This window comes from Parvibaculum sp. MBR-TMA-1.3b-4.2, from assembly GCF_053628815.1.
Window position 1 is genome coordinate 109,204 of sequence record NZ_JBRJHC010000001.1, and the last position, 109,625, is coordinate 218,828.

Sequence of the window (109,625 nt, forward strand, 5' to 3'; positions counted from 1 at the left end):
TTGGCGAGTTTCAGCATGCCGTCGCCGCCTTGCGTCGCCTGTGCGGCGATGGCGAGCTGGCCGTAAAAGGTCGTCGGATAGGCTGAGGCTTCGGTGTAGAAGCGCTTGGCGCGGTCGGCATGGCCGCCCGCCGAAGCGGCGCGGGCCAGCCAGTATTTTGCGCGCGCCTTACTGATCGGCGTCGAGACGCCCTTGTCCAGCCGGTCGAAATGGGCGGCGGCCTTGGCGGGTTCGTTCAGATATTGAAGCGCGATCCAGCCGGAGAGGAATTCGGCGGCGGCGAAGTCCGCGCCTTCAGTGAGGCCGTGTTCGGAGGAGATCTCATAGGCCTGCTCATAGAGCCCGTCCGCAAGGGCCTTTCTGGCTGCGATGCGCCGTTCCACCCACCAGCTATCGGGCCGCACCATGTCGCTCGGGCTTGCCGGCGCGGTTAGCAGCAGCGGCAGGGCCATCGTGTCATTGCCCTTGCGGCGCTCATAGCGGACCTGATCGAAAATCAGGCCGGGGTCGCGGCGCAGATAGGCAGGGACGCGCGAAAGGGCGTTTTCCGCCTTGCTGGAGCGGCTGGCGAGATGGATGCGCGCATCGGCGAGCTTCTGAGCGTCTTCGCCCAGCATGGCAGCCGTCTTGCGGGCATCGGTGCTGCGGCGTTCCCAGAGAAGCCGGGCCAGCCGCGCCATCTGCACGTCCTGTGTCAGATATTGTCCGTATTGCGCGATGATTTCCTTCTGCCGGGTGGCGGAGAAATCGTTTTCCGCCCAGGCACGGCGGATCCAGTCGGCGCCGCTTTCCTTGTCGCCGGTCAGGATCAGCGTCTCGCCATAGCGGATCTTGCCGTCGCCGGTAACGGGCGGGTGGGCTGCAAACCAGCTCAGCGTGTCCTGTGCGTCGGCCGGGTAGTCGAGAAGCGCCTCTTCGGCGCGCCGGTCGAGCAGTGATTGGAGCGGCCAGCCGGGATTGGCGGTCTGGAAGGCGGCGATATCGGCGAGCGTCGCGCCGCTGTCCTTTTCCACCAGTTTGTCCCAGAGCAGCAGCTTTTTCGCGACGGGGTTCTTCACCGCCGCGGTTTCCTGGGCGAATTCCGGCCATTGATCGTCGTCGGCCAGGTCGAAAGCGCGGCTGACACGGACCCAGTCGGTCGCGTCCAGTATGCCGGGCGGGGCCGTCGGGGCGGGTATTGGGGGGGCGGGGATCGCCGCCGGGGTTGCGGCGCCGGATGCCCCGGGGCGCGCCAGCGGGAGGTCCGCCGCGAAAGCAGGCATGGCGAGCGCGGCCGTCGCACATGGCAACAGGCAGGCGGCTGCCAGCCGGAAACAGGTCAGAGAAGAAATACGCCTTCTATATCGGCCCATCACGGCACGACCCCGCAGTCACTGGAGGATTGGACCCTGCGCTGCGACAAGCGTCGCCGCATGGCCCCCCTTTACCCAAAAAGCACGTCCGGCCCCCCGGCCCACGGCATTCGAGACTGCCTTTTCGCCCCCAGCTTACAGAGCCACGACTTCGCGCCGCAATAGGGATCGTCGGGGAAGGGGCATTTCCTTGCCGCTTCAGAAAGTTACGGTTATGTTTCGCGCCTTCAAAACAGCCAGCCCCCGCTATGGAGCCAAGTCATGTTCAAGGGATCCTTTGTTGCTCTCATCACCCCGTTTCGCGACGGCAAGGTGGACGAGGCTGCTTTTGAAAAACTGGTGGAGTGGCACATTGCCGAGGGCACGCACGGGCTGGTTCCCTGCGGCACCACGGGCGAGTCGCCCACGCTCAGCCATGACGAACATCGCCGCGTCATCGAACTCTGTGTGAAGGTGGCGGCGGGCCGCGTGCCGGTGATGGCCGGCGCGGGCTCCAACAACACCGCCGAGGCGGTGAGCCTGGCGCGCTTTGCGATGGATGTGGGCGCCGATGCGGTGCTGGTCGTCACGCCCTATTACAACAAGCCGGGTCAGGAAGGGCTCTATCGCCATTTCAAGGCGGTGAACGATGCGATCGATATTCCGATCTTCATCTACAACATCCCCGGCCGCAGCGTGATCGACATGAGCGTGGAGACCATGGCGCGTCTCTTCGAGCTGAAGAACATCTATGGCGTGAAGGATGCGACGGCCAATCTCGCCCGGGTGAGCCTGCAGCGTCAGGCGATGGGCGAAGGCTTCTGCCAGCTTTCCGGCGAGGATGCGACGGCGCTGGGTTTCAACGCGCATGGTGGCGTCGGCTGCATTTCGGTCACCGCCAATGTGGCGCCGAAGCTCTGCGCCGAATTTCAGGAAGCGACGCTCAACGGTCAGTACGCAAAGGCGCTTGAAATTCAGGACCGGCTGATGCCGCTCCATACCGCGCTCTTCGTGGAGCCTAATCCGGCGCCCAGCAAGTTTGCGCTCAGCGAGCTCGGGCTTTGCAGCGACGAACTGCGCCTGCCGCTGATCGAGGTTTCCGATGCCACAAAGGAGCAGGTACGCGAGGCTATGCGTCACGCCGGCCTGCTGAACTGATACACACCCCATGTCCTCAAAGAGCGGTGGCGCAAAGAAGAAAGCCGGCGACGGGTCCAGACTGGTCGCGGACAACCGGCGTGCGCGTTACGACTATGCCATCGGCGATACGTTCGAGGCGGGGATTGAGCTTTTCGGCACCGAAGTGAAATCGCTGCGCGGCGGGCAGGCGAGCCTCAATGAGGCCTATGTGCAGGTGAAGGAGGGTGAGGCGCTTCTCATCAACTGCTTCATCCCCGAATACCAGCAGGCGGCGAGCATGTTCAATCATGAACCCCGCCGTCCGCGCCGTCTGCTTCTGCACAAGAAGGAGATCGCCAAGCTCTGGAACGCCACACAGCGCCAGGGCATGACGGTCGTGCCGCTGAAACTCTATTTCAATCTGCGCGGGCTCGCCAAGATCGAGGTCGGTCTGGGCAAGGGCAAGAAAGCCACCGACAAGCGCGAGACCATGAAAGAGCGGAGCTGGCAGCGCGACAAGGCACGCCTCCTGCGCGACAGGGGCTAGGCCGTGAGCACGGTGCTGGGGGCAGGGCGGTGGATGTATCAGCGGCCCTGGCTTCTGCTTTTTTTCACGGCGTTGTTCTGGGCGGGAAATGCGATTGTGGGGCGCGCCGCGGTCACCGCCGTGCCGCCTATCGGGCTTGCCTTCTGGCGCTGGTTCTTCGCCTTTCTGGTCCTGCTGCCTTTCGCATGGCGGCCCGTGCTGAACGATCGAGAGGCGTTGAAGCGCCATTGGCCGGTCATCGTGGCGCTGGGCGTCATCGGCATCGCCACCTTCAACACATGCCTATATATCGGGCTGGGGGCGACGCAGGCGATCAATGCGGGTCTGCTTCAGGCGGCCATGCCTGCCATCATCATTATCTTTCTGCTTTTCCTCGGAGAGCGGCCCGGCTGGCGGGAACTTGCCGGCATGGCGCTCGCCCTTGCCGGGGTGGTCGTGACGCTCTTCAAGGGAGACTGGCAGCGGCTTGCCTCGCTGTCCCTCAATGAGGGCGATGCCTGGGTCTTTGCGGGCGTGGTGCTTTATGCGGCCTATTCGGTGGGCCTGCGCTGGCGACCGCAGATCCATCCCATGACCTTTCTCAGCCTGACCTTCATGACGGGCTGGGTCGCGCTTCTGCCGCTCTATATCTGGGAGAGTTTCCACGCACAGCCCTTCACGCTGGGCCGGGACAGCATTCTGGCCGTGCTCTATGTGACGATCTTCCCGTCGATCCTCGCCTATGTCTGCTTCAACCGCGGCGTGGAACTTCTCGGCCCGTCCAAGGCGGGACTGACGCTCTACTTCGTGCCCATTCTCGTCAGCCTGCTTGCCGTGCTTTTGCTTGGCGAGCCGTTCCGGCTTTATCATCTGGCCGGCCTCGCGCTTATTCTGGGCGGGGTCGTCTTTGCCCAGTTGCGCCGGAAAGACTCCCTCAAGGAAGACAGCGTGGAGACGGATCGTGAGTGACGACAAGGACCCCAACCTTCTGGGGCGCATCAAGGACAAGCTCATCCGCTCCAAGCAGAAGACGGCGGAAGAGGGCCGTCATCTGACCGGCTCGCCGGACCGTGCCCGCGAAAACCGCCTGCCGCCGGGCCAACACCTCGTGGAGAAATGGCCGGTGCTCGATCTCGGCGTGCAGCCCGATCTCGACAAGGCGACGTGGAAGCTCAGGATCGAGGGGCTGGTCGAAAAGCCCGTCACGCTCTCCTTCGACGAGTTCATGGCGCTGCCCCAGATGGAGGATGTCAGCGACATCCATTGCGTGACGACATGGAGCCGTTACGACAATCGCTGGGCAGGCGTGCCGTCGCAGGCGATCGTCGATCTCGTGGTTCCCAAGGCCGATGCGCGTCATGTCATCTTTCATGCCTATGACGGCTATACGACCAATCTCACGCTGGACGCGTTTCTGGCACCCGATGTGCTGATTGCGCATAGCTGGGAGGGCGCGCCGCTGACGCGCGAGCATGGCGGCCCGGTGCGCGCCATCGTGCCGCAATGGTATTTCTGGAAGAGCGCGAAGTGGATCCGCCGGATCGAATTCAGCGCGGTGGACAAGCCCGGATTCTGGGAAGAACGCGGCTACCACAATGAAGGCGATCCGTGGACGGAGCAGCGCTACAGTTGAGCGCCGTCAGTCGTTCAAATGCGCTGCCACCAGGTCGAACACATCATGGAACATGGCTTCCGTGAGGCGGCCCGTATTCGTGTTGTATCGGGAGCAGTGATAGCTGTCGAAAAGCGTCAGCCCGCCGCCGATATCGTGCGATGCGCCATGCGCGAATTTATATTGCGACTTCCTGAGTTCCCGCACGGTCAGCACCGCGTCATGCGCGATACGTCCCAGTGCCAGCAGGCAGGTGAGGTTGGGCATGGCCGAGATCCTGGCGCTCAGGAAGGAGAGGCAGTTGCGCGTTTCCTCGCCCGTCGGCTTGTTCTGCGGCGGCACGCAGCGCACCGCATTGGTAATCATCGCATCGCGGAGTTGCAGCCCGTCATCGGGCCGGGCGCCGTAGCTGCCTTCCGAAAACCCGTATTTATCGAGCGTTGCGTAAAGAAGGTCGCCCGCATAATCGCCGGTAAAGGGACGGCCGGTCTTGTTCGCGCCCTGAAGGCCGGGGGCGAGCCCGACGATCAGGAAGCGCGCATCCTCCGGCCCGAAAGAAGGCACCGGCTTGTTGAACCAGTCGGGATGGGCGGCCGCATTGTCGTGGCGAAAGGCGGCGAGCCGCGGGCAGGCATCGCAATCGGCCGGCGGTTCCGGCCGGGATGCGACGGCGTTACCTTTTGCCGGCATCAGGCGCGTCCGGGACGAGTATCTTCTTCTTCGTCGTCCTCGTAATCGTCGTCATCGTCATATTCGTCGTCGTAATCGTCTTCATCGTCTTCGCGCTGCGGGCGTTCGGTATGCTTGCGGCCCACGGCATCGCGCAGCGCTTCGAGTTCGAGGAAGACATCGGCCTGGCGGCGCAGCTCGTCGGCGATCATGGGCGGCTGGGAGCGCATGGTGGAGACGACCGTCACGCGCTTGCCCTTGCGCTGCACGGCATCGACCAGGCGGCGGAAATCGCCGTCGCCGGAAAATAGCACCAGATGGTCGAGCTTGTCGGCGATTTCGAGTGCATCGATCGCCAGCTCGATATCCATATTGCCTTTGACGCGGCGGCGGCCGTTGGCGTCGGTGAATTCCTTGGCGGGCTTGGTGACGACGGCATAGCCATTATAGTCGAGCCAGTCGATCAGCGGGCGCAGTGGGGAATATTCCTGATCTTCGAGAAGGGCCGTGTAATAGAAGGCGCGGACGAGAATGCCTTTGGCGCGGAAATGGTCGAGAAGTTTTTTGTAGTCGATATCGAAGCCGAGGCCGCGGGCGGCGGAATAGAGGTTTGCGCCGTCGATAAAAAGGGCGACACGTTCGTTCGGGTAAAAAGTCATGTGTATAAACTCTCCGGAAATCGGGAAACTGTTCAACCGCGATCCGGCCAGTCGGTGCCGGATGGGCGTTCACCTATAGCCCCGGCGTTTTCCGCTGAAAAGGAGTTTCGGATTTCATGAACAAGCCTTCATCTAGCAGGACTCCGGATGAGCGGATTGTTCTGGTTGCGCTTGGCGGCAACCTGCCGACGGAGCACGGGCCGCCGCGGCGGACGCTGGAGGCGGCGCTGAGGGAGATGGACGCAAAGGGCATTCGCGTCGTCGCCGTGTCGCGTTTCTATCGCACGCCGCCCGTGTCGCCGCATGAGCAGCCGGACTTCGTAAATGCGGTCGCGCAGGTGGAGACGGATCTCGGCCCGGCGGCGCTCTTGGCGGCGCTGCATGAGATCGAGCGGCTTTTCGGCCGGGAGCGGCGTTTGCGGTGGTATGAGCGGACGCTCGATCTCGACCTGCTGGATTGCCGCGGCGAGGTGGTGGAGGCGGAGGGTGCGCGGGGCGCCGATGCCGGAACCGGTCCGCTTCCCCTGGCGCTGCCGCATCCGGGCATTGCGGAACGGGGCTTCGTCCTCGTTCCGCTCAAGGATGTGGCGCCGGACTGGTGCCATCCGGTTACGGGAAAAAACGTCGATGCACTTATCGAGGCTCTGCCGCCGGAGGCGCTTGAGGGAATTGAGCCGCTAAAGCCTTGACGCGATGCAATAAATGACGTAAGTGCCCGTGTTTCATTGCTTTCTGCCGCCGCTTTGCCTATATGAGAGCAAGATTTTCGCATTCGCCTGAACTGGAGTTGCATGAATGGCCCGCGTGACCGTTGAAGACTGCGTTGACAAGGTCTCGAACCGCTTCGAGCTGGTTCTGCTGTCCGCCCACCGGGCGCGCGCCATGTCCGCGGGCTCCGAGCTGACCGTCGACCGCGACAATGACAAGAACCCCGTCGTCGCGCTGCGTGAGATCGCTGAAAAGACGGTGATCCCGGAGGATCTTCGCGAAGATCTGATCGGCAGCATGCAGAAGCGGGTGGAGTCGGAAGACACCGAGACCGAAAACGTGCAGCTTCTTCTTGCGGGCTCGGAAGAGGCCGAAGCCGTGCCGGATACGTTCGGCACCAGCGGCGAGGAAGGCGGCGAGCGCATGAGCGAAGAAGACCTTCTGCGCGCGATCCAGAGCCAGATCGATTCGCCGCAGCAGAAATCCTCGGATGCCGAGGACGGAGAATCGGACGTTTGATCGTGTGAGGCGCGGCGTTTGCCCGCCAGTGCCGCGAAGTATTCGAGACGCCGCCCGGCCGAAAGGTTATGGGCGGCGTTTTGCGTTTCGGGCCGGTTCCGGTCCGGTGAAGATTAAGGGAGAGCGCTGACGATGATGCGTCAGTACGAATTGGTGGATCGCGTACTGGCCTACGACCCCAAGGCGGACGAGGCGCTCATCAACCGTGCCTATGTCTATGCCATGAAGCAGCATGGCAGTCAGAAGAGGGCAAGCGGCGATCCCTATTTCTCCCATCCCATCGAGGTTGCGGGCATCCTGACCGACCTCAAGCTCGACAGCGCCACCATCGTGACGGCGCTTCTCCACGACACGGTGGAGGATACCGGCAGCACGATGGAGGAACTGACCGAGCTTTTCGGTCCCCAGGTCGCCCAGCTTGTGGACGGCGTGACCAAGCTCACCCGGATCGAGCTGACCTCAGAGCACAGCAAGCAGGCGGAGAATTTCCGCAAGTTCATGCTGGCGATGTCGAACGACATCCGGGTGCTGCTGGTGAAGCTCGCCGACCGCCTGCACAACATGCGCACGCTGCACTTCATCAAGTCGCAGGAGAAGCGTCAGCGCATCGCGCAGGAGACGATGGAAATCTATGCGCCGCTGGCAGGCCGCATGGGTATCCAGGAATTCCGCGACGAACTGGAAGACCTGGCTTTCAAGGAACTCAATCCGGAAGCGCGCGAGACGCTTCTGAAACGCCTCAACGATTTCCGCGAGGAAAGCGGCGATGCGGTCGAGAAAATCCGTGAGGAGCTGATTTCGAAGCTCGAGGAGCACGGTCTTCACAGCACCGTGACGGGACGCGAGAAGCGGCCTTATTCCATGTGGCGCAAGATGGAGCGCCGCGGCATTTCGCTCGAACAGCTTTCCGATATTTTCGGCTTCCGCGTCATCGTCGAAACGGAAGAGGATTGCTACCGCGCGCTGGGCATCCTTCATACTTCCTGGCCGATGGTGCCCGGCCGGTTCAAGGACTACATCTCCATCCCGAAGAACAATGGCTACCGCTCCATCCACACCACGATGATCGGCCCGCTGCGCAAGCGCGTGGAAGTGCAGATCCGAACAAGGAAGATGCATGAGGTCGCGGAACTCGGTATCGCCGCGCACTGGATCTACAAGGAAGGGGCCGGCAATGCGGCCGGTACGCAGGAGTTCGCTGCGACCTTCCGCTGGCTGCGGCAACTCGTTGAGATGCTGGAACATGGCGGCACGCCGGAGGAGTTCCTGGAATACTCCAAGCTCCAGATGTATTCCGACCAGGTCTTCTGCTTCACGCCCAAGGGCTCGCTCATCACGCTGCCGCGCGGCGCGACGCCCATCGATTTCGCCTATGCCGTTCATACCGACATCGGCGACACATGCGTGGGCTGCAAGATCAACGGGCGGCACCTGCCGCTCAGGACCGTCCTGAAGAATGGCGACGAGGTGGAGATCATCCGCTCGGCCGCGCAGCGTCCGTCCCCGGCCTGGGAGGCATTCGTCGCCACCGGCAAGGCGCGGTCCGCCATCCGGCGCTCCATCCGCGCCGGCAAGCAGGCGGAGTTCAGCCGTCTCGGCAAGCAGATCCTCAAGGGTGTGTTCGACAGCGCGGGCAAGGATTCCGGCGACGCGGTGCTTGAGCGCGCATTGGGCGCCTTGCGCAAGCAGGATTTGACCGAGCTTTTTGCCTCGGTCGGTGACGGGACGCTCGATCCGGGCCGCGTGCTGGAAGTTGTCTATCCCGAGCTTGAAGGCACCAACCTCGCAAAGACCGGCCTCAAAAAGGCGGCCAACGGCAAGGACGGGCTTTCCGCCGTCAAGCTCACGGGCCGCGGCGAAGGGCTGGCGATCCGTTTCGCTCCCGAAACATATCCGCTGCCGGGCGAGCGGATCGTGGGTATTCTGACGCCGGGCGAGGGGATTACGGTCTATCCGATCGATGCGACCGCGCTGCAGGAATTCGATGAGGAATCCCAGCGCTGGATCGATCTCACCTGGGAAACCGACCCGGAAAATCCGCAAACCTTTACGGCCCGGCTCAGGGTGATCGCGCGCAACGAAGTGGGCTCTCTCGGCCACATCGCCATGCTGATCGCGGATTATGGGTCAAACATTACCAATTTGAGTCTGGCGCAGCGCGACGTGGATTTCTATGACATACAAATCGACCTCGACGTGCGCGATCTGAAGCATTTGACGCGCATCATGTCCGCGCTGAACGGGCTGTCCTGCGTCAACAAGGTCATCCGGCCGCGCCGATAGGGGCCGGAGACTCCATGAGAGGGAAGGCGAATGAAGGAAGCGAAAGTCCTGAAAGAGTTTGAAAAGGCCGGAGCGTTGCTCAGGGGCCATTTCATCCTTTCCTCCGGGCTCCACAGCCCGATTTTTTTGCAGAAGGCGCTGGTCTTCCAGAACCCCAAGCGCACGTCGCGCCTGTGCAAGGCGCTGGCGAAAAAGGTCGAGAAGGCCGAGATCGGCAAGATCGACGTGATCGTGTCGCCGGCCGTGGGCGGCATTATTCCCGGCTATGAGACGGCCCGGCACATGGATGTGCCCGCCATGTATGTCGAGCGCGAGGAGGGCGAATTCCGTCTTCGCCGCGGCTTCGAGCTGAAGAAGGGCGCCAAGGTGCTGGTGGTAGAGGACATCGTGACGACGGGGCTTTCCTCGCGCGAATGTATCGATGCCGTGCGCAAGGTGGGCGGCGATGTTGTGGCGGAAGCCTGTCTCATCGACCGCTCCGGCGGCAAGGCGGATGTCGGGGCGCCGCTCATCTCGCTCGCGCAGATCGATATTCCCACCTACAAGCCCGACGACCTTCCGCCCGAGCTGGAAGGCACGCAAGCCGTGAAGCCGGGCAGCCGGGGCCTCGTCTGAACGCGTCGAACGGAGAGAGTGCCATGCCGGCAAGCGACAATAGCTATCTGCGCCTCGGGGTGAATATCGACCATGTCGCCACGATCCGGAATGCGCGGGGCGGGGATCATCCCGATCCGGTGCGCGCCGCGCGGCTTGCGGCGGAAGCGGGGGCAGACGGCATCACTGCGCATCTGCGCGAGGACCGGCGTCATATCCGAGACCATGACATCGAGCGCCTCAAGGCGGAAATCGGCCTGCCGCTCAATCTGGAAATGGCGGCGACGGTCGAAATGCTCGAGATCGCGCTTCGTCACAAGCCGCATGCCTCCTGCCTTGTGCCGGAGCGGCGCGAGGAAGTGACGACCGAGGGCGGGCTCGACGCGGCGGGCCAGCACAATCACCTGAAGCCCTATATCGCGCAGCTGAATGATGCGGGTATTCGCGTTTCGCTTTTCATCAATGCCGACCGCGCACAGCTCGATGCCGCCGTCTCGCTCGGTGCGCCGGTGGTGGAGCTTCATACCGGCGCCTATTGCGAAGCCGCCTTTGCGGGCGACGAGGCGCTGGTGGAGACAGAGTTTCAGCGCATCGCCGAGGCGGCGTGCTATGGCGCGGAAGCGGGGCTGGAGGTTCATGCGGGCCATGGCCTCACCTTCGAAACGGTGGGACCGATTGCGGCCATCCCGGATCTGAAGGAACTCAATATTGGCCACTTCCTGATCGGTGAGGCAATTTTCGGCGGGCTTCATTCGACCATCAAGCGGATGCGCGTGGCGATGGACGAAGCACGCTCGGGCCGTGCGGTGGTGGGCAGGTGAGCATGATTATCGGTATCGGCAACGACCTCATCGACATCCGCCGGGTGGAGAAGACGCTGGAGCGGTTCGGCGATCGGTTTACGGACCGCATCTTCACCGAGATCGAACGCGAGAAATCGGAAAAGCGGCGGATGCGCGCGGCCTCCTATGCGAAGCGGTTTGCCGCGAAGGAAGCCTGTTCCAAGGCGCTGGGCACCGGGCTCCGGCGTGGTGTCTTCTGGCGCGATATGGGCGTGGTCAATTTGCGCGGCGGCCAGCCGACCATGGCGCTCACGGGCGGCGCCCATGCGCGTCTTCTGGAACTCGTTCCCGAGGGGATGGACCCGGTGATCCATCTCACGATTACCGACGATCACCCGCTCGCTCAGGCGATCGTCATCATTTCGGCCGTTCCCAAGGTCCAGGTGTAACAAGCCGGCAACAGAATGGCGCGGCGGCGGGGCTGTCGCTATGCCTCATTATGGTATGGTCCCCGCGAATGTGATCGCCCCGGCGGGAGCGGGCTTCCCGAGTATCCCGGTGGCAGGAGTTGGAAAATATCCATGTCTGAGAATGTGAAGAATGCGCATAGCGCAGGTTGGATCGACAATCTGAAGACTGTCGGCTATGCGCTGCTGATTGCGCTCTTCATCCGCGCCTTTCTGTTTCAGCCCTTCAATATCCCCTCGGGCTCGATGATCCCGACGCTGCTGATCGGCGACTATCTTTTCGTGGCGAAGTACAGCTATGGCTATTCGCACCACTCGCTGCCTTTCAGCCCGCCGATCTTTTCGGGCCGCGTGTTCGGCGCCCAGCCCCGGCGCGGCGATGTGGCCGTCTTCAAGGTCCCCACGGATAACCGGACCGACTTCATCAAGCGCGTGATCGGGCTGCCCGGCGACAAGATCCAGATGATCGACGGCGTTCTCTACCTCAACGGCAAGGCCGTGCCCAAGGTGCGGGTGGAGGATTTCGTGGAGCGCGATTCCTTTGGCGGCGTCCGTCGTATTCCGCAATACAAGGAGACGCTTCCCAACGGGAAGTCCTATATGACGCTCGATCTGGTCCGCGACAGCGTGACCGACAATACCGGCGTCTATACCGTGCCGCCGGGCCATTATTTCATGATGGGCGACAACCGCGACAATTCCAGCGACAGTCGCGTGCCCAATGTGGTTGGCTATGTGCCGGCGGAAAATCTGATCGGCAAGGCCGAGATCATTTTCTTCTCCAGCGATGGCAGCGCCCATTTCTGGCAATTCTGGCGGTGGCCCTCGGCGATCCGGTGGGATCGCATCGGCCAATGGGTCGACTAGGCTAATGGGTCGACTGGGCAGGTCGGCCGGGTGGATTTTCAGTCCACTTGAACGGAGCAGCAGATGACGAAGAAGGCGGGGAAAAAGAACCTCGCCCAGCTTGAGGAAAGCCTCGGGTACAAGTTCGAGGACACAGGCCGCCTGCGGCATGCGCTCAGCCATTCCTCCGCGCTGGATGCGGGGATTGTGGAGCAGACGAACCAGCGGCTCGAATTTCTGGGCGACCGTGTCCTGGGCCTTGTGATGGCCGAATGGCTGATGGAGGATTTTCCGCAAGCCGAAGAGGGCGAGCTGGCCATGCGCCTCAATGCGCTGGTGCGCAAGGAGGCCTGCGCGGAAGTGGCCGAAGCGGTCGATCTCGGGTCGCATCTCCTGCTGGGGACCAGCGAACAGCGAGGCGGCGGGCGCAAGAAACTCGCTATACTGGGCGATGCCTGCGAAGCGGTCATCGCGGCGATCTATCTCGATGGCGGATACGAAGCTGCCAGGCGGTTCATCCGCACCCATTGGGAGGATATGGCGAGCTTGCCGGAACATGCCCGGCCCGATGCCAAGACGGCGTTGCAGGAATGGGCGCAGGCGAAGGGCGCGGGGCTGCCGCGCTATCAGGAAATCGAACGGGAAGGACCGCCACATGCGCCGGTCTTCACCATGGAAGTAAGTATCAGCGGCGTGGAGCCGATCCGGGCGACCGGAACCAGCAAGAGACAGGCGGAACAGAATGCGGCGGAAGCCATGTTGATCGGTATTGGCGAGTGGAAAACTCATGAGTGAAACTGAGGCAGGCGGCACCCGCGCGGGCTTCGTCGCCATTATCGGCGCGCCCAATGCGGGCAAGTCGACGCTCCTGAACCAGCTTGTCGGCTCCAAGGTCGCCATCGTCACGCATAAGGTGCAGACGACGCGCGCTCGCATTCGCGGGATCGCCATCGAAGGCAATGCGCAGATCGTGTTCGTGGATACGCCGGGTATCTTCAAGCCGAAGCGCCGTCTCGACCGGGCCATGGTGGATGCGGCCTGGGGGGGCGCGAAGGATTCCGATCAGGTATTGCTGCTGATCGATATCCAGAAAGGCATCACGGAAGAAGTCCGGGCGATCCTGAAGTCGCTGGAAGACTCCCAACGCAAGGTGCTTCTGGCGCTCAACAAGATCGACGGCGTGCCGCATGCCAAGCTGCTGGAGATGGCGCAGGAGCTGAACGAGACCGGTCTCTTCAGCGAGATCTTCATGATCTCCGCCCTGACGGGCGACGGCGTCGGCGATCTTCGCCGCCATGTGGCTGCGTTGATGCCGGAGGGGCCGTGGCTCTATCCGGAAGACCAGATCGCGGATGTGCCGATGCGCTCGCTTGCCGCGGAGATCACGCGCGAGAAAGCCTATCTGCGCCTGCATGACGAGCTGCCCTATGCGCTGACCGTGGAAACCGAAAGCTGGGAAGAGAAGAAGGACGGGTCCATCCGTATCCAGCAGGTGATCTATGTCGAGCGCGACAGCCAGAAGAAGATCGTGCTGGGCAAGGGCGGGCAGAGCATCAAGACCATCGGCCAGCTCGCCCGCGAAGAGATGCAGGAACTGCTGGAGACCAAGGTCCATCTCTTTCTGTTCGTGAAAGTGCGCGAGAACTGGGGCAATGACCGTGAACGCTTCGGAGCCATGGGGCTCGATTTCCCGACGGGTTGAGCGCGAAGGGCCGGTCCGCGCTATATTCGTGCGATGAGCGAAAGAACCGCAAAGCGGGGCCGCCATGGAATGGCGTGATGAGGGGATCGTTCTCTCCGCCAGAACCTATGGCGAGTCTGGCGCGATCCTGGAAGTCTTTACGCGCGAGCATGGCCGTCATCTGGGACTTGTCCGGGGTGGGGCCTCACGGCGCCTGCGCGGTCTCTTGCAGCCGGGCAACAGTCTCGCGGTGCATTGGCGTGCGCGGCTGGCCGATCATCTGGGGACCTTTACCGTCGAGCCGCTGAAACCGCGCGCTGCCACGCTGATGGAAGATCCCTTCGCGCTGACGGGCTTGAGCGCGGCCAGTACGATGGCGGGCATCATCCCGGAGCGGGAGGAGCATCCGGCGCTGTTCGAGGCCTATGAGCTGCTGCTCGACACGATGGAAGACGAGGACATCTGGCCGGCCATTTTCGTGCGCTGGGAGCAGGGGCTGCTGCAGGAGCTGGGCTTCGGTCTCGATCTGTCGCGCTGCGCGGCCACGGGCAGCAGGGACGACCTCGTCTATATCTCGCCGAAAAGCGGCGGCGCGGTCAGCCGCGAGGCGGGCGAGCCCTATAAGGACCGGCTGTTCAGGCTTCCCGGTTTCATGATCGGCGTCCAGGCGGGCGATGCCGGGCTCGCCGATGTGGCCGAGGGATTGCGCGTGACAGGGCACTTTCTGGAGCGCCATCTCTTCGCGCCGCATGACCGGCACCTGCCGGACGCCCGCATCCGCCTCGCCGAGCGCGTTGCAAAGCGCGCCGAGGCAGAGACTACGCCGAATCGTTGATATAATCCGCCTTCAATCCCAGGATCGAGAGTACCCCCGATGGCCAAAGTTGCGCCGCCCCCCGAACCCGAGCATGACGTCAATCTGCGCGAAGCGCTGGAGGAGCGATACCTTGCCTATGCGCTCTCCACCATCATGCACCGCGCGCTGCCGGATGTGCGCGACGGGCTGAAGCCGGTGCATCGCCGCGTGCTCTATGCGATGCGGCAGCTCAAGCTCGATCCTGGCTCCGGTTTCAAGAAATGCGCCCGCGTGGTCGGCGACGTAATCGGCCGGTACCACCCGCATGGCGACCAGTCGGTCTATGACGCGCTGGTGCGTCTCGCGCAGGATTTTTCCGTGCGCTATCCGCTGGTGGACGGGCAGGGCAATTTCGGCAATGTGGACGGCGATAACGCCGCCGCCATGCGATACACCGAAGCGCGGATGACGGAGGTCGCGGCGCTGCTGCTGGACGGGATCGACGAGGATACGGTCGATTTCCGCGACACCTATGACGGCGAGGACAGCGAACCTATCGTTCTGCCGGGCGCCTTCCCGCAGCTTCTTGCCAATGGCGCGGCAGGCATCGCGGTCGGCATGGCGACCAGCATACCGCCGCACAATGTCGCCGAGCTTTGCGATGCGGCGCTGCATCTCATCAAGCATCCGAATGCCTCTGCGGCAAAGCTCGTCGAGCTTGTGCCTGGACCGGATTTCCCGACCGGCGGGGTGATCGTTGAGTCCAAGGAATCTATTGCCGAAGCCTATGCGACGGGCCGGGGCGGGTTCCGCGTGCGCGCGAAGTGGGAGAAGGAAGAGCTGCCGCGCGGGTTGTGGCAGATCGTCGTCACCGAAATCCCCTATATGGTCCAGAAGTCTAAGCTGGTGGAAAAACTCGCCGAGCTTCTGACGGCGCGCAAACTGCCGCTGCTCGAAGATGTCAGGGATGAGTCGGCGGAGGAAATCCGCCTCGTGCTGGTGCCGCGGAGCAAGACGGTCGATCCGGAACATCTGATGGAGTCGCTCTTCAAGGCGAGCGATCTGGAAAGCCGTTTCCCGCTCAACCTCAACGTGCTGTCGGCGGGACAGGTGCCCGGCGTGATGAATTTGCGCGAGGCCCTTCGCGCCTGGCTCGAACACCGCAAGGAAGTGCTGGTCCGCCGCACCAATTTCCGCCTCGACAAGATCGAAAAACGGCTGGAGGTGCTGGACGGCTATCTGATTGCCTATCTCAATCTCGACGAGGTGATCCGCATCATCCGCGAGGAGGACGAGCCCAAGAAGCAGCTCATCAAGACCTTCAAGCTCACCGACAATCAGGCGGAAGCCATCCTCAACATGCGCCTGCGGTCCCTGCGCAAGCTTGAGGAAATGGAGATCAGGACCGAGCACAATTCTCTCAGCGACGAGCAGAAGAAGCTGAAGACGCTGATGAAATCGGAAAAGGCGCAGTGGGACAGGATCGGCGACGAAATCAAGTCGCTGAAGACGACCTTCGGTCCCAAGACCGATCTCGGCCGCCGTCGTTCGCAATTCTCCGATGTGCCGCAAATCGAGGAGGTGCCGCTCGAAGCGATGATCGAGCGCGAGCCGATTACCGTGGTCTGCTCGAACAAGGGCTGGATCAGGGCGTTGAAGGGCCATCTTGCCGACGATACCGAAATCAAGTTCAAGGAAGGCGATGACGAGAAGTTCCGCCTTCATGCGCACACCACCGACAAGGTCGTCATCTTTGCGACCAATGGACGGTTCTATACGCTGGGCGCGGACAAGCTGCCGGGCGGGCGCGGTCATGGCGAACCGATCCGTCTGCTGATCGATCTCGATGAAAGTCACGACATCGTTCAGCTCTTCGTGCACGAACCGGAACGCAAGCTCCTGGTCGCCTCGCGCGAAGGCTATGGCTTCGTCGTGCCGGAAGCCGAAATCGTGGCGATGCGCCGCGCGGGCAAGCAGGTTCTCAACGTCTCAGGTCAGGACGAGGCAGTGGTCTGCGCCGTTGTGTCGGGCGATTATGTGGCGGTGATCGGCGAGAACCGGAAGCTTCTCTGTTTTCCGCTGAACGAGCTGAACGAGATGACGCGCGGCAAGGGCGTACGCCTGCAGCGCTACAAGGATGGCGGCCTTGGCGATGTAAAGACCTTCACGCTGAAGCAGGGCCTTATCGCCTATGACCGGTCCAACCGGGCGCGCACTTTCGATTCGCTCAAGGACTGGCTCGGCCAGCGCGCACAGGCGGGCCGCCTGCCGCCCAAGGGATTCCCGGTTGGGCACAATTTCGGCGGCGGCTTCGGCTCGGCGTGATGTGAGCCAGCTATCGAAAAGCGTTGTTTCGCTGCATCTTGCGGCTGCGAATGTCGTTCTTTCCGTAAATGCGTGACCCGCCTTTCTACGCGTATCCCCGCCCAGGCGGTAGGAATGTGCGTCGGGGGGCCGATGACAGTCATTTGAAGGAGTGCAGGAGCAGATGAAAACGCTTCTGATGGCAGGCGCGGCGGCGTTTGCATTCGCGGTTCTTGCCGGTCCGGCGAGCGCCGAAGACAACACGTTCGGTCCCGAACCCAGCTACAACTGGTCGGGCTTATATCTCGGCCTGCAGGGCGGCTATGGCTGGTCCAAGGACGATTGGGCGGCAAGCAATGTGTCGTTCGACAGCGACGGCATGTTGCTGGGCGGGACCGCGGGCTTCAACGGGGATACCGGGTCCTGGGTGTTCGGCGCGGAAGCCGATATTGCGTGGGCGGATATTTCCGGCGAGCAGAGCGCTTGCAGCCTTGGCGGCGGATGCGAAACCAAGATGGAATATTTCGGCACGTTCCGTGGCCGGCTTGGCTATGACCTCGGCAGCGTGGACCAGGGTTTGCTGGTTTACGGGACGGGCGGCATCGCAATCGGCGGGCTGAACTACAAGTCCGCGGGCGGCGGCGAAGACTTCAATACCGGCACGGGCTGGGTTCTTGGTGGCGGTGTCGAGACCACGTTCGGCGATAAGTCCAGCGCCAAGCTCGAATATCTGCATTACGAGCTTGAAGCCGATGCGACGCTCAGCACGGCGGCGTTCAATCCCCATACCAAGGGCGAGATCGTTCGCGCAGGATATAATATCCGCTTCTGATCGGAACGGCGCACCGGGTGACGGTGCAAAGGAAAAAGCCCCGGCAAAAATATGCCGGGGCTTTTTTGTCGATTACTCGATCGTCACCTGTTGGCGGCCTTCATAGCCCCAGTAGCGGATAAAGAGCACATAGTCGCCGGGCTGGACGCGGCGCCGGTCCAGTTCGAGCGTGAACTTGTCCGTCATCTTGTGATGGGGTTCGATGAAATTCGTCGCGGGCACGTCGGCGCAATTCGCATCGGGAAGCTGCGCCTCGATCAGCGCGCCATCCGTATCGAGCAGGAACCACTGGAATATCTTGCACTGCGTTTCCGACCGGACGGTCAGCGTCTCGTCGCTGTCATTGACGATGGTCACGTCGGCGCTCAGCGTCGGGCCTCGATTGTCCGCATAGTCAACGGTCTGTTCGATGGTTGCGTCCATGCGGACGGGATCGCCCATATCCACCTTGCCGGTGTAGATGAAATAGGCGATGACGCCGACCACCGAGAGCATGACGAGGGAGGAGAGGGAGACGGTACGCCGCAGCGAACTGCGCTGATCTTCCGGGGACATGGGGATCCTTTATCCGAAAATGAGATGGGGGAGCCAGGTAGCGAGCCCCGGCACGAGGGCGATCACGATGAGTGCGAAAATCTGGATCATCACGAAGGGAACGACCCCGCGATAGATCTGGGCGGTACGGATCGTTTCGGGGGCGACGCCGCGCAGATAGAAGAGCGCAAAGCCGAAGGGCGGCGTCAGGAACGACGTCTGCAGGTTGATGGCCATCATGATGCCGAGCCAGATGGGGTCGATCCCCATTTGCAGCAGAACCGGCGCGACGAGCGGCACGACCACGAAGACGATCTCGATGAAATCGAGAAAGAAGCCGAGCAGGAACATGATCGCCATGACGGTGATCATCGCGCCGACGGCGCCGCCCGGCATATTGGTCAGGAAGTGCTCCACCGTTGTGTCGCCGCCCAGCCCGCGGAAGACGAGGCTGAAGAGCGCCGCGCCGATCAGGATGATGAACACCATGGAGGTGACGCGCGCGGTCGATTGCGACACTTCCTGAAGCGTTCCCTGCCGGGCAAGCTGGACAAGGCTTGCGAGCAGGCCCCAGGCGATGGCGGCGCAAAACACGAATGCCGCCGCGATGCCGATCATGTCGACCATGCCGATGTTGTTGCGCGAGGTGCGCAAATCCATGAAGGAGGTTTCGATCAGCAATGCGACGAGCGCCAGCGCGGCAATGCGCACGGCGCGCCGTGTGCGTTCATGCCGCTCGCCCGCCAGCAGGATCGCGCCAACCGCGCCCACGGCCGCGGCTTCCGTCGGCGTCGCGATGCCGGCCAGGATCGAGCCCATCACGGAAATGATGAGCGTGACCGGCGGGATCAGCGCGCGCAGCGTGCGGCTGTAGAGTTCCTTGCGCGTCACGTCGTCTTCCGGCGGCATGGCGGGCGAGGAGGCCGGATCGGAATAGGCGCGCCAGGCCTGATAGGCGATGTAGAAGCCGACCAGCATCAGGCCGGGAATGATCGCGCCGGCAAAGAGATCGCCTACCGAAATCGTGTCGAGCGCGAAAATGCCCTGCGCGCGCTGCGCATCTGCATAGGCGTTGGACATGGTGTCGCCCAGCAGCACCAGCACGATGGAGGGCGGGATGATCTGGCCGAGCGTTCCGGCCGCTGCGATGGAGCCGCAGGCAAGCGAGGGGTCGTAGCCGCGCCGTACCATGGTGGGGAGCGAGAGGAGCCCCATCGTCACCACGGTCGCGCCGACGATCCCGGTGGAGGCAGCGAGCAATGCGCCCACGATGGAGACGGAAAAGCCCAGGCCCCCGCGCAGGCTGCCGAAGAGCCGCGCCATGTTCTCGAGCAGCTCCTCCGCCACGCGGGAGCGCTCCAGCATGGTGCCCATGAAGATGAAGAGCGGCACCGCCATCAGCACTTCGTTCGTCATGTTGCCGTAGATGCGCTGAGGCAGCACAGCCATGAAGCCGAAATCGAAGACGCCGAACCACATGCCGAGAAGGCCGAAGATCAGCGCCGCGCCCGCCAGCGTGAAGGCGACGGGAAAGCCGCACAGCAGCGCGCCGCAGGCCACGGCGAACATCAGAATGTCTAGCCACTCGCTGATTGCCATTTGCGTGCTCAGATATGTTGTTCGTCTTCTTCCACGGGCAGTTCAAGCCCCCGGAGAACACGCAATGAATGGATGAGCGTCGAGAGGCCCTGCAGCGCCAGCAAAACGGCAAAGACCGGGATCACGCTTTTCAGCAGGAAGACGGCCTGGATGCCGCTGGTTTCCTTGGAGCCCTCGTGAACGAGCCATGAGGTGCGCACATAGGGCCAGGCCACGGTGACGATGAGATAACAGACCGGCCAGAGAAAAAGCAGGACGCCCGCCATATCCACCGACGCCTTGAAGCGGGGCGAGGCTTCCCGGTAGATCACGTCCACGCGCACATGGGCATTGTGGAGCAGCGTATAGCCCGCCAGCAGCATGAACATGGATGCGTGCATATAGACGATGGATTCCTGCGTCCAGATCGAGCCGAGGCCGAAGACGTAACGCATCACCACCACGACGAACTGCGTCAGCACCATGAGGACCGCGAGCCAGGACAGCACGCGGCCGATGCGTTCGTTGAGGCCATCGATAGCATCGGCCACTTGCTTCATTGCGTCATTCCTCCGGCTCAGGCGTCTTCACGCGCCTGCACGAAGGCCTGTTCGCCGATGCGGGTCCATCCCTTCGACAAGGCCAGCGACTGGCTGAAGCTTTCGAACACTTTCTTGGCATAGGGGTCGGAGTCGGCTGTCTCCTGCAGCACTTCCGCGGATGCCTTTTTCAGCGCCGCCATGATCTCTGGCGAGAACTCGCGCAGCTTCACGCCGTGCTTCTCGGTCAGCGTCTTCAGGGCCTGGCCGTTGAAGTGGTTGTATTCGGCGAGCGAGTAACAGTTCTCCGCGATGCAGGCCGCCTTGACGACTTCCTTCTGCGAATTGGTCAGCGAGTTCCAGACCGTGAGGTTGAAGCCCGCCGACATGCAGGAGCCCGGTTCGTGCCAGCCCGGCCAGTAATAATAGTCGGCGACTTGATAGAAGCCGAAGGACATGTCGTTCCAGGGGCCGACCCATTCGGTCGCGTCGATGGCGCCGCTTTGCAGGCTGGGGAAGATTTCGCTGCCCGCCATCGTGACCGCCGCCGCGCCCAGCTTGCGCATCACTTCGCCGCCGAGACCCGGCATACGGATCTTCAGGCCCTTGAGGTCTTCCAGCGAATTGATTTCCTTGCGGTACCAGCCCGCCAGCTGCACGCCGGAATTACAGGCCGCGAAAGCCTTGATGTTGAACTGAGCGGAGAGGTCGTCCCAGAGCTTCTGGCCGCCGCCATGATAGATCCAGGCATTGATCTCGTTTGCCGTCATGCCGAAGGGGACGGCGGTGAAGAAGTTGAAGGCCTTGGACTTGCCCTGCCAGTAATATTCGGCGCCGTGATAGATGTCGGCAGCGCCGCCGGAGACCGCGTCGAAGGCTTCCAGCGCGGGCACCAGTTCACCCGCAGCATAGACTTTCACCGTCAGCGCGCCGTCGGTCATGTCGGTGATGCGCTTGGCGAGACGCGCAGCGGATGTCCCCATGCCCGGAAAATTCTGCGGCCATGTCGTCACCATTTTCAGCGTGCGCTTGCCCGAGGCGATGGCCGGTGCAGGCAGTGTTGCAGCGGCGACGGCGGTTGTGCCGGCGCCGGTCAGAAACGAGCGGCGTTTCATCAATGGGCTCCCCGAATGCTAATCCCCAACAGGTCGCGTCCCGCAGGCCTTGCAGCGGGACGGCTTGCGCAGCCCTTGTTGCCCGGGTTCTTGCGCGCGGGCCAGTATAGGCGCGCGCTGCGAGGGTGCAATGGGGAGCTCAAATGGCTGATTTCGGCGAATTTTGCGAGGCTTTCGCAGCGATTCCGCGAGCCAGCTCCTCGACGCAGGCTTCGGGGCTGCGGCCCGCCGTATCGATCACGATCCGCTCGATATGCCAGTCGTGATATTCGCGGGCCTGCACCTTCTGCCAGTCCGGCAGCCTGAGCCCCTCGATGTCCGTGATACGGCCTTCCACACGGGTGCGGTGTTCGTCGGCGTCGGAGCAGGTGATTTCCACGTCGATGGCGGGAGCGCCTGCGGCGTCTGCCGTCTTGCGCCAGGCATCGCGGGTGATGCGCAGCGGATTGACGCTGTCGGCCACGACGAGCGCCCCGAGCCGCAGATTGTCCTTAGCCAGCGCATAGCCGACGCGGTAACCGCTGTCGGGTACCTTGGACATGTCGATGCCCGCATTCTCCATGGTCTGCTCGATCGTATCGATACGCAGATGCACGGCGCCCAGACGGCGGGCCAGATCGCGGGCAATGGTCGTCTTGCCGCTGCCGGGCAGACCGGAAAAGACGATGAGAAGGGGCCCGGATATCCGGCCCGGCGCGTCAGAAGGCATCTTCGTAGCGCCGCCATCCGTCGCGGGTGAGGGCCTCCAGCGGCTGGAAGCGGGTCTTGTAGGCCATCTTGCGGCAATCGGCGATCCAATAGCCCAGATAGACATAAGGCAGGCCCATCTGTCTGGCGCGTTCGATATGTTCCAGCACCATCCAGCTCCCCAGGCTCCGTGTCGTCGCGGCGGGGGAATAGAAGCTGTAGACCATGGAGAGCCCGTCATGCAGCCGGTCGGTCAGCGCCGCGGCGATCAATGGCGGTTTGCCGTCGGGGCCGGCTGCGGGCGTTTCAGGGTCCGCCACACGGTATTCGATGACGTCGGTCTCGATGGTCGTGTCTTCGATCATGGAGGTGTAGTCCATGGCCGTCATATCGGCCATGCCGCCATCGGGATGGCGCGCATCGAGATAGGTCCGCAGCAGGGCGAATTGCTCCTGCGTGGCGCGGGCCGGGCGCGGCGTCGCGGTGATGTCGGCGTTGCGGTTCAGCAGCTTGCGGAAATTCCGGCTCGGCGCGAATTCATCCACGATCACACGGACCGAGACACAGGCATCGCAGCCGTCGCAGGCGGGCCGGTAGGCGATGTTCTGGCTGCGGCGGAAGCCGGCTTCGGTCAGCAGGTCGTTGAGCGCGACCGGATCTTCGCCGAGGAGATGGGTGAACACCTTCTTCTCGTAGCGTCCGGGCAGATAGGGGCAGGGCTGCGCGGTCGTGATGTAGAACTGCGGATAGCGTATGCCGGCTCGTTCGTTCACCTGATCCTCATTTGTCCTCGTCCCTGTCAGGGGCCGCCGGTTTGGCCTCAGAGGCCGAAATACCAGGGCGCAAAGACAGAATAGGCCAGCCAGATCAGGATGACGAGGGGGACGCCCGCGCGCAGGAAATCCCGGAACTCGTAATGGCCGGGGCCCATGACCAGCAAATTGGTCTGATACCCCATGGGTGTGGCGAAGGAGCAGTTGGCGGCGAAGATCACGCAATAGATGAAAATCATCGGATCGACGCCGAGCTGGTTTGCCGCGCTTATCGCAATGGGCGTAAAGAGCACCGCCGTCGCATTGTTGGTCAGAATATTGGTGGCGATGGCCGTCACGAGGAAAAAGGCGGAGAGCATGACGCTCGGTCCCTGGTCCTTGAAGAGCGAGACGACCGTCATGGCGGCCGCCTCAGCGCCGCCCGTCACCTGAAGCGCACTCGCGAGCGCCAGCATGGTGCCCACCAGCAGGAAGATGCGCCGGTCGATGGCGCGCGATGCCTGCCGCGTGTTGAGCACGCCCGTCAGCACCATCGCGCCTGCGCCCGCGACGGAGGCGATCTCGATGGGCAGCACGCCGCCAAGGACGCTCAGCACCATCGCGCCGAAAACGGCAAGCGCGCGTCGCGCAAGCGCCGGGTTCGGCAGTTCGGTCGCCGACCATTCCAGCAGCAGCACATCGCGATTGGTCCGCAGGCCGTGCACCGCTTCCGGCTTGCCGAGCAGCAGCAGCACGTCGCCTGCTTCCAGCCTGATGCCGTTCAGCAAGGTACGGATCATGCGGCTGCGGCGCTGAATGCCGACCACGATGCAGCCGGTCTGATGGCGGAAGGCGATCTGCTCCACGGTCAGCCCGATCATGCGGGAGGCTGGCGCGACCACGGCTTCGGCGACGGTCAGTTCGCCGCTCGTCTTGCCCCGCGGCGTGTCGTTCTCGTCGCGATCTGCGAGGGTTTCCTCCAGCATGCCCTCGAACATCTTGGAGCCGGATTTCAGCGCCTCGGTGAGCGTGTTGCGCGTGGCCGCCACGATGACCACGTCGCCGGGGCGCAAGGTCACATCCTCGAAGGGCGGCAGGATGGGATGTTCGCCGCGCTGGATCATGCGCACGGTCATGTCCTTGAGCGGCGGGAAGAGACCCGCGCGCGAGGTGGTGCCGACCAGCGGGTGGCCCGGCGTTACTTCGATCTGGGCGATATATTGTTTGCCGCTGGTGCCTTCCTGACCGGCGAGCGCAGTCGAGGGGTCGCCCCGGTCGGGCATCATGAGCGGCGCAATGAGGATGGAATACACCATGCCGATCCCGGCGAGAAAAAGCGCGGGCACGGTGAAATCGAAAATACCGATGGGCGGCAGGTCGTAGCTATGCACCACACCCGCGGCAAGCAGGTTGGTCGATGAACCGATCAGCGTCGTCATGCCGCCGAGAATGGAGACGAAGCTCAGCGTCATCATGATCTTGGGGGTGCGCTGACCGAGCTTGCCCGCCATCGTCGCCAGAACGGGGATAAACATCACCACGACGGGCGTATTGTTCAGAAAGGCGCTCACCACGGCGACCAGCAGCAGCGTCAGCACGATGGTCAGTCGCGGTATTTTCGAGCCGCGCTCCGATATGAATCGGGCAGGGCCGTCCAGCGCGCCGGTCTGGAACATGCCGTGGCCGACCACCAGCAGGGCGAGCACGGCAATCAGGGCGGGATTGGCGAACCCGGCCAGCAGTTCGCCCGCGCCAAGCAGGTTTTCGCCGCCGTCTCCGGCGACGGGAAAGAAGTAGAAGAAGATCAGCGACAGGACGAGGACGGCCAGAGACGATGTTTCGAGCGGAAGCCTGTCGATGCTGAAAAGCACGACCGCTCCGGCGATCAGGCCGTAGACAACCCACATTTGCCAGACAAAGGGAGTCAGAGCTTCCATGCGCGCAAATCTGTGAGAGGGATCAAGCCGCCCTCCTGTCCGCCGGAAGGAGAACGGGCACCGCTTACCGCCCGATGACCGGACGGTGGTATCGCCGGGGCGACAGGTGAATCGTTATCAGATTTGGCGGCGCACAACCACTGTTCCGCACAGATAGTCGTGCAGGAAACGTTTGCGCGAGTTGAAGAAGGGCATCAGCAGGGTCAGGAAGAACACCACGCTGCTGATCGCAAAAATCCCATAGGCGACAAGGGCATGGAGCGCGCCTTGTATGAAACCGGGACGGCGTCCGTTCCACGTCCTGACCTCGATTCCCTGCCAGGACATGCCGGGCGTCGCGGAGGCCGGGCCACCGAGATAATAGCCGAAATAGAGGAAGGGAACGATCGGCACGAGGCCGAAGGCCAGCCATGCGATCCCCAGCGTCAGAATCCCGAAGATCGCCAGCAGGATGTAGCAGGCGCTGACCAGCACGACGAGAATCAGGAGATCGGCGAAAAGCGCCACGAGGCGTCGGAAAACCACGCCGTCGAAACTTCCCGTGGGCCAGGCGGTTTCCTCGCCGTCGAAGACCGGCGCGGCATTGGCAACATCGTTATCGAAATTCATCCCTCATCCCGAGACCTGTGATCGGCCTGTGTGAGATAGGGTGCGTCGACAACCCATTCAAGGATTGGGGTCTTACGGCTTGAAACCGGGCGGGGCGACGGGCGCTTCGCGCAGCAGCACGAGCGACAGGCGGCGATTGCCGGGCAGATAGGGATCTTCCGGGAAAAGCGGCTCGGAATCGGCCTTGCCGACGACCTGATAGATGCGGTCCTGCGGGACACCCGCCGCGGCGAGAATGCGGCGCGCCGCATTGGCCCGGTCGGCCGTCAGCTCCCAGTTCGAATAGCCCTTGTTGCCGGGATAGGGCGTCGCGTCGGTGTGGCCGGAAATGCTGATCCGGTTGGGCAGGCGCAGAAGCGTCTTGGCGACGGTCTTCAGCAGCATGCGCGTGCGTTCATAGGGTTCGGCATAGCCGGGCGGGAACATGGAGCGTCCGTCCTGATCGACGATCTGGATGCGCAGGCCTTCCGGCGTCTCGTCGATGATGACGTTGCGTGACAGTTCGGCGAGGTCGGGGTTTTCGCGCATGGCCTGGCGGATGCTTTCGGCCGCGCTCTGGAAACTGCGTTCCTCACGCGCGTTCAGAACCTTTTGCTGGTTCAGGCTGGCCTGCTGGGCCTGCGCGCTGGAATGGGCGCTTTCTTCGCCGTTCTTCGTGCCCTGACCGGCGGAGGCGGCGCGCAAATCGTCCGTGTCGGGACTTTTGGGCGCGGCCGGCGTCGATTTCGTCATCATGACCTGCGGCTTGGAGCCGGGCATGCGGGCGCCGTTCGAATCGAAGGCGGTGCCGCCCATCACGCCGCCGGACCCGGAGGTGGACCGGCTGACATTGGGCGGGGCGAAATAGTCGGCAAGGCCCTGCTTCTGCTCCGGCGTGGTCATGGAGATCAGCCACATCAGCAGGAAGAAGGCCATCATCGCGGTCACGAAGTCGGCATAAGCGATCTTCCAGGCGCCGCCATGATGGGCATGCGCCTGCTTCTTGACCTTTTTGATGATGATGGATTGTTCGTTGCCGGCCATGTCGGGTCCGCCTTTCGGGTTTTAGGCTGCCTGAAGGGTGGCGGTGGAGGCTTCCACCTCGGCAAAGGTCGGACGGACATCGGACATCAGCGCCTTGCGCGCGAATTCGATCGAGACGGCGGGGGCGTAGCCGGCCATATGCGCCAGAAGGCCGGCCTTCATGGAGAGATAATATTTGCCCTCCGCCTCGTAGATGTTGCGCAAGGACTGCGCCATCGGGGCGAAGAAGCCATAGGCGCAGAACACGCCGAAGAAGGTGCCGACAAGCGCGCCGCCGATCAGGTGGCCCAGCACTTCCGGCGGCTGGTCGATGGAGCCCATGGTCTTGATGACGCCCAGCACCGCGGCGACGATGCCCAGCGCCGGCGTGCCGTCGGCGAGCGCCTGGAGCGCGCTGACCATGCGCTCCTGTTCCTGATGATGGGTTTCCAGTTCCTCATCCATCAGCGCTTCGAGTTCGTAGGCATTTTCCGTGCCCAGCGTAATCATGCGCAGGTAGTCGCACATGAACTCGACGGCGTGATGATCGTTTGCGAAGCCGGGAAACTGAGCGAAAATCGAGGAGTCGCCGGGGTTTTCCACATGGGCTTCCAGCGCCAGATTGCCCTTGCTCTTGGCGAGCTTGAAGAGCGTGTACTGAAGGCCGAGAAGCTCCAGATAGGCGTCCTTGGTGTAGCGAGAGCCGCGTCCGAGCGTGGCAAAGGTCGAGCCCATGGATTTCAGCACGGATCCCGGATTGCCAATCACGAAAGCGCCGATCGCGGCACCCAAAATGATGACGAATTCGAAGGGCTGGAACAGCACTTCGAGGTGGGCGCCCATCGCGGCATAACCGCCAAAGACGCTAACGACTACTACCAAAAGCCCGACTATCAGCCGCATTGCCCAAATGCTTCCTTGATATTTTTCCCCCGGTCGCTTTCTGCGATCCGGCGCCACACGTCCACATATTGGGGGAGGGCCTGTTAACAGGCGGTTTAACCAAAATGCTTTGCATCGACGCATTGGTGATTTGCGCCGATGGTTGGTTGCGCGCCTCTCAGGGCATTTCTACAACCGAATATCCGGCAGTTTTCTGCCGCCTTGTGCGCAAGCTGGCCGCGACTGGAGTATATCGGAGATGGATTTTCCCATGAGCGCGACCGAAGGTTCGGTACTGGATCAGCGTAAATTCCGCGATGCGCTGGGATGTTTCGCCACTGGTGTGGCGGTGGTGACCACGGCCACCGATGGAGAGCCTATCGGCCTCACCATCAATTCCTTTTCGTCCGTCTCGCTCGACCCGCCGCTCGTCCTGTGGTGCCTGGACAAGAATTCCGACACGCTGGAGATCTTCCAGAAGAGCAAGGCCTTCACGGTCAATGTGCTGCGCGACGCGCATATGGAGGTGTCCAACAAGCTGGCCAAGCCGGGAGACCACAGCCTTGAAGGCGTCGAGACGATCGGCGGGGTGAACGGTTGTCCGCGCCTCGTTCAGGCGCTTGCGCATTTCGAGTGCGAGGTCGATGCGAAGCACGATGCGGGCGATCACATCATTTTCGTCGGCCGTGTGCTGCATTTCGATCGGGCCGTGGAGGGCGACCCGCTCGTCTATCACCGCGGCTCCTACCGGGCGCTTTCGGTCGAGGACTGATCGCGGGGGTCATGCCCGGAAGCGGTTTTCCGGCTTTTCCTCCAAGGACACCTTGTAGCGCTCCTCGAAATTCTTTCGGGTTTCCTGGATCGTCGGCTTGAGCCGTGTCACGAGGCCTTCGAATTTTTCCTTCTCGGGTTCATTGGCGACCAGGCGCTGCAGTTCGGCGGCGAGCATCCCCAGTCTCTTAGCACCGAAATTCAGCGCCGTTCCCTTCAGCGAGTGCAATGTCGCCCGCGATTCCTCCGGCTTTCCTCCTGCCAGGTCGCGTCGCAGCTTGTCGGCAAAGCAGTCGAAGGCTTCGAAAGACGAGATGACGAGCGTTCCGAGCGCTCCGGAGCCGAGTCGGTGTTCCAGTTCGTCGAGCTGGGCACTCTCGCGCAAGGGCACGTTTTGTAGTTCCCGCTCAAAGAGGGTGAGTTCGGACGGTATCGGCGTCACGTCCGGCGCGTGTTTGGTCTTTTTTTGCGTGTGATCGCGAAGCGCCTTTTGCAGGACCGCCCAGTTGATCGGTTTGGTCAGGAATTCGGTGAGGCCAATATCGAGATATTGCTGGCGCCGTTCCAGGATCGCATCGGCGGTCAGTGCGATGATGGGCATTTTCGCCGCTTCCGTTCCCAACGCGCGAATGTGCTGTGTGGCCTCGACACCGTCCATGACCGGCATGTTCATGTCGAAGACGGCGGCGTCGAAATGTGCGCTCTGGACCGCCTTCAGGGCTTCCGCGCCATTTTCGACCAGCGTGACGTTGTAGCCCATGCGGCTCAGCATGCCGTCGAGCAGCATGCCGTTGACCTCATTATCCTCGGCCACGAGTATGCGCTGCCCGTCGGACATCTCTTCATCCGGATAGGGTTCCGCAAGCTTTCTTCCCGCGGCTGCGGTGTCGCCGGATGCGAGTGGAAATCGAACCTCGAAGCGGAATGTCGACCCGCGATAGGGTTCGCTTTCGACCTCGATTTCACCACCCATTGTCTCGACGAGTCGCTTGCAGATGGAAAGGCCGAGGCCGGTGCCGCCATAGAGGCGTGTCACATTCTTGTCGGCCTGACTGAAGGCTTCGAAAATGTGGTCGATCTTGTCCGGTGCGATTCCGACGCCTGTGTCGGATACCTCGAAGCGCAGCGTCGCGCTGTCGGCGTCCGTGGAGACAGCGTGGCAACCCAGCGTGACCGAGCCCTCGCGGGTGAATTTGATCGCGTTGGAAACGAGATTGGTCAGCACCTGCCGCATTCTTGTGGGGTCGCACAGAACGGCGGGCAGGGAGATGTCGGAATCGACACGGATCGCGACGCCTTTCTTCTGCGCCACGGGCAGGTTTGTCGACGCGATGGAGTCGACCAGTTCGCGAGGCTGCAGCGGAATACTTTCCAGCGTCAGCCGGCCTGCTTCCACCTTCGACAGGTCCAGTACGTCGTTGAGCAGCGTCAGAAGGTTATCGGCGCACTGGCGTGACTGGCGCAGATAGGACTTCTGCTCGTCTGTGAGGCTGGTCGTCCCCAGCATGTCGAGCATGCCGAAGATGCCGGTCATCGGCGTGCGCAGCTCGTGAGACATGGTGGCCAGAAAGCGGGATTTGGTTTGGTTGGCGCTGTCTGCGTCCCTGCGCGCCTGGAGAAGGCGTTCATAGGCAGCCATTTTCTGCAGCTCGCTCGAAATCCACTGTTCGAACTGACGCATGAACTCCTTGTCCCGCGCCGTGAACGGCACGCTCTTGGTCGTGGGGCTGGAGAAGTTCACGGTGCCGTACAACTTGCCGTCTACGGTGAGCGGTATGCCGATATAGGTTTCGAGCTGGAATTCCCGATAGCAGGGATGGCGGGCGATTTTGCTGTTCCCGGCATTGTGGAAGGCCGTGACATCGTTCGCGGTCAAAGTATGGATGCAATAGGTGTTGTTCAGCTGGAAAACGCTTCCCCGTTCGAGGCTGCGGTCGGGCGATGTTGCATATTCTATTGTGTATTCGTCGCCTTTGACTCGCGCGACGATGCCGAACTCCAGCGAAAAATGCTGCGCACCGAGTTCCAGGATGGCCTGAATTTTCTGTTCGATGGTGCGCCGCTGGTCCGTCGAGATGTCGTAAAGCGCGTGCAGGCTTTTCTCGACGCGAGCCTCGTCGCTCATATCCCTGATCAGACCGAAGTGGCCGAGAACTTCGCCGTCCTCCCCACGCACGGGACCGGCAATCGTTTCGCCCTGGAATATCTCGCCCGATTTGCGCTTGTAGTCGACGCGATAGCTCGATGTGCCTTCCCGCGCGGAGTCGTTGAAGCGCAGCTTTCCCTGCTCGTGAAACTGCGTTTCGTCGGCATAGAATATGGATGTCGGTTGGCCGAGGAGCTCGTCCTCTTCATATCCGAAGATCTCGAGAGTGGACGGATTCACACTGACGATGCGACGGTCCGTATCCGCGAAGATGGCGGCTTCCCTCGCGCCCTTGAAAAGGGCGTCGACGAGTTCTTTGCGCGTGAAGGTTTCTCTCAACATGACTATGGGGTGACCTGACCGGGATTATGATGCCCGTGGCGGCTCTCAGACGTTGCTGACGGACCCCTCCCGCAACGGTGTATATCGAATACTAGTACTATGCGGGTTTCTGAAATCTAAAAATTAATGTGTCTTATTCGGCCGATGCGTGTGATCCAGATTTCTATAAATCACTCGTTTATGCGCCTGTCGCGGTCAAAGCGGGTGCGTTTTACTACGCGCTACGATGCTTGCGGTTTGCAGGGGATGTGGTCGCCAGGGCGCTTTTGTCGATGATGGTGGCGGGGCTTTCGTTTTCGTCGTCCCCTTTGGCCAGATTGGCATGCATGCGGGCGAGGCAATTCAGCATGATCGTATAGTCTTCCGGTGCGATGCCTTCAGTCGCGATCCGGTGGATGTCGTCGAAAGCGCCGCGTGCGCGGGGTGCTTGCATACGCAGAAAGGGCGTGACGCGAATGCATTTGGCCCGGCCGTCGGTCGGATGCGCTTCGCGCGTGACGAGGTTCATCGCTTCCAGTTCCGCAATGTGAAGGCCCACCGACACTTTGTGCATGGCGAGCAGGTTTGCGAGTTCGGTCTGCGTCAGGCCGTCTTCCTCCACGAGCGCGATCAGGATGCGGTTCTGGTTCCGGTTCAGGCCGGTTGCGTCGTCGTAGCGCGTTGCCAGTTCCTCGCCCACGGCGGTCAGCAACTGGGCGAAATAGGTGGAGGACATTTCATCGGCAGTGTCGTCCGGTACCGCCGTTTTTACGCGGTCCCTTTTGGTTTCTGCCATTGGGTTACCCTCTTATTTCATTCTTCGAATATGGCGTAACCGGCGGTCCGGAGGCAGACCGATCGCGCGTAAATTTATTTTGACGCATAACCACAATGTGGCGCTTGACCGGAGCGGTCAACGATGATTTCGTAAAGATTAATTACTAAAAGCCGGTCGCCGAAATGACAAAATGGCGGGTTTATCATAGAATCTGCCGGGGGGATGGGACCGGAGGGATGAGGGAGGAGTACAGATGCCGGATGCTGCTCAGACGGCTGCCGACGCGACGGTGGCTGCCAATAGTGGTGCGGATGCTGCGGCCACGGGTGCCGATCAGGCGGCGGGGACCATTCACGGTGCGGCCAATGCGCTTGCCGCAGGGGGCGCGGATCCCTGGTACAGCCTGTCGTCTCTGGTGGACAAGGGCGGCGTCATCGTCGTCATCCTTATCGTGCTGTCGGTTATTTCCGCCGCGGTCATTCTGCTGAAGCTCTGGCAGTTCTGGCGCTCGGATCTGAAGCGGCGCAATTTCGTCGATCCGGCCGTGGACAAGGTCGAGGCGGGCGACCCGGAAGGGGCTCTCGCGATCCTCTCCAAATACAAGACCCCGCTGTCGCGGGCCATGGCGGCCGGCGTTCGCGCCAAGGCGCGTGGCGACCTGCGCGACGAGGATGTCGCGGCGGAGATTTCCCGTGTCGGGGCCGTCGAACTTGGGGCCTTGCAGCGTCATTTCCGCTGGCTGGAAGTGATCGGCAATATCTCGCCCTTGCTCGGCCTGCTGGGCACGGTCATCGGGATGATCGAGGCGTTCCAGCAGCTTGAGGAATCCGGCTCCAAGGTCGATCCGGCATTGCTGTCGGGCGGCATCTGGCAGGCGCTTCTGACCACCGCTGTCGGCCTTATCGTGGCGCTTCCGGCGATCACGGCTCTCAACCTCTTCGAGGGCCGTGTCGATCAGGTCCGGCTTTCGATGCGCGATGCATCCGCCCGGATTCTCGCCGCGCTTCACGCCCGTCCCATGAGCCGGCCCGCCAAGGCGGCGGACTGAGCGGGACACAGCCGGAGCAAGCGCCATGGCAGATGCCTTCGACGTACCGGTCAAGCGGCGGCGGATGATGAGCCTCACGCCGCTGATCGACGTCGTCTTTCAGTTGCTGATCTTCTTCATGCTCACCACGAGCTTCCTGCAGACGCAGGCGCTTTCCGTGGTGACCCCGGCGGCGGACCAGAAGGAGCTGCCGGAGGATGCGCGTGTGGTCGAGATCTGGCTGATGGGCGACAGGTCGCTGCGCGTGGACGGCGATCCGGTTTCGTCGGCGGGTCTGGCAGACGCGGTCCGCGCCAAGATCGGCGACCGGACCGACATGACGGTCACCATTCTGGCGGAGAGGGATTCGCGCACGCAGCAATTGGTGCGCGCGGTGGAAGCGGCGCGTGAGGCGGGCGCGACGAATGTCGGCACGGCAAGGGTGGAGCGTCTGGGCAAATGATCGAATTCGACGAACAGGATGGCGCGCCTGCACCGCGGCGGGAGTTCGAGACGACGATCCCGCTCATCAATGTCGTGTTCCTGCTGCTGATCTTCTTTCTGCTGGCGGGCACGTTGGGCGAGACCAGCGAAGTGGGCGTGAACCTGCCGAGCGGGACGATCGACGATCCGGCCCCGCCGCAAAAGGTCACGCTCTATGTCGAGGCGGACGGTTTCGTCTGGGTCGGCGATCAGGTGATGGAGCCTTCGCTCGCGGGCTTCATGCTGAAGGACTTCATGAAGGACAAGGACAAGTCGCGCGTGTCCATCAAGGCCGACCAGGCCGCGCCCGCCGAAAGCGTGCTGACGCTGATGGAAGGGTTGCGCGGTGCCGGCGTGCAACAGGTGACGTTGCTGACGGAGCGCGGCTCATGAGCGTGGCGTGGGACGAAAACGCGACCGCCGTGCCGCAGCCGCGCCTGCGCGGCTTTATTGTCGCGGCGGTGCTGCTGCATCTGGCGCTGTTCTTCTGGCTGACCATGGCGGGCGGCATTTTCGGCGGCCCCGGTCCGGGTGGCGGCGATTCCGTGACCTTCCAGCTTGCCGCGGGCTCGATGAACGATCGTTACGCCGCGCCGCGTCCGCGCAAGGCGGCGGCGAAACCGCAGCCGAAACCGGAAGTGAAGAAGCCGGAACCGCCCAAGCCGAAGCCGGAACAGGCGGTGCGCAAGGCGGACAAGCCCTTGCCCAAGCCGGAGCGGAAACCCGAACCCACGCCCCAACCGCAGGAAGAGCCGCAGGCCTCCGCGGGCAATGGCGTCGAGGGCGGCAAAGGCGGTGGCGCCGGGGGCGATGCAAAAAAGACCATCCTCAACCGCAAGGGCAATGCGCTCACCGGCGGGCAGATCCGTTCCCACATGATGGGCAAGACGCTGAAGCTCGAGATGGGCCGTATCGAACGGCAGGGCTCCAACAAGCTCATCAACATGACGCTGGAACTCGATGCCGACGGCAGCATGGAAGTGGAGCTGACCCAGTATCTCGCCACGAACTATCTGAAGGAATATTCCAGCGAGAAGCATAAATCCGGGTCGGGCAAATGGTGGATCGAGGATAACCGCTTCTGCTTCAGCTCGTCGGAGATCCAGTACGGCGCCGAGGACTGCTTCGACATGACGCTGGATGGCGACCTTCTGCGCCTCTATTACGCGCCCTGTTCGGCACGGTCCTCGCTCATCTGCCGCAGCGGCGATCTCGCCGGCCAGGGGCGCATCGTCATGACGTCCCGCTGAGGCGCGCCACGCGTCTTTTGGACGGCCCAGATTTCGCCTGATACATATGCCACTCCTTTGCGGATCGAAGATGGAGTGACGATATGGCGATGAAGGTGGCGTTTCTGGGTCTCGGTGTCATGGGCTATCCCATGGCGGGTCATCTCAAGAAGGCCGGTCACGAGGTCACCGTCTATAACCGAACCGCCGCCAAGGCCGAAAAATGGGTCGCCGAATATGGCGGCGCCTCCGCGCCGACGCCGAAGCAGGCCGTGGCGGGCGCGGAAATCGTGTTCGCCTGTGTCGGCAATGACGACGATCTGCGCGAGGTCGTGATCGGGCCGGACGGCGCCTATCACGGCATGGAAAGCGGGACGATTTTCGTCGATCACACCACGGCGTCTGCCGAGGTCGCGCGCGAGCTTTACGCCGCCGGGGCCGAGCGGGGCATCGCGTTCATCGACGCGCCGATTTCCGGCGGGCAGGCGGGTGCGGAGAACGGCGTCCTCACCGTCATGTGCGGCGGCGACGAGGCGCCGTTTGCGAAAGCCGAACCGGTCATCGACTGCTTTGCGCGCTCCGTGAAGCTGCTGGGCGGTTCCGGCGCGGGCCAGCTCACCAAGATGGTCAACCAGATCTGTATTGCCGGTCTCGTGGAAGGGCTTTCGGAAGGTATTCATTTCGCCAAGGCGGCGGGGCTCGATCCCGAAGCGGTCATCGAGGTCATCTCCAAGGGCGCGGCGCAGAGCTGGCAGATGGAGAACCGTTACAAGACCATGATAGAGGGCGAGTTCGATCACGGTTTCGCCGTGGACTGGATGCGCAAGGATCTGGGCATTTGTCTTGCGGAAGCGCGCCGCAACGGGTCGAGCCTGCCGGTGACGGCGCTTGTCGATCAGTTTTACGGCGAAGTGCAGAGCATGGGCGGCAATCGCTGGGATACGTCGAGCCTCATCGCGCGGCTTGAAAGCTTCAACAAGAAGAACTGAGGTCAATTGCCTAATAACAGGCAGAACAGGAGACGGCGATGAGCGAACAGCAGGTCCGCAGCAGGCAATCGCGCGAAACGCGGTTTGCATCCGTCGACGATGTGATCGACCGGCTGAACCCGTCCTATCCGGTGTTCTGTGTGTTTCCCGATATCCTGCGCGAGCGGGCGCGGACCTTTGTCGAGGGGTTCCCCGGCACGGTTCTCTATGCGGTGAAGTGCAACCCGCATCATTATGTGCTGCGCGCCTTGTCGGAAGGCGGGATCGATCATTTCGACACGGCGTCCATCTTCGAAATCGCCAGGGTGACGGAGCAGTTCCCGGATGCGCATTGCTATTTCAACCATCCGGTAAAGGGGCGCGGCGCGCTGGACAGCGCAGTCGATGTCTACGGGCTCAAGGATTTCGTCGTGGACGACATGCATGAGCTCGACAAGGTGATCCAGTATGCGGGCACCGACGTCACCATCGAGGTGCGTCTTTCCACGCCCAAGGGCAGGGCGGTCTATAATCTCTCCGCGAAATTCGGCGCGCCGCCGGATGACGGGGTGGCGCTGCTGAAGGAGGCCAACCGGCGCGGCTGCCGTACCGCGCTGGCCTTCCATGTCGGCAGCCAGTGTCTGGATCCGGATGCGTTCCGCATCGCCATGGAGCTTGCCATGGATGTCGCCGGGAAAGCGGGCGTGCCGCTCGAATATCTCGATGTGGGTGGCGGCTTCCCGGCGCGCTACAAGATGGACGTGCCGCCGCTGCAGGACTATTTCGATGTTGTCAGGGAGACGAAAGACCGGCTCGGGATCACCGTGCCGCTGATGGGCGAGCCGGGCCGTGCGCTGGTCGCCAATGGCTGCTCGGTGCTGACGCAGGTTCATCTGCGCAAGGGCAACGATCTTTATATCAATGACGGCATTTACGGCTGTCTGTCCGAAATCCGAGACGGCGACCTCGATCCCCCGGTCCGCGCCATTCGCCGCAAGAAAGGCGGGGGCGGAGAGCCGCTTGCCGATCATCTCCAGCCGTTCCGGATTTTCGGACCGACCTGCGACAGCCTCGATGTGCTGAAGCTGCCTTTCCATTTGCCGGACAATATTCAGGAAGGCGACTGGATCGAGTTCGGTCTGATGGGAGCCTATTCCATCGGTATGCAGACCGGCTTCAATGGTTTCGTCACCGATACGATCGTCCGCATCGACGGCACCCATAGCGATTTCGAGTTTTAACGATTATGTCATGTTCCGTTCACGGAGCGTTCTCCCGTTAAGGTTTACTTTCAATGTTAACGTCGATAACATTTGGGTTGTTGGGCACAAAGGGGGAACGCAGATGGCTCGGGCCCGGATGCGCGGTCAGAAGACCGCCTATCATCATGGCGACCTCAGACAGGCGCTGATGGATGCGGCGGCGACGCTCCTGGATATTCGCGGCCGCGATGCGCTGACCCTTCGCGAAGCGGCGCGGCGGGCGGGCGTTTCGGAGGCCGCGCCTTACCGTCATTTCAACAATCTGGATGCCTTGCTCGGCGCGGTCGCGGTGGAAAGCCTCGACATGCTGCTTGAAGATGTGGACGCGGTCGGCGGTGCGGCGCGAAAGAAGCGCGCCTATCTCGATTTCGCGCGCGATTTTCCCGGGCGTTACGAACTGATGTTTTCCCGGCTCGACGACAAGGCGAGCTGGGACGACCGCGCTCATGCGGTCGACCAATTGGCGGAGATGCTGGAGAGCGCGGGCGGTCTATCCGCGCTTCACGGCGAGGCCTCGCTCATGTTGGCAGGCTTTGACGGTTTCTAGGCGTCAGCCCTTCAGCAGCTTTGCCGCATGCGGGGCAAAATAGGTCAGCACGCCGTCCGCGCCCGCGCGCTTGAAGCCCAGCAGGCTTTCCAGAATCACGCGGTCCCGGTCGAGCCAGCCACGCTCGATGGCGCCGGCGATCATCGCGTATTCGCCCGACACCTGATAGGCGAAGGTCGGCATGCCGAATTCGCGCTTCACGCGGGAAACGATGTCGAGATAGGGCATGCCCGGCTTCACCATCACCATGTCGGCGCCCTCGGCAATGTCGAGCGCGACCTCGCGGATCGCCTCGTCGCCGTTTGCCGGGTCCATCTGATATGTGCGCTTGTCGCCCTTGAGCGCCGAGGTGGAACCGATCGCATCGCGGAACGGCCCGTAAAAGGCGGAGGCGTATTTCGCCGCATAGGCCATGATCTGCGTGTCGTGCCGTCCGGTTGCTTCGAGCGCCGTGCGGATCGCGGCAATGCGCCCGTCCATCATGTCCGACGGTGCGATGATGTCGCAGCCCGCTTCCACCTGATTGAGCGCCTGGCGCACCAGCACTTCCACCGTCTCGTCATTGAGGATCGTTTCCTCGCGGATAAGCCCGTCATGGCCATGGCTGGTGAAGGGGTCGAGCGCCACATCACAGAGGATGCCGATTTCGGGAAACGCCTTCTTGATGGCGCGGGTGGCGCGGCAGACGAGGTTTTCAGGATCGGTTGCGAGCGAGCCGGTTTCGTCGCGGTCTTCCGACGCCGTATAGGGAAAGAGCGCCAGCACCGGGATGCCGAGTTTGACGGCTTCCTCCGCCGCGAGCACGGCCTGATCCACGCTCAGCCGTTCCACGCCCGGCATGGTGGGCACCGCCTCGCGCTTTTTCTCGCCATCCACGAGAAAAAGCGGCCAGATGAGGTCGTTCGCGCTCAGTGCGTTCTCCGCGACCAGGCGGCGGGACCAGTCGGTACGGCGATTGCGGCGCATCCGCGTCGCGGGGAAGCTCGGTGTGGGCATGGAGTATCCTCTTTTGGGCAAAACTCTTATCCCCTGGACCGGCCTCTGGCAAATGTTCCAGTCTGCCGCTGCGGTAGCGTTAAGATGGCGCGGGGGCCTGCGTTGACAGGGGCGGGGGTGCCCAGTAAACCGCTGAAAACCCGGTGAGAAGATGGAAATTACGCCGGGAAAGCCGTCATTCGGGGAGATTCCATGGAATTCGAACTCAGCGAAGATCAGAGGGCGTTTCAGGAGGTCGCGCAGAATTTTGCCGCGTCCGAGCTTGCCCCGCATGCCGCGGAGTGGGACCGGGATGCGATCTTCCCCGTGCCGGTCATCCGCAAGGCCGCCGAACTCGGCTTTGCCGGCATTTATGTGCGCGAGGATGTGGGCGGTTCGGCGCTCAGCCGTCTCGATGCCGCGCTCATCTTCGAGGCGCTGTCGGAAGGCTGCACCTCCACCGCCGCCTTCATCTCCATCCATAATATGGCGTCCTGGATGATCGACACCTTCGGCAGCGAGGAGCAGCGCCAGCGCTGGCTGCCGCGCCTGACCTCGATGGAGATCATCGCGAGCTACTGCCTGACCGAGCCCTCCAGCGGCTCGGATGCGGCCTCGCTCAAGACGAAGGCCGTGCGCGACGGCGACCATTATGTGCTGAATGGCTCCAAGGCCTTCATCTCGGGCGCGGGCACCTCCGACATTTATGTCTGCATGGTGCGCACGGGCGGCGAGGGGGCAGGCGGCGTTTCCTGCATCGTGGTGGAAAAGGACACGCCCGGTCTTTCCTTCGGCGCGCCGGAAAAGAAGATGGGCTGGAACAGCCAGCCGACCGCGCAGGTGATTTTCGAGGATTGCCGCGTGCCGGTCGAAAACCGGATCGGCGAAGAGGGCGAAGGCTTCAAATTCGCCATGATGGGGCTCGATGGCGGACGGCTGAATATCGGCGCCTGTTCGCTCGGCACCGCCCGCGCCGCGCTGAAGCAGGCGCAGAATTACATGACCGAGCGCCAGCAGTTCGGCAAGCAGCTCGCCCAGTTCCAGGCGCTTCAGTTCAAGCTCGCCGATATGGCGACCGAACTCGAAGCCGCGCGGCTGATGATCTATCAGGCCGCGCACAAGGTGGACCGCAAGACGCCGGATGCGACGAAATTTGCCGCCATGGCCAAGCGCTTTGCGACCGACGCCGGGTTCAACGTCATCAACGACGCGCTCCAGCTTCATGGCGGTTACGGCTATCTCAAGGATTTCCCGCTGGAGCGTCATCTGCGCGATGCCCGCGTGCACCAGATTCTGGAAGGCACGAACGAGATCATGCGCGTCATCATCGCGCGCGAAATGTTCAAAGAGTAAGCGAGTGTCACTTCATGTCCGATGAAGCACCCAAGAGCGAAGAAGTCCTGTTCGAAAAGCGCGGCGTGGCGGGCATCATCACGCTGAACCGTCCCAAGGCGCTCAATGCGCTGACGCTCGGCATGGTGCGGCTCATTCATCCCCAACTCGATGCATGGGAAAAGGATGACAGCATCCAGCTCGTCATCATCGAGGGCGCGGGCGAAAAGGGCTTTTGCGCGGGCGGCGATATTCGCGCGCTGCATGATTGGGGACGCGCGAAGGACCGCACGGCGCTCGACTTCTGGAAAGAGGAATATCTCCTCAATATCGCCATCAAGCGTTTCCCGAAGCCTTATGTCGCGCTGATGGACGGCGTGAATATGGGCGGCGGCGTCGGTCTGTCCGTTCACGGATCGATGCGCATTGCGACCGAACGGCTGACCTTTGCCATGCCCGAAACCGGCATCGGCCTCTTCCCGGATGTCGGCGGCACTTATTTCCTGCCGCGCTGCCCGGGCGAAACCGGCCTTTATCTCGGCCTCACTGGCGCGCGCCTCAAGGCGGCAGATGTGATCTATGCGGGCATTGCGGACACCTATGTGCCGTCCGCCTCGCTGGAGACTTTGAAAGACCGGCTGTGCGGCGGCACGAATTTGCGCGAGGCGCTTCAGGAAGTCGAAGCGGATACGGAAACCGCGCCGCTCGCCGATTTGCATGAGGCTATCGACCGGCATTTCGTCGCGCCGTCGGTAACGGAAATCGTCGCGTCCTTGCGAAACGCAGGCGATGAATGGGCCGTGAAAACCGCAGACACCATCGAAGGCAAATCGCCGCTCAGCACGCTGGTCGCCTGCCGCCAGATCCGCGAAGGGCGCGATCTCGATTTCGAGGCGGCCATGGCGCTGGAATATCGTCTTACCCAGTCCTTCTTTGCGGGGCATGATTTTTACGAAGGCGTGCGCGCGACCATTCTCGACAAGGATGGCGCGCCGCAATGGAAACCGGCGACGCTTGCCGATGTGACACCCGATGAAATCGAAACTTACTTCTCGGGCGACGGCAAGGAAGCGCTGCTTTAGGGCCCGGCGCAACAAGGGCCCCTAAAAGTTCAGGCAGGAGGAGACGACAATGGCGGCAATCGGATTTATCGGTCTCGGCAATATGGGCGGCCCCATGGCGCTCAACCTCGTGAAAGCGGGGCACAAGCTTACCGTCTTCGACCTGTCGAAGGATGCTGTCGCAAAGCTTGTCGAGGCGGGCGCAAGCGCGGCGTCGACCGCTGCCGATGTGGTGAAGGGCGCGGAGTTCGTCGTCACCATGCTGCCCGCGGGCGCGCATGTGAAATCGGTCTATCTGGGCGAAGACGGCCTGCTTGCCGCCGCCGGGAAAGGCACGCTCTTCATCGACAGCTCCACCATCGACGTGCCCTCGGCACGCGAGGTGATTGCCGCGGCAGAAGAGGCGGGCATGCTGATGGTCGATGCGCCGGTGTCGGGCGGCGTCGGCGGCGCGGAGGCCGGCACGCTCACCTTCATGGTCGGCGGCGAGGCATCGGCCTTCGAGAAGGCAGAGCCCGTGCTCGACGTCATGGGCAAGAATATCTTCCATGCGGGGCAGGCGGGGAACGGTCAGGTCGCCAAGGTCTGCAACAATATGATCCTCGGCATTTCCATGATCGGCGTCTGCGAAGCCTTCAATCTCGGCGAGAAGCTGGGGCTCGATGCACAGACCCTCTTCGACATTTCCTCCACCGCCTCGGGCCAGTGCTGGTCCATGACCTCCTATTGCCCGGTGCCGGGCCCGGTTCCGGCTGCGCCCTCAAACCGCAATTACCAGCCGGGCTTTTCGGCGGGCATGATGCTCAAGGATCTCCGCCTTGCGCAGGAGGCCGCGACGGGCGTCAGGGCGGCGACCCCGCTCGGCGGCGCGGCGGAGCAGCTCTATACGCTGATGGAGGCGGCAGGCGCGGATTCCCTCGATTTTTCGGGGATCATCCAGCTCATTCAGGGGAAATTGGGCAAATAAGCCTGCAATTGGCTCAAATCCGCACGGAAATGAACGGGCTTTAAGCCATCATTAGGACCGCGCAGCTATGTTTTTCGGCGAGTCGGGTCAGAAGACCCGGATGTGTAACAGCTTGCTTGGGCCGAATTCATGGGTGCCACACAAATGAAGCCGAACCCGGTTATCCGCGACGGTGAAGACGCCAATCAGAATGACGAAGCGTCCAAAACGACCTATCTGGAAGCTCTGACCTATGTCGAGCGTCTGCATCGCCGCCTCCTCGATGTGATCAAGGATGAGCTGGAGCGCCAGGATTGCTCCGAAATCAACTCCGTCCAGGCGTTGCTGCTCTTCAATATCGGCGATTCGGAAATGACGGCGGGCGAATTGAAGACGCGCGGCCATTATCTGGGCTCCAATGTCTCCTACAACCTGAAGAAGCTTGTGGAGACGGGCTATATCAATCACCAGCGCTCCAATGTGGACCGCCGTTCGGTGCGTGTGCGCCTGACGGACAAGGGCCGCGAGATCTGCGCGGTGATCGACCAGCTTTACGACAAGCATTGCGGCCAGATCGCCGAAGTGGGCGACGTCTCGGTGGAAGAGCTGCGTCAGCTCAACCAGACGCTTTTCAAGCTTGAACGCTTCTGGACCGACCAGATCCGCTATCGCCTCTGAGGCGCGGCTTGCATGAGGGTTGCATGGGGAGGACATGTGTCGCCCCCCGATGCACCTATCTGCAACACCGGGTGCCTTTTTCGGCCATGTCGGGCGCGGCGGGTTATGAATAATCGCGCTCCCTGTCCCAAAATGGTAAACATGCCGGGCGCGCGCCGTTAAGCGCGCAGGGCTGGAAAGAGCAGGTCGGTGGTTCGTTTTTTCTCATATATGCCGTTCAGGGCCGTTTCGACGGCGCTCTTTGCGCTTTGTCTCGTCGCCGCCGTTTCGGCGGGCGCGCGGGCGCAAGGGCTCGACGGCTCTGCCGATGCCTGGGTCGATCCCTGGGATGCCCCGGCGGTGGACGATGCGGGGATGTCCACGGCGGATGCGCCCGGCAGCGCCGCCGCGGCGGCCGACGAGATCGACGAGGTGCCGGTCGCCCAGAGCGTGGCGCCGACGCTTGGCAGCAACGCCGTCCAGCGCATGGACCGTGCGATCGCGCTTTACGAGAAAATCAGGAGCTGGGGCGGCTGGCCCCGCATTCCGCAGGGCGAGAAGCTCGAACTCGGCATCACCGACCGGCGCGTCGCGCTGCTGCGCGAGCGGCTGGTGGCGGGCGGCGACATGACGGCCTCCAAGGCCGATCCCTTTCTTTTCACGCCGCAGGTTGATGTCGCGGTGAAGCGCTTTCAGCGTCGCAACGGGTTGAAGCCCGATGGGGTGGTCGGTCCGCGCACGCTCGAAATGATGAATGTGCCGGTATCGCGGCGTATCGCCCAGCTTCGCCAGAACCGCTCCCGGCTCGTGGAGATGGTTGCCAAGGTGGCGGGCAGCAAACGCTATGTCTTCGTGAACATTGCCGCGCAGGAAGTGGAGGCGGTTGCCGATAACCGCGTCGAGTTCCGCCAGCGTGTCGTCGTCGGCAAGCGGGACCGGCAGACGCCGGAACTGTCGAGCGCCATCAGCTCGGTCATTCTGAACCCCTACTGGTTCGTGCCGAAATCCATCGCGGTTAAGGACAAGCTCTCCAAGATCAAGGCCGATCCGGGCTATCTGAAGCGCGCCGGCTTCAAGCTGATGGCGGGCTGGGGCGCGACTGCGCGCGAGATCAATCCCTATTCGGTCAACTGGTCGGCGGACACCTTCAACCGCTATTACCTGCGGCAGGATCCGGGCAAGTGGAATGCGCTGGGACGGGTGAAGATCGACTTCCCCAATCAGCATGCGGTCTATCTGCACGACACGCCGACGCGCTATCTCTTCCAGCTCAGCTCACGCAGCTTTTCGTCCGGTTGCGTGCGTGTGAAGGAAGTCCGCACGCTTGCCTCATGGCTTCTCGAAGGCAAGGATGGCTGGAACCGGGCGCGCATCGACGCCACCATTGCCAAAGGCTACCTTCAGGCAGTCAGCCTGAAACAGGCTGTGCCGATCCACCTGAAATACATCACCGCCTGGGTGGATGGCGACGGCATGGTCAATTTCCGCCCGGACATCTATAATCGCGACAGCCTCTACAGCACTGCGAACGCGCAGTACTGAAAAGTATTGCGAGAACAGAACGGGCGGACGAAATTCAGGTGACACGCCCCTCCCGATTTCCCTATCTCGAATTCGACGGCCTTCTCGCTTTCGCGCATCGCGGCGGTGCGGGCGCCTGGCCGGAAAACACCATGCCCGCCTTTCAGGGCGCGGTGGATCTCGGCTATCGCTATATCGAGACCGATGTCCATGCAACGCGGGACGGTGTGCTGCTTGCCTTTCACGACGACCGGCTCGACCGGGTGACGGACCGCTCGGGCCTCATCCGCGAGATGGATTATGACGAGGTGAAGCTGGCGCGGGTCGCGGGCGAGGAGCCGATCCCGCTCTTTGCCGACATGCTCACCGCCTGGCCCGATCTCAGGATCAATATCGACCCGAAGCTCGACAATGCGGTGGAGCCGCTGATCCGCGTTCTGCGCGAGCAGGGCGCCATCGAGCGCGTCTGTGTGAATTCCTTTTCAGACAAGCGAACCGCCGCCATTCGCGAGGCGCTGGGGCCGGATCTGTGTACCGGCACCGGTCCGCTGGGGACGGCGCGCCTGCGTTTTTCGAGCTGGAGCGGGCCGCTGGGCGTCCTCTGGGGCGGGTTTGAGGCCGGATGCGCCCAATTGCCCGTCAGCCAGCACGGCATCCCCATCGCCGACCGGCTGCTCGTCAAGCGCGCCCATGAGCTGGGGATGCAGGTTCATGTCTGGACCATCGACGATCCGGACGAAATGCGGCGCCTGATCGATATCGGGGTGGACGGGCTGATGACCGATGAGCCGAAAATCCTGAAATCGGTTCTGCAAGAGCGGGGGCTTTGGGGCTCGTCCTGATCTCCCTTCGATGCTAAGAAAATAATGCGACAATTCGCGTGTGGCCCCTTATTTTCAAAGGGTTAATTTGCGGATCACCCGTTGACGGGGCGGCATTGACCGGTATCGCATTGGACCGGTGTCGCGTGAGAGTTGCGTGCCTTCTCGAAGAGAGGCTCCCGGCATGGGCCGGGGAAAGGCAGGATAGGGGCGATGGATTACGACAAGAAACTGACGGACGCGCTTCAGGCGGTGAAGGACGAAGGGCGTTACCGAGTCTTCACCGACATCGTGCGTCATCGCGGCAATTTTCCGCGTGCGACCTATCACACGCCCGAAGGCACGAAGCAGATCACCGTCTGGTGCTCCAACGACTATCTGAGCATGGGCCAGCACCCGAAGGTGGTCGCGGCCATGAAACAGGCGGTGGACGAGGTTGGCGCGGGCTCGGGCGGCACGCGCAACATTTCCGGTACCACGCATTACCATGTCGAGCTGGAGCACGAGCTTGCCGATCTTCACCAGAAGGAATCGGCGCTGCTCTTCACTTCGGGCTATGCCGCGAACGATGCGACGCTGTCCACGCTGGCGCGTATTCTCGGCGACTGCGTGATGATCTCCGACGAGATGAACCATGCTTCGATGATCGAAGGCATTCGCCGCGGCGGCGGGCCCAAGCGCGTCTGGCGCCATAACGATCTTCAGCATCTGGAAGAGCTGCTGCGCGAGATCGACCCGGACCAGCCCAAGATCGTCGCCTTCGAAAGCGTCTATTCGATGGATGGCGACATCGCGCCCATCGGCGAGATCTGCGATCTGGCGCATCGCTACAATGCGCTGACCTATCTGGACGAAGTGCATGCGGTCGGCCTTTACGGGCCGCGCGGCGGCGGCATCGCGGAACGCGACGATGTGCTCGACAAGGTCGACATCATTGAAGGCACGCTGGCCAAGGGCTTTGGCGTGATGGGCGGCTATATCGCAGCGTCTTCCACGCTGGTCGATGTCGTGCGCTCCTATGCGCCGGGCTTCATTTTCTCCACCTCGCTCGCGCCGGTGCTGGCGGCGGGCGTGCTGGCTTCGGTGCGTCATCTGAAGAGCAGCAATGCGGAGCGCGAACTTCATCAGGAGCGGGCGCATACGCTGCGTTCCATGATGGCGGAAGCCGGTCTGCCGGTGATGATGTGCGAAAGCCATATCGTGCCGCTGATGGTGGGCGACCCTGTCGTCTGCAAGGCCGTTTCCGACGAGCTGCTGATGGATTTCGACATCTATGTGCAGCCGATCAACTATCCCACCGTGCCGCGCGGCACGGAGCGGCTGCGCTTCACGCCCTTGCCTGTGCATACCGACGAGATGATGCGCGAACTCGTTTCCGCACTCGACAAGGTGTGGACGCGCCGGAACATCCGGCGTGCCGCCTGACGATCCTGAAAAGGGCGGCGCGAGCCGCCCCGGGATGCCGGCGGGTGCCGGCGGGGAAATCATTTTCGAATTCACACCGCTGGGCGGCAGCGTCAAGGTGACGGCCGTCGATGTGGCGACAGGTGTCGAAGTGTCGGTGGTCGGGCCGACGACGGCGCCGCAGCGCGAGCTGGAGCGCGTGGCGCGGGGCAAGCTTCTCTATCGTCTCAAGCGGATCGAGGAAGGCGAGGAGCGGACGCCGGAAAAACCAACCCCCCGAAATCCTGAAGAAGGATCGGGGGGCGGCATCATCGTCTGACCGATCGGAGCTTACTTCTTGCGGCGACCGCGGGCAGGAGCGGTGCCGGCACGGCCGAGCCCGATCTGCTTGGCAAGCTTGGAGCGCTGCGCGGCGTAGTTCGGCGCGACCATCGGATAGTCATGCGGCAGGCCCCAGCGCGCACGATACTCTTCCGGCGTCATGCCGTATTGCGAGCGCAGGTAGCGCTTCAGCATTTTCAGTTTCTTGCCGTCTTCGAGGCAGATGATGTAGTCGGGCGTCACCGACTTCTTCACCGGTACGGCGGGCGTCAGGTCGGGTTCGCTGGAATCCGTTCCCTTGCCGAGATCGACCAGGGTTGTGTGAACCGTACGGATCATTGCCGGCAGGTCGGCCGAAGACATCGCATTATTACTTACATAGGCAGAAACGATCTCCACAGCGAGGCCAAGATAGTCGCTGCTCTGGACTTCGTCGCCGGTAGTGTTCTGGTCCATCCTGAGAATTTACCTTTAATTTTCGTAAGATCGGCTCGCTGAGAATCCCTCAGCGTCAATAACGATCATCTTCTAGCGCGATACAACAGAGCGCTGCAAGCAATTAACCCGCTTCTGCTTACGAAAACATCAACAAATGTGGTGTGAGTTACTGGCATCCTGGTGTCGCTTAAGCAGTTGGGGCAGGAAAACATGAAATCTGTAAATATTAGTGGGGGCTATTTAATGAAACGACTATTGCTCCATGAAAGGTAGTCGGCACTCCGCATTTTCGCGGCGCGTTGGCGCGGATATATTCATGCGGAATCTGTTTTCGATAAAACGACATGTCTCCTAGTGAGACATCCGCGGCCTGCATTCGTGTCCCGGCGCTTGTCACATGGTGGTCAATTGCTCTCAAACAGCCATATATGGTATGACGCGCGCACCGGCCGGTCCCCCCTCGGTCCGCCCGAACCGTGGGCGACAGATAAGCGGCAAACCCAATGCGCGAGCGCTGGAATTCCTGCGCTTTGATGAATGCGTCAAAGGGACCCGCGGCGTGAGGTTCGAACGGCCGGTCCCCGCAGGGCGCGTGACGCGCCAGCGGCCAATATGAACTGAAAAAGGTAGTTTTATGTCTCTAAGCAAAGCTGCGACCGGCGCTGGTCAGTCCGCCGGTTTCTTTTCCGCGAGCCTCGCGGAGAGCGATCCCGAAATCATGAAGGCGATCGAGCAGGAGCTTGGGCGCCAGCAAACGCAGATCGAGCTCATTGCTTCCGAGAACATCGTGTCCCGTGCCGTGCTCGACGCGCAGGGGTCGGTGCTGACGAACAAATATGCGGAAGGCTATCCGGGCCGGCGCTATTACGGCGGTTGCGAGTTCGTCGATATTGCCGAGAACCTGGCGATTGAGCGCGCCAAGCGTCTGTTCGACTGCGCCTATGTGAACGTGCAGCCCAATTCCGGCTCGCAGGCCAACCAGGGCGTCTTCCAGGCGCTGCTGCAGCCCGGCGATACGATCCTGGGTATGAGCCTTGCCGCCGGCGGTCACCTGACGCATGGCGCAGCACCCAACCAGTCGGGCAAATGGTTCAATGCGGTCCAGTATGGTGTGCGCCAGCAGGACCACCGCATCGACATGGACGAGGTCGAAAGCCTCGCCATGGAACACAAGCCCAAGCTGATCATCGCGGGCGGCTCGGCCTATCCGCGCCAGATCGACTTCAAGGCGTTCCGTGAGATCGCCGACAAGGTCGGTGCCTATTTCATGGTCGACATGGCGCATTTCGCCGGTCTCGTGGCCGGTGGCGCGCATCCCAGCCCGCTGCCGCATGCCGATGTCGTCACCACCACGACGCATAAGACGCTGCGCGGTCCGCGCGGCGGCATGATCCTGTCCAACAACCCCGATCTCGGCAAGAAGATCAATTCGGCGATCTTCCCCGGCATTCAGGGCGGGCCGCTCATGCATGTGATCGCGGGCAAGGCGGTTGCGTTCGGCGAAGCGCTGCGTCCCGACTTCAAGGTCTATGCGCAGAACGTGGTCGACAATGCGCGCGCCCTGGCGGCGACGCTGGTCGATGGCGGTCTCGACATCGTTTCGGGCGGATCCGACACGCATGTGGTGCTGGTCGATCTGCGTCCGAAATCGCTGACCGGCAATATCGCGGAGAAGGCGCTCGAGGAAGCGCGCATCACCTGCAACAAGAACGGCATTCCCTTCGATCCGGAAAAGCCGACCGTTACTTCTGGCGTGCGTCTCGGGACGCCCGCGGGCACGACGCGCGGTTTCGGTGTGACGGAGTTCCAGGAAGTCGGCCGCATGATCGTCGACGTGCTGAACGGTCTTGCCGCCAATGGCGCTGAAAAGAACGCCGATGTCGAACAAAAGGTCGGCGCGGACGTTCTGGAGCTGTGCAAGCGGTTTCCGATTTATGGCGGTCCGAAGTAGACTTGGACCGATCTTTTTCTGAGGGGCACATATCGGTCTGACGGCCGATGGAAAGGCGGGGGCGGCATCGCATGCGTTGTCCATATTGCGGAAACGAAGACACCCAGGTGAAGGACTCGCGTCCCACCGAGGACAACACGGCGATCCGGCGCCGCCGCTTCTGCCCGGCCTGTGGCGGGCGGTTCACGACCTTTGAACGGGTCCAGCTTCGCGAACTGACCATTGTGAAGAGCAATGGCCGCCGCGTGCCCTTCGATCGGGACAAGCTTATGCGTTCCGTGCAAATTGCCGTGCGCAAACGCCCGGTTGAGCAGGAACGCATCGAGCGTATGGTGTCGGGCATCGTCCGGCGGCTTGAGAGCATGGGCGAGAGCGAGATTCCTTCCAAAATGGTCGGAACGCTCGTGATGGAAGGCCTCAGCTCACTCGATGCCGTGGCCTATGTACGCTTCGCCTCGGTTTACAGAAACTTCCGCGAAGTCAAGGATTTCGAAGAGTTTCTGGGCGAGTTGAGCGGCCCGGAAGCGGACGTGGACGAAGATCGGGACTAGCTTTCTCACTGCCGGGCCCGGTCTTGTCTGAAGAGCCCGCAGGAGAAGAGCATGGTCCGGCCCTACGACGCGGATTTCATGAAAATGGCGCTGGCGCTGGCGGCGCGCGGGCTCGGCCGCGTGGCGCCGAACCCGGCTGTCGGCTGCATTATCGTCCGTGAGGAAGAAGACGGTCCGCGCATCGTCGGGCGTGGCTGGACGCAACCCGGCGGCCGTCCCCATGCGGAGACGGAGGCGCTTTCCCGCGCGGGCGAAGCGGCCCGTGGCGCGACGGCCTATGTATCGCTCGAACCCTGCGCCCATCACGGACAAACGCCGCCCTGCGCCCAGGCGCTGATCGAGGCGGGTATTTCCCGCGTTGTCGTCGCTATTACCGATCCCGATCCGCGTGTGGGCGGACGGGGGTTCGCGCTTCTGGAGAAGGCGGGCATCGAGGTCGAGGACAATGTCTGCGCGCTCGAGGCGCATCTGCTCAATGAAGGTTTTTTCCTCAGGATCAGCGACAACCGCCCGCTGGTGACGCTCAAGATCGCCAGCACGCTGGACGGGCGCACCGCGACCCATAGCGGCCACAGCCAGTGGATCACGGGCGACGAGGCGCGGGCGCGCGGCCATCTGCTGCGCGCCACGCATGACGCCATCATGGTCGGCAGCGCCACCGCCATCGTCGACGATCCCGAACTTACCTGCCGCCTGCCGGGCATGTCTGACCGTCATCCCATGCGCATCGTTGCGGACGGGCGGTTGCGCCTGCCGCTCACCTCCAGGCTCGTCAGCACGGCGAAGGATGTACCGCTCGTCATCCTCACCCATCCGGGTGGCGATACGGAGCGCCGCAAGGCGTTCGAGGGATGCGGCGTGGAGCTTGTCGATGTCGCGTCTGACAAGGGCGGCGCCATGGATATGCGCGTGGCGATGGAACTGCTTGCCGAACGCGGATTGACCCGCGTGCTGGTCGAGGGCGGGGCGCGGCTTGCCTCTTCGCTCGTTCAGGCGCGTCTGGTGGACCGGCTCGAATGGTTCCGCGCGCCGACGCTGCTCGGCGGCGACGGCTATCCCGCCATCGCCTCGCTCGGTATCGGGCGTGTCGGTGACGCGCCGGGTTTTCTTCACACTCACAGTATGCAGCTCGGCGCGGACACGCTGTCGAGCTACGTCTATCGGAGCTGATCGATCATGTTCACCGGTATCGTAACGGACATAGGCACCGTGCGCGCCATCGAGAAGCGCGGCGACACGCGTTTCGTCATCGCCACCCATTACGATCCAGCGGGCATCGATATGGGCGCCTCCATCGCCTGTTCGGGCTGCTGCCTCACCGTGGTGGACAAGGGCGACGATGAAATCGGCAAATGGTTCGCCGTCGATGCCTCCGCCGAGACGCTCGACTGCACCGTGCTGGGCGGCTGGAAAGAGGGTACGCGGATCAATCTGGAGCGCGCACTCAAGGCCGGCGACGAGCTCGGCGGTCATGTCGTCTCGGGCCATGTCGACGGGGTGGGGCGCATCGTGTCCATCCGGCCCGATGGCGACTCGAAGCGCTTCACCTTCGAGGCCTCCGCAAGTCTTGCCCGCTACATCGCCTCCAAAGGCTCCATCACCATCAACGGAACCTCCCTCACCGTGAACGAGGTCGAGGACCAGCCCGACGGCACATGCCATTTCGGCGTCAACATCATTCCGCATACCCAGGACGTCACCACCTGGGGCGGCGCCCGCGAGGGCGATGCGATTAATCTTGAAATTGATATGCTGGCCCGCTATGTCGCGCGCCTGGCTGAGAAGGACTAAGGCCCCGTGTACAAGGAATTTCTGTCGCCCATAGAAGAAGTCATCGAAGACGCGCGCAACGGCAAGATGTTCGTGCTGGTCGATGCGGAAGATCGCGAGAATGAGGGCGATCTCGTCATCCCGGCGCAAATGTGCACGCCGGAAGCGGTCAACTTCATGGCGAAATACGGCCGCGGGCTCATCTGCCTGTCGTTGAATGCGGACCGGGCCAAGGAGCTGAACCTGCAGCTCATGTCGAGCCACAACCAGTCGCGCCACCAGACGGCCTTTACCGTCTCCATCGAGGCGCGCGAGGGTATCTCCACCGGTATCTCCGCGCATGACCGCGCGCATACCGTGTCGGTCGCCATCGACCCGACCAAGAGCGCGCAGGACATCGTGTCGCCCGGCCATGTGTTTCCGCTCGTCGCAAAGGACGGCGGTGTGCTGGTGCGCGCGGGCCATACCGAAGCCGCCGTCGATATCGCAAGGCTTGCCGGTCTTTATCCCGGCGGCGTCATCTGCGAAATCATGAATGATGACGGCACCATGGCGCGTCTGCCGGATCTGGTGAATTTCGCGCAGCTTCACGGCCTCAAGATCGCGACCATTGCCGATCTCATCGCTTATCGCCGTCGCTACGACAATTTCATCCGCCGCGCCATCGAGAGCGAGCTGACGAGCGAGTTCGGCGGCGACTTCAAGATGATGGTCTATCAGAACACCGTCGAATATGCCGAGCATATCGCGCTGGTGAAGGGCGATATCTCCACGCCGGAGCCCGTGCTGGTGCGCGTTCACGCCGTTAATATTTTCGACGACGTGCTGGGCGCTTCGGGGCCGCGCTCTTCGGTGCTGAAAGACAGTATGCGGATTATCGGCGAGGAGGGGCGCGGCGTGGTCGTGCTCATCCGCGACACGACCTCCACCGTCATCTCCGACCGGCTGCTCCACAAGGGCGAGGGGGAGAGCGAAGATCAGGGCATGCCGCGCCGCCTGCGCGAATATGGCGTCGGCGCGCAGATCCTGCTCGATCTCGGCATTCACGAAATGGAGCTTCTCTCCGACACGGATCGCAGCCTGGTGGGTCTCGAAGGCTACGGGCTCCGGATCACCGGCCAGCGTTCCGTCTCGGCGGGCGGCGCGAAGGCGAAATCGGTCAAGGAAAAGGCGGAATGAGCGACAGCAACCCCCATATCCTCATTGTCGAGGCGCGTTTCTACGAGGATCTGGCCGACGAGCTGGCCCGTGGTGCCATTGCCGAAATCGAGGCGCGCGGCGCCACCTATCAGCGCGTGAGCGTGCCGGGCGTGCTGGAAACGCCCGCGGCGGTCAAATTCGCGCTGGAAGGCATGACCCATGGCGGCCCCTCGGCCCGGTTTGACGGCTATGTCGTTCTGGGCTGCGTGATCCGCGGTGAAACGACGCATTACGAGATCGTTTCCAATGAATCCGCCCGTGCGCTCATGAATCTGACGGTCGATCGCGCCTTGGCCCTTGGCAACGGCATCCAGACAGTGGAAAACGAGGAGCAGGCATGGGCCCGCGCCAACGTCTCCGCCAAGAACAAGGGCGGCGGCGCGGCAAAGGCTTGCCTCGACATGATCGACCTGAAAAAACAGCTCGGGGCCTGAGCCCCGTTCTGACCGTTCTTTGAAAGCGACAGCGCCAAGTGACGAGTAACGCCGAACACGCCGATAACCGGAAAACCGATCCGCGCGCCCGCAGCGCCGCGCGGCTGGGAGCCGTGCAGGCCCTTTACCAGATGGATGTGGCGGGAACGCCGATGGAGGAGGTCATTGCCGAGTTCAAGACCTTCCGTCTGGGCGAGAACATCGAGGACGAGGAGATCGTGGCCGGCGATGCCGCTCATTTCGAGGATCTCGTGCGCGGCGTGCTGCGCGAGCAGCGCGACATCGACACCCATGTGAACCATTCGCTCGCCAGAGGCTGGGCGCTGGCGCGCGTCGATTCCACGCTTCGGGCCATCCTGCGCGCGGGCGCCTATGAGCTGCGCCGCTGCAAGGACGTGCCGGTGAAGGTCGTCATCAACGAATATGTCGATATCGCTCACGCCTTTTTCGAAGGCGACGAGCCGGGCGTCGTGAATGCCGTGCTCGACCGGATGGCGAAGGAAATCCGCTCTCCCGACGCAGGGAAGGGCGCGGGCGGCAGGAAGGCCTGAGCATGGCGGGCGGGAAGGCAGACAGGCCCCGCCCCGGCGAGTTCGAGCTGATCGCCGAGCTGTTCGCGCCGCTTGCGCGCGAGGCCGCCGGTGCTTTCGGTCTCACGGACGATGCCGCGCTTTACCGGGCTTCTCCGGGCAAGGAGACGGTCCTGACCGTCGATGCGATGGTGGAGGGTGTCCATTTTCTCCCTTCAGACCCGCCCGATACGATTGCCCGGAAACTTCTTCGCGTGAACCTCTCCGATCTTGCCGCCAAGGGTGCGCGCCCGCGTGGCTATCTGCTCGTCACGGCGCTTCCCGCGACATGTTCCATGTCGTGGCTGGAAGGCTTTGCGGCCGGACTTGCCGAGGATCAGGCGGAATTCGGTATCTCGCTCTGGGGCGGCGACACGGTGTCGACATCGGGTCCGCTGACGCTCTCGCTCACCGCCATCGGCGAGGTGGAAGAGGGTGCCATGCTGCCGCGCGGCGGGGCGCAGGCGGGCGACAGGGTTTATGTCACCGGCACCATCGGCGATGCGTCGCTCGGTCTTTCCGTGCTGCAGGGCCGGTTGCCCTCCGCCTCGGATGCGGACCGCGCCTTTCTGGCCGACCGGTACCGCCTGCCGCAACCGCGCGTGACGCTCGGGCCCGCGCTTTCAGGCACCGCCCATGCCGCGCTCGATGTGTCGGACGGGCTCGTCGCGGATCTGACGCATATGTGCGAAGCCTCCGGCCTTGCCGCCACCATCCGGGCGGCGGACGTGCCTCTTTCGTCCGCGGCGGCGGCCATGCTTCTGGCCGAGAACGATGTCACATTCGCCTCGCTTCTCACCGGCGGCGACGATTACGAACTGCTCCTTGCCGTGTCCGCCGAAGCGGAAGAGGCGTTTCTTGACGCTGCCGCTGGGGCAGGGGTGCCGGTCGCTCTTATCGGTCACCTTGAGGAACGGGCGAATCGTACGCCCGAAACGCTGGTTCGGCTCGTCGATGCGGAGGGCGAGCCCATCGCCGTTCCCCATGCGGGTTTCCGCCATTTCTGAGCGTCTTCATGGCCCTGCGGGCGCTTGCGGACCCCTTTATAGAATGAGTGCATCGGTCCGGTTGCTTTCATCTTGAGCATTTGGCATCGTTTTTCCCGCTTAAGAGTATGGCCGGGGAGGTAGAGGGGATTCTCAGGGAGGATTTGGGGAATTTCTCTCGTCTTGTGTTTGTTGCGTGCGTAACGACCGACCTGACCTTCATAAAAATTAAGGACAGAGAGAATGAGCACAATGTGGGCTATCATTGCTTGCGGCGTGCTCGCGATCCTCTATGGCATGTGGGCGATACGCTCCGTGCTGGCAGCGGACGCGGGCAATGAGCGCATGCAAGAAATTGCGAGTGCGATCCAGGAAGGCGCTGCCGCCTATCTCAATCGTCAGTACACGACGATTGCCATCGTGGGCGCCGTCATCTTCATCATCGTTTCCTATCTTCTCGGCATTCGTGTCGGCATCGGCTTCCTTGTCGGCGCCACGCTGTCGGGTCTTGCGGGCTATATCGGCATGCTGGTGTCGGTGCGTGCCAATGTGCGCACGACGCAGGCGTCCGCGACGAGCCTTGCAGCCGGCCTTTCGATCGCTTTCCGCTCCGGTGCGGTGACGGGCATGCTCGTTGCCGGTCTCGCACTGCTGGCCGTGTCGGTCTATTTCACGGTGCTCACTTTCGGTTTTGGATTGAACCCTGGCGATCGTGAAGTGATCGATGCCATGGTGGCGCTCGGCTTCGGCGCTTCGCTCATCTCCATCTTCGCCCGTCTCGGCGGCGGTATCTTCACCAAGGGTGCGGATGTCGGCGGCGATCTCGTCGGCAAGGTGGAAGCCGGTATCCCGGAAGACGATCCCCGCAACCCGGCCACCATCGCCGATAATGTCGGCGACAATGTCGGTGACTGCGCGGGCATGGCGGCGGACCTTTTCGAGACCTATGCCGTGACCGTGGTTGCGACCATGGTGCTGGCCTCGATCTTCTTCAACGGTGCCGCCGAAACGGCGATGATGACCTATCCGCTCGCTATTGGCGGTGCCTGCATCGTCACCTCCATCATCGGTACGTTCTTCGTACGCCTCGGCAAGAGCCAGAACATCATGGGCGCGCTCTACAAGGGCTTCATCGCCTCGGCGGTGCTGTCGCTGATTGCGCTCTATTTCGTCACCGATTGGGTGGTCGGACTCAATACGGCCTATTCCTTCGATGTCTTCAACTTTACCGGCATGACGCTTTATGTCTGCGGCATTGTCGGTCTGGCGGTGACGGGTCTCATCATCTGGGTGACGGAGTACTACACCGGCGTGAACTTCCGTCCGGTGAAGAGCATTGCCGCCGCCTCGGTAACGGGTCACGGCACGAACGTCATCCAGGGCCTCGCGGTCTCGATGGAAGCTACGGCGCTGCCGGCGATCATCATCGTTGTCGGCATTCTGGTTTCCTTCAACCTTGCGGGTCTGTTCGGTATCGCCATCGCAGTGACGACCATGCTGGCGCTTGCGGGCATGGTGGTCGCGCTCGACGCCTTCGGTCCGGTGACGGACAATGCGGGCGGCATCGCGGAAATGGCGGAACTGCCCGAAGACGTCCGCAAGACGACGGACGCGCTCGACGCGGTCGGCAACACCACCAAGGCGGTGACCAAGGGCTATGCCATCGGGTCCGCCGGTCTCGGTGCGCTGGTGCTCTTCGCGGCCTATACGCAGGACCTGACCTTCTTCTCGGCCAATGCGGATAAGTTCCCGTATTTCGAGGGGGTTGTGCCGGACTTTTCGCTCTCCAATCCCTATGTGGTTGTCGGGCTTTTCGTCGGCGGTTTGTTGCCCTTCCTGTTCGGCTCGATGGGCATGATGGCGGTCGGCCGCGCTGCCGGCTCGATCGTTGAGGAAGTGCGCCGTCAGTTCAAGGCGGATCCGGGCATCATGAAGGGCACGTCGAAGCCTGATTATGCCCGCGCGGTGGATATGCTTACCAAGGCGGCGATCAAGGAAATGATTGTGCCGTCGCTCCTGCCGGTGCTGTCGCCTATCGCGCTCTACTTCCTGATCAACTGGATCGCGGGCAAGTCGGCCGCCTTCTCGTCGGTTGGTGCGATGCTGCTCGGCGTCATCATCACCGGCCTCTTTGTGGCGCTTTCCATGACCGCCGGCGGCGGCGCGTGGGACAACGCCAAGAAGTACATCGAAGACGGCAATTACGGCGGCAAGGGCTCTGAAGCCCATAAGGCGGCCGTGACCGGCGATACGGTCGGCGATCCCTACAAGGATACGGCCGGCCCGGCGGTGAACCCGATGATCAAGATCACGAACATCGTGGCGCTGCTGCTGCTGGCGATCCTGGCGCACTAAGCGCGGGAACCGAAAAAAGAAAGAGAAAGGCCCCGGCGGAAACGCCGGGGCCTTTTGTTTTGCCCGGATTGTTTTCGTCCCGGCTCGGCTGGCCCCAGCGCGGAATGGCCCGCGACTTGAAGCGCGATCATGGAATAGGGAAACCGGACAGAAAAACGGCGGAAAACGCCGCTTGGGCCGTCTGCGTTTCTAACAAATGTCCGATCGGGACGCGGTCATGTGTCAATTCGGGATGGGAGTGCAGGGATGACGGGGCAAGGCCAGGCAGCGGGCGCGCGAAACGTTCCCGATTCCATATCCGTGCTGCTCGATGTATCGCGGGTCTTTCTCGCGCTTGCGGTCGCCGGCGCGCACTGGACCCAGAGCTATTTCCAGCCGGACTGGCCCGATCTGACGATCTTCGGCGTCGCCGCGGTCGGGGGCTTCTTCGTTCTGAGCGGCTACACCATCCGGATGATCTATCCGGACGGAAATTCCTTCGATGAGGGCCGCTATTATGTCGACCGCCTGTCGCGGCTCTGGTCGGTCGCCTTGCCGGCGCTCGTCGCCACGATCTGTCTCGACGCGGTTTCGCGCTATGCCGCACCGGACTTCTACATGAGCAATTGGGGCGGGGAGGCGGACCATCCGATTTTCCGGATTTTCGCCAATGCCGGGTTCCTTACCCAGATCTGGGGCTACAGCATCTATCCGCTGTCCAATTCGCCTTTCTGGTCGCTCGGCTACGAAGCCGCCTTCTATCTGATGTACGGCCTTTATCTCTCCCGCCGTTACATGTTGCTCGGCCTGACCGCGCTGCTGCTCGGCCCCAACATTCTCTTTATGGCAGTCGTCTGGATCGGCGGGGCGGCGCTTTACGACGTTTACAGCCGCAAGGAGAGGAGGACGGGGACGGGCATTCGCCTCTTCGTCGCGGGGGGCGCCGTCGCCGTGATGGGGCTTGCCGCCGTCGACCTCAATGGCTTTGCCGAAACGATCCGGCAGGTGATCGACGTCTTCTTCGGCACGCTGCATGTGGATCCGGCGCGCGTATCGGTGTCGCTGGTTCTGCCGTCCATTGCCGCGCTTGCGGTTTTCGCCTGGGTGTTCTGGGCGCTGGACCTTTACGGCGAGCGGATCGCGGTGCCGGACCGGTTGAAGGCGATCGCCCGCAAGGTCGGCGATGCGACTTTCCCGATCTACCTGTTCCATTTTCCGATTTTCGTCTGCGTCGCCGCGCTTGGGCTCTACGACGTGCACTCCACCTGGCAGAAGCTCGCCGTCTTCGTCTGCGTCATCGGCGTCACCTTCCTGATCACGCCCTGGACGAACGTGCTGAAAGACATCCTGCGCCGGCGCCTGCGGTCAGGCGTCGGCTATGTCAGGTTGAGGTTTGCCTGAGGATCAGTTGCCCGGCTGCGGCTTGCTCGCGCCCGCATTGTTGTAGCGGCCGATATTGGAGAAGAGCTGTTCGAGAACCGTCATCTCCTTGCCGCGGGTGGGCGTCTTGCGGTCGACGAAATTGATCACCCGGCCGTCCTCCAGCCCGTAATAGGCGACATCGTCCACCACGCCGGATTTGTCGAAATAGATGGCAGCGACCTTGCGGTCGACCTCTTCGGGCGCGTAAAAGGCGTAGGTTTCGAACTTGCTGGAAATGTAATACCAAGCTTCGCCGCGGACGGTGGAAACGGTCGAGGGCGTCCCGAGGAGCTGCCTTATCTGCTCGCGGCTGTCGCCGGGATGTACCTGCTTCAGGTCTTTCGCGTCGAAGATGTAACCGCGCTCTTCCACGACGGGTGAGCAGGCAACCGTCAGCGTGGCGCTGGTCGCGATCAGGGATGCGGCCAGGACGGCCTTGAGCTTACGGCGCGGGTGAGCGGACTTCATGGCGTGACTGCCTCCTCGACACATCTTCTTCATGCGTTGACCTACCCCTGTCGGCTACTAAATTCAATCGGCATGTCAGGCCGCGCTTTCAGCTCCCGACGGGTCGGGCAGGAGATTACCGAATGATATGGAACAAATTGTTTCGCCGTCCCCAAAACGATGACGCGGCCTTCCGGCTTTACCGGGCGGTAAGCGATCAGGCGCGCCGGGCGGAATTCTATCGTCATGCGGGCGTTCCCGATACCGTGGAAAGCCGTTTCGAGATGGTTGCGCTTCATGCCTTTCTGGCGATGCACCGGCTGAAACAGGGCGGAGACGAGGCCAAGGCCCTCGGGCAGCGCTTTTTCGACGTGTTTTTCGACGATCTGGACCAGACCATGCGCGAAATGGGTGTCGGCGATCTCAGCGTCGGCAAGAAGGTCAAGAAGCTCGCTTCGTCCTTTTACGGGCGGATTTCGGCCTATGAGGCGGGCCTGACGGGCGGTTCCGGCGCCTTGCAGGAGGCGATTCGGCGCAATATCTACGGCGATGCGGCCGTGGACAGGGCTCAGCTCACGCTGATCGCGGCCTATGTGGGCCGGGCGGCCTCGGCGCTGAGGGCGCAGCCCGAAACGGCGCTGATTGCCGGCGAAATCCGGTTTCCCGAGCCGCCGGTTGCGGAAGATCTCGCCGCCACGCGCGCCGCTCAGGGCATCGGATCGCCCGAAGCCCATAACATTTCGGCCTGAGGAGCAGTTTTTGAGCGACCCAGCGAATAACAAGGACAACAAGCCGGAATTCCGCCGCCTCGTGTCGGCCAATGACGTGCCGCCCAAGGGCACGGCCATTCCTTTCGAGGCCGATGAGGCCGAATGCGCGGCGCTGGCCCGCCGCTTCGGAATTCCAGGCATTTCGCGGCTTTCCGGCGTGGCGAAGCTGCGGCCATGGCGCAAGACGGGGCTGACCCTCGATTGCAGCTATGAAGCCGATCTCATGCGCGAATGCGTCGTGACGCTGGAGCCGATGAGCGAGGAGATTTCCGAGGAATTCACCCTGCATTTCCTGCCCGACGACCAGATCGAGCGGGATGCGCGCTTTTCCGGGGCCGATGAGAAGGAGATTCTCATCGATCCGGAAGCGGTGGAGCCGCCGGAGCCGTTTCTGGCCGGTGGCCGGGTGGACTATGGCGAGGCGGTGGCCGAGCAGCTCTCGCTGGCCATGGAGCCTTATCCGCGCAAGCCCGGCGCAGCGCTCGAAGAGCCTGCCGAGGCGGCCCCGCAGGAAGAGGCGGACGCTGGGGAAGAGCGTGAAAACCCCTTTGCAATATTGGAAAAACTCAAGAAAAACGACTAATCGCATACCCCGGTCGAGACAAGACGGCCTTGTTCGATGGGTATTGTATCAGGGTATGATGGCTGTATGTTCGGGCGCGCGAGTCTGATCCGCGGGACCCTTCCCGGGTCGATTCGCCTGTTAAACCCCGATTTGTCGCGAAGCCGGGGTATTGAGCCGTTTCAGGAGGGGCTGGAGTGACGCGAGGACTAACGATATCCGTGGACGGGATGGGGGGCGATCACGGCCCCGAGACCGTGATCGGCGGCATCGACATCGCGTCGGTCCGACATCCCGATGTGCGCTTCCTCGTCTATGGCGACGAGGAAAAGCTGAAGGCGGTGATGGAGCGGTTTCCGCGCGTCGCCTCGGTCAGCGAGATCCATCACTGCGACGTTTCCATTTCCATGGACGACAAGCCGAGCCAGGCGCTCCGGCGCGGCCGCAAGGTCTCCAGCATGTGGCAGGCCATCGACGCGGTGAAGGAAGGGCAGGCGCAGGCCGTTGTTTCCGCTGGCAATACCGGCGCGCTCATGGCCATGTCCATGTTCATCCTGAAGACGCTCGCCCATGTGGAGCGGCCGGCCATCTCCGCGCTCTGGCCGACCACGCGCGGTGAAAGCGTGGTGCTGGATGTCGGCGCCACCATCGGGCCGGATGCAAAGCAGCTCGTGCAGTTCGCGGCGATGGGCGAGGCCTATGCCCGCGTTATCTTCAATGTCGACAAGCCGACCGTCGGCCTCCTCAATATCGGCGAGGAGGAAGTGAAGGGCACCGAGCAGGTGAAAGCCGCCGCGCAGATGCTGCGCGAGAGCGACCTTCCCATCGTCTTCAAGGGCTTCGTCGAGGGCGACGATCTCGGCAAGGGCACGGTCGATGTCGTGGTCACCGACGGGTTCACCGGCAATATCGCGCTGAAGACCGCCGAGGGCACGGCGCGGCAGATTTCCGAATATCTGCGCGCGGCCATCTCCCGGTCGCTGATGGCGAAGATCGGATATTTCTTTGCGCAGGGCGCCTTCAAGGCGCTCTCCACGCGGCTCGATCCGCGCGCCAACAACGGCGGTCTCTTTCTCGGCCTGAACGGGCTGGTGGTGAAGAGCCATGGCGGCACGGATGCGCTGGGCTTTGCCGCGGCCATCGACGTGGCCGTCGATGTGGCGTCGGCGGACCTTCTCAACAAGATCGTGACCGATCTCGGTCATCTGGACGGGTTGGAACAACTCGCGAGCGGCCGCAATGGCGGCAAACAGGACACTCAAGAATCCGAGGCAGCTCTGCCGTGACATCAGTAAGAAGTATCGTGACCGGCACCGGCAGCTATCTGCCGGAACGGATCATGACGAATGAAGATCTCTCCAAGGTTGTAGAAACCACGGACGACTGGATCACCGAGCGGACCGGTATCAGGAACCGGCACATCGCGGCGGAGGGGGAACTCACCTCCGACCTCGCGCTGCATGCGGCGCGGGCGGCGATCGCCGATGCGGGCATCGACGTGCAGGAGATCGATACGATCATCATGGCGACGACGACGCCGGACAATACCTTCCCGGCGACGGCGACCACCGTGCAGGCGGCGCTCGGCCTCGGCCATGGCGCGGCCTTCGATATTCAGGCGGTCTGCTCCGGTTTCGTCTATGCGCTTACCATTGCCGATACCTTCATCCGGGCCGGCCAGTCGAAGACGGTGCTGGTCATCGGCGCGGAGACCTTCTCGCGGCTGCTGGACTGGACGGACCGCACGACCTGCGTGCTGTTCGGCGACGGGGCCGGCGCCATGGTCGTCCAGGCGGGCGAGGGCGAGGGGACGAATGCGGACCGGGGCATTCTCACCGCGCATCTGCATTCCGACGGGCGCCTGAAGGACAAGCTCTATGTCGATGGCGGCCCGTCCTCCACCGGCACGGTCGGCCATGTCCGCATGGAGGGCCGCGAGGTGTTCCGGCACGCGGTGGTGAATATCGCCGAGGCCATCAGCGAGTCGCTCGAGGCGACCGGCCTTGGCGTGGAGGATATCGACTGGTTCGTGCCGCATCAGGCGAACAAGCGCATTCTGGACAGCACCGCCAAGCGGATCGGCCTGCCGCCTGAAAAGGTGGTGATGACGGTGGCCGATCACGGCAACACCTCGGCGGCCTCCGTGCCGCTCGCTTTCGACGCGGCGCTCAAGGATGGCCGAATCAAGAAGGGCGATCTCGTTCTGCTCGAAGCGATGGGCGGCGGGTTTACCTGGGGATCGCTCTTGCTGCGCTATTGAGCCCTACGCGCAGGACATATTGCGGTAATCTATGAAACGGTCGATTAGAAAAAGCTGCCAATTCATTGATATTGACGGGTTTCTGGGCTAGCCCTACGCTTAGTGACGAAATTGCAGAGGTGCGGCGATGGGGGATACGATCACGCGCGCTCATCTGAGCGAAGCGGTTTATCAGGAAGTCGGCTTGTCGCGGAACGAGTCGGCGGATCTGGTCGAACGGGTATTGCAGGAAATTTCGGATTGTCTGGCCGGCGGCGACACGGTGAAGCTGTCGTCTTTCGGTTCGTTCTCCGTCCGGCAGAAGGGCGGCCGGATGGGCCGTAACCCGAAGACGGGCGAGGAAGTGCCGATCAAACCGCGGCGCGTACTCGTCTTCCGTCCAAGCCATGTCTTGAAGGAACGCATCAACGATGCGTTGAGCAGCAAGGCCGCTGCGGCGGACTGAAGCTCTCAAGTACCGGCGCTCCCGTCGGGTTCGCGTAGAATATGGTAAGATCTGTGGTCGGAAACCGGATTGAGGACGGTCGGCAAGTGCCTCATTCTACAGCACAAAAGTCTCCTGAAGCTTTTCGCACAATCAGCGAAGTCGCGGCCGATCTCGACGTGCCGCAGCATGTGCTGCGCTTCTGGGAAAGCAAGTTCAGCCATATCCGCCCGCTGAAGCGCGGCGGCGGGCGGCGCTATTACCGTCCCGAAGACGTGGACCTTCTGCGCGGCGTGCGCGCGCTTCTCTACAATGACGGCTACACCATCAAGGGTGTGCAGAAGGTCTTTCGCGAGCAGGGCGCGAAGTTCGTTTCCGAGACCGGCCGGGGCACCGCCGACGCCTCGGTCGCGGAGCTTGCCCGCGAAGCGGTACAGCGTTCAGACCATGAGGGCGCGGAGGAAGACGTCCAGGCGGGCGGCGCTTCCATCGGTGCCGCGGGGCGCCAGCGGCTCTCGCGTATTCTCGACGATCTCGTCACCTTGAAGGAAGAGATCGACGAGACTCTCTGGGAAGAGGAAGAAGACGAAAATTAAGGTCGGATGCACCGTTTTCTGCGGTTGCCGAGCCGAAAGGGCGCGTCTATAGTCCGCGCCTTCACAGCCGACGGAGCGTAGCGCAGCCCGGTAGCGCACTTGTCTGGGGGACAAGGGGTCGTGGGTTCGAATCCCGCCGCTCCGACCAATTTGTGAAGACTAGGGGCCGCTCGTCTAATCGACGGGCGGCCCTTTTCTTTTCCGCGAAGCTGGGGCACATTGCGGCCCAATCGGCGCTCACCCTCGACCGACGAGACGGGTGCCCCGTTCAGCTTTTATCTGCCGGAGTTTTTCGATGGCCAACATCATCCCCATCGCCCTGTTTTTCGTTGCGATCCTGTTCTTCAACTATCTGAAGACCGGCCGGCTGATGTGATCGGATTTCGGCCTATTCCTCTTCGGGGTCGGGCCGGACCATCCAGATAATCAGATATTTCATCGGGAACGCCCAGATCACGCCTGCCGTCAGGTAGTAGATGAACTGGAGGAAGCCGTTATCCGGCAGGTGGCTGACCGCAATGGTCATTACCAGAAAAGCGTAGAGCGTCAGGAAGACCAGAAGCACGATGGTGCCGATCAGCTTCCTGGTGCGGATATTGAGGCGCATGTCCGTCTCCATTGAGAATGCCACCTGATAGGACATTCTCAGGCCCGGGGCAAAGCCCCGATCATGAAAAGGGGAGAGCAAAGCCCTCCTCGGGGCGCTCCGCCGCCTCACCTTCATGACCAAAAATTCAGCTTCGAAAGCGGCGCCGCGGCCTTTCCCGGGCTGGGCTTTTCGCGGCGGGCGCGCTAAATCAGCGTCATGACCGCACAGCGCATCGAAACCGGCCCCTCATCTTCCCCCTCGGCGCATCTGGGCCACAAGCCCGAAGCTAATCGCCAGATCGCCATCTGGCTGTTCGGCGTGGCCGCGCTCATCTTCGTGATGGTGGTTGTCGGCGGGCTGACCCGGCTTACCGAGTCGGGGCTTTCGATCACCGAATGGAAGCCGGTGACGGGCGCGCTCCCGCCGCTGAGCCAGACCGACTGGCAGCGCGAGTTCGACCTCTACAAGCAGATCCCCCAATACGCCGCGCTTAACAAGGGGATGTCGCTGTCGGAGTTCAAGCAGATCTATTGGTGGGAATGGGGGCACAGGCTGCTCGGCCGTCTCATCGGCTTTGCCTTCCTCATTCCGTTCCTCTGGTTTGCCTTCACGAAGAAGGTCGAGCGCGCATTGGTGCCGAAGCTCGCCATATTGTTCGTGCTGGGCGGCCTGCAGGGCGCGCTTGGCTGGTGGATGGTGAAGAGCGGCCTCGTGCACCGCACGGAGGTCAGCCAGTACCGGCTCGCGGCGCATCTGACGCTCGCTCTCATTCTCTTCGCCTATATTTTCTGGACGGGGTTGAGCTTGTGGCGCAGCAGCCGGGATATGTTGTCCCACGCGCCGGAGGCGGGGAGAGGGCTTTCCACCGCCGCCCGCTGGCTGATCGCGGGGTTCTTTCTGCAGATCGTGCTGGGCGCTTTCGTGGCGGGCACGCGGGCGGGCTTCATCCACAATACATGGCCGCTCATTCAGGGCGCCTTCTTCGCGCCGGAGGGGCTTTTCCACCTTCAGCCCTGGTGGTCGAACTTCTTCGAGAATCTGCTCACCGTGCAGTATCAGCACCGCATGTTCGCCTATGTGCTGGTGATCGCGACGGGCTGGCATTGGTGGCGCGTCCACGCGAGCGGCGTGGCCGACGCAAGGCTCTCGGCCAACTGCCTTCTGGCCGCCGTGTTGGCGCAGGTCGTTCTCGGCATAGGCACGCTGGTCATGGTGGTGCCGATCCCCATGGGCGCAGCGCATCAGGCGGGCGCCGTCATCGTACTCGCCGCCGCCGTCTGGCACGCCCACCGGCTGACGCCGTCCGCAAGGCTGGGCGTGGCAACGGGCTGATCTACACCCTTTGATGTCATCCAGGGATTATCTCACGACGCGGATCTCGGATGTTTCGGCATTGCGAATCAGATAAGTACGTGCTTATCTGTTTGCATGATCGAGAACGACATATTCAAGGCTCTGGCCGACCCGACGCGCCGCGCGATCTTCGAGAAGCTCGCAAGCGGCGCGATGAATGCCAGCGCCTTGCGCGACGGCATGGAGATCAGCCAGCCGGCCATGTCCCAGCATCTTGCGGTCCTGCGCAATGCGAAGCTGGTGCGCGAAGAGCGGCAGGGGCGTTTCGTGAATTACGAGGTCGACCCCGACGGGCTGGCGCTTATCGCCGGGTGGCTCGCGAAATACCGTGCCTATTGGCCGGCGCGGATCGATGCGTTGAAGGCTCTGCTGAAGGATATGGACCCATGAGCAAGCTGAAGACCGAAGAACGGCCGCGGGAACTGGTGCAGGAATATGAACTCGATGCACCGCCGGAGAAAGTCTGGCGCGCGGTGAGCGATCCTGCCTTTCGCGAGAAATGGCTGCCGGGCCGCGATCTGGCCGATGCCGAGCCGGTATCGCTGGAGACGGGCGAGGAAATTCGTTACCGGATGCGCGATGACGAACCGCCTTACCTTGAAAGCATCGTCGCATTTCAGCTCCGGCCCGATGAACGGGGCGGGACGATCCTGACGATCGTTCACGGGCTGGCCGATGCACGGCTGGTGCCGCCCGCGTCGAACAATAACGAGCCCGTGATGATGCGTGCCGCCTGACGCGCAGGGCTTTCACCGTCACATTCAGAAGAAAGGAATTCGCCGATGCGCGAAGCGATGCAACTCGTCCCTATGGTCGTCGAACAGTCGAGCCGCGGCGAACGCTCTTTCGACATTTATTCCCGCCTGCTGCGCGAGCGGATCATCTTCCTGAATGGCGAGGTGAACGACACCGTCTCCGCTCTGGTCTGCGCGCAGCTGTTGTTCCTGGAAGCGGAAAACCCCAAGAAGCCGATCCAGCTCTATATCAATTCGCCCGGCGGCGTCGTGACCAGCGGCTTCGCCATGTACGACACGATGCGCTATATCAAGGCGCCCGTGCATACGCTCTGTATGGGGACGGCCTGCTCGATGGGGTCGTTCCTGCTGATGGCGGGCGAACCCGGCCAGCGCGTGGCGCTTCCCAATGTCAGCATCCTGATCCACCAGCCCTCCGGCGGCTTTCAGGGGCAGGCGTCCGACATTCTCATTCATGCTGAAGAAACTCTGCGCACCAAGAAGCGCATCACAAAGGCTTACGCCGAGCATTGCGGACGCTCTTACGAGGAGTTCGAACAGGCGATGGACCGCGACCGCTTCATGACGGCGGAGCAGGCGCTCGAATGGGGGCTCATCGACCGCATCCTTACCGAGCGCGGGATGGGCGCGGCGATTTAAACCGTCATTGTGAGGAGCGAAGCGACGAAGCAATCCAGTCCGGCGGTTACCGCTTCTGGATTGCTTCGCTTGCGCTCGCAATGACGTCTATTGGAAAAGACCCTTAGGCCAGCGCCTGTTCCAGATCGGCGATGATGTCTTTTGCATCCTCGATGCCGACGGAGAGGCGCACCACGTCGGGGCCTGCGCCCGCTGCGGTCTGCTGTTCTTCCGAGAGCTGACGATGCGTCGTGGAGGCCGGGTGGATGATGAGGCTGCGCGTATCGCCGACATTGGCGAGATGGCTCAGGAGCTTCACCGAATTCACCAGCTTCACGCCCGCGTCATATCCGCCTTCCACGCCGAAGGTGAAAACGGCGCCCGCGCCCTTGGGCGAGTATTTCTTCATCAGCTCGTGATGTGGGTCGTCGGGCAGGCCCGCATAGGACACCCAGCTCACCTTGGGATGGTCTTTCAGAAAGGTCGCCACTTCCAGCGCATTGTCGCAATGGCGCTGCATGCGCAGCGGCAGCGTTTCGATGCCCGTCAGGATCATGAAGGAATTGAAGGGCGAGATGGCGGGTCCGAGGTCGCGCAGGCCCAGCACGCGGCAGGCGATGGCGAAGGCGATATTGCCGAAGGTCTCATGCAGCTTCATGCCGTGATAGCTCTCGCACGGCTCGCTGAGCGTCGGGTATTTGCCGTCCTTCGACCAGTCGAAGCCGCCGCCATCGACGATGACGCCGCCCATGGAATTGCCGTGACCGCCCAGGAACTTCGTCATGGAATGGACGACGATGTCCGCGCCATGCGCCAGCGGGTTGCACAGATAGGGCGAGGCCAGCGTGTTGTCGACGACGAGCGGAATACCCGCCTCATGCGCGATATCGGCAATCGCCTTGATGTCCGTCACCACACCGCCGGGATTGGCCAGGCTTTCGATGAAGACGGCCTTGGTCTTCTTGCCGATGGCGGCCTTCACATTCACCGGGTCGGACACGTCCACCCAATCGACTTCCCAGCCGAACTTCTTGAAGGCATGGCCGAACTGGTTGATGGAGCCGCCATAGAGCTGCTTGGCCGCCACGAAATGATCGCCCGGTTCCAGCATGGTGTGGAAGACGAGAAGCTGCGCTGCGTGGCCGGATGAGACGCCGAGCGCCGCCGTGCCGCCTTCCAGCGCCGCGACACGCTCTTCCAGCACCGCCGTCGTCGGGTTGGTGATGCGCGTATAGATGTTGCCGAAGGCCTGCAGCCCGAACAGGCTCGCCGCGTGATCGACATCGTCGAAAGCGAAGGAAGTCGTCTGGTAGATCGGCGTCGCGCGCGCGCCCGTGGTCGGGTCCGGCTGCGCTCCGGCATGAATGGCAAGCGTGTTGAAAGCCTGGTCGCTCATTTTTCTGTCCTGTCTTCTTTCGGTGTCATCCCGGCGGAAGCCGGGATCCATAGGCTGTTGTTCTCGATGCGTCATGACGTGCCCACTCTTACGTTCAAGGAGGGCGGGGCATGACGGCGATTGTCGTTCCGTTTCTACAATCCCAGTTTCGGTATCTCTATCTTCGGGCAGTGGTCCATCACCACGTCGAGGCCCGCGGCCTCGGCGCGCTTCGCGGCGTCTTCATTGACGACCCCGAGTTGCATCCACACCGCCTTGGCGCCGATGGCAATTGCCTCGTCGGTGACGCCGCCCGCCGCGTCGGAATTGCGGAACACATCCACCATATCCACGGGCTCTTCGATGTCGGCCAGCGTTCCGGCGACCGTCTCGCCGTTGATCTCCTGACCGGCAAGGCCCGGGTTCACCGGGATCACGCGATAGCCCTTCGACTGAAGGAAGGCCATCACCTTGTTGCTGTCGCGCTCGGGCTTGTTGCTCGCGCCCACCAGCGCAATTACTTTCGCGCTGCGCAGGATTTTCTCGATGGTCTCGGGCTCGCTTGCCATGTCTATCGGTCTTCCCATTTCGGTTCGCGTTTCTCGATGAAGGCGCCGATGCCTTCTTCCGCGTCGCGGGCGAGCATATTGCGCACCATCACCTCGCTTGCATAGTCGTAAGCCTCGCCGACGCCCATTTCGAGTTGGTCGTAAAAGGCCTCCTTGCCGATAGAGACGGTGAGGGCGGATTTCGACGCAATGATGTCGGCAAAGTGATGCACCGCTGCGTCGAGTTCATCCGCCGTCACGACCTTGTTCACGAGCCCCATTTCGGCGGCGCGCGCGGCGGGGATCATTTCGCCGGTCAGCAGCATTTCCATCGCATGTTTGCGCGTCACATTGCGCGACAGGGCGACCATGGGCGTCGAACAGAAGAGCCCGATATTGACGCCGGGCGTGGCGAATTTCGCTTCCTCCGCCGCCACGGCGAGATCGCAGCTCGCAACAAGCTGGCAGCCCGCGGCCGTCGCGATGCCGTGCACGCGCGCGATCACCGGCTTGGGGCTGCGCATCACCGCCTGCATCAGTGTTGAGCACTGCTTCATCGTCTTCTCGAAGAAGGCGCGGCCCCGGTCTTCGGCCTGCCTTGCATTGGTGAGTTCCTTGAGGTCGTGCCCGGCGCAGAAGCCCGGCCCGTTCCCCGCCAGGATCACGGCCCTCACGGTGCTGTCTTCGGCGACCTTGTGAAGCTCCGCCGTCAGCGCCTCCATCAGCGCGCCGGAGAGGCTGTTCCGCTGTTTCGGGCGGTTCAGCGTCAGGATCGCGATCCCGCCCGCATCCTCGCGCAGCAGGATCGGTGCGGCGGTGGCCGCTTGTTCAGCTGGCTGGCTCATGGCGCTCTCCCTTTATGTTTTGGGGCAGCATAGCGGGATGGGGAGGGGGTGTCAGGTGGTGTCGATTTCTTCGTCATGGCCCGGCTTGTCCGGGCCATCCACGTCTTCCCTACCTGCTGATCCGATACAGCACATGCCGCCTCAGCTTGTGCCCCTCGGGCAGGTTCGGATGGTCGAAATCATCCGCCGGATCATGCGTCATGCCGATCCGCTTCATGACAGCTTGCGAGCGTAAATTGCTCGTGGCGGTAAAGGAGACGATCTCCGGCAGGCCCAGTTCGTCGAACCCATAGGCCAGCGCCGCCCGGGCGGCTTCGGAGGCATAGCCCTTGCCCCAGTGCGGCCTTGCCAGCCGCCAGCCGATCTCGACAGCGCTGTCGGGCGGGCCGGGCGCGAAGGGGGCCTCGAACATGACTTTCTGGATACCGGTAAAGCCGATGAAGGAGGCCTCGCCCGGCACTTCCAGCGCCCAGAAGCCGATCCCGTTTTCCTCGATGAGCGATTTTAGCTTTGCGGCCACCGCGTCGCTCTCCGCACGGGGGAGCGTGGCGGGGAAATGCTCCATCACCGCCGGGTCGGCGGACATGGCGGCGAAGGGCTCGAAATCCGCCTCGGTCCAGGGCCGGAGGATGAGGCGGTCCGTGGTCAGTATTGTCATCGGGGCTCCTCCATCCGGTCGGGCGGCATTTTTACCTCAAGCGCCGATGGGGTAAAAGCGGCCAACAGGAATTGAAACGAGGGAGGGTCCGGTGAGCGAGATGAAGCCGGTGATGAGCGTGGCGGAGCTGGAAGCCTTTCTGGACAAGGTGTTTCCCCAGATCCGGGAAAATGACGCGCGCAGCGAGATCGTCTCCATCGGCCCCGGCACGACGCGGCTGCATCTGCCGTTCAGCGACCGCAATTTGAGGCCGGGCGGCACGCTCTCCGGGCCGTCGCTCATGGCGCTCGCCGATTACGCCATGTATGCGGTGGTGCTCGCCCATATCGGCCCGGTGGAACTCGCCGTCACGACGAACCTTAATATCAACTTCCTGCGAAAGCCCGACCCGGCGGATGTCTATGCCGATGCGCGGCTCTTGAAGCTCGGCCGCCGCCTTGCCGTGGGCGAGGTGTCGATCGAGCAGGACGGCCAGGACGGTCCCGTCGCGCATGTGACCACGACCTATTCCATCCCGCCGAACCGGTGAGATATGGGGTGGGGGCTGCAAAGCGGCGGCGGCCGGGCTATATCGGTAGGTAACCGAAATTCCATTGCGCCGGGCAGAAGGTCTGCCGGGCGCCTTAAGTGACCCCGATGTTCAAGCCCTTCAAGGGAGTGCCGGAAGACGGCCTTCCCAATCCCCAGCGCTACCTCGCCATTGCCACGGTCGCCGCCGGCGTCACCATGGCCGTGCTGGACGGGGCGATCGTGAACATCGCGCTGCCGACCATCGCGCGCGATTTCAACGTCACGGCGGCGGATTCGGTCTGGGTGGTGAACGCCTACCAGTTCATCGTGCTGGTCTCGCTGCTCGCCTTTTCCTCGCTCGGCGAAATTTACGGCTATCGCTATATCTATCGCTTCGGGCTTGCCGTCTTCGGCGTTGCCTCGCTTGCCTGCGCCATGTCGGACAGTTTGTGGACGCTGGTGGCCGCGCGCCTGCTACAGGGGTTCGGCGCGGCGGCGATCATGAGCGTCAACACCGCGCTGGTGCGCTTCATCTACCCGCGTGCGCAGTTGGGGCGCGGCATCGCCATCAATGCACAGGTGGTGGCCGTCGCGGCGGCGGCGGGGCCGACGCTGGCCGCGGCCATCCTTTCCTTCACCTCCTGGCACTGGCTCTTCCTCATCAATATTCCCTTCAGCGTGCTGGCGCTCTGGCTGTCGCGTTACCTGCCCATGACGACCAGGGGGCGGCACAGCTTCGACTTCCCGAGCGCGGCGCTCAATGCGGCGACCTTTGCCCTGCTTATTGTCGGCATCGAGCAATTGGGCCATGGGGTGGGAAATCTCGGCGTGCCGCTCGCCGCCTTTGCCGGGGCAGGGCTGGCGGGCTTCCTTCTCGTCCGCCGCCAGCTCGGCCGCCATGCGCCGCTTTTCCCGGTCGATCTGCTGAAGCTGCCGATTTTCAGCCTCTCGGTCGGCGCCTCGGTGACGAGCTTCATCGCCCAGCTCATGATCTTCATTTCGCTGCCTTTCTATTTCCAGAATGTGCTGGGCTTCAGCGAACTCGATACCGGTCTTCTGATGACGCCCTGGCCGTTGGCATTGCTGCTCTGCGCGCAGGTCGTGGGGCGGCTCACCGACCGCGTTCATCCCGGCTATCTCGGCTCGGCGGGGCTCGTCGTGCTGCTGGCCTCCGTGTTGTCGCTGGGGCTGATGCCCGCGCAGCCGGGCTATTTCGACATTATCTGGCGTATGTTCTTTGCCGGGCTCGGCTTTGCCTTCTTCCAGACGCCCAATAACCGCACGCTCATCAATGCCGCGCCGACAGAGCGCACGGGCGGGGCGAGCGGCACCCTGGGCATGGCGCGCCTGCTCGGCCAGACCACGGGCGCGGCCTTTGCAGCGGTGATTTTCCGTCTGTCGGGCGACGGCGCGGCGCGCGAGGCGCTCATGGTGGCGGCGGTCTGCGTGGCGCTGGCGCTCATCCTCAGCCTGTCGCGGCTGTCGCGCCGGGGCGGCCGGGGCAGGGATGCGGGACGCTCGCTGGAGGATTTTTGAGGTATTTAGATACCGCAAATGTAAGTTGCTGTTTTAAAGCCGTTTTTCTGCCCATGAACCCGCTCTTTAGTGTTGACAGCAGGCGCTCCCTCCCGTAAATCCAGCGCCAATCGAGGCCGGAATCTCCTTTTCCGGCCTCCTTTTCATTAGCTCCTCCATCAGGGCCGGGTGCCGCCGAAAACGGGCAACCTGCGCCGACAGGGAAAATTCGCATGAAGACCTATTCCGCGAAGCCCGCCGAGGTCGAGAAGAAGTGGATCGTGATCGACGCCGAAGGCGTCGTGGTGGGGCGTCTTGCCTCGTTCGTCGCGAACCGGCTGCGTGGCAAGCACAAGCCGACCTACACGCCCCATATCGATTGCGGCGACAACGTCATCATCGTGAACGCCGACAAGGTCGTGTTCTCGGGCCGGAAGTATGACGACAAGCGCTATTACCGCCACACGGGATATCCGGGCGGTATCAAGGAGACCTCTCCGAAGCGCATCCTGGAAGGCGCGCATCCCGAGCGCGCGCTCGAGCTGGCCGTTCAGCGCATGGTTCCGCGCGGACCGCTTGGCCGCAAGCAGCTTTCCAATCTCCATGTTTATGGCGGTGCGGAGCATCCGCATGAGGCGCAGAAGCCGGAAACGGTCGATTTCGCTGCCCTGAACCGCAAGAACGCGAGGACTGCCTGATGTCCGACACACACAGCCTTGAAGACCTGAAGGACGCGATGGAAGGCACGCCTTCCACGACGGCGACGACGCCGGCCGCGGAAGAAGCTGCCGCGCCCGCCGAGCCCAAGCTCGACAAGTTCGGCCGTGCCTATGCCACGGGCCGCCGCAAGGACGCGATCGCTCGCGTCTGGCTGAAGCCCGGCTCCGGCAAGATCATGATCAACGGCAAGGAGCTGGACCGCTATTTCGCGCGTCCGGTGCTGCGCATGATCCTGCGTCAGCCGCTTGAGACCGCTCAGCGCGAAGACCAGTTCGACATCACCTGCACGGTGGTCGGCGGCGGTCTGTCCGGCCAGGCCGGTGCGCTGCGTCACGGTATCTCCCGTGCGCTGACCTATTACGAGCCGGCGCTCCGCCCGGCGCTGAAGGCCGAAGGCTTCCTCACGCGCGACTCGCGCGTCGTGGAACGCAAGAAGTACGGCAAGCGCAAGGCCCGCCGCAGCTTCCAGTTCTCGAAGCGCTAATCCGCTTCTGCTGGACACAAAATCAGGGCGCCCCGGTTTTCCGAGGCGCTCTTTTTTGTGTTTGGAATGTCGTCTTTATTTTGATGTCACCCCGGGCTTGTCCCGGGGCCTAGGGGCCGCAAGCACTGAGTCTGACGCCCTGGGTCCCGGCCCACCTTTACACGCAAGGAGGGCCGGGATGACAATAATGGCAGGGCTCAAAAATGGGAGGGCTCAAAACTCCCGCAGATTGTCCCGCAGCAGCTTGTGCTTGTATTCGGTGCGCATCAGGCCGCGCTTTTGCAGTGCGGGCACGAGGCCGTCCGTCACTTCCACCACATAGCGGCGGCTGACGCGCAGGGTCGGCGTCGTGACGAGGAAGCCGTCGCCGCCCACTTCCGCCATCGCGTCGCCCATGCGCTCGGCCACCTGGTCGGGCGTGCCGATGAGTTCCAGCGACGACACCATGCCGCCGCCGCTGTCGGCGGCGAGCTCGCGCAGGGTCTTGCCGCTGCCCCATTGCTGGAACTTGTCGAGCGTGCCGGACTCGCCGTTCGTCACCAGCTTTTCCGGCAGCGGCTTGTCGAGGTCGAATTGCGCGAAGTCGATTTCGGTGATGCCCGACATGGAGACCAGAATGTCGGTGACGAAATTGTCCGACATCATCACGCGGTCGTATTTCTCGCGCGCTTCCTTTTCCGTCTCGCCCAGCGTCGGCGTGATGCAGAAGAGCACCTTGATGTCGTCCGGATTGCGGCCGAGTTTTTCGGCGCGCGCGCGAATGTCGTCGCGGAAGGCTTTCATGCCTTCGATGCCGTTCGCGACCGAGACGATGGAGTCCGCATGGGTGGCAGCGAAATCGCGCCCGCGCGGCGAGGCGCCGGCCTGCACGAAGACGGGTTTTCCTTGTGGCGAGGGCACGGTGTTGAGCGGTCCGCGCACGTTGAAGAACTCGCCCTTGTGGTCGATGGTGTGGACCTTGGACGGGTCGGCATAGACGCCGTTTTCGCGGTCCAGCACCACCGCGTCCGGCTCCCAGCTTTCAAAGAGCTTGTGCACGACCTCCATATATTCGTCGGCCATCGCATAGCGCTGCTCGCGCGGCGGCAGCGCGTCCATGTTGAAGTTCTGCGCAGCGAGGTCTTCCGCGCTCGTCACGACGTTCCAGCCGAAACGGCCTTTCGTCAGGCTGTCGATAGTGGAGGAAAGCCTCGCCAGCATGAAGGGCGGGTAGGCCATGGTGGACATGGTGGCGATGACGCCGAGATGTTGCGTCGCCATGCCCATGGCGACGGCCAGCGGCGCGGGATCGTGCTTGGGTGCGATCATGGCGGCTTTCAGCGCCAGGTCGCGGCTGCCGCCGTAGATCTCCGGCACCATGAGCTTGTCCTCGATCATGATGTAGTCGAAGCAGGCCCGGTCCAGCATCTTCGCCATCTCGATATAGAACTCGCCGTCCCAGGGCGTGCCGCCATTGCCGAAGGGCTCGCGCCATTCGTCCGGCGTGAAGTTCATGAACCATGAGAGGTGAAAGCGCTTGTCGGTCATTGCCAATCCTCAAAACTCTGCCGCCCGGATATGGGGGTGCCGGACGGATACGAAACAATCGGGTGTTGCCACTATTAAGCGATTGTTTAATAGTGGTTGGCAAGGATTTTATTGGATAGGGTGCGAAGGCCCGTGGCGGGGTAGGGATATTTTGCAATAGCAGGCGGGCGTCACTACCTTGTGCGCCGACCCCCTAAGCATCGGCGGCCTAAGAGCCGGATGGTCAGGAACGGAAGATGAGCGGCAAGCAGACGAGAAAGCGGCTGGACCCGGCAGAACGGAAGGAACTGATCCTGGAAGGGGCGCTCAAGCTGTTTGCCGAGCGGCACTACACCATTGTCACGGTGCGCGACATCGCGCGCGGCTGCGGGATGAATGTCGCGCTCATCTATCATTATTTCGACGACAAGGATCATCTGGTCCGCTCCACGCTGGCGCATGCGATCGGCGAGTTTCTGGACAGCTATTCGGCGCGCACGGCAGAGGAGAGCGGCGACCCGCTGGGCGAGATCGGCGCCTGGCTCGACGCCAATGTCGAGATGGCGCCCACGCTTCTCAGGATGGTGAAGCTGATGGCGGATTATTCCGTCTCCGGCGACCGGCATGACGAGATCGGGCAGATGATCGGCGAGTTCTATGCCCGCGAGCAGGAGGTTCTGGAAAAGGCGATCCGGCGCGGCATCCGGCAGGGCACCTTCCGCAAGGTGGATGTGAAGCGCACGGCGCGCCAGGTCAGCCTCACGCTCGACGGCATCTTCCATGCCTCCGCCAGCCGCGCGGATAACCGCATTCCGCAGGATATCGCCGATCTCGCCGATCTCCTGCGGCGCATTCTGGGTGTCGAAGAGGCCGAAACGCCCGCAAAACCGCCGAAAAAGCCGCGCCGCAAACCGGTGGCGGCGGACTAGGCCCGCGCCGCGCTTTTTCCGCGGTGTCTTGCGGTATCTCCCCGTTCCATATATCCCCTCGCTCTCGGACAGGAGCTGGAAACATGGCGACCAGAATTTTCATCGACGGCGAAGTCGGCACGACGGGTCTTCAGATCAAGTCGCGGCTCGCCACGCGTTCGGATCTCGACTTCATCTCGCTCGGCGAGGAGAAGCGCAAGGACGCGGCCGCCCGTCGCGAGGCGCTCAATGAAGCCGATGTCGTCATTCTCTGCCTGCCGGACGATGCCGCGCGCGAAGCCGTCGCGCTGATCGACAATGACCGCACGCGGGTGATCGACGCCTCCACCGCGCATCGGGTGGCCGAGGGCTGGACCTATGGCTTCCCCGAGATGACGCCCTCGCAGAAGCAGGACATCTCCGGCGCCATGCGGGTCACCAATCCGGGCTGCTATCCGACCGGCATGATCGCGCTTGTGCGGCCGCTGGTCGATGCGGGGCTCGTGCCGTCGGGCTGGCCGCTCACCGTCAATGCCGTGTCGGGCTATTCCGGCGGCGGCAAGGGCATGATCGCCGAGTTCGAGGACGAGAGCGCCGCCAACCACACCAAAGACAATTACCGCACCTATGCGCTCACGCTCGCGCACAAGCATGTGCCGGAAATGCAGGCCTATGGCGGTCTCGCCCATCCGCCGCTTTTCGCGCCCGCCGTGGGCCGTTATGCGCAGGGCATGATCGTGGACGTGCCGTTGCAGCTCTGGGCGCTCGACGGCACGCCGACGCCCGCCGCGCTGCGCGATGTGCTGGCGAAGCATTTCGAAGGCCGGCAATTCGTCAGCGTGGCGAGCGCTGAAGAGACGGACGCCATGAAGGGCCTCGACCCGGAAGGTCTCAACGGCACCAACCGGCTGAAGCTCTTCGTCTTCGGCAACGAGGCGACAAAGCAGGCCCGCCTCGTGGCGTTGCTCGACAATCTCGGCAAGGGTGCGTCGGGCCAGGCCGTGCAGTGCCTCAACATCATGACCGGCGCGGAAGAGGGGCTGGGCGTGGATTTGTGATGAAGCGGCAAAGACCGAAATTTATCTATGTGTTCGAGAGCTTCTGCCTGTTTTTCTCGATCCTCATCCTCTTCATCCTGGTCGTGCAATTCTTCGTGCCGGACGCCGGCGGGCGGAGCATGTCGGCGGTGGAATATGTTTCCTTTCTTGCCCTGGCCGGAACGCTCTATCTGACTTCCCATGCAATCCGGACCCGCAGGCGGGTCTGGTGGACCCGCATCTGGTTTATTTGGCTCGGCCTCTTTGTTCTCCAGAACGGGATTTACTTCCTGGTGCTGGCCGAAGGACGCGTGCAGGGCACCCTGACTCTCCAGTTGCTCAATTTCGCAGGAGGCGTCGTATTCATGGGAGGGTTGGGCTTCCTGTGGTGGAAGAACAGGGCCCATTTCAACAAAGATTGAGCCCGGGAGGTGATGCGCCGTGTCCTCCGTACTGACAATTGTTCTGGTTGTGGTGCTTGTCTGGGGCGCTGCCTGGGGGCTCAAAGAAGCCATCGGCCTGTTGCAAAGACGGCGGCACCCCGAACCCGTCGATCCGGCGATCGAGCCGCCCATCGTGCTGAACGAAAGCAGCCGTGCCGATGTGGCGGGCGATCTTTCGGTATTCCGCTCCATCGAAGAGGCGCAGTCCCATATCGAAGTCTACGATATCGACGATCCGTCCTTTCATCTGTTCGACAGCAAGGGACGGACGCTTGGCATGGTCCCGCCCGCGCATGGGGGCGGTGTCCGGCTCGTCGCGCGGGAGGAAGACCCGTCGCATGAGGAGGTACTCGTTGAAGCGCTTCGGTCTCATCTCGAACGCCTCCAAAACCCGCCGTCCGGTCTCGACCGGATGACGCTGTCCGAATTGCTGAACGCAGCTCGTTCCTGAGGCGGTTTCCGTTGTCGGCCGGATACGCGGACCGAAGCCTCACACCCGAAGGAGCACAACCCCCGCCGCCACGACGCAGGCCGCGATGAGCGCGCGGGGGCCGAGCCCTTCCTTCAGCACAAGGCCGGAAATCAGCGCCGCGAAAACGACGCTGGTTTCGCGCAAGGCGGAGACGGGACCGAGGGGCGAGAACTTCATCGCCCAGATCACGATTCCATAGGCGAGCATGGACATCGCCGCGCCGCCCATTCCGGCCAGCGCCACCTTGCGCGAGGCGAATATCTTCGAAGGCCCCCGGCGGATGAAGGCAATCGCGGCGACGGGAAGCCCGTGCAGCAGGAAGAGCCAGACCACATAGGCCTCGGGCGTCGCCGCGGTGCGTCCGCCGATACCGTCCACGACGGAATAGCTCGCAATGGCAAGCCCGGTCCCGAGCGCGTAGGTGATGCCGCGCAGATCGCGGGGCTCGGCTTCGCCGTCGGGCCGCCGCCGCCAGGCGAGGCTTACGATCCCTGCGATGATGAGGCCGATCGCCAGCATGGCATGCGGCGCCAGCGCCTCGCCCATGGCAAAGCCCGCCATGGTCACCAGGGCGGGCGCAAAGCCGCGTGCCAGCGGATAGACCTGCCCGAAATCGCCATGCTCATAGGCGCTGATCAGCAGCAGCATATAGGTCGTGTGGATGCAGACCGCGACGGCGAGGAGGCGTGCGACCTCCCATGAGGGTGGCTCCACGAAAAAGACGAGGGGCAGGGCGATCAGACTGGTCGTGCCCGCGATCCAGCCCATCATCACCATCCGATCGCCGGTGGACTTCACCATGGCGTTCCAGCAGGCGTGCAGCAGGGCGGCAAGAAGGACGAGGGCGGTGACGCTGGCGGACAATCGAAACTCCTGACGCCGCGGGATGGCGGCGAGGAGACCCTAGCCCGGGCGGCCCGCGATTCGGAGCCCGATTTTCCGGAAAGGGCTTTGCGCGGAACCCGTATATGCCTTCGTCATGCCCCGCTTTATGCGGGGTATCCACGTCTTTGCGACGTTTAAAGGCGTGGATGGCCCGGACAAGCCGGGCCATGACGACATCTGGAAATTTCAGTAGCGCAATCCCTCCAAACCCATCAATCTGGCCGGCTTTGTTTTCCGCAGGAGGATGAAATGCCAAGGCAGAATGAAGGCGGGCAAGATAGGGATTGGCGCGAGCAGAACCGGGCGATGTGGGACGCCACCTTGCCGGGGCACTTCAAATCGCCGATCTATAATGTCGAGGCCTTCCGCGCGGGCGCGCTTTCGCTGCAAAAGCTGGAAGTGGAAGACCTTGGCGACGTAAGCGGCAAGTCGCTTGTCCACCTCCAGTGCCATTTCGGCCTCGATACGCTTTCCTGGGCGCGGCTCGGGGCCAAGGTCACAGGCCTCGATTTTTCCGGCGAGGCGATGGCGGTCGCGCGGGAGCTTGCGGAGGAAACCGGGCTCGACGCGCGCTTCGTCACGGCGGATGTCTATGACGCGCCTTCAGCCCTCGGCGAGACCTATGACATCGTCTATACGGGCATCGGCGCGCTGCCCTGGCTGCCGGATATGGACCGCTGGGCGCGCGTCGTGCGCGATCTCCTGAAGCCCGGCGGCGAGCTTTATCTCTTCGAGTTTCATCCGCTGGAATGGATGCTGGACGAGCAGGGCGACGGCACGCGGCTCGCCTATCCCTATTTCACGGCGCCGGAAGGGTTTCGCGAAGGCGGGGCCGTCACCTATGCGGGCGGGTATGAAAGCGAGGCCGACGCGCCAAGCGTGCAGTGGAACCATCCGCTGGGAGAGGTCGTCACCGCGCTCATCCGCGCCGGGCTTACGATTACGGAACTGCGCGAACTCGACCGCAACATTCTCGATACCTGGGACGGCATGGTCCAGATGGAAGACGGCCTCTACGCCATGCCGCCCGACAAGCCGTCGCTCCCGTTCATGTATGTGCTGCGGGCGAAGCTCTGAATTCCCTCTGCGTGTCATCCCGGCGAAAGCCGGGATCCACTCGCAATAGTCGTTTGTCGAAAGGCCAATGGGTCCCGGCTTTCGCCGGGATGACATTTGTTGAGTGGGGACAGGCTTACCCCAAAAGGCTTCCTCGCAATGACGGCGGCGCCTCAATCTTCCGACTTCACCGTCACGTAAGACCCTGGTGCCTCTTCCAGCACCTTCAGCTTGCCGTCGCCCGGCACGCGGGCGGGTACCATGTCGCCGGATTTCTCGCCGAGCCATTCCTGCCAGTCCGGCCACCAGGAGCCGGGATGCTGTTCGGCGCTGTCGGCCCAGACATAGGGCGACTCCGGAAACTCGTCATTCGTGAGGTAGTAATATTTGTTCGCCAGCGGCGGGTTGATGACGCCGGCGATATGGCCCGAGCCCGCCACGATGAAGCGCACCGGCCCGGAGAAGAGCCTCGTCGCCTTGTAGACGGAGTTGAAGGGCGAGATGTGGTCCTCGCGGCTCGATTGCAGATAAGTCGGTATGCTGATCTTCGTGAGGTCGAGCTTCACCCCGCCCAGTTCCATCTCGCCTCTGGACAGCCTGTTCTCCAGATAGCATTGCCGCATATAGAACACATGCATGGCGGCGGGCAGGCGCGTCGCATCGGCATTCCAGTAGAGAATGTCGAAGGGCATGGGTTCGCGGCCCAGCATGTAATTGTTGACGACATAGTTCCAGATCAGGTCGTTGGAGCGCAGCATGTTGAAGGTGTTGGCCATGGTCGACCCCTTCAGATAGCCGCCCTTCTGCTTCATCGCCTTTTCGATTTCGGAAATCTGGTCCTCGTCGATGAAGACCTGCAAATCGCCCGCTTCGGAGAAGTCCACCTGCGCGACGAGGAAGGTCGCGGACTTGATGCGGGTGTCGCCCTTCGCCGCCATATGGGCGAGCGAGCAGGCGAGCAGGGTGCCGCCGATGCAATAGCCGACGGCGTTCACTTCCTTTTCGCCGGTCGCCTGTTCCACCGCGTCGAGGGCGGCATAGACACCCTCATACATGTAATCCTCGAAGCTCTTCATCGCGAGATGCGCATCGGGGTTCACCCAGCTTGCGACGAAGACGGTGTAGCCATTGTCGACGCAATATTTGATGAGCGACTTCTGCGGCGTCAGGTCGAGGATGTAATATTTGTTGATCCAGGGCGGGAAGATGAGCAGCGGCGTCTTGTGCGCCGTCTCGGTCGTGGGCTCATATTGAATGAGCTGCATCAGATCGTTCTGGTAGACGACCTTGCCCGGGGTCAGCGCGATATTCTTGCCGAGCTCGAAGGCGGACATATCGGTCTGCTGAATCTGCAGCTTGCCATGGCCCCGGTCCACATCCTCGAAGAGATGCTTCATGCCCTTGGCGAGGTTTTCGGCATTGGTGGCGAGCGTCGTGCGCAGGATTTCCGGATTGGTGACGGGGAAGTTCGACGGCGAAATCGCGTTGGAAAGCTGGCGCATATAGAAGTCCGCCTTCTGGCGGGTGTGCTTGTCGAGCCCGTCGGTCTGTTCCACCTGGTCGACCAGCCATTTCGCGGTCAGCAGATAGGCCTGCTTCATCACGTCGAAGACGAGGTTTTCCTGCCAGTCGGGGTCGCGGAAGCGCTTGTCGGAGCGGGCGGGTTCGGCCAGCGGCGCGACCGGTTCGCCCATCATCCGCCGCGTCACCGCATTGGCGAGATTGAAATAGCCTTCCCAGAGCGCGGCCTGCGCCTCGACGAATTTGAAGGGGTCGCGCATATAGCCGGATGCGACCTCCATCATGGTTTCGCCGATGCGGCGCAGATCGGACATCGCGCCGCCGAAATCGGTACTGTCCTCATTCTTCATCAGCAGGCGGGCGGCCTTCTGGCCATAGGTCGCGGCCTGAAGGAGGTTGATGGCCATTTCGGCCATGTCGGGTATCGGATAGTCCTGGAACGCGCGATTGGCGGCTTTCGGCTCGTCCTTGCCCGGGCCGGATTTGGTCTGGTCGGACTTGGTCCCGCCGGATGTGGACTGGCCGGTTTTGGCGTCGGGCTTTGCGACCTCCGCCTTCTTCTCCGCCTTCGCGGTGGACTTTCCGGCGGCCTTCTTCCCGGCCGCGGTCGTCTTTTTCTTCGACGCGCTCTTTCCCGTCGAAGCGGATTTGGCGCTTTTGCCGGGTTTGGCGGCCTGTTTTCCGGGCTGGCCCCCGTCAGGCGTGGTCTTGTCGGCTTTTTCGGAGGCAGTGGCGGGTTTTGAGCTGCTCGTCGCCGTATCGGTCATGTGTGTTCCGATCCCTCGTGTTCGGGGGTGGATTTCAGGGACGGACCCTCTGGCGGGGCTCTCGTCCATTGTGCGCCCGACTGCGGGGCGTTCCGGTTTCGCCGGTTGTTGCTTTACTGTACATTCTCTGCCGCTTGCCGATTGAAGCGCAGAGTGCGTCCCGCGCCAAGGGGTGAGGCCGCGAGAAATCGGCATATTCGATAGATGTTGCAGGAAATTGGCAGCGGGCGGGGCGGTCCGTTGCGGCAAGTCAGGGAGAAGACAATGAAGATCGGTAAAGTGGCAGGGCGTTCCATCGGCGGCAGGGGGCGGATGGCTGCCATTCCCCGCGCAGGCGCCGCGATTCTCCTTGCTGCCACGCTGGCGGGCTGCGGCATTTTCGGTGGCGACGAGCCGCCCGCGCCCGCGACGTCCAATGAGAGCTATCCCGATCTGAAGGACGTGCCGGATCAGGCCCCGGCCACCACCTCGCTCGACGAGCGCGAGGACATTGCCGAGGGCCTCGTGTCCGACCGCAAGAATGCGATGCATTCCGATCAGGTGCTGCGCGGCGGCACCGAGCCGCCCGCGCCGGCCCCCGAAGTGGTGAAGCCGAGCCCGGTGCCCGAGCTGAAGGACGTGCCGGAGACCTCCAAGGAAGATCTGGACAAGCAGTCCGAATATGACGCCCGGGGCGCCATTCCGATGCCGGATCGGGGCGGCCATGACAGCTTTGCCGCGATCCAGAAGCAGTCGGACAGCGAGGACAAGGACACGGTTGCCGCGGCGGAAGCCGCTCCGGCGCCCACCGGCGAGCGCGATAATGTCGCCGCCGCGCCTACCGGCGATGTGGAAACGGCGCCCGCCAGTGAGGTGGCCGAGTAATTCCGGGTTGCGGCGTCCCGGCATGGCCGGGGCGTTTGCGGTTCGGCCATCCCAGCGGCGCTTTCCGGTCATAATCCACCCGCAATTCCGGTGGATTTATCCCATGGGCCGGGCTGTGAATTTGCATGGCCGCGGCTATCAGTTGAAGCTATAAGAAGCGCCCTGAACCCAAGCCTTTCCGCGTGTCTGAGCGTCAGAAGTCGCCCCCTCGCGGGCCGGGCAGGGGATTTGAACCGGCAGCCGACGCGGATCTCCGCCACCGGCGCCACTGGATTGAGCCATGAGCGAAGAATTTCACCGTATCAAACGTCTGCCGCCCTACGTCTTTGAAGTCGTCAACAAGCTCAAGGCACAGGCGAGGGCACAGGGACGCGACATCATCGATTTCGGCATGGGCAATCCGGACATGCCGACACCGCCCCATATCGTGGAAAAGCTGGTGGAGACGGTGCGCAACCCGCGCACCCATCGTTATTCCTCCTCGCGCGGCATTCCGGGGCTCCGGCGCGCGCAGGCCGCCTATTACGAGCGCCGTTTCGGCGTAAGGCTCGATCCGGAAAGCCAGATCATCGCGACGCTGGGGTCCAAGGAAGGGCTCGCCAACCTTGCCCAGGCCATCACTGCGCCGGGCGACGTGATTCTGGTGCCGAACCCGAGCTATCCGATCCATGCGTTCGGCTTCATCATTTCGGGTGCCGTCATCCGCAACATTCCGATGGATGTCGAGGGCGATTTCTTCGCCAGCGCGGAGCGCGCCGTGCGCCATTCGGTGCCCAAGCCCATCGCGCTCGTCATCAACTATCCGTCCAATCCGACCGCGCAGGTCGCAAGCCTCGACTTCTACAAGGAGGTCGTCGCCTTCTGTGCGCGGCACGACATGTATCTGATTTCCGATCTCGCCTATGCCGAGATCTATTTCGACGATGCCACGCCGCCGCCTTCGGTTCTGCAGGTGCCCGGCGCGATGGAGCGCACGGTTGAATTCACCTCGCTCTCCAAGACCTTTTCCATGCCGGGATGGCGCATGGGCTTTGCCGTCGGCAATGAAAAGCTCATCGGGGCGCTCGGTCGCGTGAAATCCTATCTGGACTATGGCGCCTTCACGCCGGTTCAGGTGGCCGCCGCCGCCGCGCTGAACGGGCCGTGGGACTGCGTGGAGGAAATCCGCAAGACCTATCAGACGCGGCGCGACGTGCTGGTCGAGAGCATGGCGCGCGCCGGCTGGGACATTCCCGCGCCGCCCGCCACCATGTTCGCCTGGTCGCCGATCCCGGAGAAGTTCGCGCATCTGGGCTCGCTCGCCTTCACGACGCTGCTTCTTCAGCATGCGGATGTTGCCGTGGCGCCGGGTGTCGGGTTCGGTGAATATGGCGACGGGCATGTGCGCCTCGGTCTTGTCGAGAACGAGCAGCGCATCCGTCAGGCCGCGCGCAGCGTGAAGAAGTTCATGCAAAACGCGGACAAGATCCTGGCCGATTACGAGGCCGAAAACGGCAAGGTCGTCGACCATCCCAGCGCAAGCCGGGCGGGATTGTCGTAGAGAGTGAATAACAGGTAGCCGTCATTGCGAGGCGCGAAAGCGCCGAAGCAATCCAGAAGCGGTACGGCAGGAACTGGATTGCTTCGCTTCGCTCGCAATGACGGGGTGAATGAGACAAAAGGACTGAGCGAGGCGTTTTGAGCGAGGCATTGAAGATAGGGGTCGCAGGGCTCGGGACGGTTGGCGCGGGCGTGCTGAAGATATTGTCGGCGCAGGGCGACAGGCTTGCCGCCGTGTGCGGTCGTCCCATCGACGTCGTGGCCGTGAGCGCGCGGGATCGCAACAAGGATCGCGGTGTGGACCTTGCGTCCATGCGCTGGGAAGACGATCCGATGGCGCTTGCGACGGCGGACGATATCGACCTCGTGGTGGAACTCATCGGCGGCTCGGAAGGCATTGCCAAGGAGCTGACCGAGGCCGCGCTCAAATCCGGCAAGCATGTCGTCACCGCCAACAAGGCCATGGTCGCCCATCACGGCGTTGCGCTCGCGAAGCTGGCCGAGGCCAGCGGCGTCGCCCTCAATTACGAGGCTGCGGTGGCCGGGGGCATTCCCATCGTCAAGGCGATGCGCGAGGGGCTGGCCGCGAACGATGTTGCGTCCATCCACGCCATTCTCAACGGCACCTGCAATTATATCCTCACCGAGATGGAGGAGACGGGCCGCGACTTCGCCGATGTGCTGAAGGACGCGCAGGAACTCGGCTATGCCGAGGCCGATCCGAGCTTCGATGTCGGCGGTATCGACGCCGCGCACAAGCTTGCCATTCTGGCGACCCTCGCATTCGGCACGGAGCTCGATTTCGACACCGTCCATATCGAGGGTATCGAGGCGATCAGCGCGACGGACATCCATTTCGCTGCCGAGTTCGGCTACAAGATCCGCCTGCTCGCCATTGCCGAAAAGCTGGATCAGGGGCTGGTGCAGCGCGTGCATCCCGCGCTCGTGCCGGTGGGCACGCCGCTTGCCGCCGTCTCCGGCGTCTATAATGCGGTTGCCGTCGATGGCGACCGGGTCGGGCATACGGTGCTTGAGGGGCGCGGCGCGGGCGAGGGGCCCACGGCGTCTGCCGTTCTCTCCGATCTGATCGATGTTGCGCGCGGTCTCGTCCTGTCGCCCTTTATGTTGCCGGTGGCGAGGCTGAAGGCGAAGGCGCCCTCGGCCATGGCGCAGCACAAAAGCGCCTATTACCTGCGTCTGCGCGCAGTGGACCGGGCGGGCAGCATGGCGGCGATCACCAAGGCGTTGGCGGAAGCCTCTGTGTCGATCGAACGCATTGTCCAGCGCGGTCCGAAGGGCGACAAGAAGGGCGGCGGCGGCGATGCCAGCGGTCGTCTTCCTGTCGTATTCGTCACGCATGAATGCGACGAGGCGACCATGGTGCGCGCCATGGAGTTGTTGAAGGCCCATGAAGATGTGGCGGGCGAGCCGTTGATGATCCGTATCGAGGATGGCGAGCTTCGCTGAAAGAAGAAAAACTGATCTGAACTTGATGCCCGGCGATAGGGCGAACTAGACGGGGGTCCGCATGGCGGCGAAATCTAAAGGTCTGAACAGAATGCTGGCGCTGGAGATGGCGCGCGTAACGGAACGCGCGGCTGTCATGTCGTCGCTCTGGGTGGGCCGCGGCGACGAGAAGCAGGCCGACCAGGCCGCGGTCGATGCCATGCGTAAGGAACTGAACGTCCTCGACATCGACGGCGTCGTCGTGATCGGCGAGGGCGAACGCGACGAAGCCCCCATGCTGTATATCGGCGAGAAGGTCGGCACGGGCAAAGGCCCGGCGGTCGACATCGCGCTCGATCCGCTGGAAGGCACGACGTTGACCGCCAAGGCGATGCCGAATGCGATGGCCGTGCTCGCGGCGGCGGAGGGCGGCACGCTCCTGAACGCGCCCGACACCTATATGGACAAGATCGCCATCGGCGGCGGCTATCCCAAGGGCCTTGTCGATCTCGATGCCGATCCCGCCGACAATATCCGCGCGCTGGCCAAGGAAAAGGGTGTGGCCATCGAACAGATCACGGCTTGCATTCTCGACCGCCCGCGCCATGCGGAGCTTATCCGCAAGGTGCGCGAGGCGGGCGCCCGGGTGCAGCTCATCACCGATGGCGACGTGGCCGGCGTGATCGCGACGACGGATCCCGATACCGGCGTCGACATCTATATCGGTCAGGGCGGTGCGCCTGAGGGCGTGCTGGCGGCCGCGGCGCTGCGCTGCATCGGCGGCCAGATGCAGGGCCGTCTCGTCACCGAGAAGGAAGAGCAGAAGGCCCGCGCCGCGAAAATGGGCGTCGAGGACTTCAACAAGAAGTACGAGCTTGAGGAAATGGCCTCGGGCGACGTCATCTTCGCCGCCACGGGCGTGACGCCGGGCTGGCTGCTCGACGGCATCCACTATGTGCGTGGTGGCATCACCACCCATTCCATCGTGATGCGCTCCTCCACCAAGACGGTCCGACAGGTGAAGTCCTTCCACCCGACCGTCGACAAGTTCAAGTAGGACTGTCTTGCATTGTAAGTGAACGTCATGGCCCGGCTTGTCCGGGCCATCCACGTCTTTCTTTCTACCGCCAAGACGTGGATGCCCCGCATGAAGCGGGGCATGACGGTTGATACGAGATTGGAATTCCGCTCCATCCCCCCCTTTGATCTTTCTCAAGGGCCCGGGCAGCATGATCGTCTAGAAGCCGGTAACCGGAATGAAAAGGCGAAACGATGCTCGGAAAGCTCTTCTCCACGCTCGAAAACGTCTCTCCCAAGAGCCTGAAATTCCTGACCGATCCGCTGAACCGGCTGACCCGGGGGCGGCTCTGGCTGCAGGTGCTGATCGGCATGGTGCTGGGGATCGCCACCGGTCTCTTCGTCAATCCCGATTCCGGTTTCGTCTCGCGGCCCGTCGCCACCGCGCTCGGCGAATGGCTCGCGCTGCCCGGTAACCTCTTTCTGGTCTTCATCCAGATGATCGTCGTGCCGCTGATCCTGGCGTCCATCGTCAGGGGGATCGCCGCGGCCACCGATGTCCGCCAGCTCAAAAGCACGGGCCTCGGTCTGGGCTTCTATTTCATCATTTCCACCATCGCCGCCGCCGCGCTCGGTATCGCAATCGGGCTCACGCTGAAGCCCGGCGACTATGTAGACCGCGCCGTGGCGCCGCAGGTGGAATTGCAGGGCCCGGTGGGGGATCTGGTCGCGGCGCAATCGGAGAAGATTGCGAATGCGCAAGATGATGACCCGGCCACCAGGTTGAAGGAACTGCCGGGCAAGATCACCGATGTGCTGCCGACCAACCCGCTCGGCTCCATCGTCCGGGGTGACATGCTCCAGATCGTGATCTTCGCCATCGTGCTCGGGGTGGGGCTTCTGAGCGTACCGGTTGAATCTTCCAAACCGCTTTTCGAGCTGTTGGGGTCGGTGCAGGAAGTCAGCATGGCCATCGTCGCCAATGTCATGCGCTTTGCGCCCGTCGCCGTTTTCGGCCTGCTGGCGCAGGTGATGATCAAGACCGGACCCGACGTGCTGACGGGGCTTGCCGCCTATGCCGCCGTCGTCGTCTTCGGCATGATCGTGCTGCTGGTCGTCTATCTGCTGACGGCGATGGTGCTGGGCGGGCGCTCGCCCATCTTCATGCTGAAGGCGATCCGCGAGCCCATCTTGCTCGGCTTCTCGACCAATTCATCCGCCGCCACCATGCCCGTCACGGTGAAGACGGCGGAGGAGGTGCTGAAGGTCCGCCCCTCGCTTTCCCAGTTCATCGTGCCGCTCGGCGCGACCATGAATATGGGCGGCACCGCGCTTTATCAGGCGCTCGCCACCATCTTCATGGCGCAGCTCTATCAGATCGACCTGTCCGCGAGCGTCCTGATCGCGCTCATCGCCACCACGGTCGGCGCCTCCATCGGCACGCCCGCCGTGCCCGGCGTCGGCATCGTGGTGCTCGCCTCTGTGCTGTCGAGCGTCGGCGTCCCGCTGACGGGGCTTGCCCTCATCATCGGTCTAGACCGCATCCTGGAGCGCTTCCGCACCAGTCTCAACGTCACGGGCGATCTCGTCGCCTGCGTGGTGATGGACCGCTGGACCAAGTCGGAAACCCCGCGCGCCGAGGAAATGCGCGAGGCCGCGCGCACCGAATATATCCAGGCCGTGAAGAACGAAGACGTGATCGTCAGTTCGTGAGGGAAAACAACGGTGTTATCCGATAGGGCTCAGCACGGGCACCAAATGATGCTGTCACCCCGGGCTTGTCCCGGGGCCCAGGGGCTGCAAATGCGGAGTTGGTCGCCCCTGGATCCCGGCACAAGGCCGGGATGACAAGGTTTTGTTTGGTGGAGAATAACGCCACACATCCATTCGACCCTGCCCCCGTTCTCGCAGTATCCTTGTTCTATGCGGGACTTGAGGACTGTGAGGGAAGAGTTTCCGAATGGATTGGATTATTCAGCTGGGGGAGCTACACGAAATCCTAAAGTCTAGCGCCTTCGCGACGGTTGTTGTTGGGGCGTTTGGCGCCTTCTTTGGTGCTTTGGGCGCGCAGTTTGCGATCGGCAGAAGCCAAAGGAAAAGAGAGCTTGTTGCTGACTTGAATGCAGTGAATTCAGCACTTTCTCTTTGTTTTTTCACATCAAACACATTTCTGGCAGCTAAGAAGCAGCACATAGTTCCAATGTGGAGCGCTTACAGTTCCCTGCAAAACGATTGTAAAAGATTCGTTGAGGTTCGAAGCCACAATACATTTGTTGCGTCTCTGCCGTTCGAATCCTTTGAGTTTCTTGCTGATTTTAAGACCCTTCTATCAGCAAGGGTCCCTCTAGAGGCTTTTGAGGGCTTGGTTTTCGATAAGCTTTCTATTCGAGTGAGAGGACTCGCTGCGGCGTCAGAATTGTTTAGCGCGATCGTGGGCCTTGAGAAGGCTCATCTATCGCGAAACTCTTTGATTGAAGAGTTTCGGGTTCAGGCGCCGATCCCACGTAAACGTCTGGCGGAACTTTATTTTGGTATCAGAGATGAAAATGGTTTTGAAGACGCAAGATACTCCGACTTTATGAGAGCAATTACTTCCTATACTGATGATTGCATATTTTTTTCAAAAATTCTGGGCGGTGAACTCGCTTCGTATGGGGATAGTCTAAGGAAGAATGGGCGAAAGCATTTGTTCTTTTTTCTTCCCAAAGCAGTCCTTTTTGACTGGTCGAAAGTGGAAATGAATCAGTTGATGCCGGATGAGGAGGAGTATGCTGGATGGTTGAACGGATTTGGAAAGAGAGAAACAACCGTTGATAAAGTGAGGCAATATTTTGGGTGTAACAGTGGAGATACCGGGTGAGTTTTTCTTCCATTCGACCCGGACCCCGCTGCCGCGCTATCCTCTCCCCATGTCCGACTCAACCCCTATAACGAGCGCGCGATGAGCCTCGCTGCCCCGTCCGCATCCGACAGATCCTTCCTCGGCGTGGAGCGTTCCGCGACCGGCCGCCAATGGGTGAGCCGTCTCGCCGACGACCGCCTCGCCATGGCGATCGCGCAGCGCGAGGGATTGCCGGAGATCGTGGCGCGCGTGCTGGCGGGCCGCGGCATTCCGCCGGAAGAGGTCGCGGCCTATCTCACCCCCAGCCTCAAATCCCTGATGCCGGACCCGAGTGCGCTGATCGATATGGACAAGGCCGCCGCCCGCGTGGCCGATGCCGTCGCAAATAACGAGAAGGTTGCCGTCTTCGGCGATTACGATGTGGACGGTGCGACCTCGAGTGCGCTGCTGCATCGCTATTTCTCCGCGCTCGGCAAGCCCTTGCGCATCTATATTCCCGACCGGATCGACGAAGGCTACGGCCCTAATGCGCCGGCCATGAAGATACTGGCGGGCGAGGGCGTGAAGGTTCTCGTCACGGTGGATTGCGGCACCATGGCCCACAAGGCGCTCGGCGTCGCCAAGGATGAAGGGCTCGACACGGTCGTGCTCGACCATCATCAGGCTGAGCCCGCGCTGCCGCCGGTCCATGCGCTGGTGAACCCCAACCGGCTCGACGATGAAAGTGGCCTCGGCCAGCTCGCCGCCGTGGGCGTTACTTTCCTGTTCGTCGTGGCGCTCAACCGGGCGCTGCGCCAGAGCGGCTTCTTCGAGACGCGCGACGAACCGAACCTGATGGAATGGCTCGACATCGTCGCCCTCGGCACGGTCTGCGATGTGGTGCCGCTGATCGGCCTCAATCGCGCGCTCGTTTCGCAGGGGCTGCGTATCATGGCGCGCCGCAAGAACATCGGCCTCACCGCGCTCGGCCAGGTCGCGCGGCTGGAAGGCGCGCCCAATCCCTATCATCTCGGCTTCCTGCTCGGCCCGCGCGTCAATGCGGGCGGGCGCGTCGGCAAGGCCGATCTCGGCGCGCGGCTGCTCACCACCGACAATGCCGATGAAGCCCGCGAACTCGCCGAAGCGCTCGACACCTTCAATGCCGAGCGGCAGGCCATCGAGGCCCGCGTGCTGGAAGAAGCGATGGCGCAGGTGGAGGACAGGCTCTCCGCCCAGCGGCGCAACACGCCGCCGCCCCTTATTCTCGCTCACGCCAAAGGCTGGCATCCTGGCGTCATCGGCATCGTGGCAAGCCGCCTCAAGGACAAATATGAGCGCCCGACCTTCGTCGTCGCCATCGACTCGAAAGGCGAGGGCAAGGGCTCGGGCCGCTCCATCAACGGCGTCGATCTCGGCCGCGCCGTCACCGCGGCGCTCGAAGCCGGGCTTCTCGTCAATGGCGGCGGTCACGCCATGGCGGCGGGGATCACGCTCAAGGAAGACAAGCTCGCCGCTTTCGAGGACTTCCTGTCGAAACGGCTGGAAGAGCCCGTCATGGCGGCGTCGGAATCCCGCGCCGTGCGGCTCGACGGGGCGCTTTCGCTTCGTGGGGCGACGCGCGACCTTTACGAGCTTCTCCAGCAGGCCGGGCCCTATGGCGCGGGCAATTCCGAGCCGCGCTTCGCGCTGCCCTCGGTCCGGGTCGTCCGGGCCGATATCGTGGGCAAGAATCACGTCCGCTGCATTCTCAGCGCGGAGGATGGCGGGCGGTTGAAAGCGATTGCCTTCCGCGCGGCGGAATCGCCTCTGGGCGCGTTGCTGATGGACAAGGGAGCAGGGGCGCTCCACCTTGCCGGACGGCTCAAATCCGACGACTGGCAGGGCCGCCGCGACGTTCAGTTCCAGATCGAGGACGCGGTCGCCGCGCGCGATGCCGCGCCTTAAGCGAAATCTCGGAAAAACGAGGTATTTCCGGGCTTTCCGGGGCTTGCAATCCGTCTCATGGAGCCGTATAAGGCGGCCTCGCTTGCAGCAAACACGCTGCACCGCGCGAGCAGGTATGCGCCCTTCGTCTATCGGTTAGGACGCCAGATTTTCATTCTGGAAAGAGGGGTTCGACTCCCCTAGGGCGTACCACTCGGCTTTTCCCCCACATCGCTATCCGTCCCGCGCTGCGACGCATTGCGCCGTCTTGATGCATGTCATTCAGGCCGAGCCGCCGCGGCGTTCTAATTGCCGCATCGCATGGCTCGTTCGTCGGCGCTCTGCCGCTCCGAAGGGGCCTGAGGCAGAAAGCCGCGGCCTTTGCCGCTTCCATTTTCGCAAATTAGAATTATTTTATATTAGATAGGGCTGATGAAACAGCTTGCCTATTCACCCCCTGGCTCCACGGAGATGACAAATGGACCTTCAGGAAATGGCTCCCCCCAGCTTGCCGCGCCTCAACGAACCGGCGCCCGATTTCGACACCAAGACCACGTTCGGCCAGAAGAAGCTTTCCGACTACAAGGGAAGCTGGCTGGTTCTCTTCTCCCACCCGGCGGACTTCACGCCCGTCTGCACCACCGAGTTCATGGCTTTCGCCAAGGCGCAGGATGAGTTCAAGGCGCTTGGCTGCGAGTTGCTTGGTCTTTCCATCGACAGCAACTACGCCCACATCGCCTGGACGCGCACGATCAAGGAGAAGTTCGGCGTCGATATCAACTTCCCGATTATCGAAGACCTCTCCATGCAGGTTGCCAAGGCCTATGGCATGATCCAGCCCGGTGCGAGCGACACCTCCGCCGTGCGTGCGACTTTCCTCATCGATCCCGAAGGCGTATTGCGCGCCATGGTCTATTACCCGATGTCGAATGGCCGCTCGATTGCCGAGTTCCTCCGTCTGCTGACGGCGCTTCAGACCTCCGACAAGCATGGCGTGGCGACGCCGGAAAACTGGCAGCCCGGCGACAAGGTCATCGTCCCGCCGCCCGGCACCGCTGAGGCCGCCGAGGCGCGCATGAGCGAAGGCTATGAATGCACGGACTGGTTCTTCTGCAAGAAAGAACTCGCCTAAGGGCTATGGTGGCGGTCATGATGTGGCCGCCACTTTTTGCGAACAGGGAAGAGGTGACATCATGAATATGGGCAGATTTTTTGCGGCGGCCGTGCTGGCCGTCGTTCTTGGCGGCGCGACGCTGGCGCAGGCCGAGCCGACGGACATCACCGTCCGTGTTCTCAGCAAGGACGCGAAATTCATCGGCACCAGCATGGGCGGTATGCGCGTGACGCTCAGCGATGCCGAAACGGGCGAGGTGCTGGCGCAGGGCCTCACCGAAGGCGGCACCGGCAACACGAAACTTCTGATGCATGACAGCGGTGGCCGCCGCGCGCCGATGGCCGACGATAGCGCAGCGAAATTCGCCGCGACGCTCGATCTCGACACGCCGCGCCTCATCGAGGCGACCGCCTATGGCCCGCTCGGCCATCCGGCCTCCGCCCACAGTGCCAGCGCCACGCAATGGGTCGTGCCGGGCCGCGACCTCACCGGCGGGGACGGCTGGGTGCTGGAACTGCCCGGTTTCGTCGTGGAGCTTCAGTCGCCGCAAACGCCCATCACCGCCTCATCGTCCGACAAATCCATCGCGCTGAAGGCGAAGGTGACCATGATGTGCGGCTGTCCCATCACCCCCGGCGGGCTCTGGGACGCGGACGGCTATGAGGTGACCGGGCTTCTCTACAAGGACGGCAAGAAGGTGGACAGTGCGGCACTCTCCTATGCGGGCGAGACCAGCCTGTTCGCAGGCGACATGGCGACGCCCAAGCCGGGCCGTTACGAACTCGTTGTCTATGCCTATGACCCGGCCAACGGCAACACGGGCGTGGCGAAGACGGCGCTTGTTGTCGGCGAGTGATAGCACGAGAGCGAAAGAAGCGTCGGCTGGATCGCCGTCGGTGGCTGGTTTCGCGGTGCTATCCACTAGTTCATTAGGCGTCGTGGAGAGTGCGGCGACTTATTTGCGGAGCAGAGACCGCCTCCGGTAGATGTGAACGACCCTGCTTGTTTCGGGTGGGAGGACAACGCCATTTTCTTTTGCGATCGAGAGAAACGCTTCAATACCTCGACATGCCGCATCGAGATACAAACGGCCCATTGAGGTTGTTTCAACCCTTAGGGTGCTCATGACGAAGGGCTGGATACTTTCAATCTCCGCCCACGGAACGAGTATTGTCGGGCCAAAAGTTTTTCGTATCTTCAGCCCGATTGCCTCAGGTGCTATCCGCCATCGAATGAACACCGCTGCAATATAAATTCCGGAAAAGCCAAAACCGAAGACAAGCACAGCCCATGCCCAGGCATCATGCCAGTTATAGGCAGATGCATGCCAACCGTCCAAAAGGTAGAAGATGCTTGATCCGATACAAAGTGCGCTTGCAAGAACGGCTATAAACGGCACCCGGACTTCATCATTTGTCCGCTTATCAAGAATGTCGAAAACACAGCAAAAGAGCGTTACAGCAAGGGCGGCGGCAACGCTGACTGCTAGCTCATACGCTGGCTGATTCATACCGTATACCTCCCTTGACGGCTTTTCACGCTCGGTAGACATGTGAGAATGGCAAGTCGAATCTAACCGGAGGTAAACCCTACGTGGCAGTAACTTGGTCTCGCTCCGTCTTTTCCCGACAATCCCTTACGAAATAGGGGTGGCCCTTGGGCTTCCGCATCTCGATAATGCCCGCCACTGCATTTCGAGAGGGGAGAAACGTCCATGAGCATCCAGCGCCCGCTGATCGAGCTCCTGCTTCGCTGGCAGGTGAAGGGGAAATTCAAAAAGAACCCGGACGTTCAGCTTCTGCGGCCGATCATGAAGCAGATGGAACCGCGTGTCTCCAAACTGCCGAAGGACATCACGGCCGAACCGCTTTCGCTGGGCGGTGTGCCGGCGGAGAAGCTCACGGCGCCTGAGCCGCGTCAGGAGGCGGCCTTTCTCTATATCCATGGCGGCGGCTTTGTCGGCGGTTCGCCGCTCACCCATCGCCCGCTCACCCGGCGGCTTGCCAGGGATATCGGCATTCCCGTCTATGCGATCGATTACCGCCTCGCGCCGGAGCATAAATATCCCGCCGGGCTCGACGATTGCGTGGCGGCCTATAAGGGGCTTCTCGATATGGGCATCGCGCCCTCGGCCATTCTGGTCGGCGGTGACAGCGCGGGCGGCAATCTCACCCTGACGCTGGCATTGCGCCTCAAGGCGGAGGGGCTGCCGCAGCCCGCCGGCCTTGTCTGCCTTTCGCCCGCGACGGACATGACCGGCAGCGGCGCGTCGCGGCACGAAAACGCCGAGTCCGACGCGCTGTTCGTGGCCGAGATGATGGACAGCCTGGAGGCGGTCTATTGCCCGGGCGGCGATGAGAAGGATCCGTTCCTCTCGCCGCTGTTCGGCGATCTGGCGGGTCTCGCGCCGACCTTCATCCAGGTTGGCGAGAAGGAGATGCTGCGCGACGACAGCACCCTGATGGCCGATGCGCTGCAAAAGGCGGGCGTGGAGACCACGATCGAGGTCTGGCCCAAGGTCTGGCATGTCTGGCAGCTCAATGCCGACATGCTGCCGGAAGCGCGCGAGGCGATTGCCCATATCGTGGCTTTCGCGCGCCGCAGACTGGGCTAGCGGCGGGCGAGGGCGACACTGCCGGGTTGGGGCCGAGTGGGCCCCGTCCGTCGCCGATTCTTTCCGTCTCGAAAGGGGCCGTCCGCCCGCCGTCACTTCATCGGGGGGGCGGACCGTTCGTGTGATTTCACTGAAATTTTTTTACTGTTCGGCCCGGGGCGGATTAAGCATAGCGCGCCGGATGACGGGGCGCGCATATCCCGCTCCACGCCATTTTTTATTTGAAAATGTGTCCATCATTTTTTGATTTATGCAAATAGACCGGATGTAAATTCTGGTGGAATCTTTATTTCAATTTGCATGCGCCAAATCATGGTTAACAAGTTCCGGATCATTTTAATCAATCGGTAAGTGGCTGCGGCAATCTTTGCGTCCGGGTCCTGATAATCGGGAAAACGGACGATGGATGACTGACGTGTCGGATACGGTTCTTGAGGATCTGCTGGCAACCGCGACGGATGCCACGTTGTTGCTGTCGCTGGATGGCAGGATTGTCGCTTCCAATGAAAATGCGCGGGGGCTGCTCGCGCCGGTGCGCAGCGAATTGACCGGGCTGGGTCTTGCCGAAATTGGCCGGGGCCCTCTTGCCCGTATTTGCCGTCTTGTCGAGGCGGCCATGAAAAGCGACGCGCCGGTGACGGAATGCGATGTCGTTTTCGGCGTGGCGGCCTGCAAGCTCACGGTAAGCCGGGGTGAGGCCCATTGGGTCGTTCGCATTCGCGATGAGACGGAGCCGCTTTCCAATCTCTATCGTATGCGGGACGCGGAGGCCGAAAAGGATGAGATCCGGGCGATGATGCTGACGGCGTTCAACAATATTGCCGTTGCCGTCGTCGCGATGGATCCCGGCGGGAAGCCGATTTATGTGAACCGCTTCGCGCGCCGCTTCGTAGGAGATTTGGTCGAGCGCGCGGAACCGGAGAATTTCTGCCGTGCGGTCGGCCTGTTCGACGAAGGCGGAACGGCGCTGCTGGCGTCAGGCCTTCGGCCGCTGCCCCGGGCGCTGCGCGGCGAAACGGTGCTCAATCAGCGCCTGGTGCTCCGGAACGCGATCACGCAACAATCGCTGCGTGTGGATGCCAATGCCGCGCCGTTCCACGGCCGGGAGGGCCGTATCGCGGGGGCCATCGGCTGGTTCTATGTGGAAGATAAGAGGATCGGTGAGGCCGGGCACGATCCGGCGGATATCGTTCGGCCGATGGCGACCGGCTAGGGAAGAGAATTTGTACCGTTCGTGTACGGTCGTTTTCGTGAAGGCATAAATCGCCGTGCTCGTTCCGGGCGCGGGGTCTGTTGGTGACGTTTAACAGGTTGGTCAAGGTGTCATTCGAAATTCTCAAGGATCTGCTTGCGACGGCGGAGCATGCGACATTGGTGCTGACGTCGGATCAAAAGATCGCTGCATGCAACGAGCGCGCGCGACATCTGATCGCGCCCGAGCTGGAAACGCTGGAAGGCCGTGCGCTGCCGGATATCTGCACCGGCCGCCTTCTCCGCTTCTACAATCTCGTCTCCTCCGCCATGCAGAGCGGGGACGCGGTGACCAATAGCGAACTCGCCATGGGCGATGCGGCCTGCACGATGGATGTGCGGCGTGGCGACGGCTTCTGGGTCGTGCGCATTCGCGACGTGACCGAGCAGCTCGCCAATCTCTACAAGCTGCGCCAGGCGGAAGCTGAAAAGGAAGAGATGTGGCAGCTGATGATGACGGCGCTCAACGGTATTTCCGTCGGCATCGTGGTCGCCGATGCGCAGGGCGGGATAATCTACGTCAACCGTTTTGCCCGGAAATTCATCGGCGATCTGATGGAGCGGTCCCGGCTCGAAGACCGCGCGAGCAATATGGGGCTTTACGAGGCGGATGGCATCACGCTTCGCGCGCCGCACCGGCAGGGCATCCAGCGTGCCTTGAAGGGCGAGACCGTTATGGGCGAGCGGCTGGTGCTCCGCAACGAGCTGACGGAGCGCGCGCTGAACCTTCATTCCAACGCGGCGCCGTTTTACGACCGTGAAGGCAATATCGCCGGCGCGGTCGGGTGGATCTATCTGCTGGACAAGCTGGACGAAAATGCCGAACCGGTGCGACCCGAGGAGAGCGCGGAAATCATCGACCTGATGTTCCGCAAAAATCGTGAGTGACCCCGCCGCTTCGCGCGATGCGCGACGGTGCGGAGGGCGTCGGTCCGAGGCCTCCCGTTGTCAGGAGAATTCGACGGTTTCGTAGGCGGACTTCCAGCGTCGGGACCGGAGCCATTGCCAAAGATCGCCAAAGGGGCGACGTATTTCCCTTGAGAGCTTCTTGAGGCCTTTGGGTTTGACGCGCTTGATGTTGAACCTGTTCAAAAGCTGATCGGGCACGACAAGCCCGGCATCCTGCCGGCAAGGAGCCGGTATCACCTGATAGGCGTAACATCCATAGACATGGGGCTCCCGGTAAAGGAGCCAATCCGTCGGACGGTCGAGGTTTTTCGAAACATCCAGCATACGCTCCGCCCCGCCGCGGCTGATGATATAGGCTGCGGTTCCCCAATGAGCGGAGCGAATAAGTTTGAGCTCTCGATCTCTCACCTTTATCACCGGGTGCTTCTGAAGCAGCGTCGGCATCGAGAAGGTTTCGAGTTTGATCGAGTCGAATTTCGATGGCAGCCAATCGGTGTTTTGAACCAGGTCGAAGAACCGGGGGAGGATTTCGATGTCATCCTCGAGTATGCAGGCGTAGGGGTCGCCGCTGTCGATCAGCCTCTGCCAGAGGACGCGGTGGCTCATGACGCAAGCGGCCTCGTTCCTGGTGAGGAGGCCCTCATAGTCGAGTGTCTTGCCGTCGATGGCCGGAAAGCGTTCGAAGGGAATCCCCTTCAGACGTTCCGTCATAACCTCCAGCCGGTCCGACGCACGATCGAGATTGATGAGATAGATTTTCACAAGGTTCCCCCTTGGGGGGGCTTATAAAATCACCCCGCTCACCATACAAGCGCGACCTACCAGTGACCGGTGTTTTCCATTGAGGCCCAGGGCTCCTGCGGCGGTAGCGGCGTGCCTTCCTGCAGCAATTCGATGGAGACATTGTCCGGCGACCGGACGAACGCCATGCGGCCGTCGCGGGGCGGGCGGTTGATGGTGACGCCCGCATCCTGCAGCTTCTGACAGGTCTCGTAGATGTTCTCGACCTGATAGGCGAGATGGCCGAAGTTGCGGCCTTCGTCCAGCTCTTCGGGGTCCCAGTTCCAGGTGAGTTCGACCTGCGCGTCCTTCTGTCCGGGCGCGGCGAGGAACACCAGCGAGAAGCGGCCTTCTTCGATGTCGAACCGGCCGATATTCTCCAGCCCCAGCTTGTTGACGTAGAAATCGAGCGAGGCGTCGAGGTCGCTGACGCGCACCATGGTGTGCAGGTATTTCACTTTCCGTCTCCCGGGTTACTTCAACTGTCATCCCGGCCCTCCTTGCATGTAAAGGTGGGCCGGGATCCAGGGGCCGAGATACCGTAGCCTGTCGCCCTGGACCCCGGGACGAAGCCCGGGGTGACAGGGAGAGAGCGGCGGGGCGCCCTGCATTGAAATTTCAAACTCAAGCCCGCATGATTCATGCTCAGGCAGGAAAGTCAAAGGAAGCGGGGCTCATGAACGAATTGAAACGGGCCATCGAGGAGGCGCACCGCATCGTCGCCTTTACCGGGGCGGGCATCAGCACGGAATCGGGGATCCCCGATTTCCGCTCGCCGGGCGGCATCTGGACGAAGATGGCGCCGATCTATTTCGACGATTTCATCTCCTCCGACGAGATGCGGCGCGAGGCCTGGCGGCGGAAATTCGCCATGGATGAGAGTTTTGCCAGGGCCATGCCGAACAAGGGCCATATGGCGCTCGCCAAGCTGGTGGACGAGGGCCGCATCAGCCACATCATCACGCAGAATATCGACAATCTGCATCAGGATTCCGGTGTGCCCGACGAAAAGGTGATCGAGCTGCACGGCAATACGACCTACGCCAAATGCCTGGATTGCGGCGCGCGCTACGAGCTTGAGCCGTTGAAGGCGGCCTTCGAGGAGACGGGCGAGGCGCCGCTTTGCACCTCCTGCGGCGGCTATGTGAAGACGGCCACCATTTCATTCGGGCAGGCCATGCCGGAGGCGGAGATGGAGCGCGCGCATGAGGCGACGCTGCTCTGCGATCTCTTCATCGCCATCGGCTCGTCGCTGCAGGTTTATCCGGCAGCGGGCTTTCCCATTCTCGCCAAGCGAAACGGCGCGCGCCTCGTGATCCTCAATCGCGACCCGACCGAGCTCGACGACATCGCCGATCTCGTCCTCCATGACGAGATCGGCCCCACGCTCGGCCCGGTTGCGATGCTGAACATGTGAGCGGGGTCCGGCCGGGCCGGACCCGTCGCCTCACGGCTTGCCGGCCGATTTGCCTTTCGGCTTTCCTTTCGCGCCGGCTTTGCCTGCCGACTTCGCTTTGCTGAAATTCGATTTGCCGAATTTCGCCTTCGCGGCCTTGGACGGGCCGCCGCCGGTCTTGCCCTTGAAGTCGCCCGGTTTGCCACCTGGTTTTCCGAACGATTTACCGCCCGGCTTTTTGCCTCTCGGCTTGTCGGCGGCGGGGGCGTCGCCTTGCGGGTCGGCGGTGTAGCCGGCAAAGGGGTTCGCCTTGGGGGCGACGGCGCCGGAGGGCGGCTTGGGCCGGTCGCGATGTTCGGCCTCGGGCCTGCCCGCATATTTCTTGGTGGATTTCTTCTTCTGCTTCTTCGGCGGCGGCGCATTGCGCGGCGGTTCGTGACGCCGGCCCTCATCGGCAGGGGCGGGCGCATCGGGCGCGTCGTCTTCCAGCCGCGAGACGCGGATGCTCTTTTCAAGCGTCATGTTGTCGCCAAGGCCCGCCAGAAAGGCATCCGCCGCGCCGGTGGAAATTTCTACATGGGTCTCGTCGGCCTGAATGCGGATCGCGCCGATATCGCGCTTGGTCATGTCGCCTGCGCGGCAGATCATCGGCAAGAGCCAGCGCGGTTCGGCATTTTGCTTGCGGCCCACCGAGAGGCGGAACCACACCGCCTCGCCGAAGGGCTGGCGCTCCTTGCGCTCGCGCGGCTCCCTGCGTTCGCCGCCACGCTCGCCCCGGTCGGCGATCGGCTGCACGTCTTCCGGCGCGGATTTGCCTTCGCGCGCCAGCCGCATGAAGCCGGCGGCCAGTGCGTCGGCGCCATGCTTTTCCAGCAGCGCATCCACCTGGGCGCGTTCGTCTTCGCTCACCGGGTCTGCGAGGAGCGGGTGGGCGAGCAGGCGTTCATTGTCGCGCTCGATCACGGCCTGCGCGGAAGGCGGCGGCGTCCACTCGGCCTGAATCTGCGCCATGCGCAGCAGGCGGTCGGCGCGTTTCCTGGCATTCACCGGCACGATGAGCGCGGAAACGCCCTTGCGGCCCGCGCGACCCGTGCGGCCGGAGCGGTGCAACAGCGTTTCGGGATTGGTCGGCAAATCGGCATGGATCACGAGTTCGAGCCCCGGCAGGTCGATGCCGCGGGCGGCGACGTCCGTTGCAACACAGACGCGGGCGCGCCCGTCGCGCATGGCCTGCAGCGCGTGCGTCCGCTCCGTCTGGCTCAGCTCGCCCGACAGCGCCACCACCGAAAAGCCGCGATTGTTGAGCCGCGCCGTCAGATGGTTCACCGCCGCGCGTGTCGCACAGAAAACCAGCGCGTTCCGCGCCTCGTGAAAGCGCAGCACATTGATGATCGCGTGTTCCCGGTCGGCGGGCGAGACCACCATGGCCTGATAATCGATATCGGCATGCTGTTCGCGTTCCGTCGTGGTGGCGATGCGGACCGCATTGTTCTGGTAGTTTTTCGCCAGCGTCGCGATGGCGCGCGGCACGGTGGCAGAGAACATCAGGGTACGGCGCGTTTCCGGTGCGCTGCCGAGAATGAATTCGAGGTCCTCGCGGAAGCCGAGATCGAGCATCTCGTCGGCCTCGTCCAGCACAATTGCGCGCAAGGAAGACATGTCGAGCGAATGGCGTTCGATATGGTCGCGCAGGCGCCCCGGCGTGCCGACCACGATATGTGCGCCGCGTTCCAGTGCCCGGCGTTCGGTCCGCATGTCCATGCCGCCCACGCAGGAGGCGATGGCGGCGCCGGTCGGCTCGTAAAGCCAGTCGAGTTCGCGCTTCACCTGAAGCGCCAGTTCGCGCGTCGGCGCAATGGCGAGCGCCAGCGGCGCGCCCGCGCGGGGGAAGTAGTGCTCGCCGGCCAGCAGGGTGGGCGCCAGCGTCAGGCCGAAGGCCACGGTCTTGCCGGAGCCGGTCTGGGCGGAGACGAGCGCATCGGCATCGGCCATTTCGGGCGCCAGCACGGCCTGCTGCACGGGGGTGAGCGTTTCATAGCCGCGCTTTTCCAAAGCGGCGGCGAGCGGGGGATAAATCCCCTCGAATTTGGTCATATCGGGTCTTTCGGAACGGGGCGCCCGTCCTACGCAGCGCGGGCCTCAGGAGGGCGAGGGGCGCGTATCGGGCCAAGGCGCCGTTCCTAAAGGGAATAGGGCGATTTGTACAGGGGGGAGGGGGAGGCCCTTTCACACTTCAATAGCCGTCATGCCCCGCTTCAGGCGGGGCATGACGAGTGTGTGAAGCGCAACTGGAGCCACCTTCACCCTCAGCGCCGCCCCGGCCCCGCACTCTCCCTCAGCGTCACCCCGGCGCCTGTCCCGGCGAAAGCCGGGAACACCGGGGCCCACTCGCATCGATCGTACCCCGAAGCCGCCAATGGGTCCCGGCAACGAGTGCCGGGACGACACTGGATGCTCTGACTTCTTCGGAAAACCCAAAGAGGGCCGTCATCCCGGCCTTGTGCCGGGACCCAGGGGCAACAGACTCGGCGTTTGCGGCCCCTGGACCCCGGGACGAACCGGGGGGACAGATTGCTTGGGCTGGACCCGGCAACCCGGCCCCGCCATCATGCTCACACATGAATCGGATGAAGAGGGTGAGACCATGAGCGAGCCTTACACGGGCGGCTGTCTCTGCGGCGCGGTGCGTTACGAGGCAAGGGGCGAACCGGTCAACCAGCGCATCTGCCATTGTCGCTTATGCCAGCAGGCTATCGGCGCGGCCTTCAATGCGCGGCTTCTGTTCCGGCTGGAGGATGTGATGCTCACCGGCCCCGTCGGCCGCAAGGCCTCGTCCGACCAGATCACGCGTGGCTTCTGCACGACCTGCGGCACGACGATCTATTCGATGCGGGAGAGCGCAAGCGCCATCGGCCTCACCTCAGGTTCGCTCGACGACCCGGCGCGCTTCGAACCCGAAATGCATATCTGGACCTCCTCCCGCCAACCCTGGGTGAAACTGGCGGACGGCTTGCCTGTGTTTGAGGAGGGGGTGGTGGGATGATAGAATTTACTGATTCAGAGAGAAAAATTCGGAAATAAAATATGAAAAATAGATTTCCACAATACTTTAGCTTGAAGCCAGAAGAATTTGATGAGATCTGGAAAGACGCTCTCATTGTTCCAGATACGAATATTTTGTTGCACCTATTACGTTACGGCGAAGCTACCAGAAACCAAGTGATTAGCACGTTGGAGGCGTTTCGGCCTCGTGTTTGGATTCCTCACAGAGTAGGAAAAGAGTTTTTAAGGCGGTGGCGGGATGTCGATTCCGAAAATCGTAAGGCATACGAAAAACTAAAAAATGGGGTTGAGGCTAAGGGACGGGAACTTCGTGGATTGTTTGATCAATTCAGCAGGCATCAGGTTATAAATTCAGAAGAAGAGAAAAAAAATATCGATTACTTTATCAAAGGGCTTTGTGAATCTTTGGAGGCATCTGAGAAATCTCATCCAAGTATTTCAGATTCAGAGAAGATCGTCGAAAAAATTTCAGAAATAATTGGGGATATGGTTGGAGAAGAGCCAAACGAAGAGGTTCTTGCTAAGCGGATAGAGGAGGGGGCCAAGCGGTATGACGAAAAAATTCCGCCCGGGTACATGGATGCCCAAAAGGAAGGGATTGAGAAGTATGGCGATTATTTTGTCTGGAAGGAAATTCTTGAAAAAGCAAAATCAGAAGAATCTGATGTTATTTTTCTGAGCGATGATAGAAAAGAAGATTGGGTTTATAAGATATCTGGAAAAGATGTTGGACCACGCACTGAGCTAGTTGAAGAGTTTTATAAATACACTGGGAAAAGATTCCATAGTTACTCTTTAGTTGGTTTTTTAGAGCATTCAAAGCGATACATAAATTTTGAAGTTAGCGATCAGACGCTCGCTGAAATTGAAGAGAGGCACAACGCTTTTTTGGATCGCGAATTGGAAGATTTCACTCGTAGGTCTAGAGAAGTGGAGTTTCGCAGAGCGTCAGATGCTTTAAGAGATCTTGTGGATGATATGCCGAAAGATGCTTTTAAATCATACGGAGGTCACTTTGTTGACGAGTATGCTTTCGAGGCTAGGCCTAAAAATCGTATTGCTAAGAAGCGTGTTCAATTTGAAGCTTTACGAGAAGAGATCGGCGATTTGTTACCTAAAATAAAGAAAACAATTCAAATATTGCGTAACTCTAATATTGATAATAAGGAAGAAAATGTGAAATTATTCTATAGTTTGTATAGTAATTTTCACTGGCTTGAGCAACATTTTTACACCTTAAAAAAGAAGTTCCATGAATTGTTTTATGATTCTCCAGGTTACGTTGAAGATGAGGGTGAATATTTTGAATTGTTGAGTAATATGTTGGAGATTGCAGAAGCCCATCTTTCTGATTTGCGAACTTTAATTAATGAGTCAAGGCCATGAGGGGTTTGAATTTGCTGATTTCGGAAGCAGGAGCTTTTTACCGCGCATTCGCCCAGCCACCGCTGAAGCCGATCACTTGGCCCGTCACGAAGCCGCTTTCCTCGCCTGCGAGGTAGGAGACGAGGGCGGCGGCTTCTTCCGGAGCGCCGAGGCGGTTCGACGAATGTTCACGTGCTTCTCCAGCCCGCCTATTCCGTAACGCCCAATGCTTCCGCCCGGTCTAGCCAGATCGTCGCAAGGCGCATGTTCTTTCGTGTGCCGATGCCATGGAGATAGCAGCGGCCCACCTCGTAATGTGCCTGCGCATCGCCCCAAAGCGCCGCGCGCAGTAGGTGCTCGAAGGCCGCCTTCTCGTCCTTTTCGCAGCCCGCGCCGCGCTCAAGACTGACGGCGAGGTCGAAATGCGCTTCGGGAATATCTGCCGCGGCGGCGCGCTCCAGATAGGGCAGCGCTTTCTTCCGGTTCTTGCGGACATGCACGCCGTGAATATACCAGCTGGCGATGGCGTAATCTGCGCGGGCGTCTCCCTCAGCGGAGGCCTGTTCAAGAAGGGCGAAGGCCTTCGCCGTATCGGCATTCGTCTTCCGCGTTTCTCTCAGCGCAAAATCATAGGCCGAAGGGGCTGCCTTCGGTTTGCGGGTCGCGCGCTTTTTCGGGGTCTCACCGCGCATTCGCCCATCCACCGGAAAACCCGATCACCTGGCCCGTCACGAACCCGCTTTCCTCGCCTGCGAGGTAGGAGACGAGGGCGGCGGCTTCTTCCGGGGCGCCGAGGCGGCCCAGCGGGATGTTCTTCAAAATCTTCGCGGCCTTCGTCTCGTCGGCCATCAGCTCGGGCGGGAAGTAGTCGGGGTTCGACACGAAGTTCGCCGCCACCGCATTCACCGACACGTTGAAGGGCGCGAGTTCCTTGGAGAGCGCCACGGCGAGCGAGTTCGCCGCGCCGCGCGCCGCGCAATACATGGAATAATTGGCGAGCCCGTTCATGGGCGCGGCGGACGACATGATGACGATCCGGCCTTCTTTCCGCGCCTTCATGTGTTTGGCGGCGGCGCGCGTCACCCGGAAGCATTTGAAGACCAGCGCCTCGAAGCCCGCTTCGAGGTCGTCATCCGTGAAGGTGTCGATCGTCGCGCGGATGGCCGGGAAGCTGTCATTGTTCACCAGCACGTCGAGCTTGCCTTCCGCGGCGATGACTTCGGCCACCGCCTTTTCCGGGTCGGTCTCGGAAAGCGTTTTCACGCCGGGGGCCTTCTCCTCGAAGGCTTTGCGGGCGGCGGCGTCGCCGAAGCTCAGATCCGTGCCATAGACCGCGCAGCCATCCGCGATCAGCCGCCTTGCCGCGGGCGCGCCGACGAAATGGGCGATATCGGTGATGAGCACGCTGCGTGCCATGAGGGCCTCCCGTTTTTCCGATTCAGTGTTGAGCCAGTCTCGCGCCGGGAACTGGACCGCGCAAGGCGGTGACTTCTCCTCTTCTTGTCATTGCCGGGCTCGACCCGGCAATCCAGCGCAATATCTGCCGCAGGCGCCGCTCTGGATGCCCGGGTCAAGCCCGGGCATGACAGTATGGAGGAAAGGCAAGCCCACCTTGCCACCTCCCGCGCGCCCATGCACTCTGTCGCCAACGAAAACGAGGGGAGTCGAGGCGAGATGGCGAATGACTGGTGGAAAGGGGCGGTTGTCTATCAGATCTATCCGCGCAGCTTTCTCGATACGAATGGCGACGGCATCGGCGATCTTGCCGGCATCGAGCGCAAGCTCGACCATATCGCCGGGCTCGGCGCGGATGCGGTCTGGCTGTCGCCCATCTACCCGACGCCCAATCGCGATTTCGGCTATGACATTTCCGACTATGTCGGCATCGCGCCGGAAATGGGCACGCTGGACAGCTTCGACCGGCTGCTGGCCGCCACGCATGAGCGGGGGCTGAAGCTCATTCTCGATCAGGTGTTGAGCCATACCTCCGACCAGCACCCGTGGTTTCTCGAAAGCCAGCTCTCGAAGGACAATGCGAAGTCGGACTGGTATGTCTGGGCCGAGGCGAGGGAAGACGGCACGGTGCCGAACAACTGGATGTCCGCATTCGGCGGGCCCGCCTGGTCGTGGCATCCGCTGCGGCGGCAATATTACTTCCACAAATTTTTAAAGCAGCAGCCCAAGCTCAATTTCCACAAGCCGGAAGTGGTGGCCGCCTGCATGGACGTCTTGCGCTTCTGGCTCGACCGGGGTGTGGACGGCTTCCGCCTCGATGTGGCGAATTCCTATGTCCATGATCCTCAGTTGGCGGACAATCCGCCGGTGCCGCGCGAGGAGCGGAGTTTCCTCGACTGGGCCCATGCGCCGCGCCTGCAACAGCATATTCACGACGCGAACACGCCCGAAAATGAGTGGGCGATGCGCGAAGTGCGCAAGGTGATGGACGAGTATGAAGGCCGTTTCGCTTTCGGCGAGTTCTCCGAGCGGCCGGAAATGCTGGGCGCCTATACCGGGCCCAAGCATCTCCACAGCGCCTATACCTTCGCCTTCATCGAGGATTTCACCTTCGCGCCTGCCGTCTTCCGCGATTATTACGAGGGGCTGTTGAAGGATCTGCCGGACCTCACCCCTTGCGTGACCTTTTCCAATCACGATGTCGTCCGCCCCGTTACCCGCTGGGGCGGGGGGCAGGGCGACGATGCGCTCGCCAAGCTCGCGCTCACGCTGCTCGTCAGCCTCAAGGGCACGGTGCTGATGTATCAGGGCGAGGAGCTGGGCCTGCCGGAAGTGGATCTCGACAGACAAGACATTCACGACCCCGTGGGCGATCTCTATTTCCCCTGGGCCAAGGGGCGCGACGGCTGCCGCACGCCGATCCCGTGGGAGGCGAAGAAGGCGCAGGCCGGGTTCAGCTCGGCTGCGCCCTGGCTGCCGATCCCGGATTATCATCGCGCGCGCGCGGTGGATGTGCAGGCGGCAGACGAGGCCTCCGTGCTCGCCCATGCGCGCGCCGTCGTTGCGCTCCGCCATGCGCACCCCGCGCTCGGTCACGGGGATATCTCCTTCCTCGATACGGAGGGGAGCGTGCTCGCCTTTACGAGAGAAGAGGGCGGGGAAAAGATTCTCTGCGTCTTCAATCTCGGCAAGGAGGGCGCGCGCTATCCGCTGCCGGATGACATGTCGGTTGTCGAAGCCGGGGAGATCTTTTCCTTCGCCGGGGCCGCCTTCTCCGATGGCGCGGTCGCGCTGCCGCCGCGCGGGGCCTGGCTCGGCAGGGTGGAGTGAGAGGGGGCGGGGATTAATTCATCCTTCGAGACGGACCTTACGGTTCTCCTCAGGATGAGGCCCCAAAAGACGACCTCATCCTGAGGAGCGGCGAAGCCGCGTCTCGAAGGATGGCGACATGTTCCGGCGCCTCGGGACGAACCTCGCCCAACCTCGACAAGGGCTCGGTTCAATCTCGACCGAACCTCGCTTCAATCTCGCTTTCTGCGCGCCTCCAGCGAGGTCATGAGGTCGATATCCTTCAGCGTCGCATCGTCGGGCATGGGCACTTCGGCGATCTCGTCGGCATGGGCCGCGAAGAGCTGTTTCGCGCCGGTGTCGCCGGTAAGCGATTGAATTTCCTCGAAATATTCCGCGCTCCAGAGCACCGGATTGCCGCGCTTGCCTTCCCATGTGGGCACGCAGATGGCGCGGCCTTCCTCCGGGTCGAAGGCCGCGATCAGCCGGTCGATATGCGCCGCTGTCACGTCCGGCATATCGCCCAGCAGCACCACCGCGCCGTCCACCGCGTCCGGCAGCGCCGCGATTCCGGCCTTGAGCGATGTGCTAAGTCCTTGATCATAATCGAGATTCTGGATCAGGCCGACATTGCGGGGACCCAGCGCGGCCTCCACCTTTTCCCGCTCATGGCCCGTCACCACCACGACTTTCGACACCCTGGCTGTCAAAGCGGCATCCGCCACCCGCGCCACCATCGGGCTTCCATCCACCTCCTCGGTGAGCTTGTTTACCTCGCCCATCCGGGTGGATGTGCCCGCCGCTAGGAGTATCGCCGCGATTTTCGGCGCGGAACTGGTTGATTTCCGCGGTTTTCCGGCGCGCGGCTGCGGCCGGGTCGCGATCTCCTTCAGCAATCCGCCGGCACCCATCAGCATGATGTCCTTGGGCTCCACCGTCAGCCCGGCAAGCGTCCGCGCCAGCACCCAGTCGAAGCCGTTGAGCTTGGGCGAGCGCGCGCAGCCGGGCAGGCCGATCACCGGCGTCTGTCCGTGGGTCGCCAGCAGCAGCAGGTTGCCCGGGTCCACCGGCATCCCGAAATGCTCTATTTCTCCGCCACTTAGCTCGATCCCGGCGGGCACCACGTCGCGCCGGTCCACCGTCGCCGATGCCCCGAAAACGAGGATCGGCGACAGCCCGGCTGTCAAAAGCTCCGTCACCGCCGCGCTCACTTCGCGCTCGTCATGCCCGCAGCGGATCTCGCGCGCGATCTCCGAGCCCATGCCATTGAGCCGCTCGTCCAGCACGGCCCGCGTCTTGTCGAGTACGCTTTCCTTCGTATCCGGCAACCTTGTTGCCACTAATCCGGCCCTATGCGGCTTGAACGGGTGCAGATGGAGCAGGGGACCGGGCTCGCCCCCGCGTTTCAGCGCCAGGTCGAGGCTTCCGCGCGGCGCGGCAAAGGGGATGATCTTCACCGTCGCCACCATCTGATCCGCAGAAACCCTGGAAAAAGGCTCCAGCGTCGCCAGAGTGATCGCCTCATCTACGATGTTGATATGGTCGAGCCGGTGCCGGTCGATCTCGATCACGCCATCCGCATCGGCGAAGAGGTTCGCCCGCCCGGTGAAGGCTTCGCCCGCGCGGATGCCGGGGCCCGCCAGCGCCGCGGCGAGTTCGCGCGCCGCCTCGTCCTCCGGTACGTCTTCGGGGCCGTACCGCGCGACGATAACCTCTTGAAATCCGGCCTCTTTCAGCGCCGTCACATCGTCCGCGCTGAGGATCCGGCCCTTCTTGAAGGTCGCGCCGCCCACTTTCTGCGAGTGGGCCAGCACGGTGCCCTCGGCCTCATCCGGCGCGACCGGGCCGAATGTCATGTCCTCAGCCTTTCGGTCATCTGGGCCATGATGGAGATGGCGATTTCCGCCGGGCTCCGCGCGCCGATGGCCAGCCCCACCGGCCCGTGGATGCGGGCGATCTCGTCCTGGCTGAAGCCCGCCTCCGTCAGCCGGTCCACGCGGGTACCGTGGGTCTTCCGGCTCCCCAGCGCGCCGATATAGAAGCAGGGGCTTTTCAACGCCGCATGGAGCCCCGGATCGTCGAGCTTCGGGTCGTGGGTGAGGGTGACGACGGCGGTACGCGTATCGAGGTCGATCTTCTCCATCGCCTCGTCCGGCCATTCGGTCACGAGTGTCGCGCCGGGAAAGCGCTCCTCGGAAGCGAAGGCCGTGCGGGGGTCGATCACGGTGACATCGTAATTGGCGAGTTCGGCCATTTTCGACAGCGGCTGCGCGATGTGAACGGCGCCGAGGATGACGAGGCGGAGCGGCGGATTGAACGGATTGAGGAACCAGTCTTCGCCGTCAGGGTCTGCTTGGACGCGTCCCTTGTCGGCGCGCAGAACTTCAGAAACTGCTTCAACAAGCCAGTTTTCTGCTTGTGTATCAGTTTGATACACAAGTTTTTCAAATCCATCGCTTAGCCGGGTTGCTAGTACGACAGGGCGCTTTTCGGCGCGGGCGCGGACCAGTTCGCTGAGGATTTCCGCCTTCATGCGGTCCCCTCGACCGGTTCGATCATGATGCGGATGCGCCCGCCGCAGGCGAGCCCGACCTCCCAGGCCTTGGCGTCGGAGACGCCATATTCCACGATTTCCGCAGCCCCGCCATCCAGCTTGTCCAGCGCGCGGGTCACCACATCGCCTTCGATACAGCCGCCGGAAACGGAGCCCGCGAAAGTCGCATCGTCGCGGATCGCAAGCTGGCTCCCCACAGGCCGTGGCGCGGAGCCCCAGGTCTCGATTACCGTGGCAAGCGCCACCTTGTGGCCGTCCTTCAGCCAGGCGGCGGCCTGTTCCAGCACCTTGTCATGGTCCATTTCGCTTATGGTTTCCGGGGGCTCGTTCATGCCGCCTTCTTTCCTGTTTTCATTCGTTCCGGTTCGCCGGAGAGCGCTTCCACCAGCGCCGTCAGCGACTGGATATTGTGGACCGGCCGGAACTCGTCCACATGGGGCAGCAGCGCCCTGATCCCCAGTGATTTCGGTTCGAAGCGGTCATACCGCAAGAGGGGATTTAACCAGATGAGCCG

The 109,625-nt window shown here is 62.4% G+C and carries 113 protein-coding genes and 2 tRNA genes (2 of these 115 only partly in view); 79 read left to right on the forward strand and 36 right to left on the reverse strand.

The annotated features are described in order from the left end of the window. Nucleotides 1-1,289, reverse strand: partial view of a lytic transglycosylase domain-containing protein gene (locus ACSSVQ_RS00625; RefSeq protein WP_454180400.1) — the 5' portion only. It extends 880 nt beyond the left edge of the window; the window shows 1,289 of its 2,169 coding nt (coding positions 1-1,289); the start codon lies at nt 1,287-1,289; its stop codon lies off the left edge, out of view. Between the two features lie 324 nt (nt 1,290-1,613). On the opposite strand from ACSSVQ_RS00625, the gene dapA reads away from it, so the two are divergent. Genes dapA through ACSSVQ_RS00645 form a run of 4 tightly spaced genes read left to right on the forward strand, consistent with a single transcriptional unit; the run spans nt 1,614 to nt 4,609 of the window. Then, the gene (gene dapA, locus ACSSVQ_RS00630; RefSeq protein ID WP_454180401.1) at nt 1,614-2,489 is read left to right on the forward strand and encodes a 4-hydroxy-tetrahydrodipicolinate synthase; all 876 of its coding nucleotides are present in this window, start codon (nt 1,614-1,616) and stop codon (nt 2,487-2,489) included. 10 nt (nt 2,490-2,499) lie between these two features. Then, nucleotides 2,500-2,997 carry an SsrA-binding protein SmpB gene (smpB, locus tag ACSSVQ_RS00635; protein ID WP_293324488.1) on the forward strand — a complete coding sequence of 166 codons (498 nt, stop codon included), beginning with the start codon at nt 2,500-2,502 and terminating at the stop codon, nt 2,995-2,997. 3 nt (nt 2,998-3,000) lie between these two features. After that, nucleotides 3,001-3,945 (forward strand): DMT family transporter, encoded by a 945-nt coding sequence (locus ACSSVQ_RS00640; protein ID WP_454180402.1) that lies wholly within the window; start codon nt 3,001-3,003, stop codon nt 3,943-3,945. Further along, entirely contained in the window at nt 3,938-4,609 is a 672-nt protein-coding gene (locus ACSSVQ_RS00645) for a sulfite oxidase-like oxidoreductase (protein ID WP_454180403.1), read from the forward strand. The genes ACSSVQ_RS00640 and ACSSVQ_RS00645 overlap by 8 nt, the downstream gene beginning before the upstream one ends. Nucleotides 4,610-4,615: 6 nt before the next feature. Here ACSSVQ_RS00645 and ACSSVQ_RS00650 read toward each other — a convergent pair whose 3' ends face one another. Both ACSSVQ_RS00650 and ACSSVQ_RS00655 read right to left on the reverse strand, forming a co-directional pair. After that, nucleotides 4,616-5,278: a uracil-DNA glycosylase gene (locus ACSSVQ_RS00650; protein WP_454180404.1), complete on the reverse strand. Its 663-nt coding sequence runs from the start codon at nt 5,276-5,278 to the stop codon at nt 4,616-4,618. Next, nucleotides 5,278-5,916 carry a LabA-like NYN domain-containing protein gene (locus ACSSVQ_RS00655; protein ID WP_454180405.1) on the reverse strand — a complete coding sequence of 213 codons (639 nt, stop codon included), beginning with the start codon at nt 5,914-5,916 and terminating at the stop codon, nt 5,278-5,280. Before ACSSVQ_RS00655 ends, ACSSVQ_RS00650 begins: the two co-directional genes overlap by 1 nt. A gap of 116 nt (nt 5,917-6,032) precedes the next feature. Here ACSSVQ_RS00655 and folK point away from each other — a divergent pair, with 116 nt between their 5' ends. The 12 genes from folK (at nt 6,033) to ACSSVQ_RS00715 (ending at nt 17,728) form a co-directional block, all read left to right on the forward strand. Next, a complete protein-coding gene (gene folK, locus ACSSVQ_RS00660; RefSeq protein WP_454180406.1) occupies nt 6,033-6,605 on the forward strand; it encodes a 2-amino-4-hydroxy-6-hydroxymethyldihydropteridine diphosphokinase in 573 nt (190 codons plus the stop codon). Between the two features lie 106 nt (nt 6,606-6,711). After that, nucleotides 6,712-7,143: a DNA-directed RNA polymerase subunit omega gene (gene rpoZ / locus ACSSVQ_RS00665; protein WP_454180407.1), complete on the forward strand. Its 432-nt coding sequence runs from the start codon at nt 6,712-6,714 to the stop codon at nt 7,141-7,143. Between the two features lie 132 nt (nt 7,144-7,275). Then, nucleotides 7,276-9,426 carry a RelA/SpoT family protein gene (locus ACSSVQ_RS00670; RefSeq protein WP_454180408.1) on the forward strand — a complete coding sequence of 717 codons (2,151 nt, stop codon included), beginning with the start codon at nt 7,276-7,278 and terminating at the stop codon, nt 9,424-9,426. A gap of 30 nt (nt 9,427-9,456) precedes the next feature. Further along, entirely contained in the window at nt 9,457-10,041 is a 585-nt protein-coding gene (pyrE, locus tag ACSSVQ_RS00675; protein ID WP_454180409.1) for an orotate phosphoribosyltransferase, read from the forward strand. Nucleotides 10,042-10,064: 23 nt separating this feature from the next. After that, the gene (locus ACSSVQ_RS00680) at nt 10,065-10,841 is read left to right on the forward strand and encodes a pyridoxine 5'-phosphate synthase (protein ID WP_454180410.1); all 777 of its coding nucleotides are present in this window, start codon (nt 10,065-10,067) and stop codon (nt 10,839-10,841) included. A 2-nt stretch (nt 10,842-10,843) separates the two neighbouring features. Next, nucleotides 10,844-11,251 carry a holo-ACP synthase gene (gene acpS, locus ACSSVQ_RS00685; RefSeq protein WP_293329302.1) on the forward strand — a complete coding sequence of 136 codons (408 nt, stop codon included), beginning with the start codon at nt 10,844-10,846 and terminating at the stop codon, nt 11,249-11,251. A gap of 132 nt (nt 11,252-11,383) precedes the next feature. Beyond that, entirely contained in the window at nt 11,384-12,136 is a 753-nt protein-coding gene (lepB, locus tag ACSSVQ_RS00690) for a signal peptidase I (protein ID WP_293329303.1), read from the forward strand. A 63-nt stretch (nt 12,137-12,199) separates the two neighbouring features. Continuing rightward, entirely contained in the window at nt 12,200-12,910 is a 711-nt protein-coding gene (gene rnc / locus ACSSVQ_RS00695; protein WP_293329304.1) for a ribonuclease III, read from the forward strand. Then, a complete protein-coding gene (gene era, locus ACSSVQ_RS00700; RefSeq protein ID WP_454180411.1) occupies nt 12,903-13,817 on the forward strand; it encodes a GTPase Era in 915 nt (304 codons plus the stop codon). The genes rnc and era overlap by 8 nt, the downstream gene beginning before the upstream one ends. A gap of 64 nt (nt 13,818-13,881) precedes the next feature. Next, the gene (gene recO / locus ACSSVQ_RS00705; protein WP_454180412.1) at nt 13,882-14,631 is read left to right on the forward strand and encodes a DNA repair protein RecO; all 750 of its coding nucleotides are present in this window, start codon (nt 13,882-13,884) and stop codon (nt 14,629-14,631) included. Nucleotides 14,632-14,670: 39 nt separating this feature from the next. Beyond that, complete coding sequence (gene parC, locus ACSSVQ_RS00710) at nt 14,671-16,917, forward strand: DNA topoisomerase IV subunit A (protein WP_454180413.1); 2,247 nt, start codon at nt 14,671-14,673, stop codon at nt 16,915-16,917. Between the two features lie 163 nt (nt 16,918-17,080). Next, nucleotides 17,081-17,728, forward strand: a complete 648-nt coding sequence (locus ACSSVQ_RS00715; protein WP_454180414.1) for an outer membrane protein — start codon at nt 17,081-17,083, stop codon at nt 17,726-17,728. 72 nt (nt 17,729-17,800) lie between these two features. Here the strand turns inward: ACSSVQ_RS00715 and ACSSVQ_RS00720 are convergent, their stop codons facing one another. The 10 genes from ACSSVQ_RS00720 to motA form a co-directional block, all read right to left on the reverse strand. Next, nucleotides 17,801-18,283, reverse strand: a complete 483-nt coding sequence (locus ACSSVQ_RS00720) for a hypothetical protein (protein WP_454180415.1) — start codon at nt 18,281-18,283, stop codon at nt 17,801-17,803. 9 nt (nt 18,284-18,292) lie between these two features. Beyond that, the gene (locus ACSSVQ_RS00725) at nt 18,293-19,861 is read right to left on the reverse strand and encodes a TRAP transporter large permease (RefSeq protein ID WP_454180416.1); all 1,569 of its coding nucleotides are present in this window, start codon (nt 19,859-19,861) and stop codon (nt 18,293-18,295) included. Nucleotides 19,862-19,869: 8 nt separating this feature from the next. After that, the gene (locus ACSSVQ_RS00730; protein WP_454180417.1) at nt 19,870-20,400 is read right to left on the reverse strand and encodes a TRAP transporter small permease subunit; all 531 of its coding nucleotides are present in this window, start codon (nt 20,398-20,400) and stop codon (nt 19,870-19,872) included. A gap of 17 nt (nt 20,401-20,417) precedes the next feature. Beyond that, nucleotides 20,418-21,494 carry a TRAP transporter substrate-binding protein gene (locus ACSSVQ_RS00735; RefSeq protein WP_339614002.1) on the reverse strand — a complete coding sequence of 359 codons (1,077 nt, stop codon included), beginning with the start codon at nt 21,492-21,494 and terminating at the stop codon, nt 20,418-20,420. Between the two features lie 139 nt (nt 21,495-21,633). Beyond that, on the reverse strand, nt 21,634-22,203 hold the full coding sequence (locus ACSSVQ_RS00740) for an AAA family ATPase (protein ID WP_454180418.1): 570 nt from the start codon (nt 22,201-22,203) through the stop codon (nt 21,634-21,636). After that, on the reverse strand, nt 22,193-22,954 hold the full coding sequence (locus ACSSVQ_RS00745; protein WP_454180419.1) for an arginyltransferase: 762 nt from the start codon (nt 22,952-22,954) through the stop codon (nt 22,193-22,195). The genes ACSSVQ_RS00740 and ACSSVQ_RS00745 overlap by 11 nt, the downstream gene beginning before the upstream one ends. 47 nt (nt 22,955-23,001) lie before the next feature. Beyond that, the gene (locus tag ACSSVQ_RS00750; RefSeq protein ID WP_454180420.1) at nt 23,002-24,870 is read right to left on the reverse strand and encodes an SLC13 family permease; all 1,869 of its coding nucleotides are present in this window, start codon (nt 24,868-24,870) and stop codon (nt 23,002-23,004) included. Between the two features lie 117 nt (nt 24,871-24,987). Beyond that, nucleotides 24,988-25,479: an RDD family protein gene (locus tag ACSSVQ_RS00755; protein WP_454180421.1), complete on the reverse strand. Its 492-nt coding sequence runs from the start codon at nt 25,477-25,479 to the stop codon at nt 24,988-24,990. A 72-nt stretch (nt 25,480-25,551) separates the two neighbouring features. Continuing rightward, nucleotides 25,552-26,502 carry a flagellar motor protein MotB gene (locus ACSSVQ_RS00760; RefSeq protein WP_454180422.1) on the reverse strand — a complete coding sequence of 317 codons (951 nt, stop codon included), beginning with the start codon at nt 26,500-26,502 and terminating at the stop codon, nt 25,552-25,554. A gap of 21 nt (nt 26,503-26,523) precedes the next feature. After that, nucleotides 26,524-27,384: a flagellar motor stator protein MotA gene (gene motA, locus ACSSVQ_RS00765; protein WP_454180423.1), complete on the reverse strand. Its 861-nt coding sequence runs from the start codon at nt 27,382-27,384 to the stop codon at nt 26,524-26,526. A gap of 250 nt (nt 27,385-27,634) precedes the next feature. On the opposite strand from motA, the gene ACSSVQ_RS00770 reads away from it, so the two are divergent. Then, nucleotides 27,635-28,135 carry a flavin reductase family protein gene (locus tag ACSSVQ_RS00770; protein WP_293327017.1) on the forward strand — a complete coding sequence of 167 codons (501 nt, stop codon included), beginning with the start codon at nt 27,635-27,637 and terminating at the stop codon, nt 28,133-28,135. Nucleotides 28,136-28,144: 9 nt separating this feature from the next. Here the strand turns inward: ACSSVQ_RS00770 and ACSSVQ_RS00775 are convergent, their stop codons facing one another. Next, on the reverse strand, nt 28,145-30,622 hold the full coding sequence (locus ACSSVQ_RS00775) for an ATP-binding protein (RefSeq protein WP_454180424.1): 2,478 nt from the start codon (nt 30,620-30,622) through the stop codon (nt 28,145-28,147). A 214-nt stretch (nt 30,623-30,836) separates the two neighbouring features. Continuing rightward, nucleotides 30,837-31,397, reverse strand: coding sequence for a MarR family winged helix-turn-helix transcriptional regulator (locus tag ACSSVQ_RS00780; RefSeq protein WP_454180425.1), 561 nt, complete (start codon nt 31,395-31,397; stop codon nt 30,837-30,839). 235 nt (nt 31,398-31,632) lie between these two features. Here ACSSVQ_RS00780 and ACSSVQ_RS00785 point away from each other — a divergent pair, with 235 nt between their 5' ends. The 7 genes from ACSSVQ_RS00785 (at nt 31,633) to ACSSVQ_RS00815 (ending at nt 36,895) form a co-directional block, all read left to right on the forward strand. Next, complete coding sequence (locus tag ACSSVQ_RS00785; RefSeq protein WP_454180426.1) at nt 31,633-32,427, forward strand: MotA/TolQ/ExbB proton channel family protein; 795 nt, start codon at nt 31,633-31,635, stop codon at nt 32,425-32,427. Nucleotides 32,428-32,452: 25 nt separating this feature from the next. Continuing rightward, nucleotides 32,453-32,869, forward strand: coding sequence for an ExbD/TolR family protein (locus ACSSVQ_RS00790; protein ID WP_454180427.1), 417 nt, complete (start codon nt 32,453-32,455; stop codon nt 32,867-32,869). Beyond that, nucleotides 32,866-33,282, forward strand: a complete 417-nt coding sequence (locus ACSSVQ_RS00795) for an ExbD/TolR family protein (RefSeq protein ID WP_454180428.1) — start codon at nt 32,866-32,868, stop codon at nt 33,280-33,282. The genes ACSSVQ_RS00790 and ACSSVQ_RS00795 overlap by 4 nt, the downstream gene beginning before the upstream one ends. Continuing rightward, nucleotides 33,279-34,139: a hypothetical protein gene (locus ACSSVQ_RS00800; RefSeq protein WP_454180429.1), complete on the forward strand. Its 861-nt coding sequence runs from the start codon at nt 33,279-33,281 to the stop codon at nt 34,137-34,139. Before ACSSVQ_RS00795 ends, ACSSVQ_RS00800 begins: the two co-directional genes overlap by 4 nt. A gap of 89 nt (nt 34,140-34,228) precedes the next feature. After that, nucleotides 34,229-35,107, forward strand: a complete 879-nt coding sequence (locus tag ACSSVQ_RS00805; protein WP_454184622.1) for an NAD(P)-dependent oxidoreductase — start codon at nt 34,229-34,231, stop codon at nt 35,105-35,107. Nucleotides 35,108-35,145: 38 nt separating this feature from the next. Next, nucleotides 35,146-36,327: a type III PLP-dependent enzyme gene (locus ACSSVQ_RS00810; RefSeq protein WP_454180430.1), complete on the forward strand. Its 1,182-nt coding sequence runs from the start codon at nt 35,146-35,148 to the stop codon at nt 36,325-36,327. Between the two features lie 103 nt (nt 36,328-36,430). Continuing rightward, nucleotides 36,431-36,895 (forward strand): TetR/AcrR family transcriptional regulator, encoded by a 465-nt coding sequence (locus tag ACSSVQ_RS00815; protein ID WP_454180431.1) that lies wholly within the window; start codon nt 36,431-36,433, stop codon nt 36,893-36,895. A gap of 3 nt (nt 36,896-36,898) precedes the next feature. Here the strand turns inward: ACSSVQ_RS00815 and hemB are convergent, their stop codons facing one another. Next, nucleotides 36,899-37,891 carry a porphobilinogen synthase gene (gene hemB / locus ACSSVQ_RS00820; RefSeq protein ID WP_454180432.1) on the reverse strand — a complete coding sequence of 331 codons (993 nt, stop codon included), beginning with the start codon at nt 37,889-37,891 and terminating at the stop codon, nt 36,899-36,901. Between the two features lie 192 nt (nt 37,892-38,083). Here hemB and ACSSVQ_RS00825 point away from each other — a divergent pair, with 192 nt between their 5' ends. The 8 genes from ACSSVQ_RS00825 to ACSSVQ_RS00860 all read left to right on the forward strand — a co-directional run bounded on the left by ACSSVQ_RS00825 (nt 38,084) and on the right by ACSSVQ_RS00860 (nt 45,931). Next, on the forward strand, nt 38,084-39,223 hold the full coding sequence (locus tag ACSSVQ_RS00825; protein ID WP_454180433.1) for an isobutyryl-CoA dehydrogenase: 1,140 nt from the start codon (nt 38,084-38,086) through the stop codon (nt 39,221-39,223). Nucleotides 39,224-39,237: 14 nt separating this feature from the next. Then, complete coding sequence (locus ACSSVQ_RS00830; protein WP_454180434.1) at nt 39,238-40,284, forward strand: enoyl-CoA hydratase/isomerase family protein; 1,047 nt, start codon at nt 39,238-39,240, stop codon at nt 40,282-40,284. A gap of 49 nt (nt 40,285-40,333) precedes the next feature. Next, on the forward strand, nt 40,334-41,230 hold the full coding sequence (gene mmsB / locus ACSSVQ_RS00835) for a 3-hydroxyisobutyrate dehydrogenase (RefSeq protein ID WP_454180435.1): 897 nt from the start codon (nt 40,334-40,336) through the stop codon (nt 41,228-41,230). Between the two features lie 144 nt (nt 41,231-41,374). After that, entirely contained in the window at nt 41,375-41,887 is a 513-nt protein-coding gene (gene ldtR / locus ACSSVQ_RS00840; RefSeq protein ID WP_454184623.1) for a transcriptional regulator LdtR, read from the forward strand. A 189-nt stretch (nt 41,888-42,076) separates the two neighbouring features. Then, nucleotides 42,077-43,408: a L,D-transpeptidase family protein gene (locus ACSSVQ_RS00845; RefSeq protein WP_454180436.1), complete on the forward strand. Its 1,332-nt coding sequence runs from the start codon at nt 42,077-42,079 to the stop codon at nt 43,406-43,408. A gap of 38 nt (nt 43,409-43,446) precedes the next feature. Then, nucleotides 43,447-44,229 carry a glycerophosphodiester phosphodiesterase gene (locus tag ACSSVQ_RS00850; RefSeq protein ID WP_454180437.1) on the forward strand — a complete coding sequence of 261 codons (783 nt, stop codon included), beginning with the start codon at nt 43,447-43,449 and terminating at the stop codon, nt 44,227-44,229. Between the two features lie 192 nt (nt 44,230-44,421). Continuing rightward, nucleotides 44,422-45,633 carry a 5-aminolevulinate synthase gene (gene hemA, locus ACSSVQ_RS00855; protein ID WP_293326985.1) on the forward strand — a complete coding sequence of 404 codons (1,212 nt, stop codon included), beginning with the start codon at nt 44,422-44,424 and terminating at the stop codon, nt 45,631-45,633. 34 nt (nt 45,634-45,667) lie between these two features. Next, the gene (locus ACSSVQ_RS00860) at nt 45,668-45,931 is read left to right on the forward strand and encodes a DUF6898 family protein (protein ID WP_454180438.1); all 264 of its coding nucleotides are present in this window, start codon (nt 45,668-45,670) and stop codon (nt 45,929-45,931) included. 11 nt (nt 45,932-45,942) lie between these two features. Here ACSSVQ_RS00860 and ACSSVQ_RS00865 read toward each other — a convergent pair whose 3' ends face one another. Continuing rightward, nucleotides 45,943-46,389, reverse strand: coding sequence for a MucR family transcriptional regulator (locus ACSSVQ_RS00865; protein WP_293326981.1), 447 nt, complete (start codon nt 46,387-46,389; stop codon nt 45,943-45,945). 616 nt (nt 46,390-47,005) lie between these two features. On the opposite strand from ACSSVQ_RS00865, the gene glyA reads away from it, so the two are divergent. The 10 genes from glyA to ACSSVQ_RS00915 all read left to right on the forward strand — a co-directional run bounded on the left by glyA (nt 47,006) and on the right by ACSSVQ_RS00915 (nt 57,567). After that, nucleotides 47,006-48,322: a serine hydroxymethyltransferase gene (gene glyA / locus ACSSVQ_RS00870; RefSeq protein WP_293326979.1), complete on the forward strand. Its 1,317-nt coding sequence runs from the start codon at nt 47,006-47,008 to the stop codon at nt 48,320-48,322. 71 nt (nt 48,323-48,393) lie between these two features. Beyond that, entirely contained in the window at nt 48,394-48,873 is a 480-nt protein-coding gene (gene nrdR, locus ACSSVQ_RS00875) for a transcriptional regulator NrdR (RefSeq protein WP_454180439.1), read from the forward strand. Nucleotides 48,874-48,924: 51 nt separating this feature from the next. Continuing rightward, on the forward strand, nt 48,925-50,043 hold the full coding sequence (ribD, locus tag ACSSVQ_RS00880; protein WP_454180440.1) for a bifunctional diaminohydroxyphosphoribosylaminopyrimidine deaminase/5-amino-6-(5-phosphoribosylamino)uracil reductase RibD: 1,119 nt from the start codon (nt 48,925-48,927) through the stop codon (nt 50,041-50,043). Nucleotides 50,044-50,049: 6 nt separating this feature from the next. After that, nucleotides 50,050-50,664, forward strand: coding sequence for a riboflavin synthase (locus ACSSVQ_RS00885; protein ID WP_454180441.1), 615 nt, complete (start codon nt 50,050-50,052; stop codon nt 50,662-50,664). Nucleotides 50,665-50,670: 6 nt separating this feature from the next. Then, a complete protein-coding gene (gene ribB / locus ACSSVQ_RS00890) occupies nt 50,671-51,822 on the forward strand; it encodes a 3,4-dihydroxy-2-butanone-4-phosphate synthase (protein WP_293326971.1) in 1,152 nt (383 codons plus the stop codon). Continuing rightward, nucleotides 51,819-52,277 (forward strand): 6,7-dimethyl-8-ribityllumazine synthase, encoded by a 459-nt coding sequence (ribH, locus tag ACSSVQ_RS00895; RefSeq protein ID WP_454180442.1) that lies wholly within the window; start codon nt 51,819-51,821, stop codon nt 52,275-52,277. The genes ribB and ribH overlap by 4 nt, the downstream gene beginning before the upstream one ends. Before the next feature lie 38 nt (nt 52,278-52,315). Then, a complete protein-coding gene (gene nusB, locus ACSSVQ_RS00900) occupies nt 52,316-52,828 on the forward strand; it encodes a transcription antitermination factor NusB (RefSeq protein ID WP_293326966.1) in 513 nt (170 codons plus the stop codon). Nucleotides 52,829-52,830: 2 nt separating this feature from the next. Further along, nucleotides 52,831-53,853, forward strand: coding sequence for a thiamine-phosphate kinase (gene thiL, locus ACSSVQ_RS00905; RefSeq protein WP_454180443.1), 1,023 nt, complete (start codon nt 52,831-52,833; stop codon nt 53,851-53,853). A gap of 222 nt (nt 53,854-54,075) precedes the next feature. Then, the gene (locus ACSSVQ_RS00910) at nt 54,076-56,187 is read left to right on the forward strand and encodes a sodium-translocating pyrophosphatase (protein WP_293326962.1); all 2,112 of its coding nucleotides are present in this window, start codon (nt 54,076-54,078) and stop codon (nt 56,185-56,187) included. 246 nt (nt 56,188-56,433) lie between these two features. Further along, complete coding sequence (locus tag ACSSVQ_RS00915; RefSeq protein ID WP_454180444.1) at nt 56,434-57,567, forward strand: acyltransferase family protein; 1,134 nt, start codon at nt 56,434-56,436, stop codon at nt 57,565-57,567. Nucleotides 57,568-57,570: 3 nt separating this feature from the next. Here ACSSVQ_RS00915 and ACSSVQ_RS00920 read toward each other — a convergent pair whose 3' ends face one another. Next, nucleotides 57,571-58,056 (reverse strand): outer membrane protein assembly factor BamE, encoded by a 486-nt coding sequence (locus tag ACSSVQ_RS00920; protein WP_454180445.1) that lies wholly within the window; start codon nt 58,054-58,056, stop codon nt 57,571-57,573. Nucleotides 58,057-58,178: 122 nt separating this feature from the next. Here ACSSVQ_RS00920 and ACSSVQ_RS00925 point away from each other — a divergent pair, with 122 nt between their 5' ends. The 7 genes from ACSSVQ_RS00925 to ACSSVQ_RS00955 all read left to right on the forward strand — a co-directional run bounded on the left by ACSSVQ_RS00925 (nt 58,179) and on the right by ACSSVQ_RS00955 (nt 62,795). Continuing rightward, nucleotides 58,179-58,784 (forward strand): ubiquinol-cytochrome C chaperone family protein, encoded by a 606-nt coding sequence (locus ACSSVQ_RS00925; protein ID WP_454180446.1) that lies wholly within the window; start codon nt 58,179-58,181, stop codon nt 58,782-58,784. 10 nt (nt 58,785-58,794) lie between these two features. Further along, nucleotides 58,795-59,388: a YceD family protein gene (locus tag ACSSVQ_RS00930; RefSeq protein ID WP_454180447.1), complete on the forward strand. Its 594-nt coding sequence runs from the start codon at nt 58,795-58,797 to the stop codon at nt 59,386-59,388. Nucleotides 59,389-59,564: 176 nt separating this feature from the next. Continuing rightward, nucleotides 59,565-60,653: a phosphate acyltransferase PlsX gene (gene plsX / locus ACSSVQ_RS00935; protein ID WP_293326952.1), complete on the forward strand. Its 1,089-nt coding sequence runs from the start codon at nt 59,565-59,567 to the stop codon at nt 60,651-60,653. Then, nucleotides 60,650-61,627: a beta-ketoacyl-ACP synthase III gene (locus ACSSVQ_RS00940; RefSeq protein ID WP_454180448.1), complete on the forward strand. Its 978-nt coding sequence runs from the start codon at nt 60,650-60,652 to the stop codon at nt 61,625-61,627. Before plsX ends, ACSSVQ_RS00940 begins: the two co-directional genes overlap by 4 nt. Before the next feature lie 127 nt (nt 61,628-61,754). Beyond that, nucleotides 61,755-62,072, forward strand: coding sequence for an integration host factor subunit alpha (locus tag ACSSVQ_RS00945; protein WP_167089382.1), 318 nt, complete (start codon nt 61,755-61,757; stop codon nt 62,070-62,072). Nucleotides 62,073-62,158: 86 nt separating this feature from the next. Continuing rightward, nucleotides 62,159-62,647 (forward strand): MerR family transcriptional regulator, encoded by a 489-nt coding sequence (locus tag ACSSVQ_RS00950; RefSeq protein WP_454180449.1) that lies wholly within the window; start codon nt 62,159-62,161, stop codon nt 62,645-62,647. A gap of 71 nt (nt 62,648-62,718) precedes the next feature. Then, nucleotides 62,719-62,795, forward strand: a tRNA-Pro gene (locus ACSSVQ_RS00955). A 240-nt stretch (nt 62,796-63,035) separates the two neighbouring features. On the opposite strand, the gene ACSSVQ_RS00960 is transcribed toward ACSSVQ_RS00955, so the two are convergent. Further along, the gene (locus ACSSVQ_RS00960; protein ID WP_293326944.1) at nt 63,036-63,254 is read right to left on the reverse strand and encodes a DUF2842 domain-containing protein; all 219 of its coding nucleotides are present in this window, start codon (nt 63,252-63,254) and stop codon (nt 63,036-63,038) included. Nucleotides 63,255-63,452: 198 nt separating this feature from the next. On the opposite strand from ACSSVQ_RS00960, the gene ACSSVQ_RS00965 reads away from it, so the two are divergent. The 4 genes from ACSSVQ_RS00965 (at nt 63,453) to ACSSVQ_RS00980 (ending at nt 65,983) form a co-directional block, all read left to right on the forward strand. Next, a complete protein-coding gene (locus tag ACSSVQ_RS00965; RefSeq protein WP_454180450.1) occupies nt 63,453-64,568 on the forward strand; it encodes a COX15/CtaA family protein in 1,116 nt (371 codons plus the stop codon). A 96-nt stretch (nt 64,569-64,664) separates the two neighbouring features. Then, complete coding sequence (locus ACSSVQ_RS00970) at nt 64,665-64,979, forward strand: ArsR/SmtB family transcription factor (protein ID WP_454180451.1); 315 nt, start codon at nt 64,665-64,667, stop codon at nt 64,977-64,979. Further along, complete coding sequence (locus ACSSVQ_RS00975) at nt 64,976-65,326, forward strand: SRPBCC family protein (RefSeq protein WP_454180452.1); 351 nt, start codon at nt 64,976-64,978, stop codon at nt 65,324-65,326. The genes ACSSVQ_RS00970 and ACSSVQ_RS00975 overlap by 4 nt, the downstream gene beginning before the upstream one ends. 45 nt (nt 65,327-65,371) lie before the next feature. Continuing rightward, a complete protein-coding gene (locus tag ACSSVQ_RS00980; RefSeq protein WP_454180453.1) occupies nt 65,372-65,983 on the forward strand; it encodes an ATP-dependent Clp protease proteolytic subunit in 612 nt (203 codons plus the stop codon). Between the two features lie 103 nt (nt 65,984-66,086). Here the strand turns inward: ACSSVQ_RS00980 and ACSSVQ_RS00985 are convergent, their stop codons facing one another. From ACSSVQ_RS00985 to ACSSVQ_RS01000, 4 genes are all read right to left on the reverse strand, one after another. Then, nucleotides 66,087-67,358 carry an O-acetylhomoserine aminocarboxypropyltransferase gene (locus ACSSVQ_RS00985; RefSeq protein WP_454180454.1) on the reverse strand — a complete coding sequence of 424 codons (1,272 nt, stop codon included), beginning with the start codon at nt 67,356-67,358 and terminating at the stop codon, nt 66,087-66,089. Nucleotides 67,359-67,492: 134 nt separating this feature from the next. Then, nucleotides 67,493-67,906, reverse strand: coding sequence for a CoA-binding protein (locus tag ACSSVQ_RS00990; RefSeq protein WP_454180455.1), 414 nt, complete (start codon nt 67,904-67,906; stop codon nt 67,493-67,495). A gap of 2 nt (nt 67,907-67,908) precedes the next feature. Continuing rightward, entirely contained in the window at nt 67,909-68,730 is an 822-nt protein-coding gene (locus ACSSVQ_RS00995) for an enoyl-CoA hydratase (RefSeq protein WP_454180456.1), read from the reverse strand. A 109-nt stretch (nt 68,731-68,839) separates the two neighbouring features. Continuing rightward, nucleotides 68,840-69,388, reverse strand: a complete 549-nt coding sequence (locus ACSSVQ_RS01000; RefSeq protein WP_454180457.1) for a GNAT family N-acetyltransferase — start codon at nt 69,386-69,388, stop codon at nt 68,840-68,842. Nucleotides 69,389-69,488: 100 nt separating this feature from the next. Here ACSSVQ_RS01000 and ACSSVQ_RS01005 point away from each other — a divergent pair, with 100 nt between their 5' ends. From ACSSVQ_RS01005 to rpsI, 4 genes are all read left to right on the forward strand, one after another. Next, nucleotides 69,489-69,917 carry a PaaI family thioesterase gene (locus tag ACSSVQ_RS01005; RefSeq protein WP_454184624.1) on the forward strand — a complete coding sequence of 143 codons (429 nt, stop codon included), beginning with the start codon at nt 69,489-69,491 and terminating at the stop codon, nt 69,915-69,917. Nucleotides 69,918-70,024: 107 nt separating this feature from the next. Next, nucleotides 70,025-71,434, forward strand: a complete 1,410-nt coding sequence (locus ACSSVQ_RS01010; protein WP_454184625.1) for an MFS transporter — start codon at nt 70,025-70,027, stop codon at nt 71,432-71,434. 212 nt (nt 71,435-71,646) lie between these two features. Continuing rightward, a complete protein-coding gene (gene rplM / locus ACSSVQ_RS01015; RefSeq protein ID WP_167089360.1) occupies nt 71,647-72,111 on the forward strand; it encodes a 50S ribosomal protein L13 in 465 nt (154 codons plus the stop codon). Further along, complete coding sequence (rpsI, locus tag ACSSVQ_RS01020) at nt 72,111-72,617, forward strand: 30S ribosomal protein S9 (protein ID WP_454180458.1); 507 nt, start codon at nt 72,111-72,113, stop codon at nt 72,615-72,617. The genes rplM and rpsI overlap by 1 nt, the downstream gene beginning before the upstream one ends. Nucleotides 72,618-72,830: 213 nt before the next feature. Here the strand turns inward: rpsI and ACSSVQ_RS01025 are convergent, their stop codons facing one another. Next, nucleotides 72,831-74,144 (reverse strand): NtaA/DmoA family FMN-dependent monooxygenase, encoded by a 1,314-nt coding sequence (locus ACSSVQ_RS01025; RefSeq protein ID WP_454180459.1) that lies wholly within the window; start codon nt 74,142-74,144, stop codon nt 72,831-72,833. A 236-nt stretch (nt 74,145-74,380) separates the two neighbouring features. On the opposite strand from ACSSVQ_RS01025, the gene ACSSVQ_RS01030 reads away from it, so the two are divergent. The 4 genes from ACSSVQ_RS01030 to ACSSVQ_RS01045 all read left to right on the forward strand — a co-directional run bounded on the left by ACSSVQ_RS01030 (nt 74,381) and on the right by ACSSVQ_RS01045 (nt 76,962). Then, nucleotides 74,381-75,052 (forward strand): TetR/AcrR family transcriptional regulator, encoded by a 672-nt coding sequence (locus ACSSVQ_RS01030; RefSeq protein WP_454180460.1) that lies wholly within the window; start codon nt 74,381-74,383, stop codon nt 75,050-75,052. An 83-nt stretch (nt 75,053-75,135) separates the two neighbouring features. Continuing rightward, on the forward strand, nt 75,136-76,089 hold the full coding sequence (gene argC / locus ACSSVQ_RS01035; protein ID WP_454180461.1) for an N-acetyl-gamma-glutamyl-phosphate reductase: 954 nt from the start codon (nt 75,136-75,138) through the stop codon (nt 76,087-76,089). Then, nucleotides 76,089-76,490: a hypothetical protein gene (locus ACSSVQ_RS01040; RefSeq protein WP_454180462.1), complete on the forward strand. Its 402-nt coding sequence runs from the start codon at nt 76,089-76,091 to the stop codon at nt 76,488-76,490. The genes argC and ACSSVQ_RS01040 overlap by 1 nt, the downstream gene beginning before the upstream one ends. Nucleotides 76,491-76,509: 19 nt before the next feature. Continuing rightward, a complete protein-coding gene (locus ACSSVQ_RS01045; RefSeq protein WP_454180463.1) occupies nt 76,510-76,962 on the forward strand; it encodes a hypothetical protein in 453 nt (150 codons plus the stop codon). A gap of 39 nt (nt 76,963-77,001) precedes the next feature. On the opposite strand, the gene ACSSVQ_RS01050 is transcribed toward ACSSVQ_RS01045, so the two are convergent. Then, complete coding sequence (locus ACSSVQ_RS01050) at nt 77,002-77,847, reverse strand: EamA family transporter (protein ID WP_454180464.1); 846 nt, start codon at nt 77,845-77,847, stop codon at nt 77,002-77,004. Between the two features lie 270 nt (nt 77,848-78,117). Here ACSSVQ_RS01050 and ACSSVQ_RS01055 point away from each other — a divergent pair, with 270 nt between their 5' ends. Further along, nucleotides 78,118-78,945: a class I SAM-dependent methyltransferase gene (locus ACSSVQ_RS01055; RefSeq protein ID WP_454180465.1), complete on the forward strand. Its 828-nt coding sequence runs from the start codon at nt 78,118-78,120 to the stop codon at nt 78,943-78,945. 152 nt (nt 78,946-79,097) lie between these two features. Here ACSSVQ_RS01055 and phaC read toward each other — a convergent pair whose 3' ends face one another. After that, nucleotides 79,098-81,212 carry a class I poly(R)-hydroxyalkanoic acid synthase gene (gene phaC / locus ACSSVQ_RS01060; protein WP_454180466.1) on the reverse strand — a complete coding sequence of 705 codons (2,115 nt, stop codon included), beginning with the start codon at nt 81,210-81,212 and terminating at the stop codon, nt 79,098-79,100. Nucleotides 81,213-81,476: 264 nt separating this feature from the next. On the opposite strand from phaC, the gene ACSSVQ_RS01065 reads away from it, so the two are divergent. The 10 genes from ACSSVQ_RS01065 (at nt 81,477) to ACSSVQ_RS01110 (ending at nt 92,792) form a co-directional block, all read left to right on the forward strand. After that, entirely contained in the window at nt 81,477-82,076 is a 600-nt protein-coding gene (locus tag ACSSVQ_RS01065) for a hypothetical protein (RefSeq protein ID WP_454180467.1), read from the forward strand. 280 nt (nt 82,077-82,356) lie between these two features. Further along, nucleotides 82,357-83,616, forward strand: coding sequence for an LL-diaminopimelate aminotransferase (locus tag ACSSVQ_RS01070; protein ID WP_454180468.1), 1,260 nt, complete (start codon nt 82,357-82,359; stop codon nt 83,614-83,616). A 137-nt stretch (nt 83,617-83,753) separates the two neighbouring features. Next, nucleotides 83,754-85,082: a homoserine dehydrogenase gene (locus ACSSVQ_RS01075; RefSeq protein ID WP_454180469.1), complete on the forward strand. Its 1,329-nt coding sequence runs from the start codon at nt 83,754-83,756 to the stop codon at nt 85,080-85,082. Nucleotides 85,083-85,143: 61 nt separating this feature from the next. Continuing rightward, entirely contained in the window at nt 85,144-86,118 is a 975-nt protein-coding gene (glpX, locus tag ACSSVQ_RS01080) for a class II fructose-bisphosphatase (RefSeq protein ID WP_339614363.1), read from the forward strand. A gap of 215 nt (nt 86,119-86,333) precedes the next feature. Continuing rightward, nucleotides 86,334-87,791, forward strand: a complete 1,458-nt coding sequence (locus ACSSVQ_RS01085; protein ID WP_454180470.1) for a dicarboxylate/amino acid:cation symporter — start codon at nt 86,334-86,336, stop codon at nt 87,789-87,791. A gap of 247 nt (nt 87,792-88,038) precedes the next feature. Continuing rightward, nucleotides 88,039-88,938 (forward strand): hypothetical protein, encoded by a 900-nt coding sequence (locus ACSSVQ_RS01090; RefSeq protein WP_454180471.1) that lies wholly within the window; start codon nt 88,039-88,041, stop codon nt 88,936-88,938. A gap of 81 nt (nt 88,939-89,019) precedes the next feature. Beyond that, the gene (gene recJ, locus ACSSVQ_RS01095) at nt 89,020-90,843 is read left to right on the forward strand and encodes a single-stranded-DNA-specific exonuclease RecJ (protein ID WP_454180472.1); all 1,824 of its coding nucleotides are present in this window, start codon (nt 89,020-89,022) and stop codon (nt 90,841-90,843) included. Nucleotides 90,844-90,960: 117 nt separating this feature from the next. Further along, nucleotides 90,961-91,035: transfer RNA gene (locus ACSSVQ_RS01100), tRNA-Glu, on the forward strand. 265 nt (nt 91,036-91,300) lie between these two features. Beyond that, entirely contained in the window at nt 91,301-91,954 is a 654-nt protein-coding gene (locus ACSSVQ_RS01105) for a peroxiredoxin (protein WP_454180473.1), read from the forward strand. A gap of 61 nt (nt 91,955-92,015) precedes the next feature. Continuing rightward, nucleotides 92,016-92,792: a hypothetical protein gene (locus tag ACSSVQ_RS01110; protein ID WP_454180474.1), complete on the forward strand. Its 777-nt coding sequence runs from the start codon at nt 92,016-92,018 to the stop codon at nt 92,790-92,792. Between the two features lie 99 nt (nt 92,793-92,891). On the opposite strand, the gene ACSSVQ_RS01115 is transcribed toward ACSSVQ_RS01110, so the two are convergent. Continuing rightward, nucleotides 92,892-93,446: a hypothetical protein gene (locus tag ACSSVQ_RS01115; protein WP_454180475.1), complete on the reverse strand. Its 555-nt coding sequence runs from the start codon at nt 93,444-93,446 to the stop codon at nt 92,892-92,894. A 204-nt stretch (nt 93,447-93,650) separates the two neighbouring features. Between ACSSVQ_RS01115 and ACSSVQ_RS01120 the strand changes: the two genes are divergently transcribed. The 3 genes from ACSSVQ_RS01120 to ACSSVQ_RS01130 all read left to right on the forward strand — a co-directional run bounded on the left by ACSSVQ_RS01120 (nt 93,651) and on the right by ACSSVQ_RS01130 (nt 96,689). Then, on the forward strand, nt 93,651-94,550 hold the full coding sequence (locus tag ACSSVQ_RS01120; RefSeq protein WP_454180476.1) for an alpha/beta hydrolase: 900 nt from the start codon (nt 93,651-93,653) through the stop codon (nt 94,548-94,550). A gap of 406 nt (nt 94,551-94,956) precedes the next feature. Further along, on the forward strand, nt 94,957-95,763 hold the full coding sequence (locus tag ACSSVQ_RS01125) for a hypothetical protein (protein ID WP_454180477.1): 807 nt from the start codon (nt 94,957-94,959) through the stop codon (nt 95,761-95,763). Between the two features lie 107 nt (nt 95,764-95,870). Further along, nucleotides 95,871-96,689, forward strand: coding sequence for a PAS domain-containing protein (locus tag ACSSVQ_RS01130; RefSeq protein ID WP_454180478.1), 819 nt, complete (start codon nt 95,871-95,873; stop codon nt 96,687-96,689). Nucleotides 96,690-96,749: 60 nt separating this feature from the next. Here ACSSVQ_RS01130 and ACSSVQ_RS01135 read toward each other — a convergent pair whose 3' ends face one another. Next, nucleotides 96,750-97,472 carry a glycosyltransferase family 25 protein gene (locus ACSSVQ_RS01135; RefSeq protein WP_454180479.1) on the reverse strand — a complete coding sequence of 241 codons (723 nt, stop codon included), beginning with the start codon at nt 97,470-97,472 and terminating at the stop codon, nt 96,750-96,752. Nucleotides 97,473-97,528: 56 nt separating this feature from the next. Then, nucleotides 97,529-97,948, reverse strand: coding sequence for a VOC family protein (locus ACSSVQ_RS01140; RefSeq protein WP_454180480.1), 420 nt, complete (start codon nt 97,946-97,948; stop codon nt 97,529-97,531). Between the two features lie 218 nt (nt 97,949-98,166). On the opposite strand from ACSSVQ_RS01140, the gene ACSSVQ_RS01145 reads away from it, so the two are divergent. After that, the gene (locus tag ACSSVQ_RS01145; RefSeq protein ID WP_454180481.1) at nt 98,167-98,907 is read left to right on the forward strand and encodes an SIR2 family NAD-dependent protein deacylase; all 741 of its coding nucleotides are present in this window, start codon (nt 98,167-98,169) and stop codon (nt 98,905-98,907) included. Nucleotides 98,908-98,937: 30 nt separating this feature from the next. Here ACSSVQ_RS01145 and ACSSVQ_RS01150 read toward each other — a convergent pair whose 3' ends face one another. Beyond that, entirely contained in the window at nt 98,938-100,980 is a 2,043-nt protein-coding gene (locus tag ACSSVQ_RS01150; RefSeq protein ID WP_454180482.1) for a DEAD/DEAH box helicase, read from the reverse strand. A 550-nt stretch (nt 100,981-101,530) separates the two neighbouring features. Here ACSSVQ_RS01150 and ACSSVQ_RS01155 point away from each other — a divergent pair. Next, a complete protein-coding gene (locus ACSSVQ_RS01155; RefSeq protein ID WP_454180483.1) occupies nt 101,531-101,929 on the forward strand; it encodes a GFA family protein in 399 nt (132 codons plus the stop codon). Between the two features lie 41 nt (nt 101,930-101,970). Continuing rightward, a complete protein-coding gene (locus ACSSVQ_RS01160; RefSeq protein WP_454180484.1) occupies nt 101,971-103,335 on the forward strand; it encodes a PIN-like domain-containing protein in 1,365 nt (454 codons plus the stop codon). A gap of 188 nt (nt 103,336-103,523) precedes the next feature. Here the strand turns inward: ACSSVQ_RS01160 and ACSSVQ_RS01165 are convergent, their stop codons facing one another. Next, entirely contained in the window at nt 103,524-104,006 is a 483-nt protein-coding gene (locus ACSSVQ_RS01165; protein ID WP_454180485.1) for a tetratricopeptide repeat protein, read from the reverse strand. Continuing rightward, nucleotides 103,996-104,730, reverse strand: coding sequence for an SDR family oxidoreductase (locus ACSSVQ_RS01170; RefSeq protein ID WP_454180486.1), 735 nt, complete (start codon nt 104,728-104,730; stop codon nt 103,996-103,998). Before ACSSVQ_RS01170 ends, ACSSVQ_RS01165 begins: the two co-directional genes overlap by 11 nt. Nucleotides 104,731-104,904: 174 nt before the next feature. On the opposite strand from ACSSVQ_RS01170, the gene ACSSVQ_RS01175 reads away from it, so the two are divergent. Continuing rightward, complete coding sequence (locus ACSSVQ_RS01175; RefSeq protein WP_454180487.1) at nt 104,905-106,599, forward strand: alpha-glucosidase family protein; 1,695 nt, start codon at nt 104,905-104,907, stop codon at nt 106,597-106,599. Between the two features lie 191 nt (nt 106,600-106,790). Here ACSSVQ_RS01175 and ACSSVQ_RS01180 read toward each other — a convergent pair whose 3' ends face one another. The 4 genes in view from ACSSVQ_RS01180 to ACSSVQ_RS01195 are tightly spaced (each overlapping or abutting the next) and all read right to left on the reverse strand, a layout consistent with a single transcriptional unit that may run on beyond the window. Next, complete coding sequence (locus ACSSVQ_RS01180; protein WP_454180488.1) at nt 106,791-108,413, reverse strand: NTP transferase domain-containing protein; 1,623 nt, start codon at nt 108,411-108,413, stop codon at nt 106,791-106,793. Next, nucleotides 108,410-109,090 carry an XdhC family protein gene (locus ACSSVQ_RS01185; RefSeq protein WP_454180489.1) on the reverse strand — a complete coding sequence of 227 codons (681 nt, stop codon included), beginning with the start codon at nt 109,088-109,090 and terminating at the stop codon, nt 108,410-108,412. The genes ACSSVQ_RS01180 and ACSSVQ_RS01185 overlap by 4 nt, the downstream gene beginning before the upstream one ends. Further along, nucleotides 109,087-109,443, reverse strand: coding sequence for an XdhC family protein (locus ACSSVQ_RS01190; RefSeq protein WP_454180490.1), 357 nt, complete (start codon nt 109,441-109,443; stop codon nt 109,087-109,089). The genes ACSSVQ_RS01185 and ACSSVQ_RS01190 overlap by 4 nt, the downstream gene beginning before the upstream one ends. Then, nucleotides 109,440-109,625, reverse strand: the final stretch of a protein-coding gene (locus ACSSVQ_RS01195; RefSeq protein WP_454180491.1) for a vWA domain-containing protein. Its footprint extends 1,002 nt past the window's final position; only the last 186 of its 1,188 coding nucleotides appear in the window; its start codon lies beyond the right edge, outside the window — the gene reads right to left on this strand; it ends in the stop codon at nt 109,440-109,442. Before ACSSVQ_RS01195 ends, ACSSVQ_RS01190 begins: the two co-directional genes overlap by 4 nt.

What these genes read in the sequence shown, in the direction of transcription:
- dapA (WP_454180401.1), top strand. Translation starts at nt 1,614, where the DNA reads ATGTTCAAGGGATCCTTTGTTGCTCTCATCACCCCGTTTCGCGACGGC.
- smpB (WP_293324488.1), top strand. Translation starts at nt 2,500, where the DNA reads ATGTCCTCAAAGAGCGGTGGCGCAAAGAAGAAAGCCGGCGACGGGTCC.
- ACSSVQ_RS00650 (WP_454180404.1), bottom strand. Translation starts at nt 5,278, where the DNA reads ATGCCGGCAAAAGGTAACGCCGTCGCATCCCGGCCGGAACCGCCGGCC.
- ACSSVQ_RS00655 (WP_454180405.1), bottom strand. Translation starts at nt 5,916, where the DNA reads ATGACTTTTTACCCGAACGAACGTGTCGCCCTTTTTATCGACGGCGCA.
- folK (WP_454180406.1), top strand. Translation starts at nt 6,033, where the DNA reads ATGAACAAGCCTTCATCTAGCAGGACTCCGGATGAGCGGATTGTTCTG.
- rpoZ (WP_454180407.1), top strand. Translation starts at nt 6,712, where the DNA reads ATGGCCCGCGTGACCGTTGAAGACTGCGTTGACAAGGTCTCGAACCGC.
- ACSSVQ_RS00670 (WP_454180408.1), top strand. Translation starts at nt 7,276, where the DNA reads ATGATGCGTCAGTACGAATTGGTGGATCGCGTACTGGCCTACGACCCC.
- pyrE (WP_454180409.1), top strand. Translation starts at nt 9,457, where the DNA reads ATGAAGGAAGCGAAAGTCCTGAAAGAGTTTGAAAAGGCCGGAGCGTTG.
- ACSSVQ_RS00680 (WP_454180410.1), top strand. Translation starts at nt 10,065, where the DNA reads ATGCCGGCAAGCGACAATAGCTATCTGCGCCTCGGGGTGAATATCGAC.
- acpS (WP_293329302.1), top strand. Translation starts at nt 10,844, where the DNA reads ATGATTATCGGTATCGGCAACGACCTCATCGACATCCGCCGGGTGGAG.
- lepB (WP_293329303.1), top strand. Translation starts at nt 11,384, where the DNA reads ATGTCTGAGAATGTGAAGAATGCGCATAGCGCAGGTTGGATCGACAAT.
- rnc (WP_293329304.1), top strand. Translation starts at nt 12,200, where the DNA reads ATGACGAAGAAGGCGGGGAAAAAGAACCTCGCCCAGCTTGAGGAAAGC.
- era (WP_454180411.1), top strand. Translation starts at nt 12,903, where the DNA reads ATGAGTGAAACTGAGGCAGGCGGCACCCGCGCGGGCTTCGTCGCCATT.
- recO (WP_454180412.1), top strand. Translation starts at nt 13,882, where the DNA reads ATGGAATGGCGTGATGAGGGGATCGTTCTCTCCGCCAGAACCTATGGC.
- parC (WP_454180413.1), top strand. Translation starts at nt 14,671, where the DNA reads ATGGCCAAAGTTGCGCCGCCCCCCGAACCCGAGCATGACGTCAATCTG.
- ACSSVQ_RS00715 (WP_454180414.1), top strand. Translation starts at nt 17,081, where the DNA reads ATGAAAACGCTTCTGATGGCAGGCGCGGCGGCGTTTGCATTCGCGGTT.
- ACSSVQ_RS00720 (WP_454180415.1), bottom strand. Translation starts at nt 18,283, where the DNA reads ATGTCCCCGGAAGATCAGCGCAGTTCGCTGCGGCGTACCGTCTCCCTC.
- ACSSVQ_RS00725 (WP_454180416.1), bottom strand. Translation starts at nt 19,861, where the DNA reads ATGGCAATCAGCGAGTGGCTAGACATTCTGATGTTCGCCGTGGCCTGC.
- ACSSVQ_RS00730 (WP_454180417.1), bottom strand. Translation starts at nt 20,400, where the DNA reads ATGAAGCAAGTGGCCGATGCTATCGATGGCCTCAACGAACGCATCGGC.
- ACSSVQ_RS00735 (WP_339614002.1), bottom strand. Translation starts at nt 21,494, where the DNA reads ATGAAACGCCGCTCGTTTCTGACCGGCGCCGGCACAACCGCCGTCGCC.
- ACSSVQ_RS00740 (WP_454180418.1), bottom strand. Translation starts at nt 22,203, where the DNA reads ATGCCTTCTGACGCGCCGGGCCGGATATCCGGGCCCCTTCTCATCGTC.
- ACSSVQ_RS00750 (WP_454180420.1), bottom strand. Translation starts at nt 24,870, where the DNA reads ATGGAAGCTCTGACTCCCTTTGTCTGGCAAATGTGGGTTGTCTACGGC.
- ACSSVQ_RS00755 (WP_454180421.1), bottom strand. Translation starts at nt 25,479, where the DNA reads ATGAATTTCGATAACGATGTTGCCAATGCCGCGCCGGTCTTCGACGGC.
- ACSSVQ_RS00760 (WP_454180422.1), bottom strand. Translation starts at nt 26,502, where the DNA reads ATGGCCGGCAACGAACAATCCATCATCATCAAAAAGGTCAAGAAGCAG.
- motA (WP_454180423.1), bottom strand. Translation starts at nt 27,384, where the DNA reads ATGCGGCTGATAGTCGGGCTTTTGGTAGTAGTCGTTAGCGTCTTTGGC.
- ACSSVQ_RS00770 (WP_293327017.1), top strand. Translation starts at nt 27,635, where the DNA reads ATGAGCGCGACCGAAGGTTCGGTACTGGATCAGCGTAAATTCCGCGAT.
- ACSSVQ_RS00775 (WP_454180424.1), bottom strand. Translation starts at nt 30,622, where the DNA reads ATGTTGAGAGAAACCTTCACGCGCAAAGAACTCGTCGACGCCCTTTTC.
- ACSSVQ_RS00780 (WP_454180425.1), bottom strand. Translation starts at nt 31,397, where the DNA reads ATGGCAGAAACCAAAAGGGACCGCGTAAAAACGGCGGTACCGGACGAC.
- ACSSVQ_RS00785 (WP_454180426.1), top strand. Translation starts at nt 31,633, where the DNA reads ATGCCGGATGCTGCTCAGACGGCTGCCGACGCGACGGTGGCTGCCAAT.
- ACSSVQ_RS00790 (WP_454180427.1), top strand. Translation starts at nt 32,453, where the DNA reads ATGGCAGATGCCTTCGACGTACCGGTCAAGCGGCGGCGGATGATGAGC.
- ACSSVQ_RS00795 (WP_454180428.1), top strand. Translation starts at nt 32,866, where the DNA reads ATGATCGAATTCGACGAACAGGATGGCGCGCCTGCACCGCGGCGGGAG.
- ACSSVQ_RS00800 (WP_454180429.1), top strand. Translation starts at nt 33,279, where the DNA reads ATGAGCGTGGCGTGGGACGAAAACGCGACCGCCGTGCCGCAGCCGCGC.
- ACSSVQ_RS00805 (WP_454184622.1), top strand. Translation starts at nt 34,229, where the DNA reads ATGAAGGTGGCGTTTCTGGGTCTCGGTGTCATGGGCTATCCCATGGCG.
- ACSSVQ_RS00810 (WP_454180430.1), top strand. Translation starts at nt 35,146, where the DNA reads ATGAGCGAACAGCAGGTCCGCAGCAGGCAATCGCGCGAAACGCGGTTT.
- ACSSVQ_RS00815 (WP_454180431.1), top strand. Translation starts at nt 36,431, where the DNA reads ATGGCTCGGGCCCGGATGCGCGGTCAGAAGACCGCCTATCATCATGGC.
- hemB (WP_454180432.1), bottom strand. Translation starts at nt 37,891, where the DNA reads ATGCCCACACCGAGCTTCCCCGCGACGCGGATGCGCCGCAATCGCCGT.
- ACSSVQ_RS00825 (WP_454180433.1), top strand. Translation starts at nt 38,084, where the DNA reads ATGGAATTCGAACTCAGCGAAGATCAGAGGGCGTTTCAGGAGGTCGCG.
- ACSSVQ_RS00830 (WP_454180434.1), top strand. Translation starts at nt 39,238, where the DNA reads ATGTCCGATGAAGCACCCAAGAGCGAAGAAGTCCTGTTCGAAAAGCGC.
- mmsB (WP_454180435.1), top strand. Translation starts at nt 40,334, where the DNA reads ATGGCGGCAATCGGATTTATCGGTCTCGGCAATATGGGCGGCCCCATG.
- ldtR (WP_454184623.1), top strand. Translation starts at nt 41,375, where the DNA reads ATGAAGCCGAACCCGGTTATCCGCGACGGTGAAGACGCCAATCAGAAT.
- hemA (WP_293326985.1), top strand. Translation starts at nt 44,422, where the DNA reads ATGGATTACGACAAGAAACTGACGGACGCGCTTCAGGCGGTGAAGGAC.
- ACSSVQ_RS00860 (WP_454180438.1), top strand. Translation starts at nt 45,668, where the DNA reads ATGCCGGCGGGTGCCGGCGGGGAAATCATTTTCGAATTCACACCGCTG.
- ACSSVQ_RS00865 (WP_293326981.1), bottom strand. Translation starts at nt 46,389, where the DNA reads ATGGACCAGAACACTACCGGCGACGAAGTCCAGAGCAGCGACTATCTT.
- glyA (WP_293326979.1), top strand. Translation starts at nt 47,006, where the DNA reads ATGTCTCTAAGCAAAGCTGCGACCGGCGCTGGTCAGTCCGCCGGTTTC.
- nrdR (WP_454180439.1), top strand. Translation starts at nt 48,394, where the DNA reads ATGCGTTGTCCATATTGCGGAAACGAAGACACCCAGGTGAAGGACTCG.
- ribD (WP_454180440.1), top strand. Translation starts at nt 48,925, where the DNA reads ATGGTCCGGCCCTACGACGCGGATTTCATGAAAATGGCGCTGGCGCTG.
- ACSSVQ_RS00885 (WP_454180441.1), top strand. Translation starts at nt 50,050, where the DNA reads ATGTTCACCGGTATCGTAACGGACATAGGCACCGTGCGCGCCATCGAG.
- ribH (WP_454180442.1), top strand. Translation starts at nt 51,819, where the DNA reads ATGAGCGACAGCAACCCCCATATCCTCATTGTCGAGGCGCGTTTCTAC.
- thiL (WP_454180443.1), top strand. Translation starts at nt 52,831, where the DNA reads ATGGCGGGCGGGAAGGCAGACAGGCCCCGCCCCGGCGAGTTCGAGCTG.
- ACSSVQ_RS00910 (WP_293326962.1), top strand. Translation starts at nt 54,076, where the DNA reads ATGAGCACAATGTGGGCTATCATTGCTTGCGGCGTGCTCGCGATCCTC.
- ACSSVQ_RS00915 (WP_454180444.1), top strand. Translation starts at nt 56,434, where the DNA reads ATGACGGGGCAAGGCCAGGCAGCGGGCGCGCGAAACGTTCCCGATTCC.
- ACSSVQ_RS00920 (WP_454180445.1), bottom strand. Translation starts at nt 58,056, where the DNA reads ATGAAGTCCGCTCACCCGCGCCGTAAGCTCAAGGCCGTCCTGGCCGCA.
- ACSSVQ_RS00925 (WP_454180446.1), top strand. Translation starts at nt 58,179, where the DNA reads ATGATATGGAACAAATTGTTTCGCCGTCCCCAAAACGATGACGCGGCC.
- ACSSVQ_RS00945 (WP_167089382.1), top strand. Translation starts at nt 61,755, where the DNA reads ATGGGGGATACGATCACGCGCGCTCATCTGAGCGAAGCGGTTTATCAG.
- ACSSVQ_RS00960 (WP_293326944.1), bottom strand. Translation starts at nt 63,254, where the DNA reads ATGCGCCTCAATATCCGCACCAGGAAGCTGATCGGCACCATCGTGCTT.
- ACSSVQ_RS00965 (WP_454180450.1), top strand. Translation starts at nt 63,453, where the DNA reads ATGACCGCACAGCGCATCGAAACCGGCCCCTCATCTTCCCCCTCGGCG.
- ACSSVQ_RS00970 (WP_454180451.1), top strand. Translation starts at nt 64,665, where the DNA reads ATGATCGAGAACGACATATTCAAGGCTCTGGCCGACCCGACGCGCCGC.
- ACSSVQ_RS00975 (WP_454180452.1), top strand. Translation starts at nt 64,976, where the DNA reads ATGAGCAAGCTGAAGACCGAAGAACGGCCGCGGGAACTGGTGCAGGAA.
- ACSSVQ_RS00980 (WP_454180453.1), top strand. Translation starts at nt 65,372, where the DNA reads ATGCGCGAAGCGATGCAACTCGTCCCTATGGTCGTCGAACAGTCGAGC.
- ACSSVQ_RS00985 (WP_454180454.1), bottom strand. Translation starts at nt 67,358, where the DNA reads ATGAGCGACCAGGCTTTCAACACGCTTGCCATTCATGCCGGAGCGCAG.
- ACSSVQ_RS00990 (WP_454180455.1), bottom strand. Translation starts at nt 67,906, where the DNA reads ATGGCAAGCGAGCCCGAGACCATCGAGAAAATCCTGCGCAGCGCGAAA.
- ACSSVQ_RS00995 (WP_454180456.1), bottom strand. Translation starts at nt 68,730, where the DNA reads ATGAGCCAGCCAGCTGAACAAGCGGCCACCGCCGCACCGATCCTGCTG.
- ACSSVQ_RS01000 (WP_454180457.1), bottom strand. Translation starts at nt 69,388, where the DNA reads ATGACAATACTGACCACGGACCGCCTCATCCTCCGGCCCTGGACCGAG.
- ACSSVQ_RS01005 (WP_454184624.1), top strand. Translation starts at nt 69,489, where the DNA reads ATGAAGCCGGTGATGAGCGTGGCGGAGCTGGAAGCCTTTCTGGACAAG.
- ACSSVQ_RS01010 (WP_454184625.1), top strand. Translation starts at nt 70,025, where the DNA reads ATGTTCAAGCCCTTCAAGGGAGTGCCGGAAGACGGCCTTCCCAATCCC.
- rplM (WP_167089360.1), top strand. Translation starts at nt 71,647, where the DNA reads ATGAAGACCTATTCCGCGAAGCCCGCCGAGGTCGAGAAGAAGTGGATC.
- rpsI (WP_454180458.1), top strand. Translation starts at nt 72,111, where the DNA reads ATGTCCGACACACACAGCCTTGAAGACCTGAAGGACGCGATGGAAGGC.
- ACSSVQ_RS01025 (WP_454180459.1), bottom strand. Translation starts at nt 74,144, where the DNA reads ATGACCGACAAGCGCTTTCACCTCTCATGGTTCATGAACTTCACGCCG.
- ACSSVQ_RS01030 (WP_454180460.1), top strand. Translation starts at nt 74,381, where the DNA reads ATGAGCGGCAAGCAGACGAGAAAGCGGCTGGACCCGGCAGAACGGAAG.
- argC (WP_454180461.1), top strand. Translation starts at nt 75,136, where the DNA reads ATGGCGACCAGAATTTTCATCGACGGCGAAGTCGGCACGACGGGTCTT.
- ACSSVQ_RS01040 (WP_454180462.1), top strand. Translation starts at nt 76,089, where the DNA reads ATGAAGCGGCAAAGACCGAAATTTATCTATGTGTTCGAGAGCTTCTGC.
- ACSSVQ_RS01055 (WP_454180465.1), top strand. Translation starts at nt 78,118, where the DNA reads ATGCCAAGGCAGAATGAAGGCGGGCAAGATAGGGATTGGCGCGAGCAG.
- phaC (WP_454180466.1), bottom strand. Translation starts at nt 81,212, where the DNA reads ATGACCGATACGGCGACGAGCAGCTCAAAACCCGCCACTGCCTCCGAA.
- ACSSVQ_RS01065 (WP_454180467.1), top strand. Translation starts at nt 81,477, where the DNA reads ATGAAGATCGGTAAAGTGGCAGGGCGTTCCATCGGCGGCAGGGGGCGG.
- ACSSVQ_RS01070 (WP_454180468.1), top strand. Translation starts at nt 82,357, where the DNA reads ATGAGCGAAGAATTTCACCGTATCAAACGTCTGCCGCCCTACGTCTTT.
- glpX (WP_339614363.1), top strand. Translation starts at nt 85,144, where the DNA reads ATGGCGGCGAAATCTAAAGGTCTGAACAGAATGCTGGCGCTGGAGATG.
- ACSSVQ_RS01085 (WP_454180470.1), top strand. Translation starts at nt 86,334, where the DNA reads ATGCTCGGAAAGCTCTTCTCCACGCTCGAAAACGTCTCTCCCAAGAGC.
- ACSSVQ_RS01090 (WP_454180471.1), top strand. Translation starts at nt 88,039, where the DNA reads ATGGATTGGATTATTCAGCTGGGGGAGCTACACGAAATCCTAAAGTCT.
- recJ (WP_454180472.1), top strand. Translation starts at nt 89,020, where the DNA reads ATGAGCCTCGCTGCCCCGTCCGCATCCGACAGATCCTTCCTCGGCGTG.
- ACSSVQ_RS01105 (WP_454180473.1), top strand. Translation starts at nt 91,301, where the DNA reads ATGGACCTTCAGGAAATGGCTCCCCCCAGCTTGCCGCGCCTCAACGAA.
- ACSSVQ_RS01110 (WP_454180474.1), top strand. Translation starts at nt 92,016, where the DNA reads ATGAATATGGGCAGATTTTTTGCGGCGGCCGTGCTGGCCGTCGTTCTT.
- ACSSVQ_RS01115 (WP_454180475.1), bottom strand. Translation starts at nt 93,446, where the DNA reads ATGAATCAGCCAGCGTATGAGCTAGCAGTCAGCGTTGCCGCCGCCCTT.
- ACSSVQ_RS01120 (WP_454180476.1), top strand. Translation starts at nt 93,651, where the DNA reads ATGAGCATCCAGCGCCCGCTGATCGAGCTCCTGCTTCGCTGGCAGGTG.
- ACSSVQ_RS01125 (WP_454180477.1), top strand. Translation starts at nt 94,957, where the DNA reads ATGACTGACGTGTCGGATACGGTTCTTGAGGATCTGCTGGCAACCGCG.
- ACSSVQ_RS01145 (WP_454180481.1), top strand. Translation starts at nt 98,167, where the DNA reads ATGAACGAATTGAAACGGGCCATCGAGGAGGCGCACCGCATCGTCGCC.
- ACSSVQ_RS01150 (WP_454180482.1), bottom strand. Translation starts at nt 100,980, where the DNA reads ATGACCAAATTCGAGGGGATTTATCCCCCGCTCGCCGCCGCTTTGGAA.
- ACSSVQ_RS01155 (WP_454180483.1), top strand. Translation starts at nt 101,531, where the DNA reads ATGAGCGAGCCTTACACGGGCGGCTGTCTCTGCGGCGCGGTGCGTTAC.
- ACSSVQ_RS01160 (WP_454180484.1), top strand. Translation starts at nt 101,971, where the DNA reads ATGAAAAATAGATTTCCACAATACTTTAGCTTGAAGCCAGAAGAATTT.
- ACSSVQ_RS01165 (WP_454180485.1), bottom strand. Translation starts at nt 104,006, where the DNA reads ATGCGCGGTGAGACCCCGAAAAAGCGCGCGACCCGCAAACCGAAGGCA.
- ACSSVQ_RS01170 (WP_454180486.1), bottom strand. Translation starts at nt 104,730, where the DNA reads ATGGCACGCAGCGTGCTCATCACCGATATCGCCCATTTCGTCGGCGCG.
- ACSSVQ_RS01175 (WP_454180487.1), top strand. Translation starts at nt 104,905, where the DNA reads ATGGAGGAAAGGCAAGCCCACCTTGCCACCTCCCGCGCGCCCATGCAC.
- ACSSVQ_RS01180 (WP_454180488.1), bottom strand. Translation starts at nt 108,413, where the DNA reads ATGACATTCGGCCCGGTCGCGCCGGATGAGGCCGAGGGCACCGTGCTG.
- ACSSVQ_RS01185 (WP_454180489.1), bottom strand. Translation starts at nt 109,090, where the DNA reads ATGAAGGCGGAAATCCTCAGCGAACTGGTCCGCGCCCGCGCCGAAAAG.
- ACSSVQ_RS01190 (WP_454180490.1), bottom strand. Translation starts at nt 109,443, where the DNA reads ATGAACGAGCCCCCGGAAACCATAAGCGAAATGGACCATGACAAGGTG.